Source organism: Pseudomonas sp. XK-1, from assembly GCF_038069885.1.
Taxonomy (GTDB): domain Bacteria; phylum Pseudomonadota; class Gammaproteobacteria; order Pseudomonadales; family Pseudomonadaceae; genus Aquipseudomonas.
Genome location: NZ_JBBPES010000002.1, coordinates 228,327 through 342,123, shown reverse-complemented (window position 1 = coordinate 342,123; position 113,797 = coordinate 228,327). Strand labels below are relative to the sequence as shown.

The following is a 113,797-nucleotide window of genomic DNA, read 5'->3' as shown; positions in this document are numbered from 1 at the left end:
CCGTGCTGTTGCCGATCGATAGCGAGCACAACGCGATCTTCCAGTGCCTGCCCGGCGACTATGCCCGCGGCCTGCCGCAGGTTGGGGTGCGGCGTATTCTGCTGACCGCATCCGGCGGGCCTTTCCGCGAGATGCCGCTGGAGCAGCTGCGGGACGTGACACCCGAGCAGGCCTGTGCCCATCCCAACTGGTCGATGGGGCGCAAGATCTCGGTGGACTCGGCGAGCATGATGAACAAGGGCCTGGAACTGATCGAGGCCTGCTGGCTGTTCGATGCCAGGCCTGCGCAGATCGAGGTGGTGGTGCACCCGCAGAGCGTGATCCATTCGCTGGTCGATTATGTCGACGGCTCGGTATTGGCGCAGCTGGGTAACCCGGATATGCGCACCCCCATCAGTCATGCTCTGGCCTGGCCGGAGCGTATCGATTCGGGGGTCGCGCCGCTGGATCTGTTTGCCGTCGCGCGTCTGGACTTCCAGGCCCCCGACGAGCAGCGTTTTCCCTGTCTGCGCCTGGCGCGGCAGGCGGCAGAGGCGGGCGGTACTGCGCCGGCCATGCTCAATGCGGCCAATGAAGTGGCGGTGGCGGCCTTTCTCGAGCGGCGCATCCGCTTCCCGGAAATCGCGCGTATCATCGAAAGCGTACTGAACGCCGAAGCCGTCCGGGCGGTCGAAAGCCTGGATACGGTGTTGGCCGCAGATAAGCGTGCACGCAGTCTGGCGCAGCAATGCCTGGGCGGTAGTAGCCGCGGAGAAGTTTGATGAGTGCGCTTTATATGCTGGTGGGTACCCTGGTTGCGCTGGGGGTACTGGTAACATTCCATGAGTTCGGCCATTTCTGGGTCGCCCGCCGCTGCGGGGTCAAGGTCCTGCGCTTTTCCGTGGGCTTTGGCACGCCCTTGCTGCGTTGGCATGACCGCCAGGGCACCGAGTTTGTAATCGCGGCCATTCCCCTGGGTGGCTACGTGAAGATGCTCGACGAGCGCGAGGGCGACGTACCGCCCGAGCAGCTGGAGCAGTCGTTCAATCGCAAGTCGGTGCGCCAGCGCATCGCCATAGTCGCGGCGGGGCCGGTGGCCAACTTCCTGTTGGCCCTGGTGTTCTTTTGGCTGGTGGCGATGATCGGCAGCCAGCAGGTGCGCCCGGTCATCGGTGCGGTCGAGAGCGGCAGCCTGGCCGAAGTGGCCGGTTTGCAGGCAGGTCAGGAAATAGTCGCGGTCAACGGTCAGCCGACCCTGGGCTGGTCGGCGGTCAATCTGCAGCTGGTGCGCCGTCTCGGCGAGAGCGGCAACCTGAACCTTGCGGTGCGCGAGCCGGGCTCCACTGCCGACAGTCCGCGGCAGATCGCCCTGGACAACTGGCTGCGCGGCGTCGATGAGCCCGATCCGATTGCCGCCCTGGGTATTCGCCCATGGCGTCCGGCGCTTGAGCCGGTGCTGGCACAGCTCGATCCCAAGGGGCCTGCCGCGGCGGCCGGTCTGCAGGTGGGCGACCGTCTGCTGGAGCTGGATGGCCAGGCGCTGCAGGACTGGCAGCAGTTGGTCGATCGAGTGCGGGGCCTGCCGGGCAAAACCGTGGCCGTGCTGGTCGAGCGTGACGGCCAGCGTCTGGAGAAGACCCTGGCGTTGGCAGCGCGGGGGGAGGATGAGGCCCGCACGGGTTATCTGGGGGCTGGGGTGCAGGGTATCGAGTGGCCCCCGGAAATGCTCCGTCAGGTCAGCTATGGCCCTGTGGATGCGGTGTTCGAAGGGGCCAAGCGCACCTGGACCATGAGCGTTCTGACCCTTCATTCATTGAAGAAAATGCTGTTTGGCGAGCTCTCGGTAAAAAACTTGAGCGGGCCGATAACCATTGCTAAAGTGGCGGGCGCTTCTGCTGAGTCGGGTTTTGGGGATTTTCTGACCTTCCTGGCCTACCTGAGCATAAGTCTGGGGGTTCTCAATCTGTTGCCCATCCCTGTTCTGGATGGGGGGCATCTGCTTTTTTATCTGGTCGAGTGGGTGCGTGGCCGCCCGCTGTCTGAACGGATACAGGGTTGGGGGATGCAGATTGGTATCAGTTTGATCATCGGGGTCATGTTGCTGGCCCTGGTAAACGATCTGAGCCGGCTGTAACCGCTACTGAATTACAAATCTGTCGCACCTAGCGGCAGATTTTTTATTGTCAGTTGGAATAAGAAAGGACTTCATGAAACGTCTGCTGCTACCTGCGGTGCTTGCCGCACTGATGATCACCGAAGTTCACGCCGAGTCCTTCACCATTTCCGATATTCGCGTCACCGGCCTGCAGCGGGTTTCCGCAGGCAGCGTATTCGGGGCCTTGCCGCTGAATGTCGGCGGAGAAGCGGATGACCGCTCCCTGGTGGAAGCCACCCGGGAACTGTTCAAGACCGGTTTCTTTCAGGATATCCAACTGGGTCGCGACGGCAATGTGCTGGTGATCAGCGTGGTCGAGCGCCCTTCGATTTCCAGTATCGAAATCGATGGCAACAAGGCAATCAGCAGCGAAGACCTGCTCAAGGGCCTGAACCAGTCCGGTCTGGCCGAAGGCGAGATCTTCCAGCGGGCAACGCTGGAAGGCGTACGTAACGAGCTGCAGCGTCAGTATGTGGCCCAGGGCCGCTACTCCGCCGAGATCGAGGCCGAAGTGATTCCGCAGCCGCGTAACCGCGTGGCGCTGAAGATCAATATCAACGAAGGCTCGGTCGCGGCCATCCAGCACATCAACGTGGTGGGTAACACGGTGTTCTCAGACGAGGACCTGATCGACCTGTTCGAGCTGAAGACCACCAACTGGCTGTCCTTCTTCAAGAATGACGACAAGTACGCCCGGGAGAAGCTCTCCGGTGACCTGGAGCGTCTGCGCTCCTATTACCTGGATCGCGGCTATATCAACATGGATATCAGCTCGACCCAGGTGTCCATTACCCCGGACAAGAAGCACGTCTACGTCACCGTCAACGTCGACGAAGGCGAGAAGTACAGCGTGCGTGACGTCACCCTCAGCGGTGACCTGAAGAATCTCGAAGACGACGTACGCGCCTTGCTGCTGGTCAAGGAAGGGCAGGTGTTCTCGCGCAAGGTCATGACCACCACCTCCGAGCTGATCACCCGTCGCCTGGGTAACGAAGGCTATACCTTCGCCAACGTCAACGGCGTGCCGGTGGCCAACGACGACGGCACCGTATCCATTACCTTTGTCGTCGACCCGGGCAAGCGCGCCTACGTCAACCGCATCAACTTCCGCGGCAACACCAAGTCGGAAGACTCGGTGCTGCGCCGTGAAATGCGCCAGATGGAAGGCGGCTGGGCTTCGACCTACCTGATCGATCAGTCCAAGGTGCGCCTGGAGCGCCTCGGTTACTTCAAGGAAGTCAACGTCGAAACCCCGCAGGTGCCGGGTACCGATGACCAGATCGACGTCAACTACAGCGTTGAAGAGCAGGCTTCCGGTTCCATTACCGCCAGCGTCGGTTTTGCCCAGAATGCCGGTCTGATTCTGGGTGGTTCTATCAGCCAGAGCAACTTTCTGGGTACCGGTAACCGGGTCAGCCTGGGCCTGAACCGCAGCGAATACCAGAGCAGCTACAACTTCGGCTTCGTCAATCCTTACTGGACGCCGGACGGTGTCAGCCTAGGTTACAACGCCTTCTTCCGTGAGACCGATTACGACGAGCTGAACACCGATGTCTCCAGCTATGCGGTGGACAGCTACGGTGCCGGTGTCAGCATCGGTTACCCGATCAGCGATACCTCGCGCCTGACCTATGGCCTGACCGTGCAGAGCGACAGCATCAGCACCGGGGTTTACACAGTCGACGAGATCTTCGACTTTATGGAAGAAGAGGGCGACAACTACCTGAACCTCAAGGCGTCGGTCGGCTGGTCCGAGTCGACCCTCAACCGCGGTGTGCTGGCCAACCGTGGCCACTCGCAGAGCCTGGTGTTCGAAACCACGGTACCGGGCAGCGACCTGTCGTTCTTCAAGGTCGATTACCGCGGCCAGCTCTTCACGCCGTTGAGCGACACCTACACCCTGCGCCTGCACACTGAGCTGGGCTACGGCGAAAGCTATGGTTCCACCAGCGAGCTGCCGTTCTACGAGAACTACTATGCCGGCGGTTTCGGTTCGGTTCGTGGCTTCAAGGACAACAGCCTGGGCCCGCGCAGCACGCCGAGTCGTGGTGAGGCCGTGACAGGCAATGAAGGCACTCTGATTGACCCCGACGATGATCCGCTGCCGTTCGGTGGTAACGTACTGGTCCAGGGTGGCGTCGAGCTGCTGTTCCCCATGCCCTTCGTCAAGGATCAGCGTTCCCTGCGTACCGCCCTGTTCTGGGACGTGGGTAATGTGTTCGACACCAGCTGCGGCAGTACCCAGACCAGCTGCAACGGTATCGATGCGGGCGAGCTGGCCAGTTCCGTGGGCGTTGGCCTGACCTGGATTACCGCCCTGGGTCCCCTGAGCTTCAGCCTGGCCATGCCGATCGTCAAACCAGACGATGCCGATACCCAGGTTTTCCAGTTCTCTCTCGGTCAGACCTTCTAGGTCTGATCACCGAACACCCACAGTATTTGCAGGAGTTGCACCGTGCGTAAGTTGACTCAACTGGTTCTGTTAAGCGTTGCTCTGCTGGCAACTCCGGCCTTTGCCCAGATGAAAGTGGCAGTATTGAATTATCAGATGGCCCTGCTCGAGTCCGACGCGGCCAAGCGTTATGCCGTGGATGCCGAGAAGAAGTTCGGCCCGCAGCTGAACAAGCTGAAAACCCTGGAAAGCGATGCCAAGCGCATTCAGGATCGTCTGGTCAAGGACGGTGACAAGATGCAGACCGCCGAGCGCGAGCGTCTGGAACTCGAATTCAAGCAGAAAGCCCGTGACTTCCAGTTCCAGTCCAAGGAGCTGAACGAAGCCAAGGCCGTTGCCGACCGCGAAATGCTGAAGAAGCTCAAGCCGAACCTGGACAAGGCCGTGGAAGAAGTGATCAAGAAAGGCAGCTTCGACCTAGTGCTCGAGCGCGGCGCGGTGATCGATGTCAAACCTCAGTTCGACATCACCCGCCAGGTTATCGAGCGCATGAATCAGCTGCGCTGATCATGAGTGAGACTTATACCCTCGGCCAGTTGGCCGAGCGGCTGGGTGCCACTGTCAGTGGTGCGGCCGATACCCGGATCGCGGGCCTGGCCACCTTGCAGGAAGCCGGGCCCGGTCAGTTGAGCTTTCTGGCCAATCCGCAGTACCGCAAATTTCTCAGTGATTGTCGCGCCGCGGCGGTGCTGCTGACCGCCGCCGATGCCGCTGGCTATGCCGGTAATGCCTTGGTCGTGGCCAATCCCTATCTGGCCTATGCCCAGCTTTCTCACCTGTTCGATCGCAAACCCCAGGCCTTGCCAGGGGTGCATCCGACGGCCGTGGTCGCGGCTGACGCACGGGTCGATGACAGCGCCAGTATTGGTGCCTTTGCGGTGGTCGAGAGTGGTGCGCAGATCGCAGCCGGCGTGACGATTGGCCCCCATTGCGTGGTCGGTGTGCGCTCCTCGATCGGCGAGGGCGGCTGGTTGGCCCCACGGGTGACCCTGTATCACGACGTGCATATCGGCAAGCGGGTAGTGATCCAGTCGGGCGCGGTCATCGGTGGCGAAGGCTTCGGCTTTGCCAACGAGAAGGGCGTCTGGCAGAAGATTGCCCAGATTGGTGGTGTGAGCATTGGCGACGATGTTGAAATCGGGGCCAATACCACCATCGACCGCGGTGCCTTGGCCGATACCCTGATCGGTAATGGGGTCAAACTGGACAACCAGATCATGATTGCGCACAACGTGCAGGTTGGTGACAACACCGCCATGGCCGGTTGTGTGGGCATTTCCGGCAGCACCAAGATCGGCAGGAACTGCATGATCGCCGGTGGTGTGGGTATGGTCGGGCATATCGAGGTCTGTGATGGCGTGTTCGTCACGGGCATGACCATGGTCACCCGTTCGATCACCGAACCGGGTTCCTATTCTTCCGGTACTGCCATGCAGCCGGCCGCCGAGTGGCGCAAGAGTGCTGCGCGCATCAGGCAGCTGGATGACATGGCGCGTCGCCTGCAACAGATGGAAAAGCAGCTGGCCGCCGTGACCTCCGGCGCAGACTCTTCATCTGATGCCTGAGCCGGCGTTTGCCGGCTTCTTCTTAATTACAGGCTTCTTCTCTTACAGGCTTCTCTGGAAATGATGGACATCAACGAAATTCGCGAATACCTGCCGCATCGTTACCCTTTCCTGCTGGTGGATCGGGTGGCGGAGTTGGATGTAGAGGGCAAGTGCATTCGTGCCTATAAGAATGTCAGCATCAATGAGCCGTTTTTCAACGGGCACTTTCCTGAGCATCCAATCATGCCGGGCGTGCTGATCATCGAGGCCATGGCCCAGGCCGCCGGTATCCTTGGCTTCAAGATGATGGATATGAAGCCTTCCGATGGCACCCTGTATTACTTTGTCGGCTCGGACAAGCTACGCTTTCGCCAGCCGGTAGTGCCGGGCGATCAGCTGATCCTTGAAGCCCGCTACCTGAGCAGCAAGCGCAGCATCTGGAAATTCCAATGCAAGGCCAGTGTCGACGGCAAAGAAGTCTGTTCGGCTGAAATCATCTGTGCGGAACGCAAACTATGAGTTTGATTGACCCTCGCGCCATTATTGATCCCAGTGCCAAGCTGGCCGACGACGTCGTCGTCGGCCCTTGGTCGATTATCGGGCCCGATGTGGAAATTGGTGAGGGTACGGTGCTTGGGCCTAATGTGATCATCAAGGGGCCAACCAGAATTGGTAAGCACAACCGCGTCTATCAGTTTTCCTCGCTGGGCGAGGATACCCCTGACCGCAAATACAAGGGCGAGCCGACGCGTCTGGTGATTGGCGATCACAACATCATCCGCGAAGGTGTGACCATGCACCGGGGCACCATTCAGGATCGTGACGAGACCACTGTGGGCGACCACAACTTGATCATGGCCTATGCCCACATTGGCCATGACAGCGTGGTCGGCAACCATTGCATCCTGGTCAACAATGTCGCGCTGGCCGGTCATGTGCATATCGGCGACTGGGCGATCCTGTCCGGCTACACCCTGGTGCATCAGTTCTGCCATATCGGCGCGCACAGCTTCGCCGCCATGGGCAGCGCTATCGGCAAGGATGTGCCGGCCTATGTCACGGTTTCCGGCAACCCGGCAGGGGCGCGCAGCATGAATTTCGAAGGCCTGCGCCGCCGCGGCTTCAGTGTCGAGGCGATCGCCGCCCTGCGTCGCGCCTACAAGACGGTGTATCGCCAGGGTCTGACCATTGAGGCCGCATTGGCCGAGCTGGCCGAGCCTGCCCTGCAGTTTCCTGAGGTCGCGGTGTTCCGTGACTCGATACTAGCTTCCCAGCGCGGCATTACCCGCTAACCCATGGCGGCTCTAATGCGTGTTGCGCTGGTGGCTGGCGAGGCTTCCGGCGATATTCTCGGTGCTGGCTTGATGCAGTCGCTCAAGGCCCGCTATCCCCAGGTCGAATTTATCGGCGTCGGTGGCCCGCTGATGCAGGCTCAGGGCCTGAATCCCTATTTCCCCATGGAACGCCTGTCGGTGATGGGCCTGGTCGAGGTGCTGGGGCGCTTGCCCGAGTTGCTCGCGCGTCGACGCAAGCTGGTCAAGACCCTGATCGCGGCCAAACCCGATGTGTTTATCGGCATCGACGCGCCGGATTTCAATCTGGGCCTGGAGCTCAAGCTGCGCCGGGCCGGGATCAAGACTGTGCACTACGTCAGCCCCTCGGTTTGGGCCTGGCGGCAGAAGCGCGTGCTGAAAATCCGCGAAGCCTGCGACCTGATGCTCTGCCTGTTTCCGTTCGAGGCGCAGTTCTACGATGCGCATCAGGTGCCGGTGCGCTTTGTCGGCCACCCCCTGGCCGATACGATTCCGGTCATGGCCGACCGCGCCGCTGCCCGCGAGGCGCTCGACCTGCCCCAGGACGGGGCCGTGGTGGCCTTGATGCCGGGCAGTCGCGGCGGCGAAGTGGCGCGCCTGGGTAGCCTGTTTCTGGATGCGGCGGTGCGTTTGCGCACCCTGCGTCCGGGTATTCGTTTCGTTCTGCCCTGCGCCAGCCCTCAGCGGCGGGTGCAGCTGGAACAGATGCTGGTCGGTCGTGATCTGCCGTTGACCCTGCTTGATGGCCGTTCCCACGAGGCCCTGGCGGCCTGTGACGCGGTACTGATCGCCTCGGGCACGGCGACCCTGGAAGCGCTGCTGTACAAGCGGCCGATGGTGGTGGCCTACAAGGTTGCGCCCATGACCTACCGAATTCTCAAGCGCCTGGTCACCAGCGACTATATTTCCCTGCCCAACCTGCTGGCCGAGCGTTTGCTGGTGCCCGAGATGATTCAGGACGCTGCCACCCCGGAAGCCCTGGCCCAGCTCCTGGCACCGCTGCTCAATGGCGGCGAGGTGCAGACCGAGGGCTTCGATGTGATTCACCGGGCCCTGCGCCGCGACGCTTCGGTGCAGGCCGCCGAGGCCGTGCTGCAACTGGTCGGGCGCAACTGATGCAACTGGGCCTGGATTTTACCTTGGTGCAGGAACTGGTGGCCGGGGTCGACGAAGTCGGTCGTGGCCCGCTGTGCGGCGCGGTGGTGACTGCGGCGGTGATTCTCGATCCGTTGCGGCCGATCCTTGGCCTGAACGATTCGAAGAAACTCAGCGAGGCGCGGCGCGAAAAACTCTTCGACGAAATCCGCGAAAAGGCCCTGGCCTGGTGCATCGCTCGCGCCGAAGTAGACGAAATCGATCGCTTGAATATCCTCCACGCCACCATGCTGGCCATGCAGCGCGCGGTGGAGGGCTTGAGCATCACGCCCAGGCTGGCGCTGATCGACGGCAATCGCTGCCCCGTCCTGCAGGTACCCAGCGCCGCGGTGGTCAAGGGCGATAGCCAGGTGCCGGCGATTGCCGCCGCCTCGATCCTGGCCAAGGTCAGCCGCGACCGCGAGATGCAGCAGCTCGATGCGCAGTACCCCGGCTATGGCATTGCCGGGCACAAGGGCTATCCCACCGCCGTGCATCTGGAAGCCCTGCGCCGTTTGGGCCCGACCCCGATTCACCGGCGCTCCTTTGGCCCCGTGCGGGCGTTGCTGGCGGACTGAGACGCCCACCGTCGCTTTCGGCTTGCTGTCTGTAGCGCGCCGCTGCCTTGGCTGTACAATCCCCTCCTTGTCGTTTTTGTGTTTGATATAGGACTGTCATGACTGCTTCGTTCGTCCACCTGCGTCTGCATACCGAGTTTTCCCTGGTCGACGGTCTGGTGCGGGTCAAGCCGCTGGTCAAGGCGGTGGCGGCGGCCGGTATGCCGGCGGTGGCGGTCACCGATATGAGCAATATGTGCTCGCTGGTGAAGTTCTATAAGGCCGCCATGGGCGGCGGCATCAAGCCGATCTGCGGGGCCGATATCTGGCTGGCCAGTGCCGAGGAAGACGGCCCGCTCAGTCGTATGACTCTGCTGGCAATGAGCCCCAAGGGTTATCGCAACCTCACCGAGCTGGTCTCGCGCGGCTGGAGCGAAGGGCAGAGCAACGACCTGGTGATTATCCAGCGCGACTGGGTCAAGGCTGCCGCCGAGGGGCTGATCGCCCTGTCTGGGGCCAAGGAGGGCGAGGTCGGTCATGCCCTGCTCAATGATGAGCCGGCGTTGGCCGAAGCCCTGCTGCGCGAGTGGATGGACGTGTTTCCCGAGCGTTTCTATCTGGAGCTGCAGCGTACCAACCGGGTCAACGACGAAGAACATCTGCACCTGGCCGTGGCGCTGGCCGACAAGCTTGGCGCGCCGCTGGTGGCGACCAACGATGTGCGCTTCCTCAAGCAGGACGATTTCGCCGCCCACGAGACCCGCGTGTGCATCGGTGAGGGCCGCAGCCTGGACGACCCGCGCCGCCCGCGCACCTATTCCGACCAGCAGTACCTGAAGACCCCGGAGGAGATGGCCGAGCTGTTCAGTGACCTGCCGGAGGCCCTGGAAAACACCCTCGAGATCGCCAAGCGCTGCAATATTGAAGTGCAGCTGGGCAAATATTTCCTCCCGGACTTCCCGGTGCCGGCTGGCATGACCATGGACGAGTACTTCCGCAAGGTCTCCTTCGACGGCCTGGACGAGCGCCTGGAAGTGCTGCTGCCCAAGGACACTCCGGATTACGCCGCGAAGAAGCAGGTGTATATCGACCGGCTGAATTTCGAGCTGGATATCATCATCCAGATGGGTTTCCCCGGTTACTTCCTGATCGTAATGGACTTTATCAAGTGGGCAAAGAACAACGGCGTGCCGGTGGGTCCAGGCCGTGGGTCGGGTGCCGGTTCGCTGGTGGCCTACGTGCAGAAGATCACCGACCTCGACCCGCTGGCCTATGACCTGCTGTTCGAACGCTTCCTCAACCCGGAGCGGGTCTCGATGCCCGACTTCGACGTCGACTTCTGCATGGACGGCCGCGACCGGGTGATCGATTACGTGGCCGAGAAATACGGTCGCAATGCGGTCAGCCAGATCATCACCTTCGGCACCATGGCGGCCAAGGCGGTGGTGCGCGACGTGGCGCGGGCGCAGGGTAAGTCCTACGGCCTGGCCGATCGCCTGTCGAAGATGATCCCCTTCGAAGTCGGCATGACCCTGGAAAAAGCCTACGAGATGGAAGAGCCACTGCGCGACTTCCTCAAGGTCGATGAAGACGCCCGGGAAATCTGGGAAATGTCGCTCAAGCTCGAAGGCATCTGCCGCGGTACCGGTAAGCACGCGGGTGGCGTGGTCATTGCGCCGACCAAGCTCACCGACTTCTCGCCGATCGCCTGCGACGACGAGGGTGGTGGCCTGGTCACCCAGTTCGACAAGGACGACGTGGAGCAGGCCGGCCTGGTCAAGTTCGACTTCCTCGGCCTGCGCACCCTGACCATCATCAAATGGGCGATGGAGACGATCAACCGCGAGCAGGCCAAGCAGGGCCTGCCCGACCTGAACATCGACTTTATCCCGCTGGACGACAAGCCGACCTTCCAGATGCTGCAGAAGGCCGAGACCACCGCGGTGTTCCAGCTTGAATCGCGCGGCATGAAGGAGCTGATCAAGAAGCTCAAGCCGGACTGCCTGGAAGACATGATCGCTCTGGTGGCGCTGTTCCGCCCCGGCCCGCTGCAGTCGGGCATGGTGGACGACTTCATCAACCGTAAGCACGGCCGCGAACCGATTTCCTATCCGCACCAGGACTATCAGTATCCGGGCCTGGAACCGGTGCTCAAGCCCACCTACGGCATCATCCTGTACCAGGAACAGGTGATGCAGATCGCCCAGGTGATGGCGGGGTATACGCTGGGTGGTGCAGACATGCTGCGTCGCGCCATGGGTAAGAAAAAGCCCGAGGAGATGGCCAAGCAGCGCGGCGGCTTTATCGAAGGTTGCGCCAATAATGGTATCGACGCGGATCTGGCGGGCAACATCTTCGATCTGGTGGAGAAGTTCGCAGGTTACGGCTTCAACAAATCCCACTCGGCCGCCTATGGCCTGGTCTCCTATCAGACCGCCTGGCTGAAAGCCCATCACCCGGCCGCCTTTATGGCCGCGGTACTGTCGGCGGATATGCACAACACCGACAAGGTGGTCACCCTGATCGAGGAATGTCGCAGCATGAAGCTGCGCCTCGATGCGCCGGATGTGAACATCTCCGAGTTCAAATTCACGGTCAACGACGGCGGCTGGATCGTCTACGGTCTGGGGGCGATCAAGGGTGTCGGCGAGGGGCCGGTGGAGGCCATAGTCGAGGCGCGTCAGGAGGGGCCGTTCAAGGATCTGTTCGATTTCTGTTCGCGGGTCGACCTCAAGCGCATCAACAAGCGCACCCTCGAAGCGCTGATCCGTAGCGGCGCGCTGGATCGTCTGGGCCCGCATTTCCATGAAGAGCTGAAGGCCTACAAGGCCAATATCGACCGTAATCGTGGGGTGCTCCTGGCGGCCATGGAGGAGGCGGTGCAGGCGGCCGAACAGACTGCGCGCAGCCACGACAGCGGCCATATGGACCTGTTTGGCGGAGTCTTCGCCGATGCCGAAGCCGATGTCTACGCCAACCACCTGCGCGCCCGCGAGCTGACGCTTAAAGAGCGCCTCAAGGGCGAGAAAGACACCCTGGGCCTGTACCTTACCGGCCACCCGATCGACGAATACGAGGGCGAGGTGCGCCGCTTTGCCCGTCAGCGGATTATCGATCTCAAACCGGCCCGTGGCGATCAGACGGTCGCCGGCCTGGTGATCAACCTGCGGGTGATGAAGAACAAGAAGGGCGACAAGATGGGCTTTATCACCCTCGATGATCGTTCCGGGCGGATCGAGGCCTCCTTGTTTGCCGAAGCCTTCAACAGTGCCCAGGCCTTGTTGCAGACCGACGCCCTGGTGGTGGTGGAAGGCGAGGTGAGCAACGACGACTTCTCCGGCGGTCTGCGTCTGCGCGCCAAGCGGGTGATGAGCCTGGAAGAGGCGCGTACCGGGCTGGCCGACAGCCTGCGCCTGCGGGTTGCCAGCGATGCGCTGAAGGGCGACCGCCTGCGTTGGCTGGCCGAGCTCTGTGGGCGTCATCGTGGGGCCTGCCCGATCACCGTCGACTACAGTGGTGCGGATGCCAAGGCCCAGTTGCAGTTTGGCGAGAGCTGGCGAATCGAGCCTGCCGACAGCCTGATTCAGACATTGCGTGACCAGTTCGGCCGCGACAACGTCTTTCTGCACTACCGCTGATTTGCGGGGCTCCGGCCTCGCTTGTCAGTGAGGACACCGCTGGGTGCTGTCGATTTCTCTGCAGCCCGGTGTCGACCTGAATGCGCCTGCTGCTATAAGGTAGGGCGCGAAACGGATACAGCTCCCCGGCCACTTGGCCGTCGACGCAAGACGGATGACTATGAACCCGAATTTTCTCGATTTCGAACAGCCGATCGCCGACCTGCAAGCCAAGATCGAAGAGCTTCGCCTGGTCGGTAGCGACAACTCGATCAATATCAGCGACGAGATTGCGCGTCTGCAGGACAAGAGCAACTCTCTGACCGAAAGCATTTTCGGCAATCTGACCAGCTGGCAGATCGCCAAGCTGGCGCGTCATCCGCGCCGTCCCTACACCCTGGATTACCTGCAGCACATCTTCACCGAGTTCGACGAGCTGCACGGCGATCGGCATTTCTCCGATGACGCGGCGATTGTTGGCGGCGTGGCGCGTCTGGATGGCGAACCGGTGATGGTCATCGGCCACCAGAAGGGCCGCGAGGTGCGCGAGAAGGTCCGTCGCAACTTTGGTATGCCGCGCCCCGAGGGTTATCGCAAAGCCTGCCGTCTGATGGAAATGGCCGAACGCTTCCAGATGCCGATCCTGACCTTTATCGACACCCCGGGTGCCTATCCGGGTATCGATGCCGAAGAGCGCGGTCAGAGCGAGGCGATTGCCTGGAACCTGCGGGTGATGGCGCGGCTGAAAACCCCGATCATCGCCACCGTCATTGGTGAGGGTGGTTCCGGCGGTGCACTGGCCATTGGCGTCTGCGATCAGCTGAACATGTTGCAGTACTCCACCTATTCGGTGATCTCGCCTGAAGGCTGCGCCTCGATTCTGTGGAAGACCGCCGACAAGGCACCCGATGCGGCCGAGGCCATGGGTATTACCGCCGAGCGTCTGAAGGGTCTGGGCATTGTCGATCAGGTGATCGGTGAGCCCCTCGGCGGTGCCCACAACGACCCGGCCGCTGCCGCGGAAGCGGTGCGCCAGGCGCTGCGCGCCCAGCTGGATACCCTGAAGACCTTCGACACTACCGAGTTGCTGGCGCGTCGCTACGAGCGCCTGATGAGCTACGGGATTGCCTGATTGCTCTGCAGCTGCGCATACAACGGGCCTTCGGGCCCGTTGTTGTTTTAAGCTTGGCCGATGATTCCTCTGCATAGTCGTCTGCGTGATGCCCTGCAGCCCTGGCGTAGCGCCCCGGGCTGGTGTGTTGCCCTGTCCGGCGGGCTGGATTCCACGGTGCTGCTGCACCTGCTGGCCAGCCTCGCGCAGCGCGAGGCGTTGCCGCCGCTTTCCGCTATCCATATCCATCACGGCCTGCAGGCCGCGGCCGATGCCTGGCCGGCGCATTGCCGCGAGCTATGCGCGGCCTTGTCCGTGCCGTTGCAGGTTGAGCATGTGCAGGTGGCTCCGGGGGCCAGCCTTGAGCAGGCGGCGCGCCAGGCCCGCTACGCAGCTTTTGCCGCCCGTGTCGGTGCCGACGAGGTGCTGCTGACCGCGCAGCATCGTGATGATCAGGCGGAAACCCTGTTGTTTCGCCTGTTGCGCGGTGCCGGGGTGCAGGGTTTGTCGGCCATGCCGGCGAGTCGTCCGCTGGGCACGGGGCAGTTGGTTCGGCCGCTGCTCAACTGCTCGCGCGATGAGCTGTTGGCCTATGCCCGCGAGCATGGCTTGGCCTGGGTCGAGGACCCGTCAAATGCCGATGAGCGCTTCTCGCGCAATTATCTGCGTCGTCAGGTGATGCCTGCGGTGCTCAGGCGCTGGCCGCAGGCCTCGGCGAATATCGCGCGCAGCGCTGCGCACCTGAGCGAGGCGGGGCAGTTGCTCGATGAGCTAGCGCAGCAGGACGTGGCAGCCGCCGAAGTACCGGGCGAGTTTGCCTGGCTGGGCTTGCCAAGCCTGGCGCTGCCTGCGCTGCGCGGATTGAGTGAGCCGCGCCAGCGCAATGCCCTGCGTTACTGGCTGCGGCCGTTGACGGCGATGCCCGATAGCGAGCACTGGGTCGGCTGGCAGGCGCTACGGGATGCGGCCGTGGATGCTGCGCCGATCTGGAAGCTGGCGGCGGGGGAGTTGCGCCGCAGTGATGAGCGTCTGTGGTGGTTGGCCGGTGACTGGCTACGTTCGCCCATGCCGGCCAGTGTCGCGGTTCAAGGTAGCCAGCAGGTGGCATTGCCTGGGAATGGTCTGGTGCGCATTGACGGCATCCTGCCGGTGGGCAATTGGCAGCTGGGCTATCGCCGGGGCGGCGAGCAGATTTTCTTGCCGGGGCGTGGGCATCGCGATCTCAAGCGTCTGTTCAACGAGTTGCGGGTGCCGGCTTTTGTCCGCGATCGCCTGCCGCTGCTGCGTCTGGATAACCAGGTGGTGGCGATCGCCAACCTTGCGGGTGTGCAAGGTGCTGCCGACGGCAGCTGGCAATTGCATTGGCAGCCAGCAGGAGTGATCAAGGTTTGAGCTGCTAAGGCCTTTCCGGTAGACTACGCTCCCGTCTTACTAGAGCTTTTGTTGACTCCCCTTGGGAATCGGCAGGGCTAGCTAATTGCACTGTATTGCAATTGGTCGCTTCGGTATTCCTTCGCTTTCCCCGGCGGCACTGACCGCTTAAACGCAGACTTCTAGGGTTTTTCATGACGCGCTACATATTCGTCACGGGTGGTGTTGTTTCTTCATTGGGGAAAGGCATCGCCTCGGCTTCATTGGCGGCTATCCTGGAGGCGCGGGGCCTGAAGGTCACCATGCTCAAGCTGGATCCCTATATCAACGTCGATCCGGGCACCATGAGCCCGTTCCAGCACGGTGAGGTGTTTGTCACCCACGACGGCGCTGAGACCGACCTCGATCTGGGCCACTATGAGCGGTTTATCCGCACCACCATGACCCAGAACAACAACTTCACCACTGGTCGCGTCTACGAAGACGTGCTGCGCCGCGAGCGCCGTGGTGATTACCTGGGCGCGACCATTCAGGTCATCCCGCATATCACCGACGAGATCAAGCGCCGCATCATCAAGGGTGCCGGCGACGCCGACGTGGCCATGGTCGAGATCGGCGGCACGGTAGGCGACATTGAATCGCAGCCGTTCCTCGAAGCCATTCGCCAGCTGCGTGTGGAAGTAGGTGCCAAGCGCGCCATGCTGATGCACCTGACCCTGGTGCCCTATATCGCCACCGCTGGCGAGACCAAGACCAAGCCGACCCAGCACTCGGTGAAAGAGCTGCGCTCCATCGGCCTGCAGCCGGACGTGCTGATCTGCCGCTCCGATCACCCGATCGATATCTCCTCGCGGCGCAAGATCGCGCTGTTCACCAACGTTGAAGAGCGTGCGGTGATTTCCCTGGAAGACGTCGACACCATCTACAAGATCCCCGGCGTGCTGCATGCCCAGGGCCTGGATGACTTCGTTGTCGAGCGCTTTGGTCTGGAGTGCGGCGGTGCCGATCTGTCCGAGTGGGACCGTGTCGTCGATGCCAAGCTGAATCCGGAGCACGAAGTCACCATCGCCATGGTCGGCAAGTACATGGAGCTGCTGGACGCCTACAAGTCGCTGATCGAAGCGATGAGCCATGCCGGCATCCAGAACCGCACCAAGGTCAATCTGCGCTACATCGACTCCGAAGACATCGAGAACAAAGGCACCGCGCTGCTTGAAGGCGTTGACGCCATTCTGGTACCGGGCGGCTTTGGTCTGCGCGGCGTGGAAGGCAAGATCAAGACCGTGCAGTACGCCCGTGAGAACAAGATTCCCTACCTGGGTATCTGCCTCGGCATGCAGGTCGCGGTTATCGAGTTCGCCCGCAATGTGCTGGGCTGGAGCGATGCCAACTCCACCGAGTTCGACACCACCAGCCAGCATCCAGTGGTCGGTTTGATCACCGAATGGCAGGACGCTACCGGCGTGACCGAGCAGCGTACCGACGCCTCCGACCTGGGCGGCACCATGCGCCTGGGTGCCCAGGACTGCCAGCTGCAGGCCGGTTCGCAAGTGCATCAGTGCTACGGCAAGGATGTGATCGTCGAGCGCCATCGTCATCGCTATGAAGTGAACAACAACCTGCTGCCGCAGCTGATCGAAGCCGGTCTCAAGGTTACCGGCCGCTCCGGCGACGGCGCGCTGGTTGAAGTGGTGGAAGCGCCGGATCATCCGTGGTTCGTCGCCTGTCAGTTCCACCCCGAGTTCACCTCGACGCCGCGCGACGGTCACCCGTTGTTCAGCGGTTTCGTCAGCGCCGCCCTGGCGCAACACGCGAAGAAGGCATAAGGATATGACCCAGAAGATCATCAAGGTCGGCAACATCGAGATCGCCAACGACAAGCCCTTCGTGCTGTTCGGCGGGATCAATGTGATCGAGTCCCGTGACCTGGCCATGCGTGCCTGTGAAGAATATGTGCGGGTCACCGACAAGCTCGGCATCCCCTATGTGTTCAAGGCCAGTTTCGACAAGGCCAACCGTTCCTCGGTGACCTCCTTCCGCGGCCCGGGCCTGGAAGAGGGCATGAAGGTCTTCGAGGAAATCAAGAAGACCTTCGGTGTGCCGGTGATCACCGACGTGCACGAGCCGCATCAGGCGCAGCCTGTGGCCGATGTCTGCGACATCATCCAGCTTCCAGCCTTCCTTTCGCGGCAGACCGACTTGGTAGTGGCCATGGCTAAGACCGGCGCGGTGATCAATATCAAGAAAGCCCAGTTCCTCGCGCCCCAGGAGATGAAACATATCCTGGCCAAGTGTGTCGAAGCCGGTAACGATCAGTTGATCCTCTGCGAGCGCGGCAGCTCCTTCGGCTACAACAACCTGGTGGTGGACATGCTCGGCTTCGGCATCATGAAGCAGACCAACTTCCCGGTGTTCTTCGACGTGACTCACGCCCTGCAGATGCCGGGTGGTCGCGCCGATTCGGCCGGTGGTCGCCGCGCCCAGGTCACCGACCTGGCCAAGGCAGGCATGAGCCAGGGCCTGGCCGGTCTGTTCCTCGAAGCCCATCCGGATCCGGACAATGCCAAGTGCGACGGCCCTTGCGCCCTGCGCCTGGACAAGCTGGAGCCCTTCCTCACTCAGCTCAAGCAGCTGGATGATCTGATCAAGAGTTTTGCGCCGATTGAGACTGCCTGAAACGGCAATTCTGCGGTAAAGTGCCTTTTGTATACAATCTGACTAAATAGTCAGTACATTTTGTGCGCCGGTACAACCCCGGTGCGCAATGAGTGTGCAGCTCGGTACTACCCTTTTCGTCAACTTTTTGGAGTGCTACACGCAATGGCAAAGATCGTCGACATCAAAGGCCGTGAGGTTCTCGATTCCCGTGGTAACCCGACTGTGGAAGCCGATGTAATTCTCGACAGCGGCATCATGGGCAGCGCCTGCGCGCCGTCCGGTGCCTCCACCGGTTCGCGTGAAGCGCTGGAATTGCGTGATGGCGACAAGAGCCGTTATATGGGTAAGGGCGTGCTCAAGGCCGTGGCCAATATCAATGGCCCGATCCGCGACTTGCTGCTGGGTAAGGATGCCACCGACCAAAAAGCCCTCGACCTGGCGATGATCGCCCTCGACGGCACCGAGAACAAAGCCACCCTGGGGGCCAACGCCATCCTCGCCGTGTCCCTGGCCGCTGCCAAGGCTGCCGCTCAGGCCAAGGGCGTGCCGCTGTATGCACATATCGCCGATCTGAACGGCACGCCGGGCGTCTACTCGATGCCGGTGCCGATGATGAACATCATCAACGGCGGCGAGCATGCCGATAACAACGTCGACATCCAGGAATTCATGGTGCAGCCGGTGGGCGCGAAGACCTTCGCCGACGCCCTGCGCATGGGCACCGAGATTTTCCACCACCTCAAAGCCGTACTGAAGGCCCGTGGCCTGAGCACCTCGGTCGGTGATGAAGGCGGTTTCGCGCCGAACCTGGCCTCCAACGAAGATGCTCTGGCTGCCATCGCCGAAGCCGTGGCCAACGCCGGTTACACCCTGGGCGACGACGTCACCCTGGCTCTGGACTGCGCCTCCAGCGAGTTCTTCAAGGACGGTCAGTACGACCTGGCTGGCGAAGGCAAGGTCTTCGACGCCGCTGGTTTCGCCGACTACCTGGCCGGCCTGTCCGAGCGCTACCCGATCATCTCCATCGAAGACGGCATGGACGAGTCCGACTGGGCTGGCTGGAAAGTCCTGACCGACAAGATCGGCGATAAGGTGCAGCTGGTCGGTGACGACCTGTTTGTGACCAACACCAAGATCCTCAAGCGCGGCATCGACGAGTCGATCGGCAACTCGATCCTGATCAAGTTCAACCAGATCGGCACCCTGACCGAGACGCTTGAAGCCATCCAGATGGCCAAGGCCGCTGGTTACACCGCGGTGATCTCGCACCGCTCAGGCGAAACCGAAGACAGCACCATTGCCGACCTCGCCGTAGGCACTGCCGCTGGCCAGATCAAGACCGGCTCGCTGTGCCGTTCCGACCGCGTGTCGAAGTACAACCAGCTGCTGCGTATCGAAGAGCAGCTTGGTGCTAAAGCACCGTACAAAGGCCGCGCCGAGTTCCGTGGTTGAGCTCAATCGTGTTAAAAGAGGGGCGGCGAGAGTCGCCCCTTTTTCGTCCGGACGTTTTTCCTGTCATGCGTAGTCCTTACTGGTTGCTGCTTGTTCTGATTCTGCTGCTGGCTGGCCTGCAGTACCGCTTGTGGGTGGGCGATGGCAGCCTGGCCCAGGCCACCCAGTTGAAGCAGCAGATTGCCGAGCAGCAGGGTGAGAACGAGCAGCTGCAGGAGCGCAATCGCATTCTCGAAGCGGAAGTGCTGGAGCTGAAAAGCGGCATGGAAACCGTCGAGGAGCGCGCCCGCCATGAGCTGGGCATGCTCAAAGAGGGCGAAACCCTCTATCAGCTGGCCGAATGAATACCCCCGAACTCCCTCCTTTCTGGGCCCTGATTCCGGCCGCCGGCGTCGGCAGTCGGATGGCGGCCGACCGGCCCAAGCAATACCTGGAAGTGGCCGGCAAGACCATTATCGAACACAGCCTGGCGTGCTTTCTCGACCACCCGCAGTTGCTCGGGGTGGTGGTCAGCCTGGCGCTCGACGATCCCTACTGGCCGCATCTGGCCTGCGCCGCTGAACCACGTTTGCAGCGCGCCGAGGGTGGCCGCGAGCGCGCCGACTCGGTGCTTAACGGCCTGCTGCGGCTGAGCGAGCTGGGGGCGCGGGACGACGACTGGGTGCTGGTGCACGACGCTGCGCGGCCCAATCTGGCGCGTTCGGACCTGGACCTGCTACTCGCGGAGCTGGCCAGTGACCCGGTCGGCGGTCTGCTCGCGGTGCCGGCGCGCGATACCCTCAAGCGTGCGGGCCCGGATGGCCGGGTACGGGAAACCGTCGACCGGGCGACGATCTGGCAGGCTTATACGCCGCAGATGTTTCGTCTGGGCGAATTGCAGCGGGCCCTGGCGGATGCCTTGCTGGCGGGTGTCGCGATTACCGATGAGGCCTCGGCCATGGAATGGGCGGGGCATGCGCCGCGTCTGATCGAGGGGCGGGGGGACAATCTGAAGGTGACGCGCCCCGAAGATCTGCAGGGGCTGCGCCGCTTGTGGCGCGTTTAGCCGCCCGTGCGGGCGGCTAAACCTCTAGTCGTCAGTGGGGTCTGGTCTTGCTGATATCGCGTTCCAGTACCGTGCTGAGTTTGTGGATGGCTCCCTCGATGGCCTTCTCCAGGTGGTCGGCGTTGTGTGAAACCGAAATCGGATCGCGGCCTTTCTGCCGGGCCTCGATCAGGCAGCGTTTGTCCAGGGTGCCGCCCTTGTGGGCGTTCTCGTCGCTCAGGTGAACCTCCACGCGGGTCAGGTGCTCCTCGAAGCGCTTGATCTTGTCCTCCACGCGCTTGCCGATGGCGGTCATAAAGTCGAGTGAGGCTTCGATATGGTTGTCGCTGTTGACCAGTACTTGCATGACGTTTCCCCTTTTGCGGACGGCGAATGAGAAGGGTGAGCTCCCAGTCCTGGGACGTGTTCAGGCTGATGATGTTCCTTGCGTGGCTGTGACATTCTGTTGCTGGCGATACTCGTTGCGTTGCCCCAGGCCCTGTTTGAGGTAATCGACCAGTTGCCGCACCTTGGGCGACAGGTGGCGTTGCTGCGGGTACAGCGCCCACACTGCGGTATCGGGCGGTTGCTGATTGTCGAGTAGGGACACCAGGTCACCGCTGCGCAGGTGTTCCAATACATAGTAGTCCGGTAGCTGGCACAGCCCAAGGCCGCGCAGGGCCGCATCCAGCACTGCCTGGCCACTGTTGCAGCGCCAGTTGCCCTGCACCCGCTGGCTCGCTTCCTGGCCATTTACCTGAAAGCTCCAGACCTCCGTGCTGCCGACCAGGCAGTTGTGCCGGCCCAGTTCCGACAGCGAATGCGGGCGGCCGTAGCGCTGCAGGTATTCGGGGGCTGCACACAGGTACATCTGCCGCGGTGCCAGGCGCGTGGCCACCAGGCGCGAGTCCTGCAGGCGGCCCAGACGAATGGCCAGGTCGAGTCCTTCGTGCAGCAGGTCGAGGGTGCGGTTGCTCAACTCGATATCCACTCGCAGCTGCGGATGGCGGGTCATGAATTCGGTCACCAGGGGCACGATAAAGCGTTCGCCGTAGGCCACGGCGCAGGTCATGCGCAGCAGGCCCTTGGGTTCGCTGCCGAGGTCGCCGACCGCGCGCAGCGCTTCCTCGCGAGCATCCTGCAGGCGCTGACAGTGTTGCAGAAAAGTCTGTCCGGCCTCGGTCAGCACTACCCGCCGGGTGCTGCGGTAGAACAGACGGGTCTGCAGGCGTTCCTCCAGGCGAGCGATCTGCCGGCTGACATGGGAGGACGACAGACTCAGGCGCTCGGCCGCAGCGCTGAACTGGCCGCACTCGGCTACGGCAACGAATTCATCCAGGCCTTCCCAGCGATTCATCGTTCTGTTCCCTGTAGGAGCCAGCAGCCTGGCGATCGAGGAATTCTAGATCAGCTGGTGGTTAATTATCCCTGTATGACAATAATGTTTTGTCTTTTGCCTGATTATCTATCGCTGGGCACTGATCTACACTCTGCGCCACTGTTGAATCCGCTGGAGAGCGATCATGATCAAGTCCCGTGCTGCCGTAGCCTTTGCCCCCAACCAGCCGCTGCAAATTGTCGAAGTCGACGTTGCACCGCCCAAGGCTGGCGAAGTGCTGGTGCGCATAGTCGCCACTGGCGTGTGCCATACCGATGCCTACACCCTTTCCGGTGAGGACAGCGAAGGCGTGTTCCCCTGCATTCTCGGCCACGAAGGCGGCGGCATAGTCGAGGCCATCGGCGAAGGTGTGACCTCACTGGCTGTCGGCGATCATGTGATCCCGCTCTATACCGCCGAATGCGGCGAGTGCAAATTCTGCAAATCCAACAAGACCAACTTGTGCAGCTCGGTGCGCGCCACCCAGGGCAAGGGCCTGATGCCCGACGGCACCACGCGCTTCAGCTACAACGGCGAGCCGATCTACCACTACATGGGCTGCTCGACCTTCTCCGAGTACACCGTGCTGCCGGAAGTCTCCCTGGCCAAGATTCCCAAGGAAGCGCCGCTGGAGAAGGTCTGCCTGCTCGGCTGCGGCGTGACCACCGGTATCGGGGCCGTGCTCAACACAGCCAAGGTGGAAGAGGGCGCTACCGTGGCCATCTTCGGTCTCGGCGGTATCGGCCTGGCAGCGATCATCGGCGCGAAGATGGCCAAGGCTTCGCGCATCATCGGCATCGATATCAATCCGGCCAAGTTCGAGGTGGCCCGTGAGCTGGGCGCGACCGACTTCGTTAACCCGAAAGATTTCGCCAAGCCAATTCAGGAAGTTATCGTCGAGATGACCGACGGCGGCGTGGACTACAGCTTTGAGTGCATCGGTAATGTGCAACTGATGCGTGCGGCGCTGGAGTGCTGTCACAAGGGCTGGGGCGAGTCGACCATCATCGGTGTGGCACCGGCCGGTGCGGAGATCAGCACCCGTCCATTCCAGCTGGTGACCGGGCGCGTCTGGCGCGGGTCGGCCTTCGGCGGCGTCAAGGGCCGTACCGAGCTGCCGAGCTATGTGGAAAAGGCGCAGAAGGGTGAGATCCCCCTGGACACCTTTATCACCCACAACATGCCGCTGGAAGACATCAACAAGGCGTTCGACCTGATGCATGAAGGCAAGAGCATCCGTACCGTCATTCATTTCTAATACACAGTTGTGGTGCGCACAGCGCACCCTACGGGGACGTCATGACTCTGGAGAATATTTCCTGCCAGAAAAGCTTTGGCGGCTGGCACAAGCGTTACCGGCATCGCTCCCAGGTGCTGGGCTGCGATATGCAGTTTGCCGTGTACCTGCCGCCGCAGGCCGAGCAGGGCGCGAAGCTGCCGGTGCTGTACTGGCTCAGCGGCCTGACCTGCACCGACGAGAACTTTATGCAGAAGGCCGGCGCGCACAAGCTGGCGGCCGAGCTGGGGCTGATCATCGTCGCGCCGGATACCAGCCCGCGTGGCCCAGAGGTACCGGATGATCCGGACAAGGCCTGGGATTTCGGCCTGGGTGCCGGCTTCTACCTCAATGCTACTCAGGAGCCCTGGGCGCGCAACTACCGCATGTACGACTATGTGGTGCAAGAGTTGCCGGCCTTGGTCGAGGCGAATTTTCCGGTGTCCGATAAACGCGGTATCAGCGGTCACTCCATGGGTGGTCATGGTGCGCTGGTCTGCGCCTTGCGCAACCCGGGGCGCTATCAGTCGCTGTCGGCCTTCGCGCCGATCAGCAACCCGATGAACTGCCCTTGGGGTGAGAAAGCCTTTTCCCGCTACCTGGGCGAGGAGCGTTCGCGCTGGCGTGAGTGGGATGCCTGCGTCCTGCTGGCGGAGGCGACGGAGAAGCTGCCGATCCTGGTCGACCAAGGCGACCGCGACGACTTTCTCGAGGCTCAGCTCAAGCCCGAGGCACTGAAGAGCGCCGCCCAGGCGGCGGGGCATCCGCTGACCCTGCGTCTGCAGCCGGGTTACGACCACAGCTACTACTTTATCGCCAGCTTTATCGATGACCACCTGCGTCATCATGCGGCGGCATTGCACCACGCGTAGCCCGGATGAAATCCGGGAAATTGGTCTCCCGGATTTCATCCGGGCTGCCGGTCAAAACGGTTAGAATCACGCCCTGACTTTTTCAGGGCGTTGTTTCTTATGCGTATTGGCCACGGCTACGACGTGCACCGTTTCGGCGAGGGCGAGTTTGTCACCCTCGGCGGCGTGCGGATTCCCCACCGCTTCGGCTTGATCGCCCATTCCGACGGCGACGTGCTGCTGCATGCCTTGAGCGATGCCTTGCTCGGCGCGGCGGCGTTGGGCGATATCGGCAAACACTTCCCCGATACCGACCCGACCTTCAAGGGCGCGGACAGTCGCGTGCTGCTGCGTCATGTGCTGGGGCTGGTTCAGGCCAAGGGCTGGCGGGTGGGCAATGTCGACGCCACCATAGTCGCCCAGGCTCCGAAGATGGCCCCGCATATCGACACCATGCGCGCGCTGATTGCCGAAGACCTGCAGGTAAGCCTGGATCAGGTCAACGTCAAGGCCACCACCACCGAGAAACTCGGTTTTACCGGCCGCGAAGAAGGCATCGCGGTGCACGCCGTGGCGCTGTTGGTGGCGCAATGAACGAACTGCAACTGCTGGGCCCGCGTGCCCATGGCGCGCCTTGCGGCACTGCGGTACTCAAGGCGGTGGCGGAAGACTTTCAGGTCGACGAGGTACTGGATATTCCCCTGGCTGGCGAGGGCGAGCACCTCTGGCTGTGGGTGGAAAAGCGCGAGCTGAACACCGAGGAGGCCGCCAAGCGCATCGCTCGCGCCGCCAGCGTGCCGCTGCGGATGATCAGCTATGCCGGGCTCAAGGATCGCCAGGCCCTGACCCGGCAGTGGTTCAGTCTGCACCTGCCGGGCAAGGTCGATCCTGACCTGAGCGCCGCCGAGGATGCCAGCCTGAGCATCTTCAAGCAGCTACGTCATAGCCGCAAACTGCAGCGCGGTGCCCACGCCGCCAATGGCTTTACCCTGCGCCTGACCCAGCTGAGCGCGGATCACGAGGCGCTGGATGCGCGCCTCAAGCAAGTCGCCGCCCAGGGCATTCCCAACTATTACGGTTTGCAGCGCTTCGGCCATGAGGGCGGCAATGTCGCCCATGCCCGGCACTTTGCGGCGAACAAGAGCCTGCCGGACAAGCGCAATGTGCGTTCGCGGGTGCTCTCGGCGGCGCGCAGTTATCTGTTCAACCAGGTCTTGGCCGCGCGGGTAGCAGCCGGCAACTGGAATCAGGCGCTGCCGGGCGACCTGCTGGCCTTTACCGATAGCCGCAGTTTTTTCCCCGCAGGCGAAGCCGAGTGCAGCGATCCACGTCTGGCCATTCTCGACCTGCATCCCACCGGGCCGCTCTGGGGCGCGGGGGTGTCCACGGCCGCCGGAGTGGCCCAGCAGCTGGAGCAACAGGTCGCCGAGGCTGAGCCTGCCTTGGTCGACTGGTTGGCAGATGCGGGCATGACGCACGAACGGCGCATCCTGCGCCTCCCCATCGGCGGCCTGTCGTGGCATTATCCCGAGCCTGACATTCTGCAACTGGAATTCGTCCTGCCGGCTGGATGCTTCGCCACCGTATTGGTGCGTGAGCTCGTCGATCTGTTGCCGGCAGGGCAGACGGACAACCCATGCGTATTCTGATTTCTAATGATGACGGCGTGGCCGCCCCCGGCCTTGCTGCACTCTATGCTGCGCTCGCCGACTATGCCGAGTGTGCGGTGATTGCCCCGGACCAGGACAAGAGCGGTGCCAGCAGTTCGCTGACCCTCGACCGTCCGTTGCACCCCTGCACTTTGCCCAATGGTTTTATCAGCCTCAACGGCACGCCTACCGACTGCGTGCACCTGGGCCTGAACGGATTGCTGCCCCAGGTGGCCGATCTGGTGGTGGCAGGGATCAATCTTGGGGCCAACCTGGGCGATGACGTGCTCTATTCCGGCACCGTGGCCGCGGCTCTTGAGGGTCGTTTTCTGACGCGTCCGGCGTTCGCCTTCTCGCTGTTGTCGCGTCAGCCGGACAACCTGCCCACTGCCGCCTATTTCGCCCGCAAGCTGGTCGAGGCTCACGAGCAGCTCGACCTGCCGCCGCGCACCGTGCTCAACGTCAATATCCCCAACCTGCCGTTGGAACATATCCGCGGTATTCAGCTGACCCGCCTGGGCCATCGCGCCCGAGCCGCCGCGCCGGTCAAGGTGGTTAACCCGCGTGGCAAGGAAGGTTACTGGATCTCGGTGGCCGGGGATGCGGAAGACGGCGGCCCGGGCACGGACTTCCATGCGGTGATGCAGGGCTACGTGTCGGTCACGCCCCTGCAGCTCGATCGTACTTTTCAGGATGGCCTCAACAGCCTGCAACCTTGGCTGGAGGGTCTGCTGTGATCAGGCGTGAGCAGGACGACTTGCACCGTGGCATCGGCATGACCTCTCAGCGCACCCGCGAGCGCCTGATTCAGCGGCTCTACGAAGAGGGGCTGTCCAACGCCCATGTGTTGGAAGCCATTCGCCGCACGCCGCGCCATCTGTTTGTCGATGAGGCCCTGGCCCATCGCGCCTATGAAGACACTGCGCTGCCGATTGGCAACAACCAGACCATCTCGCAGCCCTATATGGTCGCGCGCATGAGCGAGCTGCTGCTGGCGGCAGGGCCACTGGACAAGGTACTGGAGATCGGTACCGGCTCGGGCTACCAGACCGCGATTCTGGCCCAGCTGGTCGAGCGGGTCTTCAGTGTCGAGCGTATTCAGAGTCTGCAGGACAAGGCCAAGGAGCGTCTGGTCCAACTCAACCTGCGCAATGTGGTATTTCGCTGGGGCGACGGCTGGGAAGGCTGGAACGCCCTGGGCCCGTACAACGGGATTATCGTCACGGCGGCGGCGGCCAATGTGCCCCAGGCCCTGCTGGATCAGTTGGCACCGGGCGGACGCCTGGTGATTCCGGTTGGTGCGGGTGATGTGCAGGAGCTGCTGCTGATCGTGCGCGAGGAGCATGGCTTCTCGCGTCATGTGCTGGACGCGGTGCGTTTTGTGCCCTTGCTCAACGGGCCCCTGGCCTGATTCGATTGTTTACGGATGAACCCATGAAGAAGTATTTCCTGCTTTACGCCAAAGGCATCGCCATGGGCGCGGCCGATGTGGTGCCCGGTGTATCCGGCGGCACCGTCGCCTTTATTACCGGTATTTACGATGAGCTGCTGCGCTCCATCGCCAGTATTCCGGCCGCCGCCATAATGCTGTTGCGCGGGCGTGTGCGCGATGCCTGGCAAGCGGCCAATGCCACCTTTCTGCTGATTCTGCTGCTGGGCATCATGACCAGTGTGCTGAGCCTGGCTCGGCTGATTACCTATCTGCTGGCCGAGCACCCCATACCGGTGTGGTCGTTCTTCTTCGGCCTGATTCTGGTATCTGCGCACCTGGTGGCGCGGGAAATCCAGCGCTGGAACTGGAGCCGGGCACTGAGCTTCGCCCTCGGCGGCGGCTTTGCCTACTGGATTACTGTGGCCTCGCCGGTGCAGTTGGGCAGCGATCCTTTCAGCCTGTTTATTGCCGGGGCCATCGCCATCTGCGCGATGATCCTGCCGGGGATCTCCGGCAGCTTTATTCTGGTGCTGCTGGGTCTCTACTCGGTGGTGCTGGGTGCGGTGAAGAGCTTGGATCTGGTGCTGCTGGCGGTGTTTGCCGCGGGCTGCCTGGTCGGCCTGGTCAGCTTCGCCAGCCTGTTGCGCTGGCTGTTGGTGCGCTGGCGCGACCTCAGCCTGGCCTTTCTCACCGGCCTGATGCTGGGCTCGTTGAACAAGATCTGGCCCTGGAAGGAAACCCTGACCTGGCGTACCGATCGGCACGGCGAGCAGCTGCCATTGCTGCAGAGCAATCTGTTGCCGGAGCGCTTTGCCGAAATCAGCGGCCAGGATCCGCAGCTATTGCTGGCCATTGCCCTGGCCGTCGGTGGCGTGCTGCTGGTGCTGAGCCTGGAGTGGGTGGCCGGGCGTAGTCAGCAAAGCAGTGGTCGCGACGAATAATTGCGGCACAATACGCGCCAGTCATTAAGACGCCAGTAGCCGGTCGGGGAGAAGCGGGTGAGTTTCACAGCCATTCAGTTGCGAATTAGCTACAGCGGCATCCGATGCCTGCTGGCTGGCCTGGTACTTGGCGCGTTACTCAGCGCCTGCGCCAGCCCGCCGCCTGGCGGGGTGCAGGTGCTCGATCGGAACAACCGCGCCGCCCAGGCCGCTCAGCGCCGCCCCGTGACCCAGGGGCAGTATCGGGTGCAGCGCGGCGATACCCTCTACTCCATCGCCTTTCGTTTCGGTTGGGACTGGAAGGCCCTGGCCGCCCGCAATGGTATTGCCGCGCCTTACCTGATTCGGGTCGGCCAGGTGATTCGCTTCGACGGTCAGCCTGGCAGCCGTGCGCCGGTAGTCGCCTCGGCACCGGTTGCCACTCCGGTACCCGTGCGCCCGCCCATTACCTCCACCCAGACCACGCCAGCGCGTCCTCCAGCCACGCCACAAAAGCCGCCCAAGGTCGTGCAGGCGACCACGCCGATGCAGCCGGTACAGCGCTCCGCAGGGGGGTGGGCCTGGCCGACGAACGGTGCGGTCATCGGTCGTTTCTCCTCAAACGGTAGTTTGAATAAAGGAATTGATATCGCCGGAGATTTGGGCCAGCCTGTTTCTGCTGCGTCTGATGGTTCAGTGGTCTACGCCGGGAGTGGTTTACGGGGCTACGGCGAATTAGTGATCATCAAGCATAGCGATACCTACGTGAGCGCCTACGGACACAACCGCAGGCTGTTGGTGCAGGAGGGGCAAAAGGTCAAGGCCGGGCAGACAATTGCCGAGATGGGTTCCACAGGAACCGACCGGGTGAAGCTTCACTTCGAGATTCGCCGCCAGGGTAAGCCTGTAGATCCACTGCAATACCTGCCGCGTCGTTGATCTTCGCCAGCCTGTCCATTGCGTGGGAGGGACGGGCTCGGGTGCAGCCACGGACTTGGTAGCGTCGAGCTTGCTGTCGAACTCAGCAAGGAATAACAAAAATGGCTCTCATAAAAAAAGAAGCGCCGGAGTTTGACGTCGATGATGAAGTGCTCTTGATGGAGCCTGCTATTGTCCTTGACGATGATTCTAATGATGAGACACAAGCGGCACCTGCACGCGGCAAAGCGAAAGCTTCCACGGCCAGCAGCAAGCAGCACAAGTACATCGACTACACTCGGGCGCTAGACGCCACTCAGCTGTATCTCAACGAAATCGGTTTTTCCCCCCTGCTGACGCCTGAAGAGGAGGTGTTCTTCGCGCGCCTGGCGCAGAAGGGCGACCCTGCCGGGCGCAAGCGCATGATTGAAAGTAACCTGCGCCTGGTGGTGAAAATCGCTCGCCGTTACGTTAATCGCGGCTTGTCCCTGCTGGATCTGATCGAAGAAGGTAACCTCGGGCTTATTCGCGCGGTGGAGAAATTCGACCCCGAGCGCGGTTTCCGTTTCTCGACCTACGCCACCTGGTGGATCCGTCAGACCATTGAACGGGCGATCATGAATCAGACCCGTACCATTCGCTTACCCATTCATGTGGTCAAAGAGCTCAACGTCTACCTGCGTGCTGCTCGCGAATTGACCCAGAAGCTCGACCATGAGCCTTCGGCAGAAGAAATTGCCAACCTGCTGGAAAAACCGGTGGGTGAAGTCAAACGCATGCTCGGCCTGAATGAGCGTGTTTCCTCGGTGGATGTCTCACTGGGCCAGGACTCGGATAAAACCCTGCTCGATACCCTGACCGATGACCGGCCTACCGACCCCTGTGAGTTGCTGCAGGATGATGATCTGTCGCAGAGCATCGATCAGTGGTTGTCTGAGTTAACCGACAAGCAGCGTGAGGTGGTGATTCGCCGCTTCGGCCTGCGCGGCCACGAAAGCTGCACCCTGGAGGAGGTCGGCCAGGAAATCGGCCTGACCCGCGAGCGGGTGCGGCAGATCCAGGTCGAAGCGCTCAAGCGTCTGCGCGAGATTCTGGAAAAGAACGGTCTTTCGAGCGACTCGTTGTTCCAGTAAACGCTGGTCCCAACACCCAACCCGGCCTAGGCCGGGTTTTTTATGCGCGCTTATGTAAGCCGTTGCTTACACAGGGTGTAAGTGATTGGTGGAAAGGTAGGCCAGATAACGGCTTTTAGGTTTTGTGTAACTTACACAAATTATTGATTTATAAGTATTTAATTTTTACGCCTAGCGTTTCTATTGTGCTTTTCTGGCGTTTTCCCTGGCTTGTGATGATCGTGGAAGTGGCTAGTATTGCAACTGTGCTTAGGGACAAGCGCAGGCTGTCAGGGAGATAGTCAGGAACCTCGCAAGATGCGATTCATCAGGATGATGAGTTGGGAAATAGATGGAATAGGGACAAAAGGGTGGGCGGCGCAAGCCGCCCCTTTTTTTGTCTGCGTTTTGTGGCCGCCATCCCTGGCGACCACCCGGAGGGCCGTCGCTGCGCGACGTCAAAAATTGCTCCCGGCAATTCTTTGTGTTTGCCATCCCTGGCGTCCGTCCAGCGGGCTGTGGCTAGGCGATGTAAAAAGATGTTCTAGACAATTTTTTGTCTGCATAAAAGTAAAAACCCGCACAAGGCGGGTTTTTAGTCTGCAGTCCGGTGAGCCCGGTACTAGCGCTCCAGATACTGCAGCTTGTCCTTCACGCCATCCCACTCTTCGGCGTCGGGCAGGGACTCTTTCTTCTCGGTGATATTCGGCCAGATTTCCGCCAGGTCGGCATTGAGCTCGATATATTCCTGCTGATCTTCCGGCACTTCGTCTTCGGAGAAGATGGCCTGTGCAGGGCATTCAGGCTCGCAGAGTGCACAGTCGATGCACTCGTCCGGGTGGATCACCAGGAAGTTCGGGCCTTCGTAGAAGCAGTCCACCGGGCAGACTTCCACGCAGTCGGTGTATTTGCATTTCACGCAGTTGTCGGTAACAACGAAGGTCATTTCTGATTCTCTCCTCGGGCGCCAGCCTGCACCGTTCTATGCGGGCTTTAGCAGGCTGGTGGTAGGGGCCACGGCTCAGGCTTTAAGTCGGGCAATGGTAAAAATGCGCGCGATTCTAACAGTTCACGCGGGTAAACGTTAGAAGCGTGTCTTCCATGTATATAACAGTTCCAGCGCTTTGCGCGGAGTCAGATCATCCGGGTTGATCTTGCGTAATTCCTCCTGCAGCGGGTGCGGCAGGCTGGCGAACATGTCGCTCTGCATTGGTGCGGCCGTCTGCCCAGGCAGTGTCGGCGGTAGTTCGTGGGGCAGGCTGGTGGTTTCCAGGCGCGCCAGGTGCTCGCGGGCGCGCAGAATCACTTCATTCGGTACGCCGGCCAGCTGTGCCACGGCCAGACCATAGCTCTGACTGGCCGGGCCGGGCAGCACGTGGTGGAGGAACACGATGCGTTCATTGTGCTCGGTGGCGTTGAGGTGCACGTTGGCCACGAGCGGCTGGCTTTCCGGTAGTACGGTCAGCTCGAAGTAGTGGGTGGCGAACAGGGTGTAGGCGCGCAGCTTGGCCAGCTGTTCGGCGGCGGCCCAGGCCAGCGACAGACCGTCGAAGGTGCTGGTGCCGCGGCCCACTTCGTCCATCAGCACCAGGCTGCGCTCGCTGGCGTTGTGCAGGATATTGGCAGTCTCGCTCATCTCCACCATAAAGGTCGAGCGACCTCCGGCCAGGTCGTCGCTGGAACCGATGCGGGTAAAGATGCGGTCCACCAGCGACAGCTCGCAGCTTTTCGCCGGCACGAAGCTGCCGATATGGGCCAGCAGCACGATGAGCGCGGTCTGGCGCATATAGGTGGACTTACCACCCATGTTCGGCCCGGTGATGATCAGCATGCGGGTGTCATCGTCCAGGCTCAGGTCGTTGGCCACAAAGGGTGTGGTCAGCACCTGTTCGACCACCGGGTGACGACCCTGGTCGATGCGCATGCAGGGCTCATCGACAAAGCGCGGGCGATTCAGGTCCAGATTCAGCGCACGTTCGGCCAGGTTGCTCAGCACGTCCAGCTCGGCCAGGGCCGCGGCGCTGTCCTGCAGCGGGCCGAGGTGGCTGATCAGGCGTTCGAGCAGCTCGTCATAGAGCATTTTCTCGCGGGCCAGGGCGCGGCTCTTGGCTGAAAGCGCCTTGTCCTCAAACTCTTTCAGCTCGGGGGTGATAAAGCGCTCGGCACCTTTCAGGGTCTGCCGGCGGATATAGTCGGCTGGAGCCGATTCGGCCTGCTTGCTGGGCAGTTCGATAAAGTAGCCGTGCACGCGGTTGTAGCCGACCTTGAGGTTGGCCAGGCCGGTGCGGGCCTTCTCGCGGGTTTCCAGGTCCATCAGGTACTGGCCGGCGTTTTCGCTGAGCGATTGCAACTCGTCCAGCTCGGCGTCGTAACCGGTCTTGAGCACGCCGCCATCGCGGATTACCGCCGGTGGGTTATCGATAATGGCGCGGGCCAGCAGCTCGGCCAGTTCCGGGTAGGTGCTGACCACGCCCGCCAGCTCGCTCAGGTGCGGCGCTTCCAGATTGGTCATGGCCATCTGCAGCGTGGGCAGGGCGGCCAGGGCATCGCGCAGGCGCGCCAGGTCACGGGGGCGCGCATTGCGCAGGCCGATACGGGCGAGGATGCGCTCCAGATCGCCGATTTCCTTGAGCTGCGGCTGCAGAGTTTCGAAGCGGTAGCGTTCCAGCAGGCAGGCGATCGATTCCTGGCGAGCTTCCAGAATGGCTCGGTCACGCAGCGGGCGATTCAGCCAGCGGCTGAGCAGACGGCTGCCCATGGCGGTCTGGCAGCGGTCGACCACCGATTGCAGGGTATTGTCCCGCCCGCCGGCCAGGTTGATATCCAGCTCCAGATTGCGTCGGCTGGCACCGTCGAGAATCACCGTGTCGTCCAGGCGTTCGTGACGCAGGCTGCGCAGGTGCGGCAGGGCGGTGCGCTGGGTTTCCTTGGCGTAGGCGAGCAGGCAGCCGGCGGCACCGATGGCCAGGGTCAGGTTTTCGCAGCCGAAGCCTTTCAGATCCTGGGTGGCGAACTGTTGGCACAGGCTTTTGTGGGCGGTGTCGCGTTCGAAGTCCCAGGGGGCTCGGCGGCGCGTGCCACGGCGCTTTTCCGCCGGCAAGCCCTGCGGCCAGTCGTCGGGAATCAGCAACTCGACCGGATTCAGGCGCTCCAGCTCGGCCAGCAGGTTTTCCCAGCCGTTGATCTCCAGCACGCTGAAGCGGCCGCTGGTGATATCCAGCACGGCCAGGCCAAACAGGCGCTCGTCACCCAGCACCGCCGCCAGCAGGTTGTCGCGCCGCTCATCAAGCAGCGCTTCATCACTGACGGTGCCGGGGGTGATGATGCGCACCACCTGGCGTTCCACCGGGCCCTTGCTGGTGGCAGGGTCGCCGATCTGCTCGCAGATCACCACCGACTCGCCGAGCTTGACCAGTTTGGCCAGGTAACCCTCCAGCGAGTGGTAGGGAATCCCGCACATGGGAATCGCCTGGCCGGCGGATTGGCCGCGCGCAGTCAGGGTGATATCCAGCAGTTTGGCGGCCTTTTTCGCGTCCTCGTAGAAGATCTCGTAGAAGTCGCCCATGCGGTAAAACATCAGCTGTTCCGGGTGCTGATTTTTCAGCTTCCAGTACTGCTGCATCATCGGCGTGTGAGAACTGAGGTCGCTTTGGCTCATCGTTTTAACTGTCCGGCTGAATCGCAAAAGCGCCTAGTGTACGGTATCGACCTGGCTGGCTTTAACCCCGGAGTGCAGATGACTGCTAATGAATATGCCCTGACCCAGCTGGCTGCCGAACTGGGCGCACAGCTGATTGCCGCCAAGGCCCAGGTGACCACCGCCGAATCCTGCACCGGCGGCGGTATTGCCGAGGCGATTACCCGCATTCCCGGCAGCTCGGCCTGGTTTGAAGCTGGGTACGTCACCTACTCCAACAGGCAGAAGACTAAGCAGCTGGGCGTGCCCGAGGCGCTGTTCGCCACGGTTGGCGCGGTAAGTCAGGAGGTGGTCGAGGCCATGGTTCGTGGTGCCCAGGCCAATAGTGGAGCGCGCTTTGCAGTGGCAGTCAGCGGGGTGGCCGGGCCGGATGGCGGTTCGCCGGAGAAACCGGTGGGCACGGTCTGGCTGGCCTGGGGTGATGGTGCGCAGCTATTCAGTGCACGCCGGCAGTTTGCCGGGGACCGCAGCGAAGTTCGCCGACAAACGGTTGAGGCCGCGCTGGCTGGGCTGTTGCGCCTGCTTGCGCAAGAAAATCCAAACGCGGGGTAGGCGGGCGACTTGCCCTGTGGAATAATACTGTCTACTTATACAGTTGTTGGTGGCCGCTAGCTGGCCCTTCTTGATTACGTGAGGACTTAAATGGACGAGAATAAGAAGCGCGCCTTGGCGGCAGCCCTGGGCCAGATTGAAAAGCAATTCGGCAAAGGTGCGGTCATGCGCATGGGCGATCATGATCGCCAGGCGATTCCGGCCATCTCCACCGGTTCGCTGGGCCTGGACATCGCCCTGGGCATTGGCGGTCTGCCGAAAGGCCGTATCGTCGAGATCTACGGCCCTGAGTCTTCCGGTAAAACCACCCTGACCCTGTCGGTGATTGCCGAGGCCCAGAAGCTCGGTGCCACCTGCGCCTTCGTCGATGCCGAGCATGCGCTCGACCCTGAGTACGCTGGCAAGCTGGGCGTCAACGTTGACGACCTGCTGGTGTCGCAGCCGGATACCGGCGAACAGGCTCTGGAAATCACCGACATGCTGGTGCGCTCCAACGCCATCGACGTGATCGTGATCGACTCCGTGGCGGCCCTGGTGCCGAAGGCGGAAATCGAAGGCGAAATGGGCGACATGCACGTGGGTCTGCAGGCCCGTCTGATGAGCCAGGCGCTGCGCAAGATCACCGGCAACATCAAGAACGCCAACTGCCTGGTTATTTTCATTAACCAGATCCGCATGAAGATCGGCGTTATGTTCGGCAGCCCGGAAACCACCACCGGTGGTAACGCGCTGAAGTTCTACGCTTCGGTACGCCTGGACATCCGCCGTACCGGTGCGGTGAAGGAAGGCGACGAAGTGGTTGGCAGCGAAACCCGCGTCAAAGTCGTGAAGAACAAGGTGGCCCCGCCGTTCCGTCAGGCCGAGTTCCAGATTCTTTACGGCAAGGGCATCTACCGTAACGGCGAGATCATCGACCTGGGTGTGCAGCTCGGTCTGCTGGAGAAATCCGGTGCCTGGTACAGCTACCAGGGCAACAAGATCGGTCAGGGCAAGGCCAACTCGGCCAAGTACCTGGAAGACAACCCGGAAGTGGCGCGTACCGTCGAAGGCCTGATTCGCGAGAAACTGCTGGTGGTCAGCCCGACGGTCAAGGCCAACTCCACGGCCGATGACCTGGCCGACGCCGACGCCTGATCCGCCTGCCTATGTCCGTTGCTCTGGATAACCCCGTCGCGGTGCGGCGGGCGGCCATGGATCTGCTGGCGCGGCGTGAACATGGCCGGGTCGAGTTGACCCGCAAGTTGCGCAGTCGTGGGGCTGCCGATGAGTTGATCGAAGCCGCTCTCGATCGCCTGGCAGAAGAAGGCTTGCTCTCTGAGACGCGCTATCTGGAGGCCTTTGTCAGCTACCGTGCGCGCGCCGGCTATGGGCCGTTGCGTATTCGCGAAGAGCTGACCCAGCGCGGCCTGGCGCGCAGTGATATCGAACAGGCCTTGCGCGATAGCGGCATCGACTGGCGTGAGCAACTGGAAGACACCTGGCGACGCAAGTTCGCCGGTGAGTTGCCCACCGATGCAAGGGAGCGGGCCCGCCAGGGACGCTTTCTCAGCTACCGTGGTTATCCGCTGGATTTGATCGGACGCTTGCTGCGCGGGGCGCTGGACGACTAGTTTTGGCCGTCCGGCTTAAGTGCGCGTCTTGCCCTCCCTAGGCTGTGGGCTCGCTGTGCGCATGGCGCACCCTACAGCAGGTTGCAGCGATCAGTTGGGCTTGTGGCTAGTCCGATCAGTAGGACTCATGCAATACCTGACGGCCCTATCGTCTTTTTATCGGTCTGCTAGCCAGTGCTGTGGTTGGTTGATCAGGTCGAGCAGTTCACGCAAGCGGCCATGATCGCGACCATTGAAATTGAAGGCCAGGCGCGTCAGGTGGCAGAGCTCGGGTTCATCGCGTTCCGAGTCGCAGTAGGCCTGCTGCTGGAAGTCGCCGTCTTTGCACAGGTCGCGGAACTCGTTGTTCAGTTGCAACATGGCCGCCTCGCTCAGCCCATGGTTGAGGCGGATAACGAAGCGTTCCTTGAGCCAGCGGCTGGAGTGGTAGTTGCTATAGAACTGGGCGATCTCTTGCGCGGCTTCTTCGGCGCTATGGACTAGGCGCACTAGGCGCATGTCGCTGGCCAGAATATAGCCGTTGCCCTGCAGTTGTTCGGCGATAAATTCCATGGCACTCCTCCAGAAGGTGCCGCCTGGCTGGTCAAGCAGTACCACGGGGACCAGGGGGCTCTTGCCGGTCTGGATCAGGGTCAGAACCTCCAGTGCTTCATCCAGGGTGCCGAAGCCGCCGGGGCAGAGCACCAGACCATCGGCTTCCTTGACGAAGAACAGCTTGCGCAAGAAAAAGAAGTGGAACGACAGCAGGTTGCCGGTGCCCTGTACGGTGGCGTTGGCACCTTGCTCGAAAGGCAGGGTGATGTTGAATCCCAGGCTGTTTTCCAGCCCCGCGCCTTCGTGGGCTGCGGCCATGATGCCGCCGCCTGCTCCGGTGACCACCATCAGATCATGCTTGGCCAGGGTTGCCCCCAGCTCCCGCGCCAGGAGGTAAACCGGATGCTCGCGAGGGGTGCGCGCCGAGCCGAACACTGTGACCTTGCGCCGGCGTTTGAACTGTTCCAACGTGCTGAAGGCATGCTCCATTTCGCGCAGGGTCTGCAGCATGATCTTGGCGTCCCAGCGGTTGCGGTCGGCCTGGGCCATGCGGGTTATGGTGGTGATCATTTCCTGATACAGGGTCAGGTTGGGGCTGTCGGGTGGTGTCGCCAACTGAGCAAGCTCTGCCACTTTGCTGTTCAGGTCGATGCTGCTTATCTGAAAATGCCGGGACAGATAGTCTTCCGATTCATAAGGCATACAACGTCTCCTTTGTCATTACAGGTCGGGCATGACACTCCCCGCATGACTCGACCTTGCCTGCAAGTATGGCTCGCCGCAGCCGATTTGAGCGGCAAAAGTAGCCTGCGCCTACCTATTGCCGCCCTTTGTGTGACCACGGTCTGCTCGCCCGTCGAGGGTCACAGAGCAATCTGTTCGCCCGGTTCCGGGATATTGGCGATCCAGTTCAGGCGTTCACGCAGGGCCTGTTGCAAGGCCTGCATTTTTTCCAGTTCACCATGTACCAGATACAGCTCCGGGTGGTGTTCGAAGTGGCTGACCCAGTCGATCAGCTGCGACTGTCCGGCATGGGCTGAGAAGCCCCCGAGGGTATGGATCTTGGCTTTTACCGCGATGCGCTGATGCAGCACTTTGACGTTCTCGGCACCGTCGACGATGTTGCGGCCCAGGGTGCCTTTGGCCTGGAAACCGGGAAAGATCAGGTGGCAATCGTCGCGCCAGAGGTTGTGCTTGAAGTGATGGACGATGCGCCCGCCGGTGCACATGCCGCTGCCGGCAATGATGATCGCACCGCTCTTGATCCGGTTGATTGACATCGACTCTTCCGGGGTCGGCGTGCAGCGCAGTATGGGCAGCCAGTCTTCGATGCGCTTGACCCCTTTGGCCGTCAGCAACGCGCGATCCTCGGGGGCGAACTGGTCCTGGAAGCGCGAATAGATGGCATTGGCCCGGATGGCCATGGGGCTGTCGAGAAAGACCGCCTGTTGAGGCAGGCGGCCTTCCTGATAGAAGCGGCCCAGGTAGTAGATCAGGTCCTGGGTGCGGCCCACGGCAAAGGAGGGGATCAGCACATTGCCACCATCGCGATGGGCCTGCTGCAGAATCTCCGCCAGTTCGTCGAGGGTGTCGCTGCTGCAACGGTGGTCGCGGTCGCCATAGGTGGACTCGAGCAGCACCACGTCGGCGCGCTTGAGAATGGCCGGGTCATGCATCAGCGGTGAGCAGGTATTGCCCAGGTCGCCGGAAAATACCAGGTGGCGGGTCAGGTGGTGATCCTGCACCTCGAGTTCGACAATCGCCGAGCCGAGGATATGCCCGGCATCGTGGAAGGTTACCTGCACGCCCTTGGCCACTTCCCGCGTTGCGCCATAGGCCACCGCCTGGCGCTGACGCAGGGTCTGCTCGGCATCGGCGGTGGTGTAGAGCGGGCTGATCGGTGCTCTGCCCATGCGAGCTCGCCATTTGTTCTCCCATTCGGCGTCTTTCTCCTGGAGAAACGCGGCATCCAGCAGCATCAGTTCCATCAGCTCACAGCTGGCGTCGGTGGCGAAGATCGGTCCGCGGTAGCCGGCGGCCACCAGTTTGGGCAGCAGCCCGGTATGGTCGATATGGGCGTGGGAAATCACCACGGCGTCCAGGCTGAGAGGGTCGAAGGCAAAGGCTGCGCGGTTGCCTTCTTCCTCTTCGCGGCGGCCTTGGCGCATGCCGCAGTCCAGCAGCACCTTGGCCCCGTCTCGGCTTTCGATCAGGTAGGAGGAGCCAGTCACCTGCTGAATGGCACCGAGGAAGTTGAGCAGGGCCATAAGATCATTCCTTTTTTAAGTTGAGTTATTCAGTTCCAAGGCTGTCGTATGAGCTGGGTGGGTGTTTTGATACAGGTCAGCATCCGTCCCGATCCCTCGCTCTAGACTTGTTGCAAATCATCGGAGCACAGATATGACCCAGCTATTTCCGAGTGCCCACGAGCTTGCCGAGCATGCGCGCAGCGAGCCCGCCTACGCGGATTGGCAGCGCGGCTATGGTCCTTTGCAGCATAGCCCGCAGACCTGCGCTGCGGTCTACAGAATGGCCCAACAGCTTGTGCAGGCCGGCGTGCAACCCGATCTGGCCTGTGTCTATCGGCATTTGCGTGCGCTCGATCGGCTGACCGCGGCAGGGCTGTGGCTGGTGGTGCATATGACCTACGCCCAGCGTGTACGCCTCGATGGTAAGGCCCTGGCAGCGGCGGATTTCAAGCAGGTGCCCGAGGGGCACACCGGCGGTGCGCTTAATATGGTGCCGGCCTATGCCGGCTATCTGGCGCTGAACAGCCTGACAGGGGAGACCCGCGGTTGGCTGATGGGGCAGGGGCACTGCGTGGCGGCCATCGAGGCGCTCAATCTGCTGGTTGTCAACCAGCACCCGGAGCAGGCTGAACGCTACCCCTGCAGCGAAGCCGGCATGAGCCAGTTGGTGGCGGATTTCTACAGCTATGGGCAAAACGCCGAAGGTCAGGTCGATGTGCCACTGGGTAGCCACGTCAACGCGCACACTGCCGGCGGTATCGCCGAGGGCGGTTACCTGGGCTTTGCCGAATTGCAGTACGCCCATCTGCCGCTACCGGGCGAGAAGCTGGTGGCCTTCCTCTCCGATGGTGCGGCCGAGGAGCAGCGTGGCAGTGACTGGATGCCGCGCTGGTGGCGCGCCGAAGACTGCGGCGTGGCCTTGCCGCTGATGATCGCCAATGGTCGGCGTATCGAGCAGCGCACCGAGCTGGCGACCCCCGCAGGGCTGGAAAACTTCCGCGAGCACCTGCGTCATTGCGGCTTTGATCCTATGAGTTTCGATGGCCGCGATCCGGCCGCCTTTGTCTGCGCACTGTGGGAGATGGAGCAGCGCCTGAGTCATCGAGTGCAGGAGCTGCGCGATGGCGTGCTGAGCTACCCGCTGCCGGTGCCCTACGGCATCGCCGAAACGCTCAAGGGCTTCGGCTTCTACGGCGCGGGCAGCAATGCCGCGCATAACCTGCCATTGCCGGCCAACCCGCATACCGATGCGGCTGCCCGCGAGTTGTTCAATCAGCATGCGGCGCAGCTCTGGGTGGCCGCCGATGAGCTGGCTGATGCCTGTGCGCTCTTTGCGGCCCGAGGTTCTCGTCCGCTGGAACGGGATAATCCGCTGGCGCAGTGTCGGCCGTCGCTGGCGCAACTGCCCACGTTGCAATATCACGATACGGCCTGTTCGCCGATGTCGGCGCTGGATCGCTTCTTCGTCGATCTGGTGCAGGCCAATCCGCAGTTGCGGCCCCGGGTCGGCAACCCCGACGAGCTGGCCAGCAATCGCCTGGGTGGCGTGCTCAAGGCGCTCAAACACCGGGTTACCGCGCCGGAGAGCGAGCTGGAGGCGCTGGATGGCGCAATCATTACCGCCCTGAACGAGGAGGCCGTGGTTTCCGCCTGTCTGGCCAACCAGGGCGGCCTGAATCTGGTGGCCAGCTACGAGGCCTTCTGCGTGAAGATGCTCGGTGCGGTGCGCCAGCGGATCATTTTCGCCCGGCAGCAGAAGGAGGTCGGGCGACCTGCCGGCTGGCTGGGCTGGCCGCTGGTGGCCACTTCGCACACCTGGGAAAACGGCAAGAATCAGCAGTCTCACCAGGACACCACCTTCTGCGAGGCCCTGCTCGGTGAGATGAGCGATATGGTTCGGGTGCTGTTCCCCGCCGATCACAACACGGTACTGGCGCTGCTGCCGGGCATCTACCAGGCCCGCGGCCAGCTGGCCTGCATGGTGATTGCCAAACGCGAACGGCCGGCTGTATTCAGCCGCGAACAGGCCGAGCAACTGGCGCAGGACGGGGCCATTGTGCTGGCCGAACAGCAGGGTGAGCAGCCCTTGCTGCTGATCGCCAGCGGCAGTTACCAGTTGGCTGAGATGCAGCGCGCCGCCGCTCGTCTGAGCGCCGCGGGTTGTGCCTGGCGTCTGATTTACTTGCAGGAACCGGGGCGCTTCCGTGCCCCGCGTGACCGCTGGGAGCAGGCCGCACTGGCACCCCGCGAGGTGAGCGAACGCCTGTTCCCGGCCAGTTGCCCGTACCGGGTGCTGCTGACCCATATGCGTCCGGAGGTGGCGCGGGGGCATCTGTGGCCGATTCTCGGCGACGGGCCGCGCAATGCGGTGCTTGGCTACCGTAACCGCGGCGGCACCCTGGATGAGGCCGGCATGCTGTTCGCCAATAGCGCCAGCTGGGCTCATGTGCTGCAAGCGGTTGGCGGGTTGCTGAACCGCCCCCTTGGTGATTTTCTTGCTGCCGACGAGGCGGCTGCGGTGCAGGGTAGGGGCGACCCGCGCTGCCTGCGCTAGTACGACGGCTGTGCGGTAATCGCCGTACAGCCTGGAAGGGAGGGGCAGGGCAATCGGCTGAGTCTGGAAGAGGAGTGTCTACGGCGTTTGGCCGGCGAGGCGCGCCGGTCGCACTATATGACGGCGCTGCTGGCGGATCTGCGTGCCGATGGTCAGCAGCGGCGGGCGCGCAAGGGCGGCCCCTGATGCTTACTACAGACCGCAGTCGGACTTGGTAAAGCGCTCGACCGTGACCGGTCGGTTGCTCTTGTATTCGCTGAACTCGTAGCGCAGGGCTGCGCCGCGTGCCAGCAACTGGCGATAACCCTGGTTGCGGCAGACGCTGTTGGCCAGTTGCGCCCGTACGACGTCAGGGTTGCCGCGCATCTGCCCGGCATGTTCGGCGCGTACGCTGAGGTGGTTGACCAGTTCCTTGCCGTTGACGCTATAGCCCTGGTCGAGAATGTCTTCGTTGATCGCCCGAGGGGTGCCCACGCTGCTCTCGCGCGCCACTTTCTCGAGCATCTGGCTCAGCTCGTAATCCTTCAGCGAGGCGGCCTGGGCGAAGAGGGGCAGGCTCAGGGCCAGGGTCAGGGCAGTCAAACGCAGCATGGGTTACTCCTAAGTCGGTTCGCTCCTTCGACAGGTGGGTGCCTGCCAAGGTTCAGTGCGCGTTATCTTACTCCTTACGGCGCTCGCGGGCGTACGCTGTTGGCCGCGCCCTTGTTAAACTGCCGCGCTTGCCGACCCAGGACCGAACATGCATCTTTCCCCCTACTGTACGTTGGCTGGCCAATGAGCCATGCCGTTGCCCGTTTGCGTGATGCGCGTATTGCCCGCAGCGTGAAACCCTTCCTCGCCCGCGGCAGTCGCTCGCTGCGCTGTCCGGCCTGCCGACTGGCCGAGAGTCATTGTCTGTGCGCCTGGAAGCCGCGGGTCACCGCGCAGTCGGCCATGTGCCTGCTGATGCACGATGTCGAAGCGCTCAAACCGAGCAATACCGGCTGGCTGATCGCCGACGTGGTGGCGGACACCAGCGCCTTCGGCTGGTCGCGGGTCGATGTCGATGCGGCGCTGCCGGCGCTGCTGAATGATCCGCAATGGCAGCCTTATCTGGTGTTTCCGGGCGAGTACGTCGCGCCCGAACGAGTGGTCAGCGAGGTGCGCCCCGTCGCAGGCAAGCGCCCGCTGTTTGTGCTGCTCGACGCCACCTGGACCGAGGCGCGCAAGATGTTTCGCAAGAGCCCCTACCTCGACAGCCTGCCGGTACTCAGCCTGCAGCCCGAACAGCTGTCGCGCTATCGCCTGCGTCGCTCGACCCGCGACGATCACCTGTGCACTGCCGAAGTGGCGGCGTTGTGCCTGGAGCTGGCCGGCGACCAGCATGCTGCGGACGGGCTGAACGCCTATCTGGATGTATTCAGTCAGCATTACCTGGCGGCCAAGGCACCGCGCGCGGTCGATCTGGGCGACTCCCTGCATCAGCGCCTGCAGGCGTTTTTGTAGCGCGGCAGCAATCGCGCCGGGGCTGAGGCTAGCGTGCCGGCTGGACCAGCTGGCGCGGCCAGAGCTGGGCCAGCAGCATGCCGGCAAGCATCAGTACGCAACCCAGGTAGCCGCGCAGCTCCAGGGTTTCGCCGAGGAACCAGGCTCCGGCTATGGCGGCAAACACCGCCTCCAGGGAGAAGATGATGGCCGCATGGGAGGCAATCGCGTCCTTCTGCGCCACCACCTGCAGGGTAAAGCCGATGGCCACACCGAGAATGCCGCCGTAGAGAATCGCCGGCCCGGCGACGATGATGGCCTGTAGTTGAATCTCTTCGAACAGCAGCGCCAGAGCCAGGCTGATCAGTGCACAGGTAATGAACTGGATCACGGCCAGGCGCAGCGGATCGTGGCGGCTGGCGAAGAAACCCACCAGCAGTACATGCACGGCCCAGACAAAGGCACCGGCCAGTTGCAGCCAGTCGCCGGAGGCCACCTGGAACCCTTCACCGACGCTGAGCAGAAACATGCCCAGCACCGCCAGGGTGGCTCCGAGCCAGATGCCCATACCGCTCCTGTGGCCGATAAACAGGCCCAGCAGCGGCACGATGATCACGTATAGACCGGTGATAAAGCCGGAGTTGGTCACGCTGGTGAATAGCAGGCCGACCTGTTGCAGGTTGATTCCCAGCGCCAGGGCCAGGCCCATGAGGATACCGCCCAGCAGCAGCTGGCGATTGACCGCCGGCAGGGGCGTGCTCTGCGCCCGGCCTTGCAGCAGATGCAGAACCGGCAGCAGAATCAGGGCTGCGAGGCCAAAACGCAGGCCGCTATAGAGGAACGGGCCGATGGAATCCATGCCCAGGCGTTGTGCGACAAACACTGACCCCCAGATCATGGCGGTAAGCAACATCAGTAGGTCGGCACGTAGGCTGTGGCTTGGCATTTCAGGGGGCTCTTCGGCAAAGTTGTCGACTGTGCCGCAAAGCGCCGAACTTGACCACCCCGTCATGGCTCGGCATGCTGGGTCGCTTTTATTCGGGCCGGTCCGGTTTGCCTGCCGCGCCGTATGCCAAGATGCATTGTCTACAGTGCACTGAGCAGTACCCTAGATGGGTATTCACATAACAAGAACAGGATCTGCCATGGCCGCTTTTGAAATCCTGATTGCCGATGATCACCCGCTGTTTCGCAGTGCCCTGCAACAGGCCCTGACCCTGGGGTTGGGCCCCGATGTGCGGCTGGTGGAAGCCGCCAGCATCGCCGAGCTGGAAGGCTGCCTGGAGCAGAAGACCGATTGGGATCTGGTCCTGCTCGACCTCAATATGCCTGGGGCCTACGGTTTTTCTGGTCTGGTGCTGTTGCGCGGGCAATATCCGCATATCCCGGTTGTGATGGTTTCCGCTCAGGAAGATCAGACCATAGTGGCGCGCTCCCGGGAGTTCGGGGCCAGCGGCTTTATCCCTAAATCCAGTGCCCTGGAAACCATTCAGCAAGCGGTACGTCAGGTGCTTGATGGTGAGGTCTGGTGGCCGCAGCAGACTCAGGAAGCGATTGCCCTGTCGGCTGAGGCCAAGGCCGCCAGCGCTGGCCTGGCCAGCCTCACGCCGCAGCAGTTCCGGGTACTGACCATGGTCTGCGACGGTTTGCTGAACAAGCAGATCGCCTACGAGCTGAGTGTTTCGGAGGCCACGGTCAAGGCCCATGTCACGGCGATTTTCCGCAAGCTGGGGGTGCGCACCCGCACGCAGGCGGCGCTGCTGTTGCAGCAACTGGAGTCGATTCCGGCCGGCTGAGGTGTCTATTGCGCAGTGCCTGGCGTAGCCTGCCGGCCCTTATCGGTTGTGGACAAAATCTGATGTCGCCATTCAAGGGTCAAACCGGCCTTAAACGTATCTTCAACGCTTCCGGTTATTCGCTGGCCGGCCTGCGCGCCGCGTTCAGCGGGGAGGCGGCGTTCCGTCAGTTGCTGCTGATCAATCTGCTGTTGATTCCCCTGGCCTTCTATCTGGATGTCAGCCGGGTGGAGCGCGCCTTGCTGGTGGCGGTCTGTCTGCTGGCGCTGATCGTCGAGCTGCTCAACTCGGCGGTAGAGGCGGCCATTGACCGCATCTCCCTGGAATTGCATCCGTTGTCGAAGAACGCCAAGGACATGGGCAGCGCCGCCCAGTTCACCGCCCTTGGCCTGATCGCCGCGGTGTGGGCGATTATCCTGCTGGGATAGGCTGGGTGCGCCGGGTCGCGGTTTGTTCAGGGTGGAGGACAAGGCTGCGCCATGTCGGCCCTACGCGATGGTCGGCAAGACGATCTGGTCGCTACGCTCGACGCCAGCGGTCAGTGCCCGGCACAGCTCGATAAATTCGCGCATGGCGGCGGTCTGGTACTTCTGTTTGTGCCAGATAAACCAGAATTGCCGGCGCAGGTCCAGTTGCGGGGTTTCCAGCGCCACCAGGCTGCCGCGGCGGAAGGCGTCGCGCAGGGCCAGGCGCGAAATACAGCCAATACCCAGACCCGATTCCACCGCCCGCTTGATCGCCTCGGTGTGCTCCAGTTCCAGGCGGATATTCAGGCTGCCGGGGTGATGGCGCATGGCCTGGTCGAAGGTCAGGCGGGTACCCGAGCCCTGTTCGCGCAGAATCCAGGCCTCGCGGCTCAGCTCATCCAGGCTGGCTTGCCCCCGCTGGGCCAGGGGGTGCTGGGGGGCGCAAAACACCACCAGCTCGTCCTCGACCCAGGGCTGCACCTCGATATCCGGATGCTGGCAGTCGCCTTCGATCAGGCCCATATCCAGTTGGTAATGGGCGATCTGCTGCACCACATGGGCGGTGTTGTGCACCTGCAGCTTGACCCGGCACTCGGGGTGGCGCTGCATAAAGCTGCCGATCAGCAGGGTGGCCAGGTAGTTGCCCACGGTCAGGGTGGCTCCCACGTTGAGCGAGCCGAAACCGCTCTTGCCACCCAGCAGGCGTTCGATTTCCTTGGCCTGGTCGAGCAGGGCCACCGCCTGGGGCAGCAGCTGCAAGCCCAGGGCGTTGAGGCTCAGGCGCTTGCCGGCACGGTCGAACAATTGGCAGTCGGACTGGCGCTCCAGCTCGCTAAGCGAGGTACTGGTGGCCGATTGCGACAGCGCCAGGGCGTCGGCCGCACGGGACACGCTTTCCTGCTGGGCAACGGTGACGAAGACCTGAAGTTGTCTGAGGGTAAATCGCATATCTATATAACCGATAACCTATATCTTGATTATTCACTTAACAGATATTGTGCGCCCGCCTAGAATCCATCGCAACCGCAACTATGCCAGCGCTTCTTGAGGAACCAGCATGAGCAATCTGAACGTCGAGCGCGTACTCAGCGTCCACCATTGGAACGACACCCTGTTCAGCTTCAAGACCACTCGCAATACCGGGTTGCGTTTCGAGAACGGTCAGTTCGTGATGATCGGCCTGCAGCAGGACAATGGCCGTCCGCTGATGCGCGCCTATTCGATTGCCAGCCCAAACTACGAGGAACACCTGGAGTTTTTCAGCATCAAGGTACCTGACGGCCCGCTGACCTCGCAGTTGCAGCATCTCAAGCCGGGCGACGAGCTGATGGTCAGCCGCAAGCCCACCGGCACCCTGGTGCTCGACGATCTGCTGCCGGGCAAGCACCTTTATCTGCTCAGCACCGGCACCGGCCTGGCCCCCTTTATGAGCGTGATCCAGGACCCGGAAACCTACGAGCGTTACGAGAAGGTGGTGCTGGTGCACGGCGTGCGCTACGTCAACGAAGTGGCCTACCGCGAGTTCATCACCGAGCATCTGCCGCAGAACGAATATTTCGGCGATGCCCTGAAGAGCAAGCTGATCTACTACCCCACCGTGACCCGCGAAGAGTTCGAGAATCAGGGGCGCCTGACCGACCTGATGCGCAGCGGCAAGCTGTTCCGCGATATCGGCCTGCCGCCGATCAATCCCCAGGACGACCGCGCGATGATCTGCGGCAGCCCGAGCATGCTCGACGAAACCGCCGCGGTGCTCGACAGCTTCGGCCTGAAGATTTCGCCGCGTATGGGCGAACCTGGCGACTACCTGATCGAGCGCGCCTTCGTCGAGAAGTAGGGTTCAGCCTAGTAGGCCAGGCTCGGGAAAAACCGAATGCCGCTCACTCGAAAGGGTGGGCGGCATTTTTTCTAGGCGTCTCCAGGGCCCGCCCCGGCGGACTATGACGGCGTATTGCAGCCCTGGTGTTTTTCCTGCCCCAGCTGATAGCGATTGCCGCCGTTTCTCTTCGCCAGGTACATGGCATTGTCGGCCTGGATCAGCAGCTGCTGGGGATCGGCGGCATGTTGCGGATAGAGGGCAATGCCGATGCTTGGCTGTACGCACTGCGGCTGACCCTCCAGGTCGTAGGGGTGATTGAGTGCCAGGCGGATCTTCTCGGCGACCTGGACGGCGTGATCGGCGGCATGGAAATCCTCCAGCAGCACCACGAACTCATCCCCGGCAAAGCGGGCGACGGTATCCACCTCGCGTATGCACTGCTGGATGCGCCGGGCCACCTGTTGCAGCAGCCGGTCGCCCATGGCGTGGCCGAGGGTGTCGTTGATCAGCTTGAACTTGTCCAGGTCGAGAAACAGCAGGGCCAGCTGGCGCTGCTCGCGCCGCGCCCTGGCCATGGCAATCTGCAGGCGGTCGCGCAGCAGCTCGCGGTTGGGCAGACGGGTCAGCTGGTCGTACTGCGCCATAAACTGCAGGCGGTCGAGCATCTGCAGGCGCTCGATGGCCGATGCCACCTGAGTCGAGACGAACTGCAGCAGTTCCTTGTCGTTTTTGCTGTAACGGGCGCTGTGGCAGTAGCTTTGCAGGATAAGCGCACCCATGGCCCCCTTTTGCGACTTGAGCGGCACACCGAGCCAGTCCAGCGCGGTGCAGTCGAGGGCGCGGATATGTGCGGGCAGCTGGTCGAGATTGTCCTGATTGCGCAGCAGCGTTTGGCCGCTACGTATCACCTCGGCACTCAGGGTGCGGGCGGCGAGACTGTGCGCGGCCGGTGCTGGCTGTTGTTCGTCGACGTGGTAGGGGAAGTTCAGTTGGTCATGCTGCTCATCGTAGAGCGCCACCGAGAAATTGCTCGCCGGGAGCAGTTGGCCAATGATCCGGTGTATCTCCTGGAACAGCCCGGGCAGGTCCTGGCTGCCATGTACCGCCTCGGAGATCGCATACAACGCCGCCTGTAGGGACTCGCTGCGCTTGCGCTCGCTGATGTCGTGGGCGACGGCTATGCGCAGCTGATCGTCCTCCGACCAGCGCGCCGACCAGAGGATGTGCACGACCTGACCGTCCTTGCGGATATAGCGGTTCTCGAAACGCGGCTTGCTGTCGCCCGCCATGATCTCGCTGGCGGCCTGCAGGGTTCTTTCGCGATCCTCCGGGTGAACCATGTCGATCATCGGCGTACCGATCATCTCCGCGGCGCTATAGCCGAAGATGCGCTCGCAGGCGGCACTGACAAAGACGAAATGGCCGCTCCTGTCGACTACGCAGATGGCGTCGAGGAGGAGGTCGACAAGGTTGCCAGAGGGCACAAAAGGCGTGCGTTTCATCGTCTGCGCATACTTCACTGAGACTGTATGAATGGACCTTGGGGTAAGAGGCGGATCCTGCTGCCGGCACAGTTAACCATAGGTCATGTGCCGACCGGCTGTAAGCGGTTGTAATCTTTTGTGTGGGCGGAGGGATCACAGCGGGGCGGGCGAACTGCAGCGCTGTCCGGAGATCGCCGGGTGGTAGATCGGCTGCACCTTGTTGCCGGCCGGGTCGAGCAGGTGAAAGCTGTGCGCGCCGTCGCCATGGGCGAAGGGCCGGTCGAGCAGGGTCACGCCCTGTTCCTTGAGGTAGGCATGCCAGGCGTGCAGCTCTTCGATGCTGTCGACGACGAAGCCATAGTGATCCACCGCCTGCACGCCGCTGCTGTCGGCATAAGCGCGGCCCAGGGAGAGGTTGTCGTTGCCGCAGGTCAGGTAGACCAGATCCGCGTTGGCGCGGTGCAGCACCTGCATGCCGAGAATATCCACATAGAAGCGTTCACAGGCTTCCAGATTGGGAACCAGCAGGGCGATATGGCGCAGACCATTGAGGCGACCGGGGCGTTCGAGCATGGTGAGAGTCCTATTTTGTATACATATTTCTTGTAAATATAAGACAAAATTGCTGGTTGGCCTATCCGCGCGTACAGACTGGCACGAACTGGATCAGCCGGCCGGCACGACTTCCAGCACACGGATGCTGCCCGGCTGCGGGTAATGCCAGTGCACATCGACATCCCAGAAGCGCACGCCATAGCGGCGCTCCGGGACAGGTTGCTGGTAGGCCGGGCGTGGGTCCTGGGCCAGGCACTGTTCGATCAGCTCGGCCAGAGGCTCGCCCAGACGCTGGCCATGGCTATGGGCCTGGGTCAGCGCGCTGTCTTGCCAGCTGACATCAATCAACGCTGGTGCGCTGTCGGCGATACGGTTATAGGCCGCGGCCACGCTGTCGGCATAGGGCACGTAGGGTTTGATATCCAGCACCGGGGTGCCGTCGAGCAGGTCGATGCCCGATAGCCACAGCTTGCCGGGCTCGACCCTGTCCAGCTTGACCACCGACTGGCCGATGCCGTTGGGCCGATGAGTGGCGCGGGTGCTGAACACCCCGACCGACTGGTTGCCGCCCAGGCGCGGCGGACGCACCTTTAGCCGCGGCTTGTCTTCCAGGGCCTGGTGAAACAGAAACAGCAGCCAGACATGGCTGACCTGCTCCAATCCCTGCACCGCATCGCCGTTATCGAAGGGCGCAACCAGTTCCAGTACACCACGGGCCGCCGGGGCGAGTTGCGGTTGACGGGGAATGGCGAACTTCTCCTTGAAGCAGGAGCGGACAAAGCCGATGGGCGATACGGAGTAGGACATGGCGGCGCGGCTGATGGGGGCGGGGCGGCCATCTTAACCCGCAATACGCGCCGCCGCGCAGGTCGCTAGCCGAGCAGCAGCAACAGGCTCCAGGCGATCAGCAGCAGCCCGCCCAGGCGTGCAAGCCAGGGGCCCAGGGGCAGGGTCTTCTCCAGCAGTACATAGGCGGCGAGCAGGGCTACCCATAGCAGGTTCATCACACCGACCACGAACAGCAGGCCCATCAGCGCCCAGCAGCAGCCCAGGCAATACAAGCCGTGGGCCAGGCCCATGCGCCAGCCACCGAGTGGGCCGGGTTGCCAGTAGCCGAGGAGAAAGTGCAGCGGCCCGCGACAGTGTTCCAGGCAGACCGCCTTGTGCGGCAGCCACTGGTAGATACCTGCCACCAGCAGCAGGGCGGCCGCCAGCAGGGTACTGCTGCTGCGCATCTCGGGGCTGAGCAGGGCGAGTTGTTCAAGGGCCCATTGCAGGGCCGTGGCGGTCAGGGCGAAGCCGACCCATACCAGGGCATAGGCGGCGCAGAACAGCAGCAGGGCCAGGTGACGGCGCGCCGTCGGCATGCGCTTGCGCAGCAGTTGCTGATAGAGCAGCAGCATGGGCAGGGCGCTGGGCAGCATCATGCCGATCATCATCACCGCCCACATGGCGAACATCAGCAGGGCATCGCCCAGGCTCCAGGGCATGAGCATGCCGGCCATCGCGGCGTCGGCCATGCCGCCGGGGCCGCTCATGTCGCTGGCCATGCGTTGCAGCGCCAGCCAGGCCAGGGCAATCAGCGCGAGCAGGCAGAGAAGGAACAGCAGCTGTTCGCCGCTTAGTCGCCTGCTCGCCATGGCGGTCTGCAAGCCATTCACCTTCAGGGCTCTACGCCATGGCCGGTAAAGTTCACATGGGCCAGGTGGCTGTGGCTGTCCTTGGCCTGCAGCTTGAGCGCGGCATGGGTCTGGAAGCTGCCGCTGGCCACTTCCGCCTCGAGGAACTCGAAGCCATTGGGCAGGGCGATTCGGGCGCGCTGGGGTGAGCCGTCGACGGGACTGCGGATCGGTTCGCCGCTGGCCTGCAGCACGCCTGGAATGTCCAGGTGGGCGATGCGTTGGTCGACGTCGAGCGACAGGCTGATGGGCACGAACAGCGGCTCGAACATCTCGCTCATGGTGCTGCTGAATACCTGGAACACGTTGACCCCGGGCTCGCTCTCCTGGCCGGAGAGAATGGTCAACAGGGCTTGGCGTTGTGCCTCGTCGGCACGTTCATCGATAAACACCTGGCAGCTGCCATTGCCTTTATGGATGGCCTCCGGCCAGGAAAAGGTAGCGGCCCAGCACAGGCCGTCGAGCGCCACTTGTTCGAAGTGCCCGCGCTCGATGCGCATCGATGCCACCGCCTGGCAGTTGCCGTGGGTCGGCGGTGCGCTGAATTGACAGGGGCAGCCCCAGTTGCAGTTGCAGGCAATGAATTCGACGCCCTGCATGCGCCAGTCGGCGATAGCCATGACCAACCTCTTTCCCCCCGCTGACGAAACGAAAGTTGTTAGCTGTCCCCCTCGATAAGTTAACGCTAGCAGAGCCCGCTGGCTGGACGCAGGCGGCCGACCAAAGGTCGGGCCTGCCCGTGGGCGCTGTAGTGGCCTGTACGGCGAGTGGGTTAACTCAAGTTCGGATGACTGAGGTTCTGAGGCGAGGAGCAGCAACGCAGTATCAGGGCCTCAGGAGCCGAAATTGACTAATTGAACTCGCCACACAGGCCACTAGAGGTGGAAGCCGCCGTCGATGGGAATGATATTGCCGGTCATATAGGCCCCAGCGGTGCTGGCCAGGCTGATCGCCAGGGCGGCCATTTCTTCCTCGCGGCCCCAGCGCTGCATCGGGATCAGCGCGCAGTCTTCGGCCATGGCCGCATCGTCCTGGGCGATAAACTGGGTCATCTTGCTCGGGAAGCGCCCGGGGGCGATCACATTGACGTTGATATGCTGGCCGACCAGCTCGCGGGCCAGCATGCGCGACAGCTGATGCAGGGCGGCCTTGCTCGGGCCATAGGCGTAGGCGTCTTCGCCGTGGGAGGTAATGCCGGCGACCGAACCGATATTGATCACCCGCGCCGGGCTTGCCGCGTTGCCGGCCTTGCGCAGCAGCGGCAGCAACTGCTGGATGCAGCTGAACACCGACGTGACGTTGAGCTGCATGACCTTCTCCCAGCCCTTGGCCGGGTAGCTTTCCAGTGGCGCGCCCCAGGTGGTGCCGGCGTTGTTGACCAGAATATCCAGCTGGTCGAGGCTGCCGCTCAGCTGCGCGGCCAGGGCCTGCACGCCTTCCTCGCTGGCCAGGTTGGCGGCGATGCCGTGACAGGTGCCGAAGGCCGACAGCTCGGCGGCGGTCTGGGCGCAGGCTTCGCCGTCACGGGCGCAGACGTAGACCGTTGCGCCTGCTTCGAGAAAGGCTTTGGCGATCATCTTGCCGATACCGCGGGTGCCGCCGGTAACCAGAGCGGTGCGGCCTTGCAGGGAGAAATAAGGGTGCATGGCGAGTCCTTTTAACGGATGAGTGCCACTACCCTAATCGTCCGACCGCGCCATGGCAGTCATCATTGCCCCCGGAAATACGCCGCCATGCGGTCAGGCATGGCAGCTTGCCGCCGACTTAGCCGCGCACGCGCAGGGTCAGGCCCTTGAGAAAGTTGCGCAGAAACTGGTCGCCACAGGTGCGGTAGTTGCTGTGGCCGAACTTGCGAAACAGTGCGCTCATCTCCGGTTTTGAAACCGGGCAGTCGACGCTGTTCATGATGGCGTGCATATCGTCTTCCTTCAGCTCGAAGGCCACGCGCAGTTTCTTCAGCACCATATTGTTGGTCACCGGCAGCTCGAACGGCTGGGGCGGACGACTGTCGTCCTTGCCGCGCTTGAAGTACACCAGGCCGTCCAGGGCGTGGGCCATCAGCTCGTCGTCGCAGGCGACAAAGCCGTCTTCATCTTCCTTCTTGAGCATGGCCGCGAGGTCGTCGAGGGCAACCTGCTTGCCGCTGAGCTGGATGATTTCGCTCAGCTGCGCATCGCTGACGTCGAGCATATAGCGCAGGCTGCGCAGTACATCGTTATTAAGCATGGGGGTGTCCTGAAGAGGGCTGCCACACAGGCGGCGGCAGCTGAAAAATAGTTAGAAGCGTTCTTTCGCTGCCAGGTAGCGCCATTGTCCCGGCTGGACCTTGGCCATCGGCACTCCGCCGATGCGGATGCGCTTCATGCCCAGCACCTTGAGATCGACGCTGTTGCACATAAAGACGATCTGGCCGGGAAGAGGGTTCTTCAGGGCGAAGCGCAGGCGGGTTTCGTTCTGCCAGCTGACCTTGCAGGGGGGCAAGGCCACACCGTTGAAGATCAGGCCGTGAGCCAGGCGCTTGAGCTGGCTGGCGCTCAAGGTGCCCACGACCTCGACCACGTATTCCTGCTCCAGCTTGCTCAGGTCTTCCTTGAGCTTGCGCTCGATGCGCCAGTCCTGGGTCAGTACGTGCAGGCCATCGGCCCCGGCCTGCAGTGGAATGCAGGAGGTGAGGCGGGCGAAATGGCTTTTCAGCGGGCGGATGCCCGAGCCGTCGTCGGGCCAGTGGCTGGCCGGGCTGATGCTTTCTACGGCGCGATCGGGCGAGTGGCCGTTGGGTACATTGAGCAGCAGGGTGACCGGCTCGACCGGGGTCAGCACGGCATTGGGCAGCAGCTCGACGCGCTGTTCGGCGACCTTGAATTGCGGTTCTTCCACCACCACGCCATCCACCGTGACCCAGCCGCCTTCGATATAGAGTTCGGCCTCGCGGCGCGAGCAGCCGATCTCTTCGATCAGGCGTTTGGACAGGCGTATCGGGTCGGTCATGGAAGCACGCATCGGCAAAAAAGGGCGACCATTGTAACTGGCCGGGCGCGCGATGCACGCAGCAATGGGCGAACGGCGGGCGGCGAAGATAAATAAATGGCCGTGAGCCATTTTTAACGTCGCGCAACGACGGCCCAAAGGGTGGCCACCATGGATGGCCGGCCATAAAAAATGATCGGGAATCATTTTTAACGTCGCGCAGCGACGGCCCGCAGGGTGGCCGCCAGGGATGGCAGGCCATAAAAAACCGCTCCGAGGAGCGGTTTCGATTGAGCAAGGTAAGTTTAAAAACCTAGCGCAGTAGTTTTTAGCCGCCCAGGTAGGCGTCGCGTACCTTCGGGTCGTTGAGCAGATCATGGCCGCTGCCCTGCATTACGATCCGGCCGTTCTCCAGCACATAGCCACGGTCGGCCAGCTTGAGCGCCTGGTTGGCGTTCTGTTCGACCAGGAACACCGTTACACCGTCCTTGCGCAGCTGTTCGATGATGTCGAAGATCTGCTGGATGATGATCGGAGCCAGGCCCAGGGACGGCTCGTCGAGCAGCAGCAGCTTGGGCTTGCTCATCAGTGCACGGCCGATGGCGAGCATCTGCTGCTCGCCGCCGGACATGGTGCCGGCACGCTGGGCAAAGCGTTCCTTGAGGCGTGGGAACAGGTGCAGCACCTTGTCCATCTGTTCCTGATTGTCGGCCTTGCTGCCGAAGAAACCGCCCATCACCAGGTTTTCTTCCACGCTCAGGCGCGAGAACACCCGGCGGCCTTCCGGCACCACGGCGATGCTCTTGCGCATGATGTCCGGGGTGTCCTGGCCGATCAGTTCCTCGCCCTGGTAGCGGATGCTGCCGCTGCTCGCCTGGGGCGAACCGCAGAGGGTCATCAGCAGGGTGGATTTACCGGCACCGTTGGCTCCGATCAGGGTGACGATTTCGCCCTGGCGTACTTCGACGTTGACGTCATGCAGCGCCTGAATCTTGCCGTAGAAGGTGGAAACATTCTCGAAATACAGCATCAAGCTTCCCCCAGGTAGGCTTTGATCACGTCCGGGTTTTCGCGGATCTGCTCCGGCGTGCCGTCGGCCAGGGGCGTGCCCTGGTTGATCACATAGATATGGTCGGAAATGCTCATGACCAGCTTCATGTCGTGCTCGATCAGCAGCACGGTGACGTTATGTTCGTCGCGTAGCATACGAATAAGCGCCTTGAGGTCGTCGGTCTCGCGCGGGTTGAGGCCGGCGGCCGGCTCGTCGAGCATCAGGATGCTCGGCCGGGTCATCATGCAGCGGGCGATTTCCAGGCGACGTTGCTGACCGTAGGCGAGGGTGCCGGCCGGGCGGTTGGCGAATTCGGTCAGGTTGACCTGTTCCAGCCAGTGCGCGGCGTATTCCATGGCCTCGCGTTCGCTCTTGCGAAACGCCGGGGTCTTCAACAGACCGGCGATGAAGTTGGTGTTGAGGTGGCGATGCTGAGCCACCAGCAGGTTTTCCACTGCAGTCATGTCCTTGAACAGGCGCACGTTCTGGAAGGTGCGCACCACGCCTTTACGGGCGATCTTGTGGCCGGGCAGGCCTTCGATCTGCTCGCCGTTGAGGCGGATGTTGCCGCTGGTGGGCTGGTAGAAGCCGGTCAGGCAGTTGAACACCGTGGTCTTGCCGGCACCGTTGGGGCCGATCATCGACACCACCTGCCGCTCGTTGACCTGCAGGCTTACCCCGTTGACGGCCAGCAAGCCGCCGAAGCGCATGGACAGGCCGCTTACTTCTAGAATCGGGCGGCTCATTGTTTCAGCTCCAGGTGCGGGCGTTGCATGGGCAGCAGGCCCTGCGGACGCCAGATCATCATCAGTACCATCAGGGCACCGAACATCAGCATGCGGTACTCGTTGAATTCCCGTGCCAGTTCCGGCAGCAGGATCATCACGATGGCCGCCAGGATGATCCCCAGTTGCGAGCCCATGCCGCCCAGTACGACGATGGCGAGGATGATCGCCGACTCGATAAAGGTGAACGACTGCGGGCTGACCAGGCCCTGGCGCGCGGCGAAGAAGCTGCCGGCGAAACCGGCGAAGCAGGCACCGAGGGTAAAGGCCGAGAGCTTGATTGCGGTGGGGTTCATGCCCAGAGCGCGGCATGCAATCTCATCTTCGCGCAGGGCTTCCCAGGCGCGGCCGATCGGCATGCGCAGTAGGCGGTTGATCACGAACAGGGTCAGCAGCACCAGCACCAGGGCGATCAGGTAGAGGAATATCACCTTGTTGATCGAGTTGTAGGCCACCCCGAAGTACTCGTGGAAAGTCTGCATGCCCTCGGCTGCCTTGCGGTCGAACGACAGGCCGAACAGGGTCGGCTTGGGGATCGAACCGATGCCGTTGGGGCCGCCGGTGAGCCAGGTCATGTTGTTCAGCAGGATGCGGATGATCTCGCCGAAACCCAGGGTGACGATGGCCAGGTAGTCGCCGCGCAGGCGCAGCACCGGGAAGCCCAGGATAAAGCCGAAGAACGCCGCCATCAGGCCGGCGATCGGCAGGCAGATCCAGAAGCTCAGGCCGAAGTAGAACGACAGCAGCGCATAGCTGTAGGCACCCACGGCGTAGAAGGCCACGTAGCCGAGGTCGAGCAGGCCGGCCAGACCCACCACGATGTTCAGACCGAGACCGAGCATCACGTAGATCAGGATCAGGGTGGCGATATCCACCGCCCCGCGCGAGCCGAAGAACGGCCAGGCCAGCGCCACCACGATCAGCGCAAGAACGACCCAGCGCTGGGTCGAGGGCAGGGTGAGGAACTCGCTGGCCTTGCCCGGCATGCTGGGCAGCTTGGGCGCGTGGCTCCAGGCGGCGCGTACCTGGTCACGGAACAATTGCCAGAAGAACATGGCAATGGCGCAACCGCCGATGGTCCACAGCGCCGCCGGGCTGGCCCCTTCTACCTGCAGCTTGATGCCGATGGTGGAGAGCTTCAGACCCAGCACCGGGTAGGCCACGGCCAGCACCAGCAGGGCGCTGAAGAACGCGATCTTGAAGTTTTTCATGGTTGGCGAACTCATACCTTTTCAACCTCCGGACGACCAAGGATGCCGGTCGGGCGGAACAGCAGCACCAGTACCAGCAGGCTGAAGGCCACCACGTCCTTGTACTGGTCGCCGAAGATATCGGCACCGAAGGCTTCGGCCACGCCCAGCAGCAGACCGCCGAGGACCGCGCCGGGGATGCTGCCGATACCGCCCAGTACCGCGGCGGTGAAGGCCTTGATCCCGGCGAGGAAGCCCAGGTGCGGGTTGATCACGCCGTACTGCATGCCCAGCAGCACCGCCGCCACGGCCGCCAGGGCAGCACCGATAACGAAGGTCAGGCTGATGATGTTGTTGGTATTGATGCCCAGCAGGTTGGCCATCTTCAGGTCTTCGGCGCAGGCCCGGCAGGCCCGGCCCAGACGCGAGCGGGAGATAAACAGGGTCAGGCCGACCATGGCCAGGAAGGTGACGACGAAGATCAGTACCTGCATATAGGAAATCACCACGCCGTTCATGGCGCTTTCCCCGAGCACGAAATTGCCTGGCAGGGGGTTGGGGATGGCCTTGTCCTTGGAATCCTGGGACAGCAGTACAAGGTTCTGCAGGAAGATCGACATGCCGATTGCCGAGATCAGTGGGATCAAGCGATTACCGCCGCGCAGAGGGCGATAGGCGACCCGTTCGATGCTGTAACCGTAGGCGCTGGCGACAATGATGCTGGCGGCAAAGCCGGCGATCATCATCAGCGGCAAGCTGTCCAGGCCGAACATGGCCAGGCCGGCGATCACGATAAAGACTACATAGGAGCCAATCATGTACACCTCGCCGTGGGCGAAGTTGATCATGCCGATGATGCCGTAGACCATGGTGTAGCCGATGGCAATCAGGGCATAGGTACTGCCAACGGTCAGGCCGTTGATCAGCTGTTGCAGGTAGTGATAAAGATCAGGCATTGCCTAACTCCTGGGTCGTCACGCACGTCAGCGCTTGTGGCGCAGAGTGAGACCGGAATTCTTCTAATAAACAAAACCCACTGCGGTGCAGTGGGCTTTGGGTTCAGGCGGGAAGCCGCGTTATCAGTTCAGCGGCGCTTCGGTCTTGCTGCCGTCCTGGTGCCATTCGTAGACCACGAAGCTGAAGTCCTTCAGGTCGCCCTTCTCGTCGAAGCTGAGCACCCCCGTAGGGGTGTCGAAGCTGTTGGCGCGCAGGGCTGCGGCTACCTTGGCGGTGTCGGTGTCGCCGGCTTTCTCGATGCCTTCGGCAATTACCTGCACGGCGGCGTAGGCCGGGAACACGAACGGGCCGCTGGCGTCTTCGTTCTTGGCTTTGAATGCTTCAACCAGCGCCTGGTTGCGTGGATCCTGATCGAAGGATTTCGGCAGGGTGACCAGCATGCCTTCGGAAGCCGGGCCAGCGATGGCCGAGATTTCCTTGTTGCCCACGCCTTCCGGGCCCATGAACTTGGCGCTCAGGCCTTTTTCCGCCGACTGACGCAGCAGCAGGCCCAGTTCAGGGTGGTAGCCGCCGTAGTAGACGAAGTCCACACCGGCTTGCTTGAGCTTGGCGATCATCGCGGAGAAGTCCTTGTCGCCGGCGTTGATGCCTTCGAACAGGGCGACCTTGGTGCCTTTGCTTTCCAGGGTCTGCTTGACCGCGGTGGCAATGCCTTCGCCGTACTGCTGCTTGTCGTGGATGACCGCAACGGCCTTGGGCTTGACGTGGTCGGCGATGTAGTTGCCGGCGGTCGGGCCCTGCAGGCTGTCCAGGCCGATGGTGCGGAACAGCAGCTCATAGCCACGGGCGGTGATGTCCGGGCTGGTGGAGGCTGCGGTAATCATCAGGATGCCTTCGTCTTCGTAGATGTCGGACGCTGGCTGGGTGGAGCTGGAGCAGAGGTGGCCAACCACGAACTTGATTTCGTCGTTGACGATCTTGTTGGCCACGGCCACGGCTTGCTTCGGATCGCAAGCATCGTCGTAGACCACGCCTTCGAGCATCGCGCCGTTGACCCCGCCGGCCTTGTTGATCTGCTCGATGGCCATCTTGGCACCGATGAACTGCATTTCGCCGTATTGCGCGACGGCACCGGTAACCGGACCCGCCAGGCCGATCTTGATGGTGTCTGCCGCTACCGAGTAGCTGGCAACGCCGGCCATGGCCATGGCGGCAAACAGTTTGGAAATCTGCTTAGTAGCCTTGTTCATAGTGCTCCACTCTTATTGATTTTCGTTGTTGTAGTTCTGGCGGCCAAAGCTGCAGAACCGGGATTTCCCCCCGGTCATACCCCCGGCAACTTTACCGCTGCAGTGTAGAGCGCGGCTTTGCGCCTTGAAAAGCCGCTAGCTGGGGGCAAAACCCAAGGGTGTCGCGTTATTGCAATAAACGTATAGAAAAACGGCGTGTCTTACGTGCCGTTGCCGTCGTCGCTGACCGGCTGACGCTATTATGGCGACCGATCTGTAAACGGCCATCCACGACAGGGCAATCCATGAATGAACAACCTAGCACCCTCTATGCCAAGCTGCTTGGAGAAACTGCACCTATTAGCTGGCAGGAACTGCAGCCGTTCTTTGCCCGCGGTGCCCTGCTGCTGGTCGAGGGCAGCCAGGATCTGATCGCAGTGGCCGAGGCCGTGGCGCAGAACGATCAAGGCCGGGTCGCTGCCTGGCTGGAGGCTGGCCAGTTGCGCCGTGTCGACGATGACTGCGCCGCCGACCTGTTGCAGCGCGATCCGCAGCTCTGGGCCGTGGTAGTGGCCCCCTGGGTGCTGGCCCAGGAGCGCACGGTGGCCCCAGCGCTGCACTGATCTGGCGCGCAAGCCCCGCGCCAGGGGGCTGCGCTCGGGCATGCAGATGTCGGCGGAGCGGTTATGCTGAGGTTCCAGTGCCTGTTGCCCTTGTCCGATCAGGCGGCAACAGGTTCGGCAACCAGGAGGGAGAACGACCATGTTCGAACCAGGACACCTGCACCGCGCCAACCAGTTTGCCAGTGCCGATCAGCCCGTATTCAGCATCGACCTCTATTACGAGGTGCGCCAGGACCCGGTAGAAGGGGCGATGCTGCATATGCGCATGGTCGGCGAAGTGGCGGGCAAGGCCTTCGAGGAGCAGTTCGAACTGCACCGCGATACCGCCTTCAACTTCGCCAGCGTCGCTACCCGCTTGGCGCAGAAGCATGGGCTACCGACCAGTCACAGCATGATCATGCGTGGCCATGGCGAGTACGACCAGATGTTCGAACATATCCGCAGCATTCTGGGAGCCCATAGCGGCGACCCGGTGGATCTCGATCATCTGGAAAAAGATGGGTTCTAGGATGCTGTGAGGTAGTCCGGGGAATTAGATTGCCGTATGACCGCTCCCGGATTGTATCCGGGCTGCGAAGTGCGTGTTTATAGGGGGCATGGCACAGCCTTGTGCACCGCCGGCGGCCAGATGGCGGACAAGCCTTTGGCATGTCCTCCCTACGAGATTGCAGGTCTTGCGCATAAAGCTTGGATTTACGCGCTGACCCAGCGCTGGCGTACCCAGCCGCTGAAGGCGTCGACCGCCAGCACCAGCAGCAGCATGGCCAGGATCACCGTCGCCGCCTGGGCTTGCTGGAACAGGCTGAGGCTGACGTAGAGCATCTGCCCCAGGCCGCCGGCACCGACGAAGCCGAGCACGCTGGCCATGCGGATATTGTTTTCCCAGCGGTACAGCGAATAGGCGATCAGCTGCGGCCAGATGCAGGGTAGGGTGCCGTAGCAGAAGGCCGCGATATGACCGCCACCGCCCAGGCGGATCGCCTCGGCCGGTTCGGTCGGACTGTTCTCCAGGGCCTCGGCGAACAGCCGGCCGAGCACTCCGCTGGTGTGCAGGGCCAGGGCCAGGGTGCCGGCATTCGGCCCCAGACCCGCGGCCAGCACCACCAGGGCCGCCCATACCAGCTCGGGAATCGCCCGCAGGGCGTTCAGCAGCAAGCGCGCCAGGCTCTGGGCCAGCCAGCCAAAACGGCCGGCTGCCGGCAGGGCCAGCAACAGGCCGAGCAGGGCCGCCAACAGGGTGCCGAGCGCCGACATGGCCAGGGTTTCCAGCGCGCCGAGGCCGATGGCCCGCATGTGGGCCGACGAGAAGTCCGGGCTGAGGAAGCTGCCGGCGTAGCGGCCCATCTGGCTCAGGCTGTCGCCCTGAAACAGCGCGCCGAGGTCGATGCCCAGGTAGCGGAAGGAGGCGACGACCGCCGTCAGCAGTGCCAGCAGCAGGCCGTAGTTGAGCAGGGTCGAGGTGCGCAAGGGCGGGCTCGTTTTCATAGCAGGCGGGTGCGCAGCAGGCGGCTGATCTGGTCGGCCAGCAGCACCAGGGCGAGGAAGGTCAGCAGCATGCTGGCCACTTCGCCGCCGGCGAACATGCGCATCGACAGGTCGATCTGCTGGCCCAGGCCGCCAGCGCCGACGAAGCCCATCACCACCGAGGCGCGGATCGCGCATTCCCAGCGGTACACCGTGTAGGACAGCATCTCGGCGGCGGCACCCGGCAGTACGCCATAGGCGAAGGCCGCCAGACGCGGGCTGCCGGCGACCAGCAGGGCGCGACTGGGGCGCGGGTCGACCGACTCGAAGATCTCCGCATAGACCTTGCCCAGCATGCCGCTGTAGGTGATGGCGATGGCCAGCACCCCGGCGGTCGGGCCCAGGCCCACGGCGCGCACGAACAGCAGCGCCCAGACGATCTCCGGCACGCTGCGCAGCACGATCAGCAGGCCGCGCACCGGCCAGCGCAGCGCCTGTGCCCACCAGGCCGGGCGACCGCCCCTGTGCACAGCGGAAAGCGACAGCGCGCGGCTGGCCAGCAGCGCGCCGGGTATCGCGATCAACAGCGCCAGGGCCATGCCGGCGGTGGCGATAGCCAGGGTTTCCAGGGTGGCTTGACCGAGCAGCTGGAGGAACTCGCGATCACGGGCCAGCGGCCAGAAGTCGGCGAGAAAGCGCCCCATATTGCTCGCGTTCTGTTCATCGAACAGCACCGCCAGGTTCAGCTCGCTAAGCGTCAGACCTGGCCACAGCAACAACAGCGCCAGCAGGGTCAGGGCCAGGCGCGGCAGGACGGCCGGATCATGCAGTGCGGGTTTCAGCATCGCGGGATCTGCAGGCTGGTCTGTACTGTCGCGGGCGAGGCGGGCAGGGGTTGCAGCTGTTCGTTGGCATACAGGGTCTCGAGCTGGGCCGCACTGATGCTGGCCGGCGGCAGATCGAAGACGATACGCCCTTCGCGCACGCCGATAATCCGCGGGAACTGCGCCAGGGCCAGCTCCACCGCATGCAGGCTGGCCAGCAGGGTCATGCCGCGCCGGCTGGCCTCCTCATTGAGCACGCTCAGGGTATGCCCGGCCAGTACCGGGTCCATGGCCGACACCGGTTCGTCGGCGAGGATCAGCTCCGGAGCCTGGTACAGCACCCGGGCAATGCCGACCCGCTGCAGCTGGCCGCCGGACAGCTGATCGCAACGCTCGAATAGTTTGTCCGCCAGGTCCAGGCGCGCCAACGTGGCCTGGGCACCGGGCATATCCACCGGGTGCAGCAGGCTGAGCAGGCTCTTGCCCAGGGACCATTGACCAAGCTTGCCGGCCAGCACCGCCGTCACCACCCGCTGCCGGGGCGGCAGGGGCGGTGCCTGGTGAATCAGACCGATGCGCGCGCGCAGCTGCTGGCGCTGGCGTGCGCCGAGCTGCCAGGGGTCCTGGTCGAGCAGGCTGAGCTGGCCGCTGCTGGGCTGCAGGTTGCTGGCCAGCAGGCGCAGCAGGCTGGTCTTGCCGGCACCGGAGGGGCCGATAATGGCCAGCCGTTCGCCGCTGCCAACCTGTAGATCGATACCGCTGAGCGCAACCTGGCCGTTGGCGTGGGTCAGGCCCACGCCGCTGAGGCTGACACTCACTTCAACAGGCCGGCCGCTTCAGCTGCTTGCTCGATGCCCTGGTAGTTTTCGGCCTGGGTCGGGATAAAGCGACTGGCGGCCTGCAGGTCGAGGATCGCCTTGTGTTCCGGGTTGGCCGGGTCGAGCGCGAGGAAGGCGGCCTGGATCTTGTCGCGCAGGCCCGCATCCAGGGTGCCGCGCACGGTCCAGTTGTAATCGAAGTAGGGCGGGGTGGTGGCGATGACCTTGACCTTGTCGCTATCGACCTTGCCGGCGGCGACCAGCTTGTCCCACACGCTGGCGTTGAGTACGCCGCCGTCGGCCTTGCCGGCCTGGACCCAGGCGGCAGTGGCGTCATGGGCACCGGAGTAGGCGATGCGGCTGAAGAAGGTTTCCGGGTTGATGCCGTCCTGCAGCATAAAGAAGCGCGGCATCAGGCTGCCCGAAGTGGACGACACCGAGCCGAAGGCGAAGGTCTTGCCTTTCAGGTCCTGCAGCGAGTTCACGCTTGGGTCGGCGCTGATGATCTTGCTGGTGAATTTTTCGTCTTCGGCGCGCTGTACCAGGGGGATCGCCGGGTGCGCGGTGTCGGCGGTTTTCAGACGGGCCTGGACGAAGGTGAAACCGCCCAGCCAGGCCAGGTCGATACGGTCGGCGGCAATGGCTTCGACCACGGCGGCGTAGTCGGATACAGGGACGAACTCGACTTTCATGTCCAGCTGCTGTTCCAGGTAGGCACCCAGAGGCTTGAACTTGCGCAGCAGTTCGGTGGGGGCTTCATCGGGTATGGCCGAGACACGCAGGGTGTCGGCAGCTTGCGAAAGGGCGGCGGTAAGGCTCAGGGCAACGCCTGCAGCGACGGCCAGGGTACGTTTCAACATGGGGGTTCTCCGGTTCAATAGCGGGGAAAGCGGGCGGAGTATAAAGGGATTGTGGCGCTTGTGTGGATTGGCGCGTTGGCCTGTGATGTCAGGCAGCCGAAGTTGCCCCGCTGCGGGTTAAAATGGCCGCCTTCTTTATGCAGGAGTCCGCCCATGTCCACCTCGCTCCCCGCCCTGGCATTCGCCGGTATTGGCCTGATGGGCCTGCCCATGAGTCGTCGTCTGCTGGCTGCCGGCTACCCCCTGAGTCTATGGAATCGCACGCCGGACAAGTGCGTCTCGCTGACTGCCCAGGGTGCCTTGTGTGTGGCGAGCCCCGCGGAGCTGTGCACCGATGCCAATATCATCATGCTCTGCCTGGCCAATACCGAGGTGGTGCGCGAGGTGGTGTTCGGTCCCGGCGGCATAGTCGAGGGTGCGCGGCCCGGGCAGTTGCTGGTGGATTTTTCCAGCCTGGAACCGGCCGCCACCCGCGAGATGGCCGCCGAACTGCTGGCGCGCACCGGCATGCACTGGATGGATGCGCCGGTATCCGGCGGTACGCCGGGGGCGGCCAGCGGCAGCCTGGCGATCATGGCCGGCGGGCGCGAGGAGGATATCGAGCGGGCCCGGCCGATCCTGGCGCATCTGGGCCAGCGCCTGACGCGCATGGGCGATGTCGGGGCCGGCCAGGTGACCAAGGTGTGCAACCAGATGATCGTCGCCTGCAATGCCCTGGTGCTCGCCGAGGTGGTGGCCCTGGCGGAGCAGTCCGGGGTCGATGCCAGTCTGCTCGCGGATGCCCTGGCCGGTGGTTTTGCCGACTCCAAACCGCTGCAGATTCTCGCCCCGCAAATGGCCGCCAGCCAGTTCGAACCGGTCAAGTGGCATGTGCGCACCCTGCTCAAGGATCTGGACACAGCGGTCAAGCTGTCCCGCGAGGTTGGCGCGGCCACCCCGCTCAGCGGTCTGGCCGCACAATTGATGCGCCTGCACGGCAGCCAGGGCCATCTCGAACATGACCCCGCGACCCTGGTGCAGCTGTATCGGCAGCCCGAGGTGTGACGATGGGGATGGCCCGGTGGATAAACCGAAAATCGCCTGGTGGGTTACGTGGCGCGCAAATTCCGCGTCCGATATTGGAAATCTGCTCTGCGCCACTAACCCACCCTACAAAAGCAGGGTGTAGCTCCTGACTGGAACATCTTTATGAAAATCGCCGCCAATCTGTCCATGCTGTTTACCCAACTGCCCTTGCGTGAGCGGGTGGTGGCAGCGGCTGCCGCCGGTTTCGATGGGGTGGAAATTCAGTTTCCCTACGAGCTGCCGGCGATTGCCCTGAAAGAAGCCCTGGATGCAGCCGGCATGCCGCTGGTGCTGATCAATCTGCCGGCCGGGGATCTGATGAGTGGCGGTGCCGGCCTGGCCGCCGTGCCGGCGCGCCAGGCCGAGTTCGCTGCGGCGCTGCAGGAGGCCTTGAGCTATGCGGCCATGGTTCGCCCGGCCTGGGTCAATGTGCTGCCGGGCCGTCTGGCGGCGGGCGTCGATCCGGAGCAGGCGCTGGCCTGTTTGCAGGCCAATCTGCGCCAGGCGGCCGAGGCCTTTGGGTTATTGGGCATCGGCGTGCTGGTCGAGGCGATCAACCCACTGGACATGCCGGGTTTCCTGATCAATACCCCTGAACAGCTGGACGCGCTGCTCAGTGCGGTGGCTCATCCCAACCTGGCGGCGCAGTACGACCTCTACCATATGGCGCGCCAGGGCCTGGACCTGCGGGCGGGCATCGAACTGCTGGCCGGGCGCATCGGCCATGTGCAGTTTGCCGACTGCCCAGGGCGGGGTGTACCGGGCAGCGGCGCGCTGGATTTCGCCGCGGCTTTGGCGGCCTTGCGTCAGGTGGGCTATCGCGGCTGGCTGGGTGCCGAATATCGCCCGGGCGAGGGCGCAGGCCTGGGCTGGTTGGCCGAGTGGCGTAGCCAGGCCGCATTGCTGGCGGAGTAGGGGTCGGATTTCCCCGAGCGGCGCGACGTTTGCGGCAGGTGGCGAGCTATGGCGTGGGGCTGGCGGTGACGCTGGCCAGGCATTCGACCCGGTTGCGGCCCAGCTGTTTGGCGCGGTAGAGCATCTGGTCCGCGCAGCCCACCAGCCCGCTCAGGGGCTGCCCCCGGTGCCATTGCGCGACACCGAAGCTGGCGCTGACGCTGATCTGCTCCAGTAGCGGTTCGGCCACCAGCAGCAGGCGCAACTTCTCCGCTATCGCGCAGGCGTGGGCCAGGTCGGTGTGCGGCATAAAGATGATGAATTCCTCGCCACCCCAGCGGCACAGGCAGTCGGATTGGCGCAGCTGGGCCTTGATCCTGTGCGCCACGCCGCTCAGTACCTTGTCCCCCACCTCGTGGCCATATTGGTCGTTGATCAGTTTGAAATGGTCGATATCGAAAAAGATCAGGCTGAGGTCCAGGGGGTAACGTTCGGCGCGGGCGATTTCCTGCTGGGCCACCTCTTCGAACTTGCGCCGGGTCCATTGCCCGGTCAGGCGGTCGGTATTGGCCAGCGTCTCGAGTTGCTGGTTGCTGCACAGCAGCTTTTCCTCGGCCTCGCGGCGGCGGCCGACTTCCAGGCGCAGGCGGCTGCTCAGGTGGGCAAAGCGCAGGGCGATGGCGGCCACGGCCAGCACGATCAGCACGGCACCCGCCAGCACCTGATAGAGCAGGCGGTGATCGGTTTCGACCTTGCGGTTGTAGATAAAACCGTCCAGCTCGATGGGGCCCTGGGCCATGTCCAGGGACACATAGTGCTCGGCGATGGCCTGCCAGCGCCCGGGGTTCATATGGCCCAGCTGCACCAGCTCGGGCATCACCAGTTTCTTCAGTTCCTCGGCCTCGAAACGCAGGTGTTCCAGGCTCTTGTCGGGGGCGTAGCTGCGATGGATCAGCTGCACGCTTTCTTCGATATGGTCCATGGCGTACTGCCAGCCGCGCAGGCTGGCCTGGAGAAAGGCTTCCACCTGCTTCGGACGCTGTTGCAGCAGTTCGCGGCGGGTAGTGAGCACATCGTTGTAGAAGTTGACCCCGTATTCGCGCGGTTTGATCAGGCGATAGGCAACCTGCTGCTGCTTTAGCCAGAAGGGTTCGTTGGACAGGTAGCCGTTATAGGCGTCGGTCTTGCCGTCGATCAGATCCTGCGGATTGAAGCTGGTGGGCTGCTCCTGAATCTGATCGAGGCCGATGCCTTCGCGTATCAGCATGATGCGCAGTTCTGCGCTTTGCGGCAGCGGCATCACCATCACCCGTTTGCCGGCCAGGTCCTGGGGGGTGTAGATGCCGGAGTCGGCCCGCACTATCCAGACGCTGGGCGAGCTTTGCATGATGGCGGCTAGCGCCACCACGGGTTTGCCGGCCATATGCGCGATGATCAGGCCGCTATTGCTGATGGCGAAGTCGGCATCCCCTGCGAGCAGGCTGTCCAGCGCCGGTGGGCTGCCCGGGCCGCCCTGGCGAATATCCACCTCCAGCCCGGCCTGACGGTAAAAGCCTTTCTCCTGGGCCATGTAGTAGCCGGCGAACTGGAACTGATGCAGCCAGCGCAGTTGCAAGCGCATTTTTTCCGCAGCCAGGGCCTCGGCCAGGCACAGCAATTGCGCCAGCAACAGGATGAGGCCTGAGCGTAGCGACATCTTGCCCCGCTTGCCGGGTTGTCTGTGAAGGGACATGGCGACCTGCCGTTCTATACAGCCTTGCACAACCATCGACAGGGCCTGCGGCCACGACAAAGATCCTGGCCGTCGTGAACCACGCACGTGTCGATTAATGCTGTCACCGATTCTGCATGAAGAATATGGCGATCTGGCATCAGTATAGTGAGCCTGCGCACAAGGCAAGCGGCTGGCTGCGGATCGGCGGCTCTACTCGGTAGTAGAGCCTTCTGCTGCGATCCGCCTGGTGGCGTAGTCGAAGGCTGGCTAGCCGGCTACCGGGCTGGACGGCGAGAGGGGAAGCCTGGCCTGCATGGCCGGCAAACGGGCCGGCTGTTCTCCAGCCTGGCTAAAGGCGTGTTGCCATGAGGGGTGTTGCTTGGTCTGTTCCCAGAGCCGTGCATGCAGGCGGCTGAGCGCCACGGGGTCGCTCAACAGGGCCAGTTTGCTCGGTCCGTCGAGCCTTTCCGGCGCGTTGTTCAGGGCATGCTGCAGCAGGCGCTGGCGGGCCGTTTCGAGGCGTGGCGAAGTGCCATGGCGAGCGGTTGCCATGGCGCATGCCAGTGCATTGGGAAACGGCTGCAGCGCTGCGGCGATAAACCCCTGATGCAGGGCATGCTCGCGGTTGTGTTTGGCGTAGGTGTAGGTGGAAACCAGCTCCTGGGGCGGGTTCGACTCTTCGGGGATGAGGAACAGCTGGTTGCGCCGGGCACTCAGCCCCAGGCTCAAACGGCTGGAGATCACCGATACCGGGATCGACACCATCAGCGACACCACGATCGGTGCCAGCCACCAGAGAAATACCGGGTCGAGCCAGGCAACCCCGGCTGTCCAGAAAATCCCCAGCAGGGTTTGCCAGCCGTGTCGCCGCACGCCGTCGCTCCAGGTGGTGATGCCATCGTCACGTTGTGGCGAGTTCCATTGCACCGACCAGCCGAGAAAGGCTGCGGTGACGAAGCGGGTGTGGAACAGCATCCTGACCGGTGCCAGCAGCACCGAGAAGAGCATTTCCAGCAGCATGCTGAGGCAGACCTTGAACGCGCCGCCATAGGCGTGCGCACCCTTGATCCAGATCAGCAGGACACTGAGCAGTTTGGGCAGGAACAGCAGGGTCAGGGTGGTGGAGAACAGGGCAATGGCCTGCTCCGGGTTCCAGCGCGGCCAGACCGGGAACAACTGGCCGGGCACCAGGAAGTACTGCGGCTCCAGCAGGGTATGGGTCGCCAGCAGCGCGGTGGAAAGCAGCAGGAAGAGGAACCACAGCGGTGCCGACAGGTAGGACATCACCCCGGTAAGGAACACCGCGCGGTGCACCGGATGCATGCCCTTGACCAGGAACAGGCGGAAGTTCATCAGGTTGCCATGGCACCAGCGGCGATCGCGTTCCAGCTCGTCGATCAGGTTGGGCGGCAGTTCTTCATAGCTGCCGGGTACGTCGTAGGCGATCCATACGCCCCAGCCGGCGCGGCGCATCAGTGACGCTTCGACGAAGTCATGGGACATGATCGCGCCGGCGAATGAGCCCTTGCCCGGCAGCGGTGCCAGGGCGCAGTGGTCGATAAAGGGTTGTACGCGGATGATCGCGTTGTGCCCCCAGTAATGCGATTCGCCGAGTTGCCAGTAGTGCAGGCCGGCGGTGAACAGCGGCCCGTAGGCGCGGGTGGCGAATTGTTGCAGGCGTGCATAGAGGGTGCTCATGCCCGCGGACTTCGGTGCCGTCTGGATAATCCCGGCCTGGGGATTGTTTTCCATCAGGCGCACCAGGCAGGTCAGGCTTTCGCCACTCATCACGCTGTCGGCATCGAGCACTACCATATAGCGGTAGTTGCTGCCCCAACGTCGGCAAAAGTCGTCGATATTGCCACTTTTGCGTTTGACCCGGCGGCGTCGACGCCGGTAGAAGATTTTCCCGAAGCCCTTGCAGGCCTGGCACAGCTCCAGCCAGGCGCTTTGTTCGGCGACGATAATGTCGGCGTCGCCGCTGTCGCTGAGGACGAAGAAATCGAAGCGGTCGAGATCGCCGGTGGCGGCTACCGACTCGTAGGTTGCGCGCAACCCGGCGAATACCCGCGGCACGTCCTCGTTGCAGATCGGCATGATGATTGCCGTTCGCGCCTCGGCGGGAATCGGCTGAGTGCCCGCATGAGCGCCGGAAATCCCGTATCTGTCATAGCCGCGCAGCAGCTCCCAGAAGCCCATCAAGGCGGTCCAGAAACCCGCGGAGACCCAGCAGAACAGGATGGAGAACAGCACCAGAATGCTGAACTGCACCACATAAGGCAGCACTTGGATAAGGCTCTGTTGCAGGCCTTGTTGCATGATTTCCTGCAGGTCGATCAGCATCCAGCCCTGGTAGGGCAGGATGCTGTTCATGTACCAGGTCGCCACGACGGTTTGCCCGAGCATCAGCAGCAGTAAAATCAGCCGGCGGCGTGAGCCGACCTGGCGCCAGCGCGCGGGTTCCAGTTGTTGGCGCGGTGGCGGCGGCGGGCTCTTTCTACCGAGCAGTTTGCGCCAGCCGCGGGTAAGGATATTGGTGCGCCAGGCCTCGGGCGTCACATGGCTGCGGTTCAGCGGTGGGGTCGCCTCGATGCGCGGCCGCCCGGCGGCGTCTGCGCCGAGGATGCCGGCCTCGTTCAGGCTGGCTCCAGCGCCCAGTTGCAGGCGGCGTGCCGCGGACTGGCAGACGGCTTCGTCGGTGCTCTGCGCCGGCTGGCCGGACAGCTGCCGGTGCAACTCGGCGAAACTCGCAGCCTGGGCCAGCGTCTCGCGCTCGGCCTCAGGCAGCGGCAGCTCGGCCAGATAGGCGTCCAGGCCTACTTGAGGCGTTCGCGCGCTCATCGACTGCTGGCCGTGTCGGCGGGTAATTGATAGCTCCAGGTTTCACTCAGCGGCTGCTCGCCATCAACCAGTGCCGCGCGCATCTCAACCGGCTGCGCCGGGTCTTTGACCTTGATCCGCAAAGTCAGGCGCCAGCCTTTGCTGGCGGGGTTATAACGCAGGCTGTTAGCTATCAGCCTGGCATTGTCGCCGACGCTGACTTGCGAGCTCGGTGGGGTGTCTTGCGTCAGTTTGGCCAGTGCGGGGCCTTCGAAGTCGATCAGCAGGGCGATGCTGTCGTCCAGTTCGCGGATCAGGTTGGCTTGCTTGTCTTCACCCACCGCACGCAGCGTCTGGGCGACCCAGGCGTTGTCCGGCTGATGCAGCGCCTGCTCGTCGCGGGTCCAGTGCATGCGGTAGGCGAACTCCAGGGGCTGGCCTTGTTCCGGCAACTTATCCGGCGTCCAGAATGCCGCTATGTTGTCGTTGGTCTCGTCCTGGGTGGGGATTTCCACCAGCTTGATGCGGCCTTTGCCCCAGTCCCCCTTGGGTTCGATCCAGGCGCTGGGGCGTAGATCGTAGCGGTCGTCGAGGTCTTCGTAGCGGGAGAACTCGCGACCGCGTTGGAGCAAACCGAAGCCTTTCGGGTTTTCCACCTGCCAGCTGCTGACGGCCAGGTGTTTCGGGTTGTTCAGCGGACGCCAGAGCCACTCGCCATTGCCGGCGTGGATCGCCAGGCCATTGGAGTCATGCAGGGCGGGGCGGAAACTTTGCTGCCTGGGCGGCTGTTTCGGATCGAACAGGAACATGCTGGTCAGCGGTGCCAGGCCCAGCTCGTCGACTGCGGTGCGCAGGTACACGCGGGCCTGCACATCCACCACTGCGTTCTTGCCGGGGCGCAGGGTGAAGCGGTAGGCACCGGTCGCGCGCGGTGAGTCGAGCAGGGCGAAAATGACCAGGTGCTTGTCCTGCGGCTTTGGCCGTTCGATCCAGAACTCGCGGAAATAGGGGAATTCCTCGCCGCTGGGCAGTGCGGTGTCGATGGCCAGGCCGCGGGCCGATAAACCGTACACCTGGCCTTTGCCGATCACCCTGAAGTAGCTGGCACCGAGCATGCTCATGATCTCGTCCTGCTTGTTTTTCTGGTTGATCGGGTAGATCACTCGAAAACCGGCATAGCCAATATTTTGGGTCGATTGTTGATCGAGTTTCAGGTCGCCGAAATCAAAGCGTTCGGGGTCGTACTTGATTTCCGTGACGGTGGTGGCGGTGACCTCGTTGATCTTTACCGGTGTATTGAAGTGCATGCCCTGGTGATAAAAGCCCAGCTTGAAGGGCGTATCACGCTCGCTCCACTCGAACTTTTCAGGGCGCGGCTGGATTTTCTGATAGTCGGCGAAAGGCATCTCGCGAAACTCGGCGGACAGATTGCTGGCCGGTGCGCTGTAGTTTTTCTCGCCCAGCGCCCTGGCCTTGGCGGCCACGTCATCCAGCGAGAATGCCTGTACTTGAGCGGTGCAGAGCAACAAGGCGATAGAGGCCAGATGGAATAGGGAGGAGGGGACGCCGTGTTGGGAGGGTTGTTTGACGATTTTCAATGACACGGATTCACCAGACGAAGCAAGAAAAGTAGAACGCCCCCAGTTGACCCAGGGGCTGAATTTCCGACCATTTTATCGGTAAATGATTCCTCATTGCTGGGGGATCTTTACTGGGCAGATACCGGTAGACGTTTGAGTAGCAATCGGCGTGCCGGGACTACGGCTTGTTCTTGCGCCCAGACGCACAAGGCAACCGTCAGCAGCAGAAAAAGCGGGTAGAGCCACAGCGACAGCGGTTGTTCAGCGGCCTGCCGGGCACAGCTGGCCCAGTGCTCGAAACAGGCTGGCGAAGCCACGCCGAGGAGCTTTTCCGAGCGGGAAAACAGGATGAAAGCCGGCACATGTAGAACAAACAGCGGCAGCGATGCCGTGCCCAGGCGCTGCGACCAGTGGATCAGGCGGGCGTTGCCGGGCGTGGCGATCAGGGCGCAGAGGTAGACCAGAGCCAGTTGCGCGGGCAGCAGCAAGCCGTTATGCAGCAGGAAGTACCAGAACCGTTCGCCCTTGAGCAGCCAGACTGCTGCGCCAAAGCACAGCAGGCAGAAGCCGCCGAGCAACAGCCTGGTGCCCAGTTGCGGTGCATATCCGCTGTCGCGCTGCTGGCGGAACAACCCGTACAACAGAATCCCGGCGAGAAACTCCGGCAGGCGCAGCAGGGGCATGCGGTGCAGCATGCCGGTGTAGGGCATGCCATATTCCTGGTTCTGGATTACCCAGAGCGGCGGCAGCAGGTAGATCAGGGTGATTGCGACCAGCCACCGGCCCTTGTGGCGTGAGCGCATCAGGCGCGGTGCCAGCAGGGGAAAGCTCAGGTAGAAGAAAAACAGCGTGGAAATCGACCACAACGGCGCATTGAACGTCAGGTAATAGGGGTTCCAGGCTTGCAGCATAAGCAATTGCAAGACGGAGTTGAGCAGCAGTTCGCCATTGCTCATGAAATGCTCAAGGGTCTCCCGGGACGCGCCTGCCAGGTCTGCGTTGGTGTCATAAACCACGAAGCGGATGCTGGCTTTGCTGTCATCGGGCGGGATGCCGAGGTAACCGATGATAAACAGCACGCTGATCGTCAGCAGCAGGGAAAACAGGTGCAGCGGATAGAGGTTGGCGAAACGCCTGCTCCAGAAGCTGCGGGCGGGTTCGCGCAATTGCCCCTGGCGGCAGTACACATGGGCCAGCAGAAAGCCGGACAGCACGAAGAAGCTGCTGGTGGCAAAGAACCCGACCCCGGTCAGGTCCACCAGCCAGGAAGGTTTTTCCTCGCTGGGGTAGTTATGCAGGGTATGGAACACCACCACATAGACGCCGAGCAGAAAACGTAACCACTCCAGGCCGATAAAATGCTCCTTGCCGATGCGCGTCACTCTGCTCTCCTGTGATTGAACTGTCCCCCCGTCACCCTGGGTGGCACGCCCTCTGGATAATGCACAAAGGGGCGTGCCCAGGCGTGTGAGACCCCGCGTGGGAAATGTTCGACAGCGTTGATTGGTTTTTGATCGCTGGGTTGGCGCGGCCGGCGACTTTACTCCGTACGATTCACTGACATCAACAGTACAAATAGTCACAGACAGCGCGGATCACAGGCTCTAGATTCGACCGCACAGGTGCTTGGCAATCACTGTCATGCACGCCCGTGCAGCCGCGGTGCAATCGCGGTCATAACAATAAAAGAGATGGATTCCATGCAGCAGTCCCAGCAAGCGGCGAATGCCTGGCGTATTTTGTTTCTGCTATTTCTCGCCAACCTGTTCAACTTCTTCGACCGTACCATTCCGGCCATCATCATCGAGCCGATTCGCATGGAGTGGGGCCTCAGCGACTTTCAGTTGGGGTTGATCGGCACCGCCTTCACCATCGTTTATGCAATTGCCGGTGTACCCCTGGGGCGCATGGCCGACACCGGCGCGCGGCGCAAAATCATGGGCTGGGGCCTGGCGGTATGGAGCGGGCTGACGGCGGTCAATGGCCTGGCCTGGAACTTCTGGAGCTTTCTGCTGATTCGCATGGGGGTCGGCATTGGCGAGGCCAGCTATGCGCCGGCGGCCAACTCGCTGATCGGCGACCTGTTCCCCGCCCACAAGCGGGCGCGGGCCATGGGCATCTTTATGCTCGGGCTGCCGCTGGGGCTGCTGCTGGCCTTCTTCACCATCGGGGCCATGGTCACGGCCTTCGACAGCTGGCGCGCGCCGTTCTTTATCGCCGCCGTGCCGGGGGTGATCCTGGCGCTCTTCATGTTCTTTATCAAAGAACCCCGGCGCGGTGCGGCGGAGCAGGTGCAGTCGTTGACCACTCCGGTGGACAAGCCGCTGCGCAAGGTTCTGACGATTCGCACCTTCTGGTGGCTGGTGCTGGCCGGGCTGGCGTTCAACTTTGCCACCTACGCCTGCAACTCGTTTATGGTGCCGATGCTGCAGCGCTACTTCCTGTTGCCGCTGGAGCAGGCGGCGATGGCCACCGGGGTTATCGTCGGCCTGACCGGGTTGCTCGGGCTGACCCTGGGTGGCTGGCTGGCGGACAAGATTCATCAGCGCTGGCAAAGCGGGCGTCTGCTGTTTGCCGCCCTGAGCATGCTGGTCGCGGCGCTGGCCACCGGCTATGCCTTGCACGCCGGGCGCATTGAAGTCGCCCTGTTTGTCACCCTGTTCAGTATCGGCTGGTTGTTTGCCTACAACTTCTACACCTGCGTCTACACGGCGATCCAGGATGTGATCGAGCCGCGCCTGCGCGCCACCGCCATGGCCCTGTTCTTCGCCGGCCTGTATCTGCTCGGTGGCGGCCTGGGGCCGGTGGCGGTGGGGCTGCTGTCGGACCACTACGCCCAGGCGGCGATGCTCGCGGCCGGAGCCACGGAAATGAACGAAACCTTCAAGGCGGTGGGCCTGCACGGGGCCATGTACCTGATACCCGTGGCGCTGCTGCTGACCATGCTGGCGCTGTTGCAGGCCTCGCGCTGCTTTGTGAGCGATTCAGCAAGGATGCAGCAAGGTATGGTCAACGCCGTGCCGGCATAGGTCTGCTGGCGGATGCACCTCAGTCAGTGGTTTAAACAGACTCTGCAATTACGTGTTGGATGGGGCGCTTGGGGACGAGTGACACTGCCTGTAGAGGCGGCAATGGGTAGGGTGACGCGGGGTCGCCCAGGCTGTGCGCACCAAGAATCTGCAGCAAGCCCTGGTGCGCACGGCGCACCCTACCAAGGCTGGCCCCGTCACACTTAAGCGCCGCCTCGTACTGGGACATATACAAAAAATGCCGCTCACTTGTCTCAAGTGAGCGGCATTTTTGTTGCGGGCCAGAGTTAAACCCGCAGGGGAGGCGGCGGTTTAGCCGGCGACCAGCACGCGTATGGCTTCCAGGCGCAAGGCGGCCTTGTCGAGCATGGCCAGGCCCTGCTCGCGCTGCTGGCGCAGGGCGTTGAGTTCGCTGTCGCGCACGCTGGGGTTGACTGCCTGCAGGGCGACCAGGCGCGCCAGTTCCTCCTCGGTCTCGGCGGCCAGGCGGCGCTTGGCTTCGTCGACGCGCGCAGCGTGGCGTTCGGCGACCTTGCTTTCGCCGGCGTTGATCAGCGGGTTGAGGCTGTCACGCTGGGCCTGGACGAACTTGTTGGCGCTGGCCCGCGGCACGCTTTCAAGCTGGTCGTTCAAGGTTTCGAAGGCCACCTTGTGCGCCAGGTCGTTGCCGTTGGCATCGAGCAGGCAGCGCAGGGCGATAGGCGGCAGGTAGCGGCCCAGTTGCAGGGCGCGTGGTGCCACCACTTCGCTGACATACAGCAGCTCCAGCAGCACGGTGCCGGGTTTCAGCGCCTTGTTCTTGATCAGCGCCACGCCGGTATTGCCCATGGAACCGGAGCGCACCAGGTCCATGCCGCCCTGCACCATGGGGTGTTCCCAGGTGAGGAACTGCATGTCCTCGCGGGCCAGGGCCATGTCGCGGTCGTAGGTGATGGTCACGCCTTCGTCGTCGCCAAGCGGGAAGCTGGCATCCAGCATCTTTTCGCTGGGGCGCAGGATCAGGGCGTTGTCGGAATGGTCTTCGCTGTCGATGCCGAAGGCGTCGAACAGCTGCTCCATATAGATCGGCAGGGCGAACTGGTCGTCCTGCTCGAGAATCGCCTCGACCAGCGCTTCGCCTTCGCCGGCACCACCGGAGTTGAGTTCCAGCAGGCGGTCGCGGCCGGCGTGCAACTCGCCTTCAAGGCGCAGACGCTCGGTCTTGGCCTCGTCGACCAGGGTCTGCCATTCGCCGTCATCGCCATTTTCCAGCAGCGGCAACAGGCGGCTGCCGAACTGGTGCTGCAGGGCGTTGCCGGTCGGGCAGGTGGCGAGGAAGGCGTTCAGCGCCTGGTGATACCACTGGAACAGACGTTCCTGTGGGCTGTTTTCCAGGTACGGCACGTGCAACTGGATGCGGTGCTTCTGACCGATCCGGTCGAGGCGGCCGATGCGCTGTTCGAGCAGGTCCGGGTGGGCCGGCAGGTCGAACAGCACCAGATGATGGGAGAACTGGAAGTTGCGCCCTTCCGAGCCGATTTCCGAACAGATCAGCACCTGGGCACCGAATTCTTCGTCGGCGAAATAGGCCGCCGCGCGGTCACGCTCGAGGATGCTCATGCCCTCATGGAACACCGTGGCCGGAATACCTTTGCGCACACGCAGGGCGTCTTCCAGGTCCATAGCGGTTTCGGCGTGGGCGCAGATCACCAGCACCTTGAATTTCTTGAGCATCTTCAGGGTGTCGATCAGCCATTCGACGCGCGGGTCGAACTGCCACCAGCGCTGCTCATCGCCAAATTCGGCCTGGGCCTGGTAGCTCACTTCCGGGTAGAGATCGGCATGCTCGCCCACCGGCAGCTCCAGATACTCGTCCGGGCTGGCCAGGGGATAGGGGTGCAGCTCGCGATCCGGGAAACCCTGCACGGCGGCGCGGGTGTTACGGAACAGCAGGCGGCCGGTGCCATGGCGGTCGAGCAGTTCGCGCACCAGGCGCGCCGCGGCTTCGCTGTCGCCATCATTGACCGCGGCCAGCAGGGCTTCGCCCTCGTTACCGAGGAAATCGTGGATGGTCTTGTGTGCGGCAGGTGACAGGCGGCCCTGGTCGAGCAGTTCCTGCACCGCTTCGGCGACCGGCTGGTAGTGGGCGCTCTCGGCGCGGAAGGCTTCGAGGTCGTGGAAGCGGTTGGGGTCGAGCAGACGCAGGCGCGCGAAGTGGCTGTCCTGGCCCAGTTGCTCCGGGGTGGCGGTCAGCAGCAGCACGCCGGGAATCACCTCGGCCAGCTGTTCGACCAGGCGATATTCCTCGCTGGCGTGCTCGGGATGCCAGACCAGGTGGTGGGCCTCGTCGACCACCAGCAGGTCCCAGCCGGCACCAAACAGCGCGTCCTGGGCCTTCTCGTCCTCGCACAGCCATTCCAGTGCGACCAGCGCCAGCTGGCAGTCTTCGAAGGGGTTGCTGGCGTCGCTTTCGATAAAGCGTTCGGCGTCGAACAGCGCCACGTCCAGGTTGAAGCGTCGGCGCATTTCCACCAGCCACTGGTGCTGGAGGTTTTCCGGCACCAGGATCAGCACCCGGTTGGCGCGCCCGGACAGCAGCTGGCGGTGGATCACCAGGCCGGCTTCGATGGTCTTGCCCAGACCCACTTCGTCGGCCAGCAGCACGCGCGGGGCGATGCGGTCGGCGACTTCACGGGCGATATGCAGCTGGTGGGCAATAGGTTGCGCGCGCACGCCGCCCAGGCCCCAGAGCGAGGATTGCAGCTGCTTGCTGGTGAACTCCAGGGTGCGATAGCGCAGGGCGAACCAGGGCAGCGGGTCGATCTGCCCGGCGAACAGACGGTCGCTGGCCAGGCGGAACTGGATAAAGTTCGACAGCTGGGTTTCCGGCAGGGTGACGCTTTCGTGCTGGGCGTTGAGGCCGTGATAGACCAGCAGGCCGTCGACATCGTCGACTTCCTGCACGGTCAGCTTCCAGCCTTCGAAATGGGTGATCTCGTCGCCCGGGGAGAAGCGCACGCGGGTCAGCGGTGCATTGCGCATGGCGTACTGGCGGGTTTCGCCGGTGGCCGGGTAGAGCACGGTAAGCATGCGGCCGTCCTGCATCAGAACGGTTCCCAGCCCCAGCTCAGCTTCGCTGTCACTGATCCAGCGTTGTCCCGGTTCATACTGCGCCATGCTTGTCTCCCGCGTGAAAAAGCCGACTATGTTAACGCAGGGTCGGGCCCTGGCCCAAGGCGCATTAATCTGCAGTCGGCACTTTGTGTGGTTGGCTTTGTCGAAAGTGTAGCGAGGCGGCTCTCAAGTCGGTGTCCGTGTGGCCGACAGCCTGACCAAAGGAGGACAGATAGAATGCTACCGCCTATCCCCCACAGCCTGGCTCCGGTCACGGTGCAGCAGGACGTGATCAAGCCTCGCCCGGAAATTCCGCCAGTTACGCCAGCGGCCGAAAGTGCCAAGGAGAGTGGCGTGAGCCTGGATAAACGCCATCCGCAGGAAGCGGAGATGCTGCTGCGCGAAGAACAGCGTCGCCGTCAGCGCCGTGGTTACACGCCCGCGGAGCTGGCCGAAGGCGAAGTCGATGCGGCCGACGAGGCGGTGCTGGGCGACATGCCGCGTCAGGGTTTGTGGGTGGATGTGGAAGTCTGAAACCATCTGGCGACCTAAACCCTGGCAGAACCGAGTGCACAGGGCTGGCGTCTCGTACAGACTCAGCTTGTCTCCTTACTTGACGTGCCCGCGATGCTATTTGATGACGCCCCCCTGCAGCTGCCCGACGCCGAACTGGACTTCCAGGCCAACTGGCTGGAGCCGGCGATGGCCGATCAGTGGTTGGCGCAGCTCGTCGCCGAAACGCCCTGGCAGCAGCCCCGGGTGCGGCTTTACGGGCGTGAGCATGTGGTGCCGCGTCTGGTTGCCTGGTATGGCGATGCCGAGGCGCGCTACCGTTATTCCGGCCTGAGCCACTCGCCCCTGGCCTGGACGCCCTTGCTGGCGCAGATTCGCGCCCGGCTGGTAGCGACACTGGGGCAGCCGCTCAATGGCGTATTGCTCAACTATTACCGCGACGGCCAGGACTCCATGGGCTGGCACAGTGACGATGAAGCGGAGCTGGGGCGCAATCCGCTGATCGCCTCGCTCAACCTGGGCGGCAGCCGGCGTTTCGATTTCAGGCGCAAGGGGCAGAGCCGTATCGAACACTCGCTGCTGCTCAATCATGGTTCGCTGCTGGTCATGCGCGGGCCGACCCAGCATTATTGGCAGCACCAAGTGGCGAAGACGCGCAGCCCCTGTACGCCACGCCTGAATCTGACCTTTCGCATGATCCGAACCCCATGAGCCACGACGACAAGCTGATCGATTTCACCGCCGAGCGCGACAAGCGCATCCACGACCTGCGCGACAAGAAACTCAATGAGTTGCGCGAGGCCTTCGAGCAGGCCCTGCCTTTGCCCAAAGGCAAGAAAAAGCCCAAGGGAAAACCGAAAAAGTCCTGATTTCCGCTGTTGCGGGGGCGATCCATTGATCTGGATCAGTTAACCCGCGTCTCGCCGCCTGGCCCTAGTGCCGTCTTGATCTGGATCAATAGCCGCCTGCCGCCGCCTGTTAACTTGAAGCCATTCCCACACAGGCTTCACGCAGGAGGCACCCCATGTTTGTCGATGTCGTAGTTCTCGCAGGAATCGGCACGGTCGGTTTGATGGTCGCCTTCTTCGCCGGTGTTGGCTATTTCATCTGGAAGGATTCGCACAAGCGCAAGCAGAGCTGAATCCCCGGAAGCAGAGCACGCAAGGCAATTTGGGCGACTTCGGTCGCCTTTTTTTATGGCCGCCATCCATGGCGGCCACCCTTCGGGCCGTCGCTACGCGACGTTAAAAATTGCTCCAGGCAATTTTTTATGGCCTGCCTGTCATAGCGGCCACCCTGTGGGCCGTCGCTACGCGACGTTAAAGATTGTTCCAGACAATTTTTTATGGCCTGCCTGTCATAGCGGCCACCCTGTGGGCCGTCGCTACGCGACGTTAAAGATTGTTCCAGACAATTTTTTATGGCCTGCCGTCATAGAGGCGCGCCCTGCGTGCCATCGCTGCGCGACGTTAAAAATGATTCCCTATCATTTTTTATTCTGGCGCTTTTACCCGCTGCGGGTTTGGCTGCTGGCGGTCTCAGGCCTTAGGCCGCGTGGGCGTCTTCCGGGCTGCGGGGTGAGTGGATACCCAGATAGTGGGTGAGCCGGGTCTGCTGCGCCGGGGTCATAAACAGGCCGAGCTTGCTGCGCCGCCAGAGAATGTCTTCGGCCTGCATGGCCCACTCCTGCTGGCACAGGTAATCCACTTCGCGGGCATAGAGGCCACTGCCCAGGTGCTCGCCCAGGTCCTCGAGATTGACAACCCCCTTGAGCATGATCCAGCTGCGGCTGCCATAACTGCTGGCCCAGCGGCGGGCCAGTGTGGTGGGTAGCCAGCCAAAGCGCCCGCACAGGGCCTCGACCAGGGCGCTCTGGCTGTCCAGCTGCTCCGCGCCGGGCAGCGGGCTGCTGGCGGTCCAGCTCGGGCCCATTTTCGGGAAGTACCCAGCTAGTTGTGCCAGTGCGGATTCGGCCAGTTTGCGGTAGGTGGTCAGCTTGCCTCCGAACACCGACAGCAGCGGTGCCTCGCCGGGATGGCCGGACAGGGCCAGGGTGTAGTCGCGGGTGACCGCTGAGGGATCGTCCGACTCGTCGTCGCACAATGGCCGCACACCGGCATAGGTGTGGACGATATCGCTGCGGCTCAGCGGCTTCTTGAAATGGGCATTGACCACCTGCAGCAGGTAATCGATCTCGGTGTCGGTAATCGCCACCTTGGCCGGGTCGCCCTGGTATTCGCGGTCGGTGGTGCCGATCAGGGTAAAGCGCTCCTGATAGGGGATGGCGAAGACGATACGGCGGTCTTCGTTCTGCAGGATATAGGCCTGTTCGCCATCGAACAGGCGGGGTACCACGATATGGCTGCCCTGGATCAGGCGGATGCCGTAGGGCGAGTCCTGCTTCAGGTCGTCGCGGATAAAGCGCGCCACCCAGGGGCCGGCGGCGTTGACCAAGGCTCGGGCGCGGATCGAGAACAGGCTGCCGTCGGCGCGCTCCAGATGGATATGCCACAGCCCCTTGCTGCGCCGGGCGCTGACGCAGCGGGTACGGCTGTGCACATGGGCACCCTGTTCGCGGGCGGCCATGGCGTTAAGCACCACCAGGCGTGCGTCGTCGACCCAGCAGTCGGAGTATTCGAAACCGCGGCTGATCTCGGTCTTGAGCGGGCTGCCGGCACCGAAGCGCAGGCCGCGCGAGCCGGCCAGCTTCTCGCGCTTGCCGAGATGGTCGTAGAGGAACAGGCCGGCGCGAATCATCCAGGCCGGACGCAGGTGTGGGCGGTGCGGCAGGATAAAACGCATCGGCTTGACGATATGCGGGGCTTTGGCCAGCAGCACTTCACGCTCGGCCAGGGCCTCGCGCACCAGACGGAACTCATAGTGTTCCAGGTAGCGCAGGCCGCCATGAATCAGTTTGCTGCTGGCCGAGGAGGTGTGCTGGGCCAGATCGTCCTTTTCGCAAAGGAACACCGACAGGCCACGCCCGGCTGCATCGGCGGCGATGCCCACGCCGTTGATGCCGCCACCGATCACGGCGAGGTCATAGATTTCCGCGAGCGGGGTCGTGAGGGCGTGGCGAATGGTCATGGCAGCACCGAAAGGTCGGAATTGAACTTTTAAATGTTCACTTTCGAAAATATGCTAGTTGAATAGACGCGACTTCGCCACCCCGATCCTGCGCTTTCGCGCTCAGTGGTCAATTTTTTTTGTAAATAAAAGACGGGTTCAGACCAGGTCGAGCTGCACCTTGTGCTCGCTGAGCAGGCGGCCGATGGCGCTGGAGGGGGCGGCATCGGTGAAAACGCGGTCGACCAGGGTGATGGAGCCCAGGCGGACCACGGCATTGCGGCCGAACTTGCTGGAGTCGGCGGCCAGGAACACCTGGCGCGCGTTGTCGATAATGGCCTGGGAAACCCGCACTTCCTGGTAGTCGAAGTCGAGCAGGCTACCGTCCTCGTCGATGCCGCTGATGCCGACCAGGGCGAAGTCGACCTTGAACTGGCGGATGAAATCCACCGCCGCCTGACCCACCACGCCGCCATCGCTGCGCACCGTGCCGCCGGCCACCAGCACTTCGAAGTCGGCCTTGGCGCTGAGCTGGGCGGCCACATGCAGGTTGTTGGTGATGATCTTCAGGCCCTTGTGGCCGAGCAGTTCGCGTGCGATGGCCTCGGTGGTGGTGCCGATATTGATAAACAGCGAGGCGTGGTTGGGGATGTGCGCCGCAATGGCGGCGGCGATGCGCTGCTTTTCTTCGCGCATTTGCCCGGCGCGCATGCTGTAGGCGGTGTTCTGGGTGCTGGAACTTTCACTCGCCGCGCCGCCATGGGTGCGGCGCAGCAGACCCTGCTTGGCCAGCTGGTTGATATCGCGGCGGATGGTCTGCGGGGTAACGCCGAATGCCTGGGCCAGCTCGTCGATGCTGACGTAGCCGCGTTCGCGGGCAAGTTCGAGAATGTCCTGTTGGCGAGGTGGCAGGGTCATGGGCGGGTCCTTGAAAGTGCGCGACATTATAGGCTGTCGTCGCGTCAGTTTTCGGCTAAGGTACGCGAACTTTGTCAGATTATTTTCACATTCGAACATGACTCCTGCCATCGATCTGTTAAAAAAGGCCAAGGCTGTGCATCGGGTGCACAGTTACCACCACGACCCTAAAGCGGCTTCCTATGGCCTGGAGGCGGCGGAAAAGCTCAAGCTTGAGCCTGCCCAGGTGTTCAAGACGCTGCTGGCGGCCAGCGAGAAGGGTGAGCTGCTGGTGGCGGTGGTGCCGGTGGCCGGCACGCTCGACCTGAAAGCCCTGGCCCAGGTGGCGGGGGTGAAGAAAGCCGATATGGCCGACCCGGCAGCCGCCCAGCGTGCCACCGGTTATCTGCTCGGCGGCATCAGCCCGCTGGGGCAGAAGAAGCGCCTGCGCACCTTTATCGATGAGTCGGCGCAGCAGTTTCCCAGCATCTACGTCAGCGCCGGGCGGCGCGGGCTGGAGGTCGAGTTGGCGGCCGAGTTACTGGCGCAGCTGACCCAGGCAGTTTTTGCGCCGATTGGCCGCGGTTAATCCTCAAGTTTTAAACCTATAACAACAAGGAACTCAGCATGTCCCACTACCTGCTTGCCATTGACCAGGGCACCACCAGCAGCCGTGCCATCGTTTTCAGCAGTGCCGGCAAGCGGGTGGCCAGTGCGCAGCAGGAGTTCAGGCAGTTCTTCCCTCAGGACGGCTGGGTCGAACACGATGGCGAGGAGCTCTGGCAGAGCACCCTGCAGGTCTGTCGCCAGGCCCTCGAACAGGGTGGCCTGCAGGCCACGGATATCACCGCCATCGGCATTACCAATCAGCGCGAAACCACCCTGGTGTGGGACGCCGTGAGCGGTGCGCCGATCCACCCGGCCATCGTCTGGCAGGACCGCCGCACCGCCGATTACTGCAGCGGGCTGAAGGCCGCCGGCCATGAGCCGATGGTGGCGAGCAAGACCGGCCTGCTGATCGATCCCTACTTTTCCGCGACCAAGCTGCGCTGGATTCTCGACGCGGTGCCGGGTGCCCGTGAGCGCGCCGAACGCGGCGAGTTGCGCTTCGGCACCGTGGACAGCTTTCTGCTGTGGCGGCTGACCGGCGGCAAGTCGCACAAGACCGATGCGACCAATGCCTCGCGCACCTCGCTGTTCAATATCCACACCCAGCAATGGGACGCCGAGCTGCTCGATCTGTTCGAAATTCCCGCCAGCCTGCTGCCCGAAGTGCTCGACTGCGCCGCCGAGTTTGGCACCACCGAGGCCGAGCTGCTCGGTGCGGCCATTCCGGTGCTGGGCATGGCCGGCGACCAGCAGGCGGCGCTGATCGGTCAGGCCTGCTTCGAGGCCGGCATGGTCAAGAGCACCTACGGTACCGGCTGTTTTATGATCCAGAACACCGGCACCACCCCGGTGGTTTCGAAAAACCGTCTGCTGACCACGGTGGGCTATCGCCTTGGCGGTCAGGTCACCTATGCGGTGGAGGGCAGCATCTTTGTTGCCGGCGCGGCGGTGCAGTGGCTGCGCGACGGCATCAAGCTGATCAGCCATGCCCGCGACAGCGAGGCCCTGGCCGAGGCGACCGGCGATGCCTGCGGGGTGTACCTGGTACCGGCATTTACCGGGCTGGGCGCGCCGTACTGGGACCCCAAGGCGCGCGGCGCGATCTTCGGCCTGACCCGCGACACCGGGATCAAGGAGATCGTCACCGCCGGCCTGCAGTCGGTGTGCTACCAGACCCGTGACCTGCTCGAGGCCATGCGCCAGGACGGCGCGGCCGAGCCGAGCGCGCTGCGGGTGGATGGCGGCATGGTGGAGAACAACTGGGTGATGCAGTTTCTCGCCGATATCCTCGGCGTGCCGGTCGAGCGCCCCGAGGTCACCGAAACCACTGCACTCGGCGTGGCCTATCTGGCCGGACTGCAAGCCGGCTTGTATCAGGACCTGGAGAGCATCGCCAGCCATTGGCACCGCCAGCAGCGCTTCGACCCGCGCATGACCGTCAGCCATCGTAGCAAGCTGTATGACGGCTGGCTGGATGCGGTCAAGCGGGTGCGCAGCGAGGGCTGAGGCTAGCGCGCCGTTGCAGGAACCAGGGGGACGCTTAGTCCTTGCTGCGGTTCGGCGCTCCGACGATGCTTTTGAGCTGCAAGGATCGCCAGCAAGCTGGCTCCTACCGGCGCTGTACGCCTCAGGAACCCGCCAGCATCACCCCCTCATACTGATTGGTCAGTTCGTTCATCTGCCACAGCAGGGTTTCGGTGGTGGTGGCGATCACCGTGGGCACGTAGCGCGAGTCGCCGGCCAGGTTGAAACCGGCACGGGTAAAACGCCATTGCGCTTCGGCCTGGGTCAGGCCTTTGCTGATCTGCGCGGTATTCTGGCTGGCCTGCTGCAGCTCGTGCAGCGCCATTTCGAATTCACCCACGGCCTGCTCGAAGCTCTGCTGCAGGCCCTCGATCGGCAAGCGCCAGCTTATGGCCAGGTACAGCTTGGCGATGCGCTGGCTGAGCATGCGCTGGCGACCGCTGCGGTTGACCAGCACCGCGCTGCGGCCACCGCTGTGGCGTTCGAGCAGTTGCACCACCCGCTCGCTCTGCGCCAGTAACTGATCGCTGAGTTCCAGGACCAGCAGCGCCTGCTGTTTATCGGGGCGCGACAGCGCCAGTTCACGGTAACGCTGCCAGGTTGTGCCGGCCTCTTGCAGGGCGTTGCGGATTTCTGGCGTGGGGGCGTATTCGCTCAGAGCCAGGTAGTTGCTTTCGAATTTGGCGATGCTCTGGTCGAGCTGCTGTTCGGCCAGATCGGGACGGATCTCGGCACCCAGCATCAGGTAGCTCTTGGCGATGCGCTGGCTGAGCATGCGCTGCATGCCCGACAGGTTCATCGCCTCGGCCGCGTTGATGGTGGCCCAGGCCGTTGGGCTGAGCAGGCTGCAGAGCAGGACCAGGGGGATGATAAGACGACGGCTCATAGAACTCTCCACAAGCGCGCGGCGTTGGCACCGCGCGCCTATCAGTAGATGGCCCCATTGCGGGGCCGGGGCTATCAGTAGCTGTATTGCAGCTGTACCCAGAGCTTGTCGGTGTCGACGGAGAAGTCGTCGGCATCGTAGCTGGCGTACTTGACCAGGCCGACCAGGCCTTTCACGCCCGGGATCGGGTGGGCATAGGCGACATCGATTTCTTCGCCGTACTGGCTGCTGCCGCGCTCGGCGCGGAAGTCGTGGTACCAAGCCTGCACGTTGCCGCCCAGCAGCGGGGCGGTCAGGCCGACATAGGCATCCTCGACCCCGGCGGCGGGTGTCAGCAGGAAGATATCGGCCCAGCCCTGAAAGGCGTGCTTGGTCGCCAGCGGGGTCTGGAAGGCACGGTTGCCCGGGCCTTCGTCGCCGCCCAGCACCTCGTAGCCGCCCTTGAACGTCACGCCCTTGAAGTTGTAACCCAGCTCGGCCAGGTAGTAGTCGCTGTCCAGATCCAGCGAGTTGTCGGCGTATTCGCTCTGCTGGGCATATTCCAGGGCGTAGCTGACACCGGCGACGGCACCATTGAGGCGCAGGCCGGTGGTCTTGCTCGACTGATTGCCGGCGGCCAGGTTGTCCAGGCCCAGGCGGTACTGGTAGGCGGTGGCGGTCAGCTCCGGCATCACGATGTACTGCGCGTTGAGCAGGTGGCTGTGGCCTTCGATATTGGCTGGGTTGGCGGCGGTATCGAAGCGATTGTCGCCGGGGCCGAAGATGCTGTTGATGTTGTCGATATAGGCGTAGCTCAGGGTCAGGCCGTCCAGGGGCTTGAGCTGGCCGAGCACGCCGTCATAGGTCTGCTCGTTCTGCCGCCAGGCCACACCGCCGACGAAGCGCTGGTTGTCCAGGTTGATGCGCTGGCGACCGAGTACCGCGCTGCCGTATTTGTGGTCATAGCGCAGCAGGGCCTGGTTGACCTCGCTGCCGTCCGGGTCGGCGACCACCGAGTAATCGCTCTGGCCATTGCGCGTGCTGTTGTAGCTGGCGTCGCCGATGCGGCTGACATTATCGGCCTCGATCAGCGCCGAGAGGCCGTACCACTTGCCGCTCTGGAAGCCGACGCGGGTGCGCAGGGTCTGGGCGTTGGCATTGTTCAGGGCGTTGTCCTGGTCGACGTGTTCATAGCGGTAGCGGGCATCGAGGATCGGCTTGCCCTGGGTGAACAGGTTGCTGAATGCCTCATCGGCGCGAGCGGCGTGGCTGAGGGTGCTGCTGGCTACGGCCAGCGACAGCAGGGTCAGTTTCATCATGCGCATAGCGGTCTTCCTAAAGTGAGCTAAAAAACGCAAAAAAAAACGCCACAGCGCCCACATCTCCATCAGGGAGGGGGGGCTATGACGTCGTTGTCGGATGTGTGGCAGACACGCCGTTGTGCTGACCGGGGTTGGTCTTAGCAGGTGGCGTGCCAATGTTCACAAGTGGCTGATTTAACAGAGATTACCGCTTTTTTAAGAGCTTTTTTCGATGAATTCGTGCACCCGTCATGCGCGCTGCGCATTGAGACGGTGCAGCTGTACCGGCGTAATTGCGCCTGCCTGTAAGGGGCGAGGAGGGCTGGGGCTGCGGCATGCTGGTGGCAACAACGAATAGGGAGTTTCATTCATGCAGCTCGATTTTCATCAGGTCGACGCCTTTGCCGACCGCCCCTTCGCCGGTAACCCGGCCATGGTCTATCGCCTGGACAGTTGGCTTGACGAGGCCTTGATGCAGCAGATTGCCGCCGAGCACAACCTGGCGGAAACCGCCTTTGTGGTGAAGGAGGGCGCTGCCTGGCATATCCGCTGGTTTACCCCGACTGCGGAGGTGCCGCTGTGCGGGCACGCGACCCTGGCCAGCGCTTATGTGCTGTTTGAGCAGTACGGCGAGACGGGCGCGTGCATCGAATTCCGCTGCCTGTCCGGCGCACTGCGGGTCAGCCGTGAGGGTGATCGGCTGGTGCTGGATTTCCCCGTGCGCAAGGCTGCGCCCTGGGAGGGGCGCGAGCAGGTCGAGCAGGCGCTGGGCACACAGGTGCAGGCGGTGCTGGCATTGCCCGGCAGCCAGGGGGTTCAGGAATTAATGGCAATACTGCCCACGGAGGCGGCGGTACGAGCCTGTAAGCCGGATCTCGCCGCTGTGGCCCGGTTGCCCGGGCTGGGGCTGCTGATCAGCGCGGCGGGCGAGCGCCATGATTTCGTCTCGCGCTACTTCGCCCCTGGCATAGGCATCGATGAAGACCCGGTCACCGGTTCGACCCATTGCATGCTGGTGCCTTACTGGGCTGAGCGCCTGGGCAAGCACAAACTCAGTGCCTACCAGTGTTCGGCCCGGGGCGGCGAGCTGCACTGCCGACTGGAGGGGGAGCGGGTAAAGATCGCCGGCCAGGCGGTATTGGTGGCCAGCGGCCGGTTGTGCCTGAGCGAGGATTCGTAGGGGGGGGCATTCGCCGCAGGCAATGCACCCTTGATCGGCGATGCACTGCCCGCGCTTGGGCTCAGCTATCGCTGCTATAGCGGCGCACGCCGGATTCGCCGAGGCTTATCTGGGCGGCGATGCTGCCTGGGGCGGGGAACACCACCAGATGGTCGGCGGCCACGCGGATGCCGACTTCCTCGCCGGGCATATGGTCGGCGTGGCTGGGGAAAATCGACTCCAGCTGGCTACCGGTGGACAGCTGCAGGCGGTAGAGGGTCGCCGCGCCGAGAAAGGTCTTGCCGACGATCAGGGCTTTCTGCGCGCTGTCCGGGTCGTAGACGATATCATCCGGACGCAGCAAGACATCCACGGCGCTGCCGCTAGGCCAGGTGTAGGCGCGGTTGCCGCGAATCAGGCCCAGTTCGGTCTGCACCGCATCCGGGCTGAGCAGCTGGCCGCGAATAAAATAGCCCTGGCCGATAAAGCTGGCGACAAAGGGCGTCAACGGCTCGTGGTACAGATTGAACGGGGTGTCCCACTGCTGCAGTTTGCCCTCATGAAAGACCCCGACATGGTCGCTGACGGCAAAGGCTTCTTCCTGATCATGGGTGACCAGGATGGCGCTGGTGCCGCGGGCCTTGAGGATATCGCGAACCTCATGGCTCAGGCGGCGGCGCAGTTCGCCGTCGAGGTTGGAGAAGGGCTCGTCGAGCAGCAGCAATTGCGGCTCAGGGGCCAGAGCGCGGGCCAGGGCCACGCGCTGCTGCTGACCGCCGGACAGCTCGTGGGGGTAGCGTTTGCCCAGGTGGCCGAGCTTGACCAGCTCCAGCAGCTCGGCGGTGATGCGTTCGCAGTCGGGCTGTTTGCGGATGCCGAAGGCAACGTTCTCCGCCACGCTCAGGTGCGGGAACAGGGCGTAATCCTGAAAGACCATGCCGATCCGGCGCTTTTCCGGGGCCAGGGTAAAACCGGCTTTGGAAATGACCCGGTCGGCCAGCTGGATCTCGCCCTCCAGCACCGGCTCAAAACCGGCGATGGCGCGCAGGGTGGTGGTCTTGCCGCAGCCCGAGGGGCCGAGCAGGCAACCGATATCGCCGGCATTGAGGTGCAGATTGAGGTCGTGCACCACCTTGTGTTCGTGAAAGCCGCAGCTCAGGTTGCGCAGATTCAGCAGCAGGGGTTGGCTCATGCGTGGTGGTACGCCGGCTCGACCAGGAACTCGAGCAGGGCCTTCTGCACATGCAGACGGTTTTCCGCCTGATCCCAGGCCGCCGAGCGCGGATCGTCGAGCAGATCCTCGCTGATTTCTTCGCCGCGGTGGGCCGGCAGGCAATGCAGGAACAGCACGTCTTCTGCAGCGGCATCGAGCAGGGCGCGATTGACCTGGTAGGGCTGGAACAGCTTGAGGCGTGCGGCGGCTTCGTCTTCCTGGCCCATGGAGGCCCATACATCGGTGCTCACCAGATGGGCACCGGCTACCGCGGCGCGCGGGTCGCGCAGAACCTGCACGCGCTCGCCAGCCTGGGCCAGCAGGGTGGCGCTGGGCTCATAGCCCTCGGGACAGGCCACGCGCAGCTGGAAGTCGAACTGCATGGCCGCTTCTATATAGGAGTTGCACATGTTGTTGCCGTCGCCGACCCAGGCCGCGGTCTTGCCCTTGATACTGCCGCGATGCTCCTGGTAGGTCTGCATATCGGCCAGCAGCTGGCAGGGATGCAGGTCGTCGGACAGGCCGTTGATCACCGGCACCCGCGAGTGGGCGGCGAATTCGGTCAGGTTGCTGTGGGCGAAGGTGCGGATCATCACCGCGTCGAGCATGCGCGACATGACGATGGCCGCATCACCGATCGGCTCGCCACGGCCCAGCTGGGTGTCGCGCGGCGAAAGGAAGATGGCCTGGCCGCCGAGCTGGATCATCCCGGCTTCGAACGACAGGCGGGTACGGGTCGAGGCTTTCTCGAAGATCATGCCCAGCACGCGGTTCTTCAGTGGCTCGAACAGCACGCCGCGATTGCGCAAGTCCTTGAGCTCCATGCCGCGTCGGATCAGGCCCACCAGTTCATCCGGTGTGCAATCCATCAGCGAGAGAAAGTGTCTTGCGCTCATCGTTAACTACCTTTTGACAGCAGGGGCGCAGGTTCAAGGGGCCGGGTGAATTAAGAAAAACGGCAGAACCTGCGGCTTGGAGGCCGCACCATGCGACGAAACGGGGAAGGCGCGATCTTATAAGGAAATGACGAGCAGGCGCAAACTGCCCGCTCGGTCACGCTGGTTGGACGGGTTGTAAGCCTTTTCCTATTTTTTTGTCAGAGATGTCATAAAACTGACATCTGTTGTTGAACCCCTCTGGGCTGGCACTTAGGATGCCCGCGCCTTTTCGAGGCAATGCATTGCCCCGCAACGGGGTACCCATGGAATGTTGTGAAACGGAGTTTCAAATGAAGCATCTTGCATCTATCGCCGCTATTTCTGCCTTCGCTCTGCTGACTGGCTGTGCCAGCCAGAACATCAGTCAACCTGCTGTACCGCTCAACGGTACCGTAGGCACTGATCTGAAGGCCGACGTGAAAGTGGGCGAGACCATCTCCGGTGAGTCGTCGGTGAACATTCTGTTCAATGTGTTCAAGCTGGGTGGTGATACCCAGTTCGCCGATGGCGTGACCTATGGTGGTGGCGAGGGTGGTTTTGCTCTGGGTCTTGACCCGGTGGCTTCCGCCAAATCCGCAGCTGCTTACAAGGCAGTCAAGGCCTCGGGTGCCGACGTGATCGTCGCCCCGCGTTACGAAGTGAATGTGCAGGACTACTTCGTATACAAAACCGTGAGCGTAAAAGTGACCGGTAACAAAGGCACTGTCACCGCCATCCGCTAAGCCGTTGCAGGCGATCTGGGGTACCCAGATCGCCTTGGCACTGTGGATTACGCGCTGCATTGAATCGGCAGGCATGATGCCTGCCGATTCATAAGACGAACCCTACTAGTAGACTTCCCCTCCAGCCGCCATAGTCTTGATACGACGAGCCGTCGCTCCCGTCACAACAAGAATATGAGGCCAGGTCATGAGCAAGACCCTCCACCACCGTGCGTGCCATCTGTGCGAGGCCATCTGTGGCCTGACCATCGAAACCGAACAGCAGGATGACGGCTCGACCCAGATCCGCTCGATCAAGGGCGATGCCCAGGACAGCTTCAGTCGCGGCCATATCTGCCCCAAGGCCGTGGCTTTGCAGGATATCCAGAACGACCCCGACCGTTTGCGTCAGCCCATGCGCCGCGTCGGCAGCGAGTGGCAGGCCATCGACTGGGATGAAGCTTTCGAGCTGGTGGCTGAGCGCCTGAGCGCGATCCAGGCGCGACATGGTCAGAACGCCGTAGCGGTCTACCAGGGCAACCCAAGCGTGCATAACTACGGCCTGATGACCCACAGCAACTACTTTCTCGGTCTGCTGAAGACCCGTAATCGTTATTCCGCTACCTCGGTTGACCAACTGCCGCATCATCTGACTAGTCACCTGATGTACGGCCACGGCCTGCTGATTCCGATTCCGGACATCGACCACACGGACTTTATGCTGGTTCTCGGCGGCAACCCGCTGGCTTCCAACGGCAGCATCATGACTGTGCCGGATGTGGAAAAGCGCCTGAAGGCCATCCAGAAACGCGGCGGCAAGCTGGTGGTGGTCGACCCGCGGCGCAGCGAAACTGCGGCGATTGCCGACCAGCATGTATTCGTCCGCCCCGGCCAGGACGCGGCGCTGTTGTTCGGCCTGCTCAATACCCTGTTCGAGGAAAACCTCGGCCGCACCAGTCACCTTGCGGTAGATGGGTTGGATGAAGTGCGCCAAGCGATTGCCGGTTTTACCGCCGAAAGTATGAGCGTCCAATGCGGCGTGGCGGCGCAAACGATTCGCCAGTTGGCGCGGGACTTTGCCGCTGCCGAGTCGGCGGTCTGCTATGGCCGCATGGGCGTCTCCACCCAGGCTTTCGGCACGCTGTGTCAGTGGCTGGTGCAGCTGATCAACCTGGTCACCGGCAACCTCGATCGGATGGGCGGCGTACTCTGCACCGAGCCGGCCGTTGACTTGGTGGCTTCGACCTCTGGTGGGCATTTCAATCGCTGGCAGAGCCGCGTATCCGGCTTGCCGGAGTACGGCGGCGAATTGCCGGTGTCGGCCCTGGCCGAGGAGATGCTCAGCGAGGGCGAAGGGCAGGTGCGCGCGCTGGTCACGGTGGCGGGCAACCCGGTGCTGTCCACCCCTAACGGCCGGCAGCTGGAGCAGGCGCTGGATGGCCTGGAATTCATGCTCAGCATCGACTTCTACATCAACGAAACCACCCGTTATGCCGAGCTGATCCTGCCACCGACCGGGCCGCTGGAACACGATCACTACGACACCACCTTCAATATGTTCGCGGTGCGCAATGTCACTCGCTTCAATGAAGCGGTGCTGGCCAAGCCTGCCGGCGCGCTGCATGACTGGGAAATCTTCGTCGGTCTGGCCAAGGCCTTTGCTGCCAGGACAGGTGTAGAGCTCAAACCAACCATGGCCCCCGAGCAGATGATCGACATGGGCCTGCGCATGGGCCGCTATGGCGACAAGTCGGAGCACAAGCTATCCCTGGCTGCGCTGCGTGAGCACCCGCATGGGCTTGACCTGGGCGCGCTCAAGCCCAACCTGATCGGCCGCCTGAAAACCGCCAACAAGCAGATTCAGGCTGCGCCAGCGGTGATCATGGCCGACCTGCAGCGCTTTGCCGCGCAGCCCACTGCCAAGGCCGACGAGCTGCTGCTGATCGGCCGTCGTCATGTGCGCAGCAACAATTCCTGGATGCACAACTACCACCGCCTGGTGAAGGGTAAGCCGCGTCATCAGCTGTTGATGCATCCGGCTGACCTAAGCCAGCGTGGGCTGACCGATGGCCAACTGGTACGCGTGCGTTCGCGGGTCGGGGTCATCGAGGTGGAAGTCGCGGCCAGCGAGGACATGATGGTCGGCGTGGTCAGCCTGCCCCACGGTTGGGGCCATGCCCGGCCGGGGGTGCAGATGGCCATTGCCAGCGCCCAGCCGGGAGCCAGCGCCAATGACCTGACCGACGAGCGTCAGCTTGATGCGTTGTCCGGTAACGCGGCGCTTAATGGTGTGCCGGTGCAGGTTGTCGCTGCGTAGCCTGGATGAAGTCCGGGGCTGTCTTGAAGTAAATCCCCGGATTGCATCCGGGCTACTTTGAGGGTTATGGGAAGGCCGAGCATTGCGCTCGGCTTTTGGTTACAATGCCGCCACCGTGCCGACCCGTGAGTCGGGAAGTTAAGTCCTGAGGTGCCCAATGGATATCATCGAAACCATCAAAGAGCAGATCGCCAACAACACCGTTCTGCTGTACATGAAAGGCTCGCCGAACGCTCCACAGTGCGGCTTTTCCTCTAAGGCGGCCCAGGTTGTCATGGCTTGTGGTGAAAAATTCGCCTATGTCGACATCCTGCAGAACCCGGAAATCCGCGCCAATCTGCCCAAGTACGCCAACTGGCCAACCTTCCCGCAGCTATGGGTCGGTGGTGAGCTGGTCGGCGGCAGCGACATCCTCGCGGAAATGTTCGACAAGGGTGAGCTGCAGACCCTGATCAAGGACGCGGTGCAGAAAGCCGACGCCTAAGCTGGCTGCGCATAAACAACAAACCCCGCCAAGTGCGGGGTTTGTTGTTTATGGCGCGGTGTTTTGCGCTTATTCGTCCATCTGCGACTGCAGGTAATTCTGCAGGCCGACTTTCTCGATCAGACTGAGCTGGGTTTCCAGCCAGTCGATATGGTCTTCTTCCGAGCAGAGGATCTCTTCCAGCAGCTCGCGGCTGGCGTAGTCGCCGATGCTCTCGCAGTAGGCAATCGCCGCCTTCAGGTCGATATGCGCCTTGTGCTCGATCTTCAGATCGCACTCGAGCATTTCCTGGGTGTTTTCACCGATCAGGATCTTGCCCAGGTCTTGCACGTTTGGCAGGCCTTCGAGGAAGAGGATGCGCTTGATCAGCTTGTCCGCATGCTTCATCTCGTCGATGGACTCGTGGTACTCGTGCTCGCTGAGCTTTTTCAGGCCCCAGTCTTCGTACATGCGCGCATGCAGGAAATACTGGTTGATCGCGACCAGCTCGTTACCGAGGATCTTGTTCAGATGCTGGATGACTTTCTTGTCGCCTTTCATGTCTGCTTCTGCCTTGCAGGGGAGTTAGCACCAAATTCTGGGCCGATGGTTTTCGGCTGTCAAACCTAAGCAATTGAAATTAAAGTTAAATTTAATGTAAGTGCGAATACTTAGTTTCTGCGTCTTTCGGCTAACGCATTGAATTACGGAGATAAAAGTCTCTGGGAGAGACTTTCAGCGTCGTATGGCGATGGGGACGCTTAGTTATTAGCCGTGATTTTCTTCTATCGACCTCGATTCGCGGGCAAGCCCGCTCCTACAAGGGCTGGGCGTGTCGATAACAGTTAACTCAGACATAGCCATAAAAATGGCTATGTATCAATTCCGTGTGGCATGGGCCGTTTGGGTAGGGGCACCGTGCGCGCCAACACTCTGCAGTCAGCGCTGGTGAGCACGGCCTAGGCGGCCTCGCGTCACCCTAGGAAGTCAGGTCCGGCTCACTTAAGTACCGAAGCCTGAACGCACGCAGCACTGGGACACAGCCTAAAAATGGCCGGGAGCCATCTTTAACGTCGTGTAGCGACGGCCCGGAGGGTGACCGTGTTAGATGGCAGGCCATAAAAAATAGCCGGGAGTTATTTTTAACGTCGCGCAGCGACGGCCCGAAGGGTGGCCGCCATGGATGGCAGGCCATAAAAAACCGGACACAAGGTCCGGTTCTTGGCAGCGGCGAAAAATCAGGCGGTTACAAAGCTGGCGGGGTAGGCGAGGGCGGCCTGGCTGCTTTGCACTTCGCTGAGGGTGTCGCGGACCACCTGCTTGGCCAGGCAGGCGCATTTGCCGCATTGGCTGGCAACGCCGAGGCTGGCGCGGACATCGCGATAGCTGCAGCAGCCATCGTAGATGGCATCGCGAATTTGACCGTCAGTAACACCTTCGCAAAGACAGACGTACATGATTTAGGCTCGCCGCTGGGCTGTGGGTTAAGTTGCAAGAGATACTAATGCTAATGAGAATGCTTGTCAAAAAAACTATTTGCCAGTGCCTGCTGACGTGCCGTCAGGCCTGGTCGGGGCGGTGGCGCTATGGTCCGGCTGAAGGCCACAGCGGTGGGCGGTGGGTAAAGGTGCGGTGTATGATGAGTAGCCCTTTAGGTGCAAGCCCAGGCGCTGCGTAAGCTATGTGCGCGCTGCGGGCCTGCTCTGGACTGATCAATCAAGGAGATCTCGAATGAGCGTACTCGTAGGTAAGCAAGCCCCGGATTTTGACGTTGCAGCGGTGCTGGGCAATGGCGAAATCGTCGACAGCTTTAGCCTGTCCGCGGCGATCAAGGGCAAATACGGCCTGGTGTTTTTCTACCCGCTGGACTTCACCTTTGTCTGCCCGTCCGAACTGATTGCGCTGGATAACCGCATTCCCGAGTTCCAGGCGCGTAATGTCGAAGTGATCGGCGTTTCCATCGATTCGCACTTTACCCACAATGCCTGGCGTAACACCCCGGTGGACAAGGGCGGCATCGGCCCAGTCAAGTACACCCTGGCGGCCGATATCAACCATGCCATCTGCAAGGCCTATGACGTCGAGAACGCCGATGGTGTGGCCTTCCGCGGTGCCTTCCTGATCGATACCAAAGGCATTGTTCGCTCGCAAATCGTCAATGACCTGCCGCTGGGTCGCAATATGGATGAGTTGCTGCGTCTGGTCGATGCCCTGCAGTTCACCGAAGAGCATGGCGAAGTTTGCCCAGCCAACTGGAAGAAGGGCGACAAGGGCATGACCGCTTCGCCAGAAGGCGTTGCCCAGTACCTGTCGGAGAATGCTGCCGGCCTCTAGGTTCGCAGCGCTGCACAAAGAACCGGCCTCGCGCCGGTTTTTTTGTGCCTGGTTTTTGTGTGGGCGTTGCCGAGCGCTGCGCATCTATATACAGCTGCGAAGCGAGGTGTCGCCCGAGCAGTCTTGCCATGCCCTGGCAACATGCCAGGCTGTCGGCCGCATTGCCGCATTGCCGCATTGCCGCATTGCCGCATTGCCGCATTGCCGTCTGGAGGCGGAAAGCCTTTGCCGCTTTTGTCTTTCTCTAAGCGGATAAATTGCATAAGCCATTGAAATATATGTAAAAAATAAAATGGCACAACGATTGCTTATGGTTTGCTACGGAAAACAGCAACGGCAACCGGCAAAGGTTTCTGACCATGAGCATCAGTTTCGATCGGGCACTCGGCATCCATCAGCAGGCACTCGGCTTTCGCTCCCAGCGTGCGGAAGTCCTGGCCAACAACATCGCCAACGCCGACACGCCGAATTACAAGGCGCGCGACCTGGAGTTCGCCACGGTGCTGGCCGAGCAGAGTGCCAAGACCCAGCGCGGCCCGGTCAACCTGAATCGTACCGATAGCCGGCATATCGCTGCCGATGGCATCCAGGTGGGGGAAGCCGAACTGGCCTACCGCACACCGTTCCATCCATCGATTGATCAGAACACCGTCGATCTGCAGATCGAGCAATCCAACTACGCGGAAAACTCGGTGCAGTTCCAGGCCAGTTTCACCTTGCTCAACAGCAAATTCAAAGGGCTGGTCAGCGCCCTGCGCGGCGATTAACAGGAGTCCGATGCCATGTCCCTAGCCAGTGTGTTCAATATCGCCGGAACCGGCATGAGTGCCCAGAGCACTCGGCTGAATACCATTTCCAGCAACATCGCCAACGCCGAGTCGGTGTCATCGAGCATCGACCAGACCTATCGCGCCCGTCATCCGGTGTTTTCCACCGTGTTCGAGCAGGCGCAGAACGGTGATCGCGGCTCGCTGTTCGCCGATCAGGACCAGGCCGGTCTCGGTGTTCAGGTGCTGGGCATCGTCGAGGATCAGAGCAGCCTGGTGCCGCGCTACGAGCCCAATCATCCGGCTGCCGATGCAGGCGGCTATGTGTATTACCCCAACGTCAATGTGGTGGAAGAAATGGCGGACATGATTTCCGCCAGCCGGGCCTTCCAGACCAACGTTGAAATGATGAATACCGCCAAGCAGATGATGCAGCGCGTATTGACCCTGGGTCAGTAAGCCGTCGGGCACAAGGAGCGCATGAGTATGAGCACTGTAGGCGATGTCAGTGGTACGGCACTGGATCAGTACCAGATCAAGAATCAGAACACGGCCAACAAGGAGCTGGGCAAGAATGAGTTCCTCAACCTGTTGGTGGCGCAGTTGAACAACCAGAATCCGCTGGAGCCGCAGGGCAACGGCGAGTTTATTGCCCAGCTGGCGCAGTTCAGCCAGGTGGAAGGGATCGAGAAGCTGAACACCAGCATGGGCTCGCTGCTCAGCGGCTACCAGTCTTCCCAGGCCCTGCAGGCCTCTTCGCTGGTCGGTCGCAAGGTGATAGTGCCATCGGAGACGGCGGTGGTCGACACCAGCGAGAGCTTCAAGGCCAGCCTGGTGCTGCCAACCAGCAGCAGCAACGTCTACGTCAACGTCTACGACAAGACCGGGGCGGCGGTGAGCCGCATCAATATGGGCGAGCAGGCCGCCGGCAATGTCAGCTTTATCTGGGACGGCAAGGATGCCAGCGGCAATCTATTGCCGCCCGGCACCTACAAGTTTGAAGCGCAGGCGACTTACGAGGGCGAGACCAAGGGGCTTTACACCATGCTTCCGGCCAACGTCGACAGTGTGGTCCTGGGCGGCAGCGAGTTGATGCTCAACCTGGCGGGGCTGGGCAGTGTGCCGCTGTCCCAGGTGCAGGTCATCGGTCAGTAACCAACAGCTTTGAGTGCCGGCTGTTCCGGCAAAGGAGACTTCCATGTCGTTCAATATCGGTTTGAGTGGCCTGCGCGCTGCGAGCAGTGACCTCAACGTCACCGGCAACAATATCGCCAACGCTGGTACGGCCGGCTTCAAGCAGTCCCGGGCGGAGTTCGCCGATGTCTATGCGGCCTCGGTGCTCGGCTCCGGCAAGAACGCCCAGGGCAGCGGGGTGCTGCTGAGCAACGTGTCGCAACTGTTCAATCAGGGCAATATCAACTACACACAGAATGCCCTGGACCTGGCGATCAACGGCAATGGCTTCTTCCAGACCAGCAATAACGGCGAGGTCAGCTATACCCGTGCCGGTTACTTCGGTACCGACCGTGACGGCTTTATGGTGAACAACTTCGGTTACAAGCTGCAGGGCTATCCGGTCGACGATAACGGCAACCTGCAGAATGGCGTGATCAGCGACCTGCGCATCGAAACCGCCAGTCAGGCCCCGCGGGCGACTACCGCCCTCAACCAGACCTTCAACCTGAACTCGACCAATACCGTGCCGGCAACCTGGCAGGGCGCTTATGACACCTCGATTGCCGGTGCCGTGGATCCCCTGAACCCGACTGCCGCGGAAATCGCCGCGGCCGAAGCGGTGGCCAATGCTTCCTTCGATCCGGCCGACCCGACCACCTACAACTCGTCCACCTCCACCAATGTCTACGACACCCAGGGCAATGCCCATGTACTGACCCAGTACTTCGTCAAGACCGGGGCCAACCAGTGGCAGATGAATGTGCTGATCGACGGGCGCAATCCGGCCGACCCGACTTCGACCGTGCCCTATGCGATGGAGGTCGGCTTTACGGCCAGCGGCGAGCTGGACACCGCCAGCCTGGTCTCCAGTCCGAGCTTTACCGTCGACGCCAACGGGCGTTTCACCCTGAATGACTGGGTGCCGGCGGCCTCCGACGGCGGTACGCCGCCGGTATGGTCGGGCAATGGGGCCGATGCCAATGCCGCCGGCATACTGGTCGATCTGCGCAGTTCCACCCAGTTCTCCAGCTCGTTCGCGGTCAACAGCGTCAGCCAGGATGGTTACACCACCGGCCAGTTGGCCGGCCTGGAGATTGACGATACCGGGGTTATCTTCGCTCGTTACACCAACGGCCAGTCCAAGGTGCAGGGGCAGGTGATTCTGGCCAACTTCGCCAATGTGCAGGGGCTGACGCCTGTGGGTAAAACCGCCTGGGTGCAATCCTTCTCCTCGGGCGAGCCGGTGGTCGGCACGCCGCGCAGCGGTACGCTGGGTGCGCTGCAGTCCGGCGCGCTGGAAGACTCCAACGTCGAGCTGTCCGACCAGCTGGTCAACCTGATCGTGGCGCAGCGCAACTACCAGGCCAACGCCAAGACCATTGAAACCGAGAGTGCCATCACCCAGACCATCATCAACCTGCGTTGATAGGCTGGCCCTGAGCCTGCCGCAGGCGGCAAGGAATCGCCGGGCGATTGTCGGAAGGGCTCCATTCGGAGCCCTTTCTATTTTTTAAAAAACCATATTTTTCAGTGTCTTATAGTTGTTATTCGGGGCTGGCATAGCTATTGCTTTATAGCTTGTACAGAGCAGCGGGCGGCAAGCCCAACTCGGAGAATGACCATGGACAAGATGCTGTACGTTTCCATGACTGGGGCCCACCAGAACAGCCTGGCCCAGCGTGCCCACGCCAACAACCTGGCGAATATCTCGACCACCGGCTTTCGCCGCGATTTCGAGCAGGCGCGGGCCATGCCGATTTTTGGTGACAGTTATCCGTCGCGGGTCTACGCCATGAGCGAGCGCCCGGGCACCGATTTCACCCCAGGTTCGCTGCAGGAAACCGGCCGTGACCTCGACGTGGCAATTGGCGGCCAGGGTTGGCTGGCCGTGCAGGCGGCTGACGGCGGCGAAGCCTATGTGCGTACCGCCAGCCTGAATGTCGATGCCCTGGGCGTGCTGCGTACCGGCAACGGCTTGCCGGTGATGGGCAATGCCGGGCCTATCGCCGTGCCGCCCGAGCAGAAGATCGAGATCGGTCAGGACGGCACCATCAGCATTCGCGCCCTCGGTGAGGCCCCCAACGTGCTGGCCGAGGTCGACCGCCTGAAGCTGGTCAATCCGGATCTCAAGCAGATGGAGAAGGGCGCTGACGGCCTGATCCGTTTCAAGGGCCAGGGCCAGGTGCAAGCCGATGCGACCGTCCAGGTGACCTCGGGCTTTCTCGAGTCGAGCAACGTCAATGCCGTGGAAGAGATGACTGCGATTCTCTCCCTGTCCCGCCAATTCGAACTGCAAGTAAAGATGATGCGCACTGCCGAAGAGAATTCGACAGCCATGGCGCGCGTCTTGCAGATGACCTAATTATCAGCACGCGGCGTCGGTAAAACGACGCCCGAGGAGAATCGCTATGCTTCCGGCACTGTGGGTCAGCAAGACCGGTCTGTCCGCCCAGGACATGAACCTGACCACCATTTCCAACAACCTGGCCAACGTCTCGACCACCGGCTTCAAGCGCGATCGCGCCGAGTTCGAGGACCTGCTGTACCAGATCCGTCGCCAACCCGGCGGCCAGTCCAGCCAGGACAGCCAACTGCCTTCCGGCCTGCAACTGGGTACCGGTGTGCGGGTGGTGGGCACGCAGAAGATCTTCACCGCCGGCAGCCTGCAGACCACCGAGCAGCCGCTGGATATGGCGATCAACGGCCGCGGCTTCTTCCAGGTGTTGATGCCCGATGGCACCGTGTCCTATACCCGTGACGGCAGCTTTCATCTGAACTCCGACGGTCAGGTGGTCACCTCCAATGGCTATGCCCTGGAGCCAGCGATCGTCCTGCCCAACGAAGTGCGCACCTTTACCGTGGGTGAAGACGGCACCGTCTCGGTGACCACCTCCGGCAATCCGCAGCCACAGATCGTCGGCAACCTGCAGACCGCCGACTTTATCAACCCGGCGGGCCTGGAAGCGATTGGCAACAACCTGTTCCTGGAAACCGCCTCCAGCGGCGCGCCCCAGGTCGGTACACCAGGCTTGAACGGACTGGGCACCACCCTGCAGAACACCCTGGAAAATTCCAACGTCAGCGTGGTTGAGGAGCTGGTCAATATGATCACCACCCAGCGCGCCTACGAGATGAACTCCAAGGTGATTTCCACCGCCGATCAGATGCTCGGCTTTATTTCGCAGAATCTTTAAGGCACCGGGCGTAGCGGCTTAAACCGCCAGGCCCAGTAGGCATGGCCCCATGGAGGGGTTCAGCCACCCTGCAACGTGCAACACCTGAGGTAGTAGATATGAACCGGCTGATGATCTTTCTCGCGCTGCTTGGCCCCCTGGCCCTGAGCGGCTGCATGGCCCCCGCGCCAAAGCCGAATGACCCCTATTACGCTCCCGTGTTGCCGCGCACGCCGCTGCCGGCTTCGCAAAATAACGGTTCGATCTATCAGGCCGGCTTCGAGAACAACCTGTTTGGCGACCGCAAGGCCTACCGCGTCGGCGACATCATCACCATCACCCTGAATGAGCGGACCCAGGCCAGCAAGAACAGCAGCAGCCAGATCAGCAAAGACAGCTCGGCCAACCTCGGTGTGCCCAACCTGTTCGGCATGGCTGTGTCTCCGAAGAACCCCCTGGCAGGCCTGAGCGCGCTAGGCATGACCAATGACACCCTGGGCCTGGATGCCAGCTTTGAAGCCACCCGTTCCGCCGACGGTTCCGGCCAGGCTGGGCAGAGCAACAGCCTCACCGGCTCGATCACCGTGTCGGTGGCCGAAGTGATGCCCAACGGTATCCTGCTGGTGCGCGGCGAGAAGTGGATGACCCTCAACACTGGCGATGAGCTGGTGCGCATTGCCGGCCTGGTGCGGGCGGACGATATCGCCACCGACAACACCGTGTCCTCGACCCGCATCGCCGATGCGCGTATCACCTACTCGGGCACCGGGGCCTTTGCCGACGCGTCCCAGCCGGGTTGGATGAGCCGTTTCTTTCTTAGCCCAATGTGGCCGTTCTGAGGATGGCCACCATGACGCTTAGCAAATACCTGCTTGCCGCTGCAGCCCTGCTGCTGGCTTCCCTGGCCCAGGCCGAACGGCTCAAGGACCTGGCCAGCATCCAGGGCGTGCGCACCAACCAGTTGATCGGCTACGGCCTGGTGGTTGGCCTCAACGGCAGTGGCGACCAGACCACCCAGACGCCGTTCACCGTACAGACCTTCAACAACATGATGGCCCAGTTCGGCATCAAGGTGCCCCAGGGCGGCAATGTGCAGCTGAAGAACGTCGCCGCGGTGTCCATTCATGCCGACCTGCCGGCGTTCGCCCGGCCGGGGCAGACCATCGACATCACCGTCTCCTCCATCGGCAACGCCAAGAGCCTGCGCGGTGGCAGCCTGCTGATGACCCCGCTGAAGGGCATTGACGGCAACGTCTACGCCATCGCCCAGGGCAACCTGGTGGTCGGCGGTTTCGACGCTGAAGGCGGCGACGGTTCGCGGATTACCGTCAACGTGCCGTCGGCCGGGCGTATTCCCGGTGGTGCCACGGTCGAGCGGCCGGTGCCGAGCGGTTTCGATCAAGGCAATTACCTGACCCTCAACCTCAATCGCCCGGATTTCACCACGGCGAAAAACATCGTCGACCATATCAACGAACTGCTTGGCCCTGGCGTGGCCCAGGCCCTGGATGGCGGCTCGGTGCGCGTCAGCGCGCCACTGGACCCCAACCAGCGCGTCGACTACCTGTCGATCCTGGAAAACCTCGAAGTGCAGGTGGGCCAGGCCGTGGCCAAGGTCATCATCAATTCGCGTACCGGCACCATCGTCATCGGCCAGAACGTGCGCGTGCAGCCGGCGGCGGTGACCCACGGCAGCCTGACCGTGACCATTACCGAAGACCCGATAGTCAGCCAGCCGGAGGCGCTGTCCGGTGGCCAGACCGCCGTGGTGCCGCGCTCGCGGGTGAATGTCGATGAAGCAGCCAAGCCGATGTTCAAGTTCGGCCCAGGGACCACGCTGGATGAGATCGTCCGCGCGGTGAATCAGGTGGGTGCTTCGCCTTCCGACCTTATGGCCATCCTGGAGGCGCTGAAGCAAGCCGGCGCTCTGCAGGCTGACCTGATCGTTATTTAAGGGAGCGCACGCTATGGACTCTCGTCTTTCAGCCGGTTTGCTCGGTGGCACCACCGCCCTCGACAGCGGTGCCTATAACGATCTCAATCGCCTCAACCAGTTCAAGATCGGTGGCGACAGCGAAAAGAACATCAAGAAGGTGGCTCAGGAATTCGAGTCGCTGTTTCTCAACGAGATGCTCAAGGCCATGCGCTCGGCCAACGAAGTGTTCGGTGAAGGCAACTTCATGAACAGCAACGAGAGCAAGACCTACCAGGACATGCACGACCAGCAGCTGTCGGTGACCATGTCCAATCATCAGAACGGCATCGGCCTGGCCGACGTGCTGGTGCGGCAAATGTCGCAGATCAAGGATGCCGGCAGCCGGCCCAATCCCTTCGCCCAGGTCGATGAGCCGGTGCCCAGCGCGCCGAGCAAGCCTCTGGCCAAGGTTGATAGTGCGCGTGACGACACCTCGTTGCTCAACCAGCGCCGCCTGTCGCTGCCGGGCAAGCTGACCGATCGTCTGCTGGCGGGTATCGTGCCGGCCACCGGCTCGCCGGAGGCCCAGACCCTGGCGCAGAATGACTGGATCCCGGCCAAGGCCTTCGCCGCCCCCGCTGATACGGCCTTGAGCCTGAATGGCAGCGACGCCATCACCGGTCGTCGTCTGGCCCAGCCGCCTCTGGCACCCGGCAAGGCGGCGTTTGCTTCGAAGGACGAGTTTATTGCCGCCATGCTGCCGATGGCCGAGCAGGCGGCGCAGAAGATCGGCGTCGATCCCCGCTACCTGGTGGCCCAGGCCGCGCTGGAAACCGGCTGGGGCAAGTCGATCATCCGCCAGCAGGATGGCAGCAGCAGCCACAACCTGTTCGGCATCAAGAGCCACAACAGCTGGGAGGGCGACTCGGCCCGGGTGCTGACCACCGAATACCGTGGCGGCAAGGCGGTCAAGGAAGCGGCGTCCTTCCGCGCCTATGACTCCTACGCCCACAGCTTTGACGATTATGTGAGCTTTCTGCAGGGCAATGGCCGTTACGAGAAGGCCCTGGCCAGCACCGACAAGCCCGAGCAGTTCGCCCGCGAGCTGCAGAAGGCCGGTTACGCCACCGACCCCCAGTACGCGCGCAAGATCGCCCAGATAGCGCGGCAGATGCAGACCTATCAGACAGTCGCGGCCGTCAGTACGCCGTCCACCAACGGATGATGAAACATGGCTGACCTACTCAGTATTGGCCTGTCCGGGCTGTCGGCGAACAAGACCTCGCTGGCGGTCACCGGCCACAATATAACCAACGTCAACACCCCGGGGTTCTCGCGTCAGGAGACCATCCAGGCTACGCGCGTTCCGCAGTTCAGTGGTGCGGGTTATATCGGCTCAGGCACCACGTTGGTCGATGTGCGGCGTATCTACAACGAGTTTCTCAATACCCAAGTGCGCAGCAGTACGGCGCTCAACAGTGATACGCAAAGCTACCTTAGCCAGATCAACCAGCTCGACTCGTTGTTGGCCGGCAGTACTACGGGAATCAATCCGGGCCTGCAGAAGGTGTTCGCCGCGCTGCAAACCGCCGCCGAAGACCCCGCCAACATTCCCGCGCGACAGCTGGCATTGTCCGAGGCCGAGGGTTTGGCCAAGCGCTTCAATACCGTGTACGACCGGTTGTACGAGCAAAACGCGTTTATCAACAAGCAACTGTCGGCGGTGACGGATCAGGTCAACCAACTGGCCGGCGCGATTGCCGGTTACAACGATGCCATCGCCGTGGCAGCTTCCAATGGCCAGCAACCCAACGACCTGCTCGATGCCCGCGAAGAAGCGGTGCGCAAGCTCTCGACCTTTATCGGCGTCACCGTGGTGGCGCAGGATGACAGCAGCTACAACCTGTTCGTCGGCTCGGGCCAACCCTTGGTGGTGGGCAGCCAGGCATCAAGACTGGAAGTGACACCGGGGCTGTCCGATCCGCTGCGCAGTGAGGTGCAGTTTGTCAGCGGTCAGGCGAGCCAAGGTATTACTTCGTTGATCACGGGTGGCGAGATGGGAGGCTTGATTCGTTATCGCCAGGATGTGCTGGATGTCACGCTGAATTCGGTAGGACGTTTGGCTCTGTCGGTCACCGATCAGATCAATCGTCAGCTGGGTCAGGGGCTGGACCTCAATGGCCAGTTCGGTAATGGCTTGTTTCGCGAGCTCAATGATCCACTGCTAACCGGTCAGCGCAGCCTGGCGCGTATCGGCAACAGTGACAGCAGCGCTAACCTCAATGTGCTGATCGAGGACACCACCCAGCTAACTACCAGCGATTATGAAGTGGAATTCACCAGCGCCACGGATTACACCGTGCGGCGTATCAGTGACGGTACTGGTTTCGGTCCATTCGACATTACCGTGGTACCGGCGGCGGAGTTCGATGGCATCTCGCTGAATGTCGCCAGTGGCACCTTTGCCGCCGGCGATCGTTTTCGCGTCCTGCCGACTCGTAATGCGGGTGAGTCCATCCGCGCTGATATGAAACGGCCGGAAGAGCTGGCATTTGCCGCACCCCTGAAGTCGCAAACCAGTCCAGCGAATATCGGCACGGGGGTGATCAGTCAGGCTTCATTGTTGACTGAAATCGACATCTATGACCCGGTGGCTCAGGCTGATTTTGAAACCAGTTTGCGCAATGCACCACCGCTACGCATCGTCATGGGGGCCGGTGGTGGGGCGACTCAGGGCTACGACGTGGTCGATATCAACGGCAACGTCATCGATACCGGGGTAATCGTCCCTGGGCAGGACAACAACCTGACTATCACAGTGCCCGCGGCAGTCGGCCCGCCTGTAGTGCCGATGTCCTTCGATTATGAGGTGAGCATCAGTGGTCGGCCGCAGGGTGGCGACAATTTTTCGGTTTCTTTCAACACCAATGGGGTGTCTGATAACCGTAATGCTCTGAAGCTGATTGATCTGCAGAGCCGCACGACGATCGGTATTAATCCCCTTGCTCCGACGACTACCGGCTCAAGCTTTACCGATGCCTATGGCGATTTGGTGGAACGGGTCGGTACCCTGACCAGCCAGGCGCGGGTCGATGGCGAGGCCACCGGAGCTATTCTCAAGCAGGCTACCGATAACCGCGATTCGGTGTCGGCGGTCAACCTCGATGAAGAGGCGGCCAAATTGATTCAGTTCGAGCAGTACTACCAGGCTTCGGCGCAGATCATTCAAGTTGCGCGCAATCTGTTCGATACATTGATTAATTCGTTCTGACGTCACCTTCAGTGGCGTCCGGGGCAATGAGGTTAGCTTTATGGTCATGCGCATCTCCTCCATCCAGGCATTCAATAACGGTGTGTCCGGTCTCGGGCGCAATTACGCCAACGTGATTCGCACCCAGGAGCAGATCAGCAGCGGTAATCGTATCCTCACCCCGGCGGACGATCCGGTGGCCTCGGTGCGTTTGCTCCAGCTCGAGCAGCAGCAAGCGGTGCTCAAGCAATACAAGGAAAACCTCACAGCGGCGAAGAACAGCCTGACTCAGGAAGAGACCACCCTGGCCTCGACGGTCAACGTGCTGCAGCGCATCCGCGAACTGGCGGTGCAGGCCGGTGGCGGCGCGCTGTCGGGAGAGGACCGTAAATCCATCGCCAAGGAACTGGGCGAGCGCGAAAGCGAACTGCTCAACCTGATGAACAGCCGCAACGCCCGTGGCGAATACCTGTTCAGCGGATTTCTTGGTAAGACCGAACCTTTTCTGCGTAACCCGGACGGTACCTATTCCTATCAGGGGGACGAAGGCCAGCGCAGCTTGCAGGTGGCGGGCTCGAGCAACGTGGCGATCAACGATAACGGTCAACGTCTATTCGAAGACGTGATCAACGCCAACCGCGTGCAGGAAACCAATGGGGTGAGCAACGCCGCGCTGCCGACCCCGCCGTTGCCGGCGACCACCATACCGGCTGTGCCCAGCGCCGATCAGCGGGTGTTTATCTCGCCCGGCCTGGTACAAGACAACCAGGCGTTCAACGCCGACTTCCGCAGCGCCGAGCCTTACTCGCTGGTATTCGTCAGCGGCAACGAGTTCCGTATCTATGATGGTGCCGGTACCGACGTTACCTCGGAAATCCCAGGCGGTGGGCAGATCGACCCCTTGGCCAATGGCGGCAACGCGATCAATTTCCGCGGCATGCGCTTCGAGCTGGACGTGATTCTGCAGGACGGCGACAACGACCTCGATCTCGACAGTCTGCTGGCCGATACTGCAACGCCGGGGTCGCCGGGGATCAATACCCACAGCTTTACCCTGCAGTCCGCACCGACCGACTTCGCGGTTACCCGCTCATCGACCAATAACTCGACTGCCGTGATCACGTCCGGCGGTATCAGCAACCAGGCGACGTTCGACAGCCAGTTCCCGACTTCGGGCATCGTCCTGCGCTTTACCAACAGCACCGACTATGAGGTCTATGCCCAGCCCGTGGGGCCTTCCAGTCCGGCCATTGCAACCGGTACCGCCGCCGGGCCTTATCCGTCGACCTTTACCGTGTTCGGTGCCGACTTCAGTATTTCCGCGCCCGCGACTGTGGCGGGGGGCGACGAGTTCGGCGTGCAGCCGCAGTTCCAGGAACAGCGCAGCATCCTCAATACCATCAGCCGCTTGCGCCAGGCGCTGGAATCCTCGCCGACCTCGCCGGCGGGCAACCTGTCGATTCGCAACGAAGTGGCGATCGGCCTGACCAACCTCGACAACGGCCTGGGCAAGGTGCTCGAAGTGCAAACCGAAATCGGTGCGCGCCTGAACCTGATCGACACCACCGAGATCGACAACGAGGACGTCACCCTGGTCAACAAGTCCGTGCAGGCCGACCTGCGCGAGCTGGACTACGCCGAAGCGCTGTCGCGCTTGTCGTTCCAGACCATCGTGCTCGAAGCGGCGCAGCAGAGTTATGTGAAGATCGCCGGGTTGAACCTGTTCAACCAGTTGCGCTAAACCATCCCTGGAGGGCGCTCCTCGCGCCTTCCGCGTCCCGTTTACCACTCGCGCCGAGTTGGCCGATTTCTTGCTGCTACCCTCATCAGTATGGCCTTTGGCCAAATCATTGACGTTTTTCCGTCAGCGTCGGGTGGGTTCCCTGGCGCGTCCGACGTGATCCGCACATGAGGCTTTCATGGCAAGCGATCTGCAAGCAAGCAAGGAACAGGCTTACCAGGCCTTCGCCGCGGGCGATTTCGCCACGGCTTTGGCGCTGCTCGAACAGGTTCGGCAAGGCGTCGGCCTGTATGCCGAATTGGCCAACGATCTGGCCGTAATTCATCACAAGCTGGGCGATACGCCGAGCGCCTTGCAGCTGTTTCGCCAGGCCCTGGCGTTGCAAGGCGAAAGCGAGCACCTGGTGGCCAACAACCTGCTCGGTATTCTCGAACAACAGGTGGAGTCGCGGCCTTCGACGCCGCTGGCGCAACAGTCGGTAGCCCCGGCGGCGTCGGCTAGCGCAGCGCCTGCAGTTTATCCCTGCCCGGTATGCAAACAAGCGGATGCCAGCTTTGCCGCTATTCCCGCGTTCTACCGGGAAAACGCCCGCCAGCATGGCTTCGTGCATTATGGCCAGGGTGAGATGACCGCCCACGACAGCTACACCTGCACGCGTTGCGGTGCCTCCGACCGCGAGCGCCTCTACGTTTACTGGATGGAGCAGGAAGTCGCCGCCGGCCGTTTGCCCGAAGGTGCCAAGGTTATGCACTTTGCGCCGGAGCAGGCGATGTCACGGCTGATCCGCGCCAGCCGGTTATTCGATTACGCCACCGCCGATCTGGCGATGCAGGGCGTGGATTATCAGGTCGACCTGATGGACATTCCGTTCGCCGCCGGCACTTACGATTTCTTTATCTGTAGCCATGTGCTCGAGCACGTGGCCGATGACGGCAAGGCGATTCGTGAGCTGCGCCGGATCACCCGTGACGGCGGTTGCGGCATATTAATGGCACCGATCATCGTCGGCATCGAACACACCCTCGAAGACCCCAGCGTGACCGACGAAGCCGGGCGCTGGCGTCTTTATGGGCAGAACGATCACGTGCGGCTGTACGCCCACGATGACTATGTGCGCAAGATCGAGGACAACGGTTTCAGCGTCGACCAGTACGGCATCGACTACTTCGGTGCCGAGGCTTACGCGACAATGGGCCTGAAGCCGAGCAGCATTCTCTACATCGCACGCGCATAACAGCATGGCGGGATCGCCGCACGGATGACCTAAGCTTTTGACAGCCGGCCATCCGAGGACGGCGATCAACTTAATCGCAGCAGGTAAGGGTGAACTCCCGTGGAATCAGATTTCAAGGAATATCCGAAAACCCTAGCTCCCGACGACTTCTGGGGGCAGATCAAGCGGTCGGTCAATGGCCAGCCGGTTTCGGAAGAGCAGATTCAACTGATAGTCGCGACCATCAAGGATGCGTTGGCCTTCCAGCCTGGCGACCGTCTGCTGGATCTGGCCTGCGGCAATGGCGCGTTGTCGCGCTACTTCTTCGACGACTGCGCCGAAGTCTATGGCGTGGATTATTCCGAGGTGCTGATCGAGGTGGCCAAGCGTTATTTCGAACAGCTGCCGCTGCGTCGTTTCGATCTGGCCGACGTCGGCGAATACATAGTCGCCGAGACCGACCCGGCGCGCTTCACCAAGGTGCTGTGCTACGGCAGCTTCCCGTATTTTCCCGAGGCCACTGCGCGTCTGGTGTTGACCACGTTGCGCCGCGACTACAGTCAGGTCGAGCGGGTGTTTATCGGCAATCTGCCGGACCTCGAGCGGCATCAGGATTTTTACACCGATGGCCGCGACCACAGCGCCGAGCTCAAGCACCACGATTCGAAAATCGGCATCTGGCGCAGCGCCGAGGAGTTCTGCCAGCTGGCCGCCGATTGCGGCTGGCAGGCGCATATCCAGCGCATGCCCAAGGGCTTCTACACTGCGCACTACCGCTATGACGCTCTGCTTGAGCGCGCGCGCCCATGATGGTCAAGTCCAGCTGCGATGGGCTGGCGCTTTTCGGCGGCCAGCCGCTGTTCGACCTGCCGCGCTCGACGTCGAGCCTGGTGCAGCCGGATTTCGAACGTTTCCTGGAGTATTCGCGGACCTTTTACGAGGCGCATCAGTTCACCAACAATGGGCCGCTGGTGCAGCAGCTGGAGCGGCGCTTGGCCGAGTTTCACCAGACCAGCCACTGCGTAACCTTTTGCAGCGGCTTCTGGGCGTTGGTCCTGGCGATCAAGTGCCTGGCGTTGCCAGGGCGGCGGGAAATCGTCATGCCTTCGCTGACTTACAGGCGCATGGCCGATGTGGCCGCCTGGGCTGACCTGGTTCCGCGTTTCTGTGACGTCGACCCGCAGACCCTGGCGCTGAGCGCCGACACCGTTCGGCCACACTTGAATGAGCAGACTGCGCTGATCCTCGGCGTGCATCCGATCATGAATTGCTGCGATGCCGTCGGGCTGGAAGCGCTGGCAGAGGAGAGCGGCATTCCGCTGTTTATCGATGCCGTCGAGTCGGTCTATGAAACCTATGCCGGACGCAAAGTCGGCAGCTTCGGCCGGGCCGAGTGCTTCTCCCTGCATGCGAGCAAACTGCTCAATGGTTTCGAGGGCGGCTATGTCACCACCAATGATGCAGAGCTGGCGGCCAAGCTGGTGCGCATGCGCGGCTTCGGTTTCTACACCCCGGACAACGTTCAGGAGCTGGGCATGAACGCCAAGCTCAATGAGGTACACGCGGCCATGGCCCTGGCCGGCTTGGATGGGTTGGATGCTCAGGTGGCGTGCAATCGCGAGCGCTACCTGGCTTATCGCCGGGAGCTGACGGGGCTGCCGGGTGTGCGCCTGGTCGAGTTCGACGAAAGCGAGCAGAGCGGCTTCAAGAACATCCTGATCGAACTGCTCGACGATTGGCCGCTGTCCAGGGCGCAGACCCTGAGCCTGCTCAACGCCGAACGCATTCTCGCCCGCGCCTATTATTCGCCGGCGCTGCACCAGAAACCCACCGATTACCCGACCATCGGCGGCTCGCTGCCGGTGACCGAGCGCCTTGCCGAGCGTTTTGTGCTGCTGCCTTGCGGCCATTTCGTCGACGAGCAGGACATCCACGCCATCGTCGCCATGCTGGGCTTTGTCCACGGCCATGCCGCCGAACTGCGCCAGAGGATCGCCGTATGAGTGCCGTCGAACTGGCCATCCTCGGTGCCATGCCGGCGTTCGAACAGCCGCTGCCGGTCGGCCAGCTGTATTTCCCCGAATGGTCCGCCTACGAGCAGGCCATGCGCGGCATCTTCGAACGCCAGTACTACACCAACCAGGGGCCGCTAACCCAGCAACTGGAGCAGGTACTGCAAGAGCGCCTGGGCGTGCGCCACGCCATTTGCGTCACCAATGCCACCATCGGCCTGTTGATGGCCGCCGATGCCCTGGGCTTGCGCGGCAAGGTGATCACCCCGGCGTTCTCCTTTATTGCTACCTCGCAGTCGCTGACCTGGGCGGGGCTGGAGCCGCTGTTCTGCGACGTCGACCCCCTGACTCATCAGCTCGACCCGATCCTGGTGGAAGCGTTGCTGGAAGACAATGACGTCAGCGCAATATTGGCGGTCAACCTGTGGGGCGATGTCTGCGCCCAGGACCCGTTGCGTCAGCTCGCCGATAGGCGCGGCGTGCCGCTGTATTACGACTCGGCCCATGCCTTTGGTTGCGCTGTGCAGGGCAGGGCGGTCGGCAACTTCGGTGCCCTCGAAGTGTTTTCCTTCCACGCCACCAAGGTGTTGAGCGCCGCCGAAGGCGGTTGCGTGTGCACCAACGACGATGAACTGGCCGCACGCCTGCGCAATATCCGCAGCAGTTACGGTGCCGGGCACCCGGTGCATGTCAGTCGCACCGCCAACGGCCGTATGTCCGAGGCGCAGGCGGCCATTGCCTTGCTCAGCCTGAATAGTTTCGCCCAGACCCTCGAACGCAACCGGGGCATTTTCGCCGCCTACCGCGACGCCTTGGCCGGCTTGCCGGGCTTGCGTCTGATCGAACCGCAGGCGGTGAGCACGACCAATTACCAATATGTGGTCTGCGAAATCGACGCCGAACGCTTCGGCCTCAGCCGTGATGAGCTGCAGGCGGTGCTGCGTGCGGAAAACGTGCTGGCGCGGCGTTATTTCTACCCCGGCATTCACCGCTGCACGCCCTATGACGAGCTGTATCCTGAAGCAGCCGAACGCCTGCCGGTGACCGAGGCGCTGTGTGCCAAGGTGCTGCAGCTGCCGATCGGCCAGCCGGTAGATGTGACCGGCGCGCGGCGCATCGGCCAAATCATCCGTGCCGCCCAGGAGCAGGCCGCCCGCGTTCGCCGCAGCCTGGGGGGGCGGGCGTGAAGCTGGGCATCATGCAGCCGTACTTTTTCCCGTACCTCGGGCACTTCGCGTTGATCGCCCATACCGAGCGCTGGGTGGTGTTCGATGTCAGCCAGTACACGCCCAAGTCCTGGATGAGCCGCAACCGCGTGCTGCACCCGCAGGCCGGCTGGAACTACGTCAACGTGCCCTTGACCAACTCCTCCATCGCTATCGCTACCCGCGAAGCGCGCGTGCAGGATCTGCCCAAGACCCGCGCCAGTGTGCTCGGCAAACTGACCCACTACCGGCGCAAGGCGCCGTTCTACGAGCAGGTGGTGCAGTTGGTGAACCGCACTTTCGACGCTGTGGCTAACGATTCGCTGGTCGACCTCAACGTGCAAGGGTTGGTGGCGGTCTGCGCCTATCTAGAGTTGCCGTTCGACTATGCGATCTGCTCGGAACTGAACCTGGAGCTGCAACATATCGACAGCCCCGGTGGCTGGGCGCCGGCGATCAGCCGGCAGTTGGGCGCCAGCTTCTACCTGAACCCGCCTGGTGGCCGTGACCTGTTCGAGCCAGAGGATTTCGCCCGCCATGGCATCCGGCTCGGTTTTCTGCAATTCGACGAGTTTCGCTATGACACCGGGCCCTATGCCTTCGAACCGGGGCTGTCGGTGCTCGACGTGTTGATGTGGAACAGCCCGCAGCGGGTGCGCGAAGTGCTGACCAGCCACGCCCATATTCTCGATGCTTGAAATGAAGCGCATGGCCTGCGCGCCATTCGTACAGATTCATTAAGGAAGTCGCCCGTGAGCAAACAACCCTTCGTCAGTATCGTGATTCCCACGTTCAAACCACGGCACTTCGAGGCGGCGCTGCTCAGCGCCCTGGCCCAGAGTTACCAGCCGCTGGAAATTCTGGTCAGTGACGACTGCCCGGACGAGGGTATCCAGCGCATTCTCGAACGCCATCTCGGCCACAGCCGCCATCCGATCCGGGTGATCCGCAACCAGCCGGGGCTCGGCGGCTTGATGAACTACACCCAGTGCGTGGTCGAGGCCAAGGGCGAATTCGTCAAATTCCTCAACGATGACGACATTCTGCTCAACGACTGCATTGCGCGCATGGTCGAGGCCTTCGAGGCCAACCCCGATGTCAGCCTGGTGAGCAGCCGGCGCTTGTTGATCGACGAATCCGGCTTGCCGCTGCCGGACGTGCCGGCAACCTGCTGTCCGTTCGACCAGGACAGCATCCTCAACGGCAACGACCTGATCGCCTACCTCGCCGATGCACCGATGAACTTTATCGGCGAGCCGAGCACGGTGATGTTCCGCCGCGCCCATCTGGCCGAGATCAAGCCCAACGTCTGCTGCCTCAATGGGCAAACGGTGCGAGCGATCAATGACCTGGCGATGTACGTGAATGTGCTGCGCCATGGCAGCCTGGCCTATCTGTGCGAGCCCTTGTCGTGCTTTCGCAAGCATGCCGAACAGCGCCAACAGCAGGGCGACATGCTGCCGCTGTGGCAGAAAGGCGTGCAGGTATTCACCGCTCAGATCCACGCCATGGGCCTGTACCACCCGCGCCCGGATGCCCAGGTGCGTTGCCGTACGCTCGGCAGCCCGGCCGAAGCGTGGCAGGATTTTCCGCTGCGTGATCGCCTGGCCGAGGCGGCCAAGCGCGCCGAAGCGTGTCAGGCGGTTAGCAGCGTAGCGCCAGCCCCGAGCGGATTCGCACCGCTGCGCGATGCCGGCGGTGTGTTGCAGGAGCCGGCGCGCGATGGCATCCGCATGTGGCTGGACATGCGCCTGCCCACTGCCGTGCAGGAACGCATGATCGCTGAGTACCTTGAGGCCAACCGCGGCGGGCCGACCTTCGGCATCCTGCTGCTGGACCTGCAAGGCGAAGTCGACAAAGTACGGGCGACGCTCGACAGCCTGGCTGCGCCGGAGCATCGCTACGCACGCTTACAGGTAATGGTGCTCAGCACTGGCGCGGCGGCTGAGTTGGAGGTCGCCGATCCGCGCGTACGCTGCCTGCGGGTGACGGCTGGCGGGTATGTCGAGACGCTTAACCAACTGCTCGCCGAGGCGGATTTCGACTGGGCGATACTGGCCCAGGCCGGCGATCAGTTCACCGCCAGCGGTTTACTGATGATGGCGCTGGAACTGCT

General features: G+C 62.4%; 105 protein-coding genes and 1 pseudogene (2 of these 106 only partly in view). 67 read left to right on the top strand and 39 right to left on the bottom strand.

Going from position 1 to position 113,797, the window contains the following annotated elements; all coding sequences use genetic code 11:
* The 17 genes and pseudogenes from ispC to ispD all read left to right on the top strand — a co-directional run.
* Positions 1-761, top strand: the 3' portion of a protein-coding gene (ispC, locus tag WMW70_RS07260) for a 1-deoxy-D-xylulose-5-phosphate reductoisomerase (RefSeq protein WP_341436845.1). The gene continues 439 nt to the left of window position 1, outside the view; the window shows 761 of its 1,200 coding nt (coding positions 440-1,200); the start codon falls outside the window, past its left edge; the stop codon is at positions 759-761.
* Entirely contained in the window at positions 761-2,113 is a 1,353-nt protein-coding gene (rseP, locus tag WMW70_RS07255) for a sigma E protease regulator RseP (protein WP_341436844.1), read from the top strand. The genes ispC and rseP overlap by 1 nt, the downstream gene beginning before the upstream one ends.
* A gap of 73 nt (positions 2,114-2,186) precedes the next feature.
* Entirely contained in the window at positions 2,187-4,547 is a 2,361-nt protein-coding gene (gene bamA, locus WMW70_RS07250) for an outer membrane protein assembly factor BamA (RefSeq protein ID WP_341436843.1), read from the top strand.
* Between the two features lie 42 nt (positions 4,548-4,589).
* A complete protein-coding gene (locus WMW70_RS07245) occupies positions 4,590-5,093 on the top strand; it encodes an OmpH family outer membrane protein (RefSeq protein ID WP_339462100.1) in 504 nt (167 codons plus the stop codon).
* Between the two features lie 2 nt (positions 5,094-5,095).
* Complete coding sequence (gene lpxD, locus WMW70_RS07240; protein WP_445942117.1) at positions 5,096-6,151, top strand: UDP-3-O-(3-hydroxymyristoyl)glucosamine N-acyltransferase; 1,056 nt, start codon at positions 5,096-5,098, stop codon at positions 6,149-6,151.
* Positions 6,152-6,211: 60 nt separating this feature from the next.
* The gene (gene fabZ, locus WMW70_RS07235) at positions 6,212-6,652 is read left to right on the top strand and encodes a 3-hydroxyacyl-ACP dehydratase FabZ (protein WP_341436842.1); all 441 of its coding nucleotides are present in this window, start codon (positions 6,212-6,214) and stop codon (positions 6,650-6,652) included.
* Positions 6,649-7,425 carry an acyl-ACP--UDP-N-acetylglucosamine O-acyltransferase gene (gene lpxA, locus WMW70_RS07230; protein ID WP_341436841.1) on the top strand — a complete coding sequence of 259 codons (777 nt, stop codon included), beginning with the start codon at positions 6,649-6,651 and terminating at the stop codon, positions 7,423-7,425. Before fabZ ends, lpxA begins: the two co-directional genes overlap by 4 nt.
* A gap of 3 nt (positions 7,426-7,428) precedes the next feature.
* Complete coding sequence (gene lpxB, locus WMW70_RS07225; RefSeq protein ID WP_341436840.1) at positions 7,429-8,562, top strand: lipid-A-disaccharide synthase; 1,134 nt, start codon at positions 7,429-7,431, stop codon at positions 8,560-8,562.
* Positions 8,562-9,158, top strand: a complete 597-nt coding sequence (rnhB, locus tag WMW70_RS07220) for a ribonuclease HII (protein ID WP_341436839.1) — start codon at positions 8,562-8,564, stop codon at positions 9,156-9,158. The genes lpxB and rnhB overlap by 1 nt, the downstream gene beginning before the upstream one ends.
* Before the next feature lie 98 nt (positions 9,159-9,256).
* Positions 9,257-12,775: a DNA polymerase III subunit alpha gene (gene dnaE / locus WMW70_RS07215; protein WP_341436838.1), complete on the top strand. Its 3,519-nt coding sequence runs from the start codon at positions 9,257-9,259 to the stop codon at positions 12,773-12,775.
* A 160-nt stretch (positions 12,776-12,935) separates the two neighbouring features.
* Positions 12,936-13,886 carry an acetyl-CoA carboxylase carboxyl transferase subunit alpha gene (gene accA / locus WMW70_RS07210; protein ID WP_341436837.1) on the top strand — a complete coding sequence of 317 codons (951 nt, stop codon included), beginning with the start codon at positions 12,936-12,938 and terminating at the stop codon, positions 13,884-13,886.
* Positions 13,887-13,946: 60 nt separating this feature from the next.
* Positions 13,947-15,265, top strand: a pseudogene (tilS, locus tag WMW70_RS07205) (tRNA lysidine(34) synthetase TilS).
* 165 nt (positions 15,266-15,430) lie between these two features.
* Positions 15,431-17,062: a CTP synthase gene (locus WMW70_RS07200; RefSeq protein WP_341436836.1), complete on the top strand. Its 1,632-nt coding sequence runs from the start codon at positions 15,431-15,433 to the stop codon at positions 17,060-17,062.
* A gap of 4 nt (positions 17,063-17,066) precedes the next feature.
* Positions 17,067-17,912, top strand: coding sequence for a 3-deoxy-8-phosphooctulonate synthase (gene kdsA, locus WMW70_RS07195; protein WP_341436835.1), 846 nt, complete (start codon positions 17,067-17,069; stop codon positions 17,910-17,912).
* 144 nt (positions 17,913-18,056) lie between these two features.
* Positions 18,057-19,346, top strand: a complete 1,290-nt coding sequence (gene eno, locus WMW70_RS07190; protein WP_341436834.1) for a phosphopyruvate hydratase — start codon at positions 18,057-18,059, stop codon at positions 19,344-19,346.
* 65 nt (positions 19,347-19,411) lie between these two features.
* Positions 19,412-19,690 carry a cell division protein FtsB gene (gene ftsB / locus WMW70_RS07185; protein WP_325504507.1) on the top strand — a complete coding sequence of 93 codons (279 nt, stop codon included), beginning with the start codon at positions 19,412-19,414 and terminating at the stop codon, positions 19,688-19,690.
* Positions 19,687-20,391: a 2-C-methyl-D-erythritol 4-phosphate cytidylyltransferase gene (gene ispD, locus WMW70_RS07180; protein ID WP_341436833.1), complete on the top strand. Its 705-nt coding sequence runs from the start codon at positions 19,687-19,689 to the stop codon at positions 20,389-20,391. Before ftsB ends, ispD begins: the two co-directional genes overlap by 4 nt.
* Positions 20,392-20,422: 31 nt before the next feature.
* On the opposite strand, the gene WMW70_RS07175 is transcribed toward ispD, so the two are convergent.
* Positions 20,423-20,737, bottom strand: a complete 315-nt coding sequence (locus WMW70_RS07175; protein ID WP_341436832.1) for an HPF/RaiA family ribosome-associated protein — start codon at positions 20,735-20,737, stop codon at positions 20,423-20,425.
* Positions 20,738-20,797: 60 nt separating this feature from the next.
* Positions 20,798-21,727, bottom strand: coding sequence for a LysR substrate-binding domain-containing protein (locus WMW70_RS07170; protein ID WP_341436831.1), 930 nt, complete (start codon positions 21,725-21,727; stop codon positions 20,798-20,800).
* A gap of 166 nt (positions 21,728-21,893) precedes the next feature.
* Here WMW70_RS07170 and WMW70_RS07165 point away from each other — a divergent pair, with 166 nt between their 5' ends.
* From WMW70_RS07165 to rpoS, 9 genes are all read left to right on the top strand, one after another.
* Positions 21,894-23,006, top strand: coding sequence for an S-(hydroxymethyl)glutathione dehydrogenase/class III alcohol dehydrogenase (locus WMW70_RS07165; protein ID WP_341436830.1), 1,113 nt, complete (start codon positions 21,894-21,896; stop codon positions 23,004-23,006).
* Between the two features lie 41 nt (positions 23,007-23,047).
* Positions 23,048-23,896 carry an S-formylglutathione hydrolase gene (gene fghA, locus WMW70_RS07160; protein WP_341436829.1) on the top strand — a complete coding sequence of 283 codons (849 nt, stop codon included), beginning with the start codon at positions 23,048-23,050 and terminating at the stop codon, positions 23,894-23,896.
* 99 nt (positions 23,897-23,995) lie between these two features.
* Positions 23,996-24,469 (top strand): 2-C-methyl-D-erythritol 2,4-cyclodiphosphate synthase, encoded by a 474-nt coding sequence (ispF, locus tag WMW70_RS07155; RefSeq protein WP_341436828.1) that lies wholly within the window; start codon positions 23,996-23,998, stop codon positions 24,467-24,469.
* Positions 24,466-25,524, top strand: coding sequence for a tRNA pseudouridine(13) synthase TruD (gene truD / locus WMW70_RS07150; RefSeq protein WP_341436827.1), 1,059 nt, complete (start codon positions 24,466-24,468; stop codon positions 25,522-25,524). Before ispF ends, truD begins: the two co-directional genes overlap by 4 nt.
* Positions 25,512-26,261, top strand: a complete 750-nt coding sequence (surE, locus tag WMW70_RS07145; RefSeq protein ID WP_341436826.1) for a 5'/3'-nucleotidase SurE — start codon at positions 25,512-25,514, stop codon at positions 26,259-26,261. Before truD ends, surE begins: the two co-directional genes overlap by 13 nt.
* 38 nt (positions 26,262-26,299) lie before the next feature.
* Positions 26,300-26,935: a protein-L-isoaspartate(D-aspartate) O-methyltransferase gene (locus WMW70_RS07140; RefSeq protein WP_341437045.1), complete on the top strand. Its 636-nt coding sequence runs from the start codon at positions 26,300-26,302 to the stop codon at positions 26,933-26,935.
* Between the two features lie 23 nt (positions 26,936-26,958).
* On the top strand, positions 26,959-27,897 hold the full coding sequence (locus WMW70_RS07135; RefSeq protein ID WP_341436825.1) for a DUF368 domain-containing protein: 939 nt from the start codon (positions 26,959-26,961) through the stop codon (positions 27,895-27,897).
* Between the two features lie 57 nt (positions 27,898-27,954).
* Positions 27,955-28,815 (top strand): peptidoglycan DD-metalloendopeptidase family protein, encoded by an 861-nt coding sequence (locus WMW70_RS07130; RefSeq protein WP_341436824.1) that lies wholly within the window; start codon positions 27,955-27,957, stop codon positions 28,813-28,815.
* Between the two features lie 101 nt (positions 28,816-28,916).
* Positions 28,917-29,927 carry an RNA polymerase sigma factor RpoS gene (gene rpoS, locus WMW70_RS07125; RefSeq protein WP_341436823.1) on the top strand — a complete coding sequence of 337 codons (1,011 nt, stop codon included), beginning with the start codon at positions 28,917-28,919 and terminating at the stop codon, positions 29,925-29,927.
* 601 nt (positions 29,928-30,528) lie between these two features.
* On the opposite strand, the gene fdxA is transcribed toward rpoS, so the two are convergent.
* Positions 30,529-30,852: a ferredoxin FdxA gene (fdxA, locus tag WMW70_RS07120; protein ID WP_274086771.1), complete on the bottom strand. Its 324-nt coding sequence runs from the start codon at positions 30,850-30,852 to the stop codon at positions 30,529-30,531.
* Between the two features lie 138 nt (positions 30,853-30,990).
* Positions 30,991-33,564, bottom strand: a complete 2,574-nt coding sequence (gene mutS, locus WMW70_RS07115) for a DNA mismatch repair protein MutS (protein ID WP_341436822.1) — start codon at positions 33,562-33,564, stop codon at positions 30,991-30,993.
* Positions 33,565-33,642: 78 nt separating this feature from the next.
* Here mutS and WMW70_RS07110 point away from each other — a divergent pair, with 78 nt between their 5' ends.
* The 3 genes from WMW70_RS07110 to recX all read left to right on the top strand — a co-directional run bounded on the left by WMW70_RS07110 (position 33,643) and on the right by recX (position 35,765).
* Entirely contained in the window at positions 33,643-34,155 is a 513-nt protein-coding gene (locus WMW70_RS07110; protein ID WP_341436821.1) for a CinA family protein, read from the top strand.
* A 90-nt stretch (positions 34,156-34,245) separates the two neighbouring features.
* A complete protein-coding gene (recA, locus tag WMW70_RS07105; RefSeq protein ID WP_341436819.1) occupies positions 34,246-35,289 on the top strand; it encodes a recombinase RecA in 1,044 nt (347 codons plus the stop codon).
* An 11-nt stretch (positions 35,290-35,300) separates the two neighbouring features.
* A complete protein-coding gene (recX, locus tag WMW70_RS07100; protein WP_341436818.1) occupies positions 35,301-35,765 on the top strand; it encodes a recombination regulator RecX in 465 nt (154 codons plus the stop codon).
* Between the two features lie 156 nt (positions 35,766-35,921).
* Here recX and WMW70_RS07095 read toward each other — a convergent pair whose 3' ends face one another.
* Together WMW70_RS07095 and WMW70_RS07090 are read right to left on the bottom strand one after the other, a co-directional pair.
* The gene (locus WMW70_RS07095; protein WP_341436817.1) at positions 35,922-37,001 is read right to left on the bottom strand and encodes an LOG family protein; all 1,080 of its coding nucleotides are present in this window, start codon (positions 36,999-37,001) and stop codon (positions 35,922-35,924) included.
* A 161-nt stretch (positions 37,002-37,162) separates the two neighbouring features.
* On the bottom strand, positions 37,163-38,566 hold the full coding sequence (locus WMW70_RS07090; protein WP_341436816.1) for an MBL fold metallo-hydrolase: 1,404 nt from the start codon (positions 38,564-38,566) through the stop codon (positions 37,163-37,165).
* 133 nt (positions 38,567-38,699) lie between these two features.
* On the opposite strand from WMW70_RS07090, the gene WMW70_RS07085 reads away from it, so the two are divergent.
* Complete coding sequence (locus WMW70_RS07085) at positions 38,700-41,102, top strand: xylulose 5-phosphate 3-epimerase (protein WP_341436815.1); 2,403 nt, start codon at positions 38,700-38,702, stop codon at positions 41,100-41,102.
* 192 nt (positions 41,103-41,294) lie between these two features.
* Here the strand turns inward: WMW70_RS07085 and WMW70_RS07080 are convergent, their stop codons facing one another.
* A complete protein-coding gene (locus WMW70_RS07080; protein ID WP_341436814.1) occupies positions 41,295-41,693 on the bottom strand; it encodes a quorum-sensing-regulated virulence factor family protein in 399 nt (132 codons plus the stop codon).
* Between the two features lie 183 nt (positions 41,694-41,876).
* On the opposite strand from WMW70_RS07080, the gene WMW70_RS07075 reads away from it, so the two are divergent.
* Positions 41,877-42,587: a tRNA-uridine aminocarboxypropyltransferase gene (locus WMW70_RS07075; protein ID WP_341436813.1), complete on the top strand. Its 711-nt coding sequence runs from the start codon at positions 41,877-41,879 to the stop codon at positions 42,585-42,587.
* A 28-nt stretch (positions 42,588-42,615) separates the two neighbouring features.
* On the opposite strand, the gene WMW70_RS07070 is transcribed toward WMW70_RS07075, so the two are convergent.
* A complete protein-coding gene (locus WMW70_RS07070; protein WP_341436812.1) occupies positions 42,616-43,512 on the bottom strand; it encodes a DMT family transporter in 897 nt (298 codons plus the stop codon).
* A 199-nt stretch (positions 43,513-43,711) separates the two neighbouring features.
* Here WMW70_RS07070 and erdR point away from each other — a divergent pair, with 199 nt between their 5' ends.
* Both erdR and WMW70_RS07060 read left to right on the top strand, forming a co-directional pair.
* Positions 43,712-44,362: a response regulator transcription factor ErdR gene (gene erdR, locus WMW70_RS07065; protein WP_341436811.1), complete on the top strand. Its 651-nt coding sequence runs from the start codon at positions 43,712-43,714 to the stop codon at positions 44,360-44,362.
* A gap of 62 nt (positions 44,363-44,424) precedes the next feature.
* Entirely contained in the window at positions 44,425-44,790 is a 366-nt protein-coding gene (locus WMW70_RS07060) for a diacylglycerol kinase (RefSeq protein WP_341436810.1), read from the top strand.
* A 60-nt stretch (positions 44,791-44,850) separates the two neighbouring features.
* Here the strand turns inward: WMW70_RS07060 and WMW70_RS07055 are convergent, their stop codons facing one another.
* A complete protein-coding gene (locus WMW70_RS07055; protein WP_325504456.1) occupies positions 44,851-45,777 on the bottom strand; it encodes a LysR family transcriptional regulator in 927 nt (308 codons plus the stop codon).
* Between the two features lie 109 nt (positions 45,778-45,886).
* Between WMW70_RS07055 and fpr the strand changes: the two genes are divergently transcribed.
* Positions 45,887-46,666, top strand: a complete 780-nt coding sequence (gene fpr / locus WMW70_RS07050; protein ID WP_341436809.1) for a ferredoxin-NADP reductase — start codon at positions 45,887-45,889, stop codon at positions 46,664-46,666.
* Positions 46,667-46,767: 101 nt separating this feature from the next.
* On the opposite strand, the gene WMW70_RS07045 is transcribed toward fpr, so the two are convergent.
* From WMW70_RS07045 to WMW70_RS06985, 13 genes are all read right to left on the bottom strand, one after another.
* Positions 46,768-48,150 carry a diguanylate cyclase domain-containing protein gene (locus WMW70_RS07045; RefSeq protein ID WP_341436808.1) on the bottom strand — a complete coding sequence of 461 codons (1,383 nt, stop codon included), beginning with the start codon at positions 48,148-48,150 and terminating at the stop codon, positions 46,768-46,770.
* A 135-nt stretch (positions 48,151-48,285) separates the two neighbouring features.
* On the bottom strand, positions 48,286-48,705 hold the full coding sequence (locus WMW70_RS07040) for a VOC family protein (RefSeq protein WP_341436807.1): 420 nt from the start codon (positions 48,703-48,705) through the stop codon (positions 48,286-48,288).
* Between the two features lie 93 nt (positions 48,706-48,798).
* Complete coding sequence (gene tsaA / locus WMW70_RS07035; RefSeq protein WP_341436806.1) at positions 48,799-49,494, bottom strand: tRNA (N6-threonylcarbamoyladenosine(37)-N6)-methyltransferase TrmO; 696 nt, start codon at positions 49,492-49,494, stop codon at positions 48,799-48,801.
* A 65-nt stretch (positions 49,495-49,559) separates the two neighbouring features.
* Entirely contained in the window at positions 49,560-50,348 is a 789-nt protein-coding gene (locus WMW70_RS07030; RefSeq protein WP_341436805.1) for a DUF2182 domain-containing protein, read from the bottom strand.
* 2 nt (positions 50,349-50,350) lie between these two features.
* Complete coding sequence (locus tag WMW70_RS07025; RefSeq protein WP_341436804.1) at positions 50,351-50,986, bottom strand: DUF1326 domain-containing protein; 636 nt, start codon at positions 50,984-50,986, stop codon at positions 50,351-50,353.
* Positions 50,987-51,241: 255 nt separating this feature from the next.
* The gene (locus WMW70_RS07020; RefSeq protein WP_341436803.1) at positions 51,242-52,012 is read right to left on the bottom strand and encodes an SDR family oxidoreductase; all 771 of its coding nucleotides are present in this window, start codon (positions 52,010-52,012) and stop codon (positions 51,242-51,244) included.
* 118 nt (positions 52,013-52,130) lie between these two features.
* A complete protein-coding gene (locus WMW70_RS07015; RefSeq protein WP_341436802.1) occupies positions 52,131-52,592 on the bottom strand; it encodes a DUF1456 family protein in 462 nt (153 codons plus the stop codon).
* A 51-nt stretch (positions 52,593-52,643) separates the two neighbouring features.
* Positions 52,644-53,354 (bottom strand): rRNA pseudouridine synthase, encoded by a 711-nt coding sequence (locus tag WMW70_RS07010; protein WP_341436801.1) that lies wholly within the window; start codon positions 53,352-53,354, stop codon positions 52,644-52,646.
* A 307-nt stretch (positions 53,355-53,661) separates the two neighbouring features.
* Positions 53,662-54,363, bottom strand: coding sequence for an ABC transporter ATP-binding protein (locus tag WMW70_RS07005; RefSeq protein WP_341436800.1), 702 nt, complete (start codon positions 54,361-54,363; stop codon positions 53,662-53,664).
* Positions 54,363-55,130: a high-affinity branched-chain amino acid ABC transporter ATP-binding protein LivG gene (livG, locus tag WMW70_RS07000; RefSeq protein WP_341436799.1), complete on the bottom strand. Its 768-nt coding sequence runs from the start codon at positions 55,128-55,130 to the stop codon at positions 54,363-54,365. Before livG ends, WMW70_RS07005 begins: the two co-directional genes overlap by 1 nt.
* On the bottom strand, positions 55,127-56,380 hold the full coding sequence (locus tag WMW70_RS06995) for a high-affinity branched-chain amino acid ABC transporter permease LivM (protein WP_341437044.1): 1,254 nt from the start codon (positions 56,378-56,380) through the stop codon (positions 55,127-55,129). The genes livG and WMW70_RS06995 overlap by 4 nt, the downstream gene beginning before the upstream one ends.
* An 11-nt stretch (positions 56,381-56,391) precedes the next feature.
* The gene (livH, locus tag WMW70_RS06990; RefSeq protein ID WP_325504435.1) at positions 56,392-57,315 is read right to left on the bottom strand and encodes a high-affinity branched-chain amino acid ABC transporter permease LivH; all 924 of its coding nucleotides are present in this window, start codon (positions 57,313-57,315) and stop codon (positions 56,392-56,394) included.
* A 123-nt stretch (positions 57,316-57,438) separates the two neighbouring features.
* The gene (locus WMW70_RS06985) at positions 57,439-58,566 is read right to left on the bottom strand and encodes a branched-chain amino acid ABC transporter substrate-binding protein (protein WP_341436798.1); all 1,128 of its coding nucleotides are present in this window, start codon (positions 58,564-58,566) and stop codon (positions 57,439-57,441) included.
* A 284-nt stretch (positions 58,567-58,850) separates the two neighbouring features.
* Between WMW70_RS06985 and WMW70_RS06980 the strand changes: the two genes are divergently transcribed.
* Complete coding sequence (locus WMW70_RS06980) at positions 58,851-59,168, top strand: DUF2288 domain-containing protein (protein WP_341436797.1); 318 nt, start codon at positions 58,851-58,853, stop codon at positions 59,166-59,168.
* 139 nt (positions 59,169-59,307) lie between these two features.
* A complete protein-coding gene (locus tag WMW70_RS06975) occupies positions 59,308-59,676 on the top strand; it encodes a DUF5064 family protein (protein ID WP_341436796.1) in 369 nt (122 codons plus the stop codon).
* A gap of 185 nt (positions 59,677-59,861) precedes the next feature.
* On the opposite strand, the gene phnE is transcribed toward WMW70_RS06975, so the two are convergent.
* The 4 genes from phnE to WMW70_RS06955 are packed head-to-tail and all read right to left on the bottom strand — an operon-like array spanning position 59,862 to position 63,134.
* On the bottom strand, positions 59,862-60,635 hold the full coding sequence (gene phnE, locus WMW70_RS06970; RefSeq protein WP_445942116.1) for a phosphonate ABC transporter, permease protein PhnE: 774 nt from the start codon (positions 60,633-60,635) through the stop codon (positions 59,862-59,864).
* 14 nt (positions 60,636-60,649) lie between these two features.
* Positions 60,650-61,477, bottom strand: coding sequence for a PhnE/PtxC family ABC transporter permease (locus tag WMW70_RS06965; RefSeq protein ID WP_341436794.1), 828 nt, complete (start codon positions 61,475-61,477; stop codon positions 60,650-60,652).
* Positions 61,471-62,274, bottom strand: coding sequence for a phosphonate ABC transporter ATP-binding protein (locus WMW70_RS06960; RefSeq protein ID WP_341436793.1), 804 nt, complete (start codon positions 62,272-62,274; stop codon positions 61,471-61,473). The genes WMW70_RS06965 and WMW70_RS06960 overlap by 7 nt, the downstream gene beginning before the upstream one ends.
* On the bottom strand, positions 62,271-63,134 hold the full coding sequence (locus tag WMW70_RS06955) for a putative selenate ABC transporter substrate-binding protein (protein ID WP_341436792.1): 864 nt from the start codon (positions 63,132-63,134) through the stop codon (positions 62,271-62,273). The genes WMW70_RS06960 and WMW70_RS06955 overlap by 4 nt, the downstream gene beginning before the upstream one ends.
* Positions 63,135-63,287: 153 nt before the next feature.
* Between WMW70_RS06955 and WMW70_RS06950 the strand changes: the two genes are divergently transcribed.
* Both WMW70_RS06950 and WMW70_RS06945 read left to right on the top strand, forming a co-directional pair.
* The gene (locus WMW70_RS06950; protein ID WP_341436791.1) at positions 63,288-64,178 is read left to right on the top strand and encodes an NAD(P)-dependent oxidoreductase; all 891 of its coding nucleotides are present in this window, start codon (positions 63,288-63,290) and stop codon (positions 64,176-64,178) included.
* A gap of 144 nt (positions 64,179-64,322) precedes the next feature.
* Positions 64,323-65,114, top strand: a complete 792-nt coding sequence (locus WMW70_RS06945; protein WP_341436790.1) for a hydroxypyruvate isomerase family protein — start codon at positions 64,323-64,325, stop codon at positions 65,112-65,114.
* Between the two features lie 46 nt (positions 65,115-65,160).
* Here WMW70_RS06945 and WMW70_RS06940 read toward each other — a convergent pair whose 3' ends face one another.
* The 4 genes from WMW70_RS06940 to WMW70_RS06925 all read right to left on the bottom strand — a co-directional run bounded on the left by WMW70_RS06940 (position 65,161) and on the right by WMW70_RS06925 (position 72,589).
* Complete coding sequence (locus WMW70_RS06940; RefSeq protein ID WP_341436789.1) at positions 65,161-66,789, bottom strand: ABC transporter substrate-binding protein; 1,629 nt, start codon at positions 66,787-66,789, stop codon at positions 65,161-65,163.
* Positions 66,790-67,074: 285 nt separating this feature from the next.
* Entirely contained in the window at positions 67,075-69,648 is a 2,574-nt protein-coding gene (gene mdoH, locus WMW70_RS06935; RefSeq protein WP_341436788.1) for a glucans biosynthesis glucosyltransferase MdoH, read from the bottom strand.
* Positions 69,645-71,171: a glucan biosynthesis protein G gene (locus tag WMW70_RS06930; protein WP_341437043.1), complete on the bottom strand. Its 1,527-nt coding sequence runs from the start codon at positions 71,169-71,171 to the stop codon at positions 69,645-69,647. Before WMW70_RS06930 ends, mdoH begins: the two co-directional genes overlap by 4 nt.
* Before the next feature lie 164 nt (positions 71,172-71,335).
* Complete coding sequence (locus tag WMW70_RS06925; RefSeq protein WP_341436787.1) at positions 71,336-72,589, bottom strand: acyltransferase family protein; 1,254 nt, start codon at positions 72,587-72,589, stop codon at positions 71,336-71,338.
* Positions 72,590-72,907: 318 nt separating this feature from the next.
* On the opposite strand from WMW70_RS06925, the gene WMW70_RS06920 reads away from it, so the two are divergent.
* On the top strand, positions 72,908-74,236 hold the full coding sequence (locus WMW70_RS06920) for a spinster family MFS transporter (RefSeq protein ID WP_341436786.1): 1,329 nt from the start codon (positions 72,908-72,910) through the stop codon (positions 74,234-74,236).
* A 312-nt stretch (positions 74,237-74,548) separates the two neighbouring features.
* On the opposite strand, the gene rapA is transcribed toward WMW70_RS06920, so the two are convergent.
* Entirely contained in the window at positions 74,549-77,392 is a 2,844-nt protein-coding gene (rapA, locus tag WMW70_RS06915) for an RNA polymerase-associated protein RapA (RefSeq protein ID WP_341436785.1), read from the bottom strand.
* 174 nt (positions 77,393-77,566) lie between these two features.
* On the opposite strand from rapA, the gene WMW70_RS06910 reads away from it, so the two are divergent.
* The 4 genes from WMW70_RS06910 (at position 77,567) to ccoM (ending at position 78,983) form a co-directional block, all read left to right on the top strand.
* Positions 77,567-77,863: an aspartate-semialdehyde dehydrogenase gene (locus tag WMW70_RS06910; protein ID WP_341436784.1), complete on the top strand. Its 297-nt coding sequence runs from the start codon at positions 77,567-77,569 to the stop codon at positions 77,861-77,863.
* A 93-nt stretch (positions 77,864-77,956) separates the two neighbouring features.
* Positions 77,957-78,553 carry an alpha-ketoglutarate-dependent dioxygenase AlkB family protein gene (locus tag WMW70_RS06905; protein WP_341436783.1) on the top strand — a complete coding sequence of 199 codons (597 nt, stop codon included), beginning with the start codon at positions 77,957-77,959 and terminating at the stop codon, positions 78,551-78,553.
* Positions 78,550-78,711: a hypothetical protein gene (locus WMW70_RS06900; protein WP_341436782.1), complete on the top strand. Its 162-nt coding sequence runs from the start codon at positions 78,550-78,552 to the stop codon at positions 78,709-78,711. Before WMW70_RS06905 ends, WMW70_RS06900 begins: the two co-directional genes overlap by 4 nt.
* A gap of 155 nt (positions 78,712-78,866) precedes the next feature.
* The gene (gene ccoM / locus WMW70_RS06895; protein WP_341436781.1) at positions 78,867-78,983 is read left to right on the top strand and encodes a cytochrome c oxidase subunit CcoM; all 117 of its coding nucleotides are present in this window, start codon (positions 78,867-78,869) and stop codon (positions 78,981-78,983) included.
* Between the two features lie 404 nt (positions 78,984-79,387).
* On the opposite strand, the gene glpD is transcribed toward ccoM, so the two are convergent.
* Both glpD and WMW70_RS06885 read right to left on the bottom strand, forming a co-directional pair.
* Positions 79,388-80,929 carry a glycerol-3-phosphate dehydrogenase gene (gene glpD, locus WMW70_RS06890; RefSeq protein WP_341436780.1) on the bottom strand — a complete coding sequence of 514 codons (1,542 nt, stop codon included), beginning with the start codon at positions 80,927-80,929 and terminating at the stop codon, positions 79,388-79,390.
* 138 nt (positions 80,930-81,067) lie between these two features.
* A complete protein-coding gene (locus tag WMW70_RS06885) occupies positions 81,068-81,826 on the bottom strand; it encodes a DeoR/GlpR family DNA-binding transcription regulator (RefSeq protein WP_341436779.1) in 759 nt (252 codons plus the stop codon).
* A 97-nt stretch (positions 81,827-81,923) separates the two neighbouring features.
* Here WMW70_RS06885 and ybaK point away from each other — a divergent pair, with 97 nt between their 5' ends.
* Positions 81,924-82,394, top strand: coding sequence for a Cys-tRNA(Pro) deacylase (gene ybaK, locus WMW70_RS06880; protein ID WP_341436778.1), 471 nt, complete (start codon positions 81,924-81,926; stop codon positions 82,392-82,394).
* A gap of 38 nt (positions 82,395-82,432) precedes the next feature.
* Positions 82,433-83,920 (top strand): glycerol kinase GlpK, encoded by a 1,488-nt coding sequence (gene glpK, locus WMW70_RS06875; protein WP_341436777.1) that lies wholly within the window; start codon positions 82,433-82,435, stop codon positions 83,918-83,920.
* A 121-nt stretch (positions 83,921-84,041) separates the two neighbouring features.
* On the opposite strand, the gene WMW70_RS06870 is transcribed toward glpK, so the two are convergent.
* Both WMW70_RS06870 and WMW70_RS06865 read right to left on the bottom strand, forming a co-directional pair.
* Positions 84,042-84,824: a type IV pili methyl-accepting chemotaxis transducer N-terminal domain-containing protein gene (locus WMW70_RS06870; protein ID WP_341436776.1), complete on the bottom strand. Its 783-nt coding sequence runs from the start codon at positions 84,822-84,824 to the stop codon at positions 84,042-84,044.
* A 74-nt stretch (positions 84,825-84,898) separates the two neighbouring features.
* A complete protein-coding gene (locus WMW70_RS06865) occupies positions 84,899-86,128 on the bottom strand; it encodes a hypothetical protein (protein WP_341436775.1) in 1,230 nt (409 codons plus the stop codon).
* A gap of 346 nt (positions 86,129-86,474) precedes the next feature.
* On the opposite strand from WMW70_RS06865, the gene WMW70_RS06860 reads away from it, so the two are divergent.
* On the top strand, positions 86,475-87,284 hold the full coding sequence (locus WMW70_RS06860) for a PhzF family phenazine biosynthesis protein (protein WP_341436774.1): 810 nt from the start codon (positions 86,475-86,477) through the stop codon (positions 87,282-87,284).
* Between the two features lie 61 nt (positions 87,285-87,345).
* On the opposite strand, the gene WMW70_RS06855 is transcribed toward WMW70_RS06860, so the two are convergent.
* Together WMW70_RS06855 and argF are read right to left on the bottom strand one after the other, a co-directional pair.
* Positions 87,346-88,455 (bottom strand): ABC transporter ATP-binding protein, encoded by a 1,110-nt coding sequence (locus WMW70_RS06855; RefSeq protein ID WP_341436773.1) that lies wholly within the window; start codon positions 88,453-88,455, stop codon positions 87,346-87,348.
* On the bottom strand, positions 88,452-89,372 hold the full coding sequence (argF, locus tag WMW70_RS06850; protein ID WP_341436772.1) for an ornithine carbamoyltransferase: 921 nt from the start codon (positions 89,370-89,372) through the stop codon (positions 88,452-88,454). Before argF ends, WMW70_RS06855 begins: the two co-directional genes overlap by 4 nt.
* Positions 89,373-89,704: 332 nt before the next feature.
* On the opposite strand from argF, the gene WMW70_RS06845 reads away from it, so the two are divergent.
* From WMW70_RS06845 to grxD, 3 genes are all read left to right on the top strand, one after another.
* Positions 89,705-90,136, top strand: coding sequence for a hypothetical protein (locus WMW70_RS06845; RefSeq protein WP_341436771.1), 432 nt, complete (start codon positions 89,705-89,707; stop codon positions 90,134-90,136).
* A gap of 187 nt (positions 90,137-90,323) precedes the next feature.
* Positions 90,324-92,432 carry a molybdopterin oxidoreductase family protein gene (locus tag WMW70_RS06840; protein ID WP_341436770.1) on the top strand — a complete coding sequence of 703 codons (2,109 nt, stop codon included), beginning with the start codon at positions 90,324-90,326 and terminating at the stop codon, positions 92,430-92,432.
* Between the two features lie 157 nt (positions 92,433-92,589).
* Positions 92,590-92,916 carry a Grx4 family monothiol glutaredoxin gene (gene grxD, locus WMW70_RS06835; protein WP_325504369.1) on the top strand — a complete coding sequence of 109 codons (327 nt, stop codon included), beginning with the start codon at positions 92,590-92,592 and terminating at the stop codon, positions 92,914-92,916.
* Positions 92,917-92,985: 69 nt separating this feature from the next.
* Here the strand turns inward: grxD and bfr are convergent, their stop codons facing one another.
* Positions 92,986-93,456, bottom strand: coding sequence for a bacterioferritin (gene bfr, locus WMW70_RS06830; protein ID WP_341436769.1), 471 nt, complete (start codon positions 93,454-93,456; stop codon positions 92,986-92,988).
* A gap of 677 nt (positions 93,457-94,133) precedes the next feature.
* Positions 94,134-94,352, bottom strand: coding sequence for a bacterioferritin-associated ferredoxin (locus tag WMW70_RS06825; RefSeq protein ID WP_341436768.1), 219 nt, complete (start codon positions 94,350-94,352; stop codon positions 94,134-94,136).
* Positions 94,353-94,626: 274 nt separating this feature from the next.
* On the opposite strand from WMW70_RS06825, the gene WMW70_RS06820 reads away from it, so the two are divergent.
* The 18 genes from WMW70_RS06820 to WMW70_RS06735 all read left to right on the top strand — a co-directional run.
* A complete protein-coding gene (locus WMW70_RS06820; RefSeq protein ID WP_341436767.1) occupies positions 94,627-95,229 on the top strand; it encodes a peroxiredoxin in 603 nt (200 codons plus the stop codon).
* 359 nt (positions 95,230-95,588) lie between these two features.
* Positions 95,589-95,996 carry a flagellar basal body rod protein FlgB gene (gene flgB / locus WMW70_RS06815; protein ID WP_341436766.1) on the top strand — a complete coding sequence of 136 codons (408 nt, stop codon included), beginning with the start codon at positions 95,589-95,591 and terminating at the stop codon, positions 95,994-95,996.
* 15 nt (positions 95,997-96,011) lie between these two features.
* A complete protein-coding gene (gene flgC / locus WMW70_RS06810; RefSeq protein ID WP_341436765.1) occupies positions 96,012-96,455 on the top strand; it encodes a flagellar basal body rod protein FlgC in 444 nt (147 codons plus the stop codon).
* Positions 96,456-96,482: 27 nt separating this feature from the next.
* Positions 96,483-97,151, top strand: coding sequence for a flagellar hook assembly protein FlgD (gene flgD, locus WMW70_RS06805; RefSeq protein WP_341436764.1), 669 nt, complete (start codon positions 96,483-96,485; stop codon positions 97,149-97,151).
* Positions 97,152-97,194: 43 nt separating this feature from the next.
* A complete protein-coding gene (locus WMW70_RS06800; protein WP_341436763.1) occupies positions 97,195-98,598 on the top strand; it encodes a flagellar hook protein FlgE in 1,404 nt (467 codons plus the stop codon).
* A 195-nt stretch (positions 98,599-98,793) separates the two neighbouring features.
* Positions 98,794-99,534 (top strand): flagellar basal body rod protein FlgF, encoded by a 741-nt coding sequence (locus WMW70_RS06795; protein ID WP_341436762.1) that lies wholly within the window; start codon positions 98,794-98,796, stop codon positions 99,532-99,534.
* Between the two features lie 46 nt (positions 99,535-99,580).
* Complete coding sequence (gene flgG, locus WMW70_RS06790; RefSeq protein ID WP_325504350.1) at positions 99,581-100,366, top strand: flagellar basal-body rod protein FlgG; 786 nt, start codon at positions 99,581-99,583, stop codon at positions 100,364-100,366.
* 98 nt (positions 100,367-100,464) lie between these two features.
* Entirely contained in the window at positions 100,465-101,184 is a 720-nt protein-coding gene (gene flgH, locus WMW70_RS06785; protein ID WP_341436761.1) for a flagellar basal body L-ring protein FlgH, read from the top strand.
* An 11-nt stretch (positions 101,185-101,195) separates the two neighbouring features.
* Entirely contained in the window at positions 101,196-102,299 is a 1,104-nt protein-coding gene (locus tag WMW70_RS06780; protein ID WP_325504346.1) for a flagellar basal body P-ring protein FlgI, read from the top strand.
* Between the two features lie 13 nt (positions 102,300-102,312).
* Positions 102,313-103,485: a flagellar assembly peptidoglycan hydrolase FlgJ gene (gene flgJ / locus WMW70_RS06775; protein ID WP_341436760.1), complete on the top strand. Its 1,173-nt coding sequence runs from the start codon at positions 102,313-102,315 to the stop codon at positions 103,483-103,485.
* Between the two features lie 6 nt (positions 103,486-103,491).
* Positions 103,492-105,531 carry a flagellar hook-associated protein FlgK gene (gene flgK / locus WMW70_RS06770; protein WP_341436759.1) on the top strand — a complete coding sequence of 680 codons (2,040 nt, stop codon included), beginning with the start codon at positions 103,492-103,494 and terminating at the stop codon, positions 105,529-105,531.
* A gap of 40 nt (positions 105,532-105,571) precedes the next feature.
* Positions 105,572-107,251, top strand: a complete 1,680-nt coding sequence (locus tag WMW70_RS06765) for a flagellar hook-associated protein 3 (protein WP_341436758.1) — start codon at positions 105,572-105,574, stop codon at positions 107,249-107,251.
* Between the two features lie 178 nt (positions 107,252-107,429).
* Positions 107,430-108,485, top strand: a complete 1,056-nt coding sequence (locus WMW70_RS06760; protein WP_341436757.1) for a class I SAM-dependent methyltransferase — start codon at positions 107,430-107,432, stop codon at positions 108,483-108,485.
* Between the two features lie 99 nt (positions 108,486-108,584).
* Positions 108,585-109,274 (top strand): class I SAM-dependent methyltransferase, encoded by a 690-nt coding sequence (locus WMW70_RS06755; protein WP_341436756.1) that lies wholly within the window; start codon positions 108,585-108,587, stop codon positions 109,272-109,274.
* Positions 109,271-110,467 carry a DegT/DnrJ/EryC1/StrS family aminotransferase gene (locus tag WMW70_RS06750; protein ID WP_341436755.1) on the top strand — a complete coding sequence of 399 codons (1,197 nt, stop codon included), beginning with the start codon at positions 109,271-109,273 and terminating at the stop codon, positions 110,465-110,467. The genes WMW70_RS06755 and WMW70_RS06750 overlap by 4 nt, the downstream gene beginning before the upstream one ends.
* On the top strand, positions 110,464-111,663 hold the full coding sequence (locus tag WMW70_RS06745) for a DegT/DnrJ/EryC1/StrS family aminotransferase (protein ID WP_341436754.1): 1,200 nt from the start codon (positions 110,464-110,466) through the stop codon (positions 111,661-111,663). Before WMW70_RS06750 ends, WMW70_RS06745 begins: the two co-directional genes overlap by 4 nt.
* Entirely contained in the window at positions 111,660-112,379 is a 720-nt protein-coding gene (locus tag WMW70_RS06740; RefSeq protein WP_341436753.1) for a WbqC family protein, read from the top strand. Before WMW70_RS06745 ends, WMW70_RS06740 begins: the two co-directional genes overlap by 4 nt.
* Before the next feature lie 54 nt (positions 112,380-112,433).
* Positions 112,434-113,797: the start of a glycosyltransferase gene (locus WMW70_RS06735; protein WP_341436752.1), read on the top strand. It continues 2,269 nt past the right edge of the window; 1,364 of the gene's 3,633 nt are visible here — the first part of the coding sequence; the start codon lies at positions 112,434-112,436; its stop codon lies beyond the right edge, outside the window.

Coding starts and splice junctions, on each gene's coding strand:
- tsaA (WP_341436806.1), bottom strand. CDS start 49,494: ATGTCCTACTCCGTATCGCCCATCGGCTTTGTCCGCTCCTGCTTCAAG.
- WMW70_RS06860 (WP_341436774.1), top strand. CDS start 86,475: ATGCAGCTCGATTTTCATCAGGTCGACGCCTTTGCCGACCGCCCCTTC.
- surE (WP_341436826.1), top strand. CDS start 25,512: ATGCGTATTCTGATTTCTAATGATGACGGCGTGGCCGCCCCCGGCCTT.
- argF (WP_341436772.1), bottom strand. CDS start 89,372: ATGAGCGCAAGACACTTTCTCTCGCTGATGGATTGCACACCGGATGAA.
- WMW70_RS07005 (WP_341436800.1), bottom strand. CDS start 54,363: ATGCTGTATTTCGAGAATGTTTCCACCTTCTACGGCAAGATTCAGGCG.
- WMW70_RS07090 (WP_341436816.1), bottom strand. CDS start 38,566: ATGGCCCTGCTCAACTTCCTCGGTGCCATTCAGCAGGTGACTGGCTCC.
- kdsA (WP_341436835.1), top strand. CDS start 17,067: ATGACCCAGAAGATCATCAAGGTCGGCAACATCGAGATCGCCAACGAC.
- WMW70_RS06905 (WP_341436783.1), top strand. CDS start 77,957: ATGCTATTTGATGACGCCCCCCTGCAGCTGCCCGACGCCGAACTGGAC.
- WMW70_RS07200 (WP_341436836.1), top strand. CDS start 15,431: ATGACGCGCTACATATTCGTCACGGGTGGTGTTGTTTCTTCATTGGGG.
- fghA (WP_341436829.1), top strand. CDS start 23,048: ATGACTCTGGAGAATATTTCCTGCCAGAAAAGCTTTGGCGGCTGGCAC.
- WMW70_RS06955 (WP_341436792.1), bottom strand. CDS start 63,134: ATGTTGAAACGTACCCTGGCCGTCGCTGCAGGCGTTGCCCTGAGCCTT.
- lpxD (WP_445942117.1), top strand. CDS start 5,096: ATGAGTGAGACTTATACCCTCGGCCAGTTGGCCGAGCGGCTGGGTGCC.
- recA (WP_341436819.1), top strand. CDS start 34,246: ATGGACGAGAATAAGAAGCGCGCCTTGGCGGCAGCCCTGGGCCAGATT.
- WMW70_RS07045 (WP_341436808.1), bottom strand. CDS start 48,150: ATGAAACGCACGCCTTTTGTGCCCTCTGGCAACCTTGTCGACCTCCTC.
- WMW70_RS06765 (WP_341436758.1), top strand. CDS start 105,572: ATGGTCATGCGCATCTCCTCCATCCAGGCATTCAATAACGGTGTGTCC.
- glpK (WP_341436777.1), top strand. CDS start 82,433: ATGTCCCACTACCTGCTTGCCATTGACCAGGGCACCACCAGCAGCCGT.
- ccoM (WP_341436781.1), top strand. CDS start 78,867: ATGTTTGTCGATGTCGTAGTTCTCGCAGGAATCGGCACGGTCGGTTTG.
- WMW70_RS06870 (WP_341436776.1), bottom strand. CDS start 84,824: ATGAGCCGTCGTCTTATCATCCCCCTGGTCCTGCTCTGCAGCCTGCTC.
- rseP (WP_341436844.1), top strand. CDS start 761: ATGAGTGCGCTTTATATGCTGGTGGGTACCCTGGTTGCGCTGGGGGTA.
- WMW70_RS07055 (WP_325504456.1), bottom strand. CDS start 45,777: ATGCGATTTACCCTCAGACAACTTCAGGTCTTCGTCACCGTTGCCCAG.
- rapA (WP_341436785.1), bottom strand. CDS start 77,392: ATGGCGCAGTATGAACCGGGACAACGCTGGATCAGTGACAGCGAAGCT.
- WMW70_RS07165 (WP_341436830.1), top strand. CDS start 21,894: ATGATCAAGTCCCGTGCTGCCGTAGCCTTTGCCCCCAACCAGCCGCTG.
- ispD (WP_341436833.1), top strand. CDS start 19,687: ATGAATACCCCCGAACTCCCTCCTTTCTGGGCCCTGATTCCGGCCGCC.
- recX (WP_341436818.1), top strand. CDS start 35,301: ATGTCCGTTGCTCTGGATAACCCCGTCGCGGTGCGGCGGGCGGCCATG.
- WMW70_RS07140 (WP_341437045.1), top strand. CDS start 26,300: ATGACCTCTCAGCGCACCCGCGAGCGCCTGATTCAGCGGCTCTACGAA.
- WMW70_RS07020 (WP_341436803.1), bottom strand. CDS start 52,012: ATGCACCCTTATTTCTCCCTGCAAGGCCGCACCGCTCTGGTTACCGGC.
- WMW70_RS06745 (WP_341436754.1), top strand. CDS start 110,464: ATGAGTGCCGTCGAACTGGCCATCCTCGGTGCCATGCCGGCGTTCGAA.
- flgK (WP_341436759.1), top strand. CDS start 103,492: ATGGCTGACCTACTCAGTATTGGCCTGTCCGGGCTGTCGGCGAACAAG.
- flgD (WP_341436764.1), top strand. CDS start 96,483: ATGAGCACTGTAGGCGATGTCAGTGGTACGGCACTGGATCAGTACCAG.
- glpD (WP_341436780.1), bottom strand. CDS start 80,929: ATGACCATTCGCCACGCCCTCACGACCCCGCTCGCGGAAATCTATGAC.
- grxD (WP_325504369.1), top strand. CDS start 92,590: ATGGATATCATCGAAACCATCAAAGAGCAGATCGCCAACAACACCGTT.
- ybaK (WP_341436778.1), top strand. CDS start 81,924: ATGACTCCTGCCATCGATCTGTTAAAAAAGGCCAAGGCTGTGCATCGG.
- WMW70_RS06885 (WP_341436779.1), bottom strand. CDS start 81,826: ATGACCCTGCCACCTCGCCAACAGGACATTCTCGAACTTGCCCGCGAA.
- WMW70_RS06760 (WP_341436757.1), top strand. CDS start 107,430: ATGGCAAGCGATCTGCAAGCAAGCAAGGAACAGGCTTACCAGGCCTTC.
- WMW70_RS07070 (WP_341436812.1), bottom strand. CDS start 43,512: ATGCCAAGCCACAGCCTACGTGCCGACCTACTGATGTTGCTTACCGCC.
- truD (WP_341436827.1), top strand. CDS start 24,466: ATGAACGAACTGCAACTGCTGGGCCCGCGTGCCCATGGCGCGCCTTGC.
- fpr (WP_341436809.1), top strand. CDS start 45,887: ATGAGCAATCTGAACGTCGAGCGCGTACTCAGCGTCCACCATTGGAAC.
- WMW70_RS06945 (WP_341436790.1), top strand. CDS start 64,323: ATGAAAATCGCCGCCAATCTGTCCATGCTGTTTACCCAACTGCCCTTG.
- flgH (WP_341436761.1), top strand. CDS start 100,465: ATGAACCGGCTGATGATCTTTCTCGCGCTGCTTGGCCCCCTGGCCCTG.
- WMW70_RS06800 (WP_341436763.1), top strand. CDS start 97,195: ATGTCGTTCAATATCGGTTTGAGTGGCCTGCGCGCTGCGAGCAGTGAC.
- flgB (WP_341436766.1), top strand. CDS start 95,589: ATGAGCATCAGTTTCGATCGGGCACTCGGCATCCATCAGCAGGCACTC.
- mdoH (WP_341436788.1), bottom strand. CDS start 69,648: ATGAGCGCGCGAACGCCTCAAGTAGGCCTGGACGCCTATCTGGCCGAG.
- WMW70_RS06845 (WP_341436771.1), top strand. CDS start 89,705: ATGAAGCATCTTGCATCTATCGCCGCTATTTCTGCCTTCGCTCTGCTG.
- WMW70_RS06780 (WP_325504346.1), top strand. CDS start 101,196: ATGACGCTTAGCAAATACCTGCTTGCCGCTGCAGCCCTGCTGCTGGCT.
- WMW70_RS06840 (WP_341436770.1), top strand. CDS start 90,324: ATGAGCAAGACCCTCCACCACCGTGCGTGCCATCTGTGCGAGGCCATC.
- WMW70_RS07040 (WP_341436807.1), bottom strand. CDS start 48,705: ATGCTCGAACGCCCCGGTCGCCTCAATGGTCTGCGCCATATCGCCCTG.
- eno (WP_341436834.1), top strand. CDS start 18,057: ATGGCAAAGATCGTCGACATCAAAGGCCGTGAGGTTCTCGATTCCCGT.
- WMW70_RS06950 (WP_341436791.1), top strand. CDS start 63,288: ATGTCCACCTCGCTCCCCGCCCTGGCATTCGCCGGTATTGGCCTGATG.
- WMW70_RS07110 (WP_341436821.1), top strand. CDS start 33,643: ATGACTGCTAATGAATATGCCCTGACCCAGCTGGCTGCCGAACTGGGC.
- WMW70_RS06910 (WP_341436784.1), top strand. CDS start 77,567: ATGCTACCGCCTATCCCCCACAGCCTGGCTCCGGTCACGGTGCAGCAG.
- ftsB (WP_325504507.1), top strand. CDS start 19,412: ATGCGTAGTCCTTACTGGTTGCTGCTTGTTCTGATTCTGCTGCTGGCT.
- WMW70_RS06900 (WP_341436782.1), top strand. CDS start 78,550: ATGAGCCACGACGACAAGCTGATCGATTTCACCGCCGAGCGCGACAAG.
- WMW70_RS06940 (WP_341436789.1), bottom strand. CDS start 66,789: ATGTCGCTACGCTCAGGCCTCATCCTGTTGCTGGCGCAATTGCTGTGC.
- WMW70_RS07080 (WP_341436814.1), bottom strand. CDS start 41,693: ATGCTGCGTTTGACTGCCCTGACCCTGGCCCTGAGCCTGCCCCTCTTC.
- WMW70_RS07015 (WP_341436802.1), bottom strand. CDS start 52,592: ATGCTTAATAACGATGTACTGCGCAGCCTGCGCTATATGCTCGACGTC.
- WMW70_RS06920 (WP_341436786.1), top strand. CDS start 72,908: ATGCAGCAGTCCCAGCAAGCGGCGAATGCCTGGCGTATTTTGTTTCTG.
- fabZ (WP_341436842.1), top strand. CDS start 6,212: ATGATGGACATCAACGAAATTCGCGAATACCTGCCGCATCGTTACCCT.
- WMW70_RS06980 (WP_341436797.1), top strand. CDS start 58,851: ATGAATGAACAACCTAGCACCCTCTATGCCAAGCTGCTTGGAGAAACT.
- livG (WP_341436799.1), bottom strand. CDS start 55,130: ATGAGCCGCCCGATTCTAGAAGTAAGCGGCCTGTCCATGCGCTTCGGC.
- rpoS (WP_341436823.1), top strand. CDS start 28,917: ATGGCTCTCATAAAAAAAGAAGCGCCGGAGTTTGACGTCGATGATGAA.
- WMW70_RS06855 (WP_341436773.1), bottom strand. CDS start 88,455: ATGAGCCAACCCCTGCTGCTGAATCTGCGCAACCTGAGCTGCGGCTTT.
- flgJ (WP_341436760.1), top strand. CDS start 102,313: ATGGACTCTCGTCTTTCAGCCGGTTTGCTCGGTGGCACCACCGCCCTC.
- WMW70_RS07095 (WP_341436817.1), bottom strand. CDS start 37,001: ATGCCTTATGAATCGGAAGACTATCTGTCCCGGCATTTTCAGATAAGC.
- WMW70_RS06820 (WP_341436767.1), top strand. CDS start 94,627: ATGAGCGTACTCGTAGGTAAGCAAGCCCCGGATTTTGACGTTGCAGCG.
- WMW70_RS06995 (WP_341437044.1), bottom strand. CDS start 56,380: ATGAAAAACTTCAAGATCGCGTTCTTCAGCGCCCTGCTGGTGCTGGCC.
- WMW70_RS07085 (WP_341436815.1), top strand. CDS start 38,700: ATGACCCAGCTATTTCCGAGTGCCCACGAGCTTGCCGAGCATGCGCGC.
- mutS (WP_341436822.1), bottom strand. CDS start 33,564: ATGAGCCAAAGCGACCTCAGTTCTCACACGCCGATGATGCAGCAGTAC.
- bamA (WP_341436843.1), top strand. CDS start 2,187: ATGAAACGTCTGCTGCTACCTGCGGTGCTTGCCGCACTGATGATCACC.
- accA (WP_341436837.1), top strand. CDS start 12,936: ATGAACCCGAATTTTCTCGATTTCGAACAGCCGATCGCCGACCTGCAA.
- WMW70_RS06750 (WP_341436755.1), top strand. CDS start 109,271: ATGATGGTCAAGTCCAGCTGCGATGGGCTGGCGCTTTTCGGCGGCCAG.
- WMW70_RS06985 (WP_341436798.1), bottom strand. CDS start 58,566: ATGAACAAGGCTACTAAGCAGATTTCCAAACTGTTTGCCGCCATGGCC.
- erdR (WP_341436811.1), top strand. CDS start 43,712: ATGGCCGCTTTTGAAATCCTGATTGCCGATGATCACCCGCTGTTTCGC.
- rnhB (WP_341436839.1), top strand. CDS start 8,562: ATGCAACTGGGCCTGGATTTTACCTTGGTGCAGGAACTGGTGGCCGGG.
- flgG (WP_325504350.1), top strand. CDS start 99,581: ATGCTTCCGGCACTGTGGGTCAGCAAGACCGGTCTGTCCGCCCAGGAC.
- WMW70_RS06825 (WP_341436768.1), bottom strand. CDS start 94,352: ATGTACGTCTGTCTTTGCGAAGGTGTTACTGACGGTCAAATTCGCGAT.
- lpxB (WP_341436840.1), top strand. CDS start 7,429: ATGGCGGCTCTAATGCGTGTTGCGCTGGTGGCTGGCGAGGCTTCCGGC.
- lpxA (WP_341436841.1), top strand. CDS start 6,649: ATGAGTTTGATTGACCCTCGCGCCATTATTGATCCCAGTGCCAAGCTG.
- WMW70_RS07025 (WP_341436804.1), bottom strand. CDS start 50,986: ATGGCTATCGCCGACTGGCGCATGCAGGGCGTCGAATTCATTGCCTGC.
- WMW70_RS07075 (WP_341436813.1), top strand. CDS start 41,877: ATGAGCCATGCCGTTGCCCGTTTGCGTGATGCGCGTATTGCCCGCAGC.
- WMW70_RS06795 (WP_341436762.1), top strand. CDS start 98,794: ATGGACAAGATGCTGTACGTTTCCATGACTGGGGCCCACCAGAACAGC.
- WMW70_RS06965 (WP_341436794.1), bottom strand. CDS start 61,477: ATGCTGAAACCCGCACTGCATGATCCGGCCGTCCTGCCGCGCCTGGCC.
- WMW70_RS06975 (WP_341436796.1), top strand. CDS start 59,308: ATGTTCGAACCAGGACACCTGCACCGCGCCAACCAGTTTGCCAGTGCC.
- ispF (WP_341436828.1), top strand. CDS start 23,996: ATGCGTATTGGCCACGGCTACGACGTGCACCGTTTCGGCGAGGGCGAG.
- livH (WP_325504435.1), bottom strand. CDS start 57,315: ATGCCTGATCTTTATCACTACCTGCAACAGCTGATCAACGGCCTGACC.
- WMW70_RS07060 (WP_341436810.1), top strand. CDS start 44,425: ATGTCGCCATTCAAGGGTCAAACCGGCCTTAAACGTATCTTCAACGCT.
- WMW70_RS07135 (WP_341436825.1), top strand. CDS start 26,959: ATGAAGAAGTATTTCCTGCTTTACGCCAAAGGCATCGCCATGGGCGCG.
- fdxA (WP_274086771.1), bottom strand. CDS start 30,852: ATGACCTTCGTTGTTACCGACAACTGCGTGAAATGCAAATACACCGAC.
- WMW70_RS07010 (WP_341436801.1), bottom strand. CDS start 53,354: ATGACCGACCCGATACGCCTGTCCAAACGCCTGATCGAAGAGATCGGC.
- WMW70_RS07170 (WP_341436831.1), bottom strand. CDS start 21,727: ATGAATCGCTGGGAAGGCCTGGATGAATTCGTTGCCGTAGCCGAGTGC.
- bfr (WP_341436769.1), bottom strand. CDS start 93,456: ATGAAAGGCGACAAGAAAGTCATCCAGCATCTGAACAAGATCCTCGGT.
- WMW70_RS06865 (WP_341436775.1), bottom strand. CDS start 86,128: ATGCGCATGATGAAACTGACCCTGCTGTCGCTGGCCGTAGCCAGCAGC.
- WMW70_RS07175 (WP_341436832.1), bottom strand. CDS start 20,737: ATGCAAGTACTGGTCAACAGCGACAACCATATCGAAGCCTCACTCGAC.
- flgC (WP_341436765.1), top strand. CDS start 96,012: ATGTCCCTAGCCAGTGTGTTCAATATCGCCGGAACCGGCATGAGTGCC.
- dnaE (WP_341436838.1), top strand. CDS start 9,257: ATGACTGCTTCGTTCGTCCACCTGCGTCTGCATACCGAGTTTTCCCTG.